Genomic DNA, 83,807 nt, shown 5'->3' on the forward strand with positions numbered 1-83,807 from the left:
AAACCCTATGGACTCTGAAACCAGTTCAGGGAGACGGTAGTTTTATATTTAGAGACGGGGTTTTGATGACGCTCACCTCGTTGTCCTCCTGATGTAGGTCAGGATCCATTAAAGGTATAACGGCTTTATAGTTATAGCAGAAGTCAGCAAGTTTTTATGACTGTGGCGTCAGTCCTGAATATTACGTTCTTTCAACTTTCTAGTGAGAGTATTCCGACCCCAGCCAATTTTTAAAGCCGCATCTTGCTTGTGCCCGTTACACACAGCTAAGGCTGTTTTGATCAAACGGGTTTCTAGTTGTGCTTGCACATTTGGCCAGATATTCTCTTTTCCTTGAGTAAGTTCCTGATTTAACCAGCTTTGAAACGCATCTAGCCAGTCTCCATCTGATTCACTATGTGCTGAAGTGTGGGATAGTTCGTCGGGCAATTCTTGAGGATTAACCGTTTGACTGGGTGCCATAACGGTTAGCCAACGGCAAGTATTTTGTAATTGACGAACGTTTCCTGGCCAATGGTAAAGTTGCATAGCTTTTATTGAGTCTGCTGTTAGTGTCTTTGTTTCAACTTGTAACTCTTCAGCGCTGGCAGATAAAAAGTGATGTGCTAGGGCTTCAATATCTTCGGGCCTTTCTTTGAGTGCAGGTAGTCGCAGTCGAACTACATTAAGGCGATGGAATAAATCTTCACGAAACTGACCTTGTTTTACTAATTCCTCTAAGTTTTGGTGAGTTGCAGCAATAATTCGAACATCTACACTGACACTTTGATGTCCGCCAACCCGATAAAACTCCCCATCGGCCAATACTCGCAGTAACCGAGTTTGCACATCTAATGGCATATCACCAATTTCATCTAAAAAAAGAGTTCCTTTGTTAGCTTGTTCAAATCGGCCTCGACGCATGCTGTCAGCACCTGTGAATGCTCCCTTTTCATGCCCGAATAGCTCGGACTCAACAAGATCTTTTGGGATAGCTGCCATATTCAGAGCTATGAAGGTATTATCTTTGCGCGGGCTATGGTTATGTAACGCGCCTGCGACAAGCTCTTTCCCTGTACCAGATTCACCATTTATTAATACACTCATACTTGACATAGAAAGCTTACCAATGGCTCTGAAGACTTCTTGCATGGCGGGGGCTTCGCCAATAATATCAGGGCTATCTTTCTCAGTTGGCGTACGCTTGGTTTTTTTTGCTTGTGAATTCGCTTGATAAGCTCGTTCAACAAGATCTGCGGCTTCATTTAAATCAAAAGGTTTGGCTAAATATTCAAAAGCCCCTTTTTGAAAGGCATTGACAGCTGAGTCTAAGTCGGAGTGGGCTGTCATAATGATGACAGGTAAATTAGGATGATTTAAGCTTATCTCTTCTAGCAAAGCCATACCATCGAGACCGGGCATACGAACATCTGAGATTAAAACAGCAGGTTGACTATATGATAAAGCGGTTAGAACATCTTGGCCATTGGAAAAGCATTCAGTCGTAAATCCTGCTCGTGATAATGCTTTATCGAGTACAAATCGAATGGATGCATCATCATCAACTAACCATACTGTTTTCATTTCTTGCTCCGTATACCGTTGGCGTCAGAACGGTAGATAAATATTAAATTCTGTGTGTCCAGTCCAGCTGTCATAATCAATCATGCCATTGTGTTGCTCTATCAAAGTTTGCGCGATGGATAATCCCAGTCCAGAACCTCCATCTTTATTTGTGGTCATGGGGAAAAATAATGTATCTTTTAGTTCAGGCGCAATGCCAGGGCCGTTATCCATGATTTTAATCAAAAGAGCTTTTTTAATTAGCTTCTCGCCACGTCGTAATCGATGCTTAATTCGTGTCGTTAGCGTTATGTTTCCACCTTGAGTTAGTGCTTGTAATGCGTTACGTACAATATTCAGCACAACCTGCTGAATTTTTGCTTGATCGATGTTTATGTCAGGAATACTTGGATCATAATCTTTAATTAACTTTATATTATGCTCGTTATCTAATGTGCTGAGTTTAATCACTGATTCTAAAGTTTGGTGAATATTACACGGCGCTTTATGCAGTAATTGATTAGGTCCGAGTAAACGGTCGACTAAATCGGTTAAACGGTCTGTTTGCTCGATAATTAATTCGGCACATTGGTCCCGCTCACTCTGACAACCTTCATACTGCAATAATTGCGCCGCTCCACGAATTCCACCGAGCGGGTTTTTAATTTCATGTGCTAACCCTCTTATTAATGTACGCGCAGCGTGGTATTGATGCATTTGGTTTGATGCTTGATCAAATCGTACTTCATCATCAATACGTCGGAATTCCATTAAAATATAAGTGGTATTTAATAGGTGTACTCGGCGAGCATGAAGATTTAACGTCGCGGCTCTATTGTCGATAAACACTACGTCAACTCTATGCTGCTGGCAATCGACACCGTCTTTTAGTACATATTGATTGATTCTGGTTATATCTATGTGGTGATGGCTGAAGGTCGCGTGGAGTGATTGACCTATTAGCCTTTTAATACCTAATCCGAATAGTTCACTACTGCTTGTATTGGCATAGTGAACGATAAAGTTCTTATCGAGTAAAATAACGGACGTTGCTAAATTATGCCACAAGTCAGGGAGGAGTTGCTCATGGAGTTGTTCCATATTGGTTCACCTTAATTAGATATTGCACCAATGTAGTGCGATAGTAGCATAGCATTATTAGTGATTTTATTTCTAGGCAATACTCAAGGCGCTTAAATAGGTAACACTTTAATTATTTTATACTTTTTCTGTGCAGATAAAACGTGGTTGGATCACTTTGCGCGAGTGCTTTTCCCTGTTCATTGTAGAGCCTTAACAGTAGAGAGTGCTCCCCTCGAGATACGTTATGTAAGACAAATGTTGTGCTTGTTTGCATAGGTCCTGTTGCTTTTCCATCTAACGTTAATTGCACTTTTAAACCATTGGAGAAGCTAGGCTGAATTTGCCCTGTAACATAGATGGTGCCAGTATTTTCTCTGAGTGTTTGCTCGTGGTTTGGTGAGGTAATACTTGCTGTATATTCAATCGCTTTTTGACTTGCTTGCGTATTGAGTATACTTGTATCAACAGCGGGCATTGTCATTGATTTATTTAACTGTATTTCTTGTGCGCCTTGTCGTGGTACATCAGAAAAGACCCAATTACCCTGCTCATCTTTCCAACGGTACACCTTTGAGTCTGCTAAAACTGATGAACTAAACAATACAAAACACCCTAAAAATAAAAGCCGCATTTAGATCTTGCCTGATATCAAAAATATACTCTAATACTCTAGACTGTTGTGAATTACTTTTCCATAAAAAAGCCCGCTTTGCGGGCTTGAGAACACATATGATCTGAATACGTAATTACACGCTGTAGTACATTTCAAACTCAACAGGGTGAGTTGTCATGTTCAGTTTTTCCACTTCCTGTGACTTAAGTGCAATATAAGCATCAATTAAGTCATGAGTGAATACTCCACCTTGTACTAAAAATTCACGATCAGCATCAAGACACGCTAACGCTTCATCAAATGAGGCTGCCACGGTTGGAATTTCAGCAGCTTCCTCAGCTGGTAGGTCGTATAGATCTTTATCCATCGCATCGCCAGGGTGGATTTTATTTTTAATCCCGTCCAGGCCAGCCATAAGCATTGCTGAGAATGCAAGATATGGGTTAGCTGTTGGGTCTGGGAAACGAACTTCTATGCGTCGAGCGCGCTCTGAAGGGACGACTGGAATACGAATCGAAGCTGAACGGTTACGTGCTGAATATGCAAGCATGACCGGTGCTTCAAACCCAGGTACTAAACGTTTGTATGAGTTAGTTGACGCATTGGCAAATGCATTAATTGCTTTAGCATGCTTGATGATGCCGCCAATGTAATAAAGAGCATCTTCAGATAAACCGCCATATTTATCACCAGCAAATAAGTTTTTGCCGTCTTTAGCAAGTGATTGGTGACAGTGCATACCTGAACCATTATCACCAACAACAGGCTTAGGCATGAATGTTGCTGTTTTACCATATAAATGAGCCATGTTATGAATAACATACTTCATTTCTTGAATCTCATCAGCCTTTAAAACCATGGTATTAAAGCGCGTCGCAATTTCATTTTGACCAGCGGTAGCTACTTCATGGTGGTGGGCTTCTACTACTTGACCCATTTCTTCCAGTACCAAACATGTCGCACTACGCCAATCTTGGAAATCATCAACTGGGGCAACAGGGAAGTAACCCCCTTTAACGCCTGGGCGGTGACCAGTATTACCATCTTCATATGCTTTATCTGAGTTCCAAGCTGCTTGTTTAGAATCAATCTTGTACATTGAGCCAGACATATCAGTTTTATACTTAACATCGTCAAAAACAAAGAACTCAGGCTCAGGCCCAAATAAAACTGTATCTGCAATGCCGGTTGAGCGCATATATTCTTCTGCTCGTTTTGCAACAGAGCGAGGATCACGTTCGTATCCTTGTAATGTTGCTGGCTCAACAACATCACAACGAACAATCATCGTTGTTTCTTCAGCAAATGGGTCAAGTTTAACAGAAGCTGCGTCAGGCATTAAAACCATGTCAGATTCGTTAATGCCTTTCCAGCCAGCTATAGACGAGCCATCAAACATTTTGCCATCTTCGAAGAAGTCTTCATCGGCTTGGTGATGAGGAATTGAAACGTGTTGCTCTTTACCTTTGGTATCTGTAAAACGTAAATCTACAAACTTAACGTCATTTTCTTTAATAAAATCTAAAACCGATTGTGACATGTGTCCTCCGACTCGATGGGTTATTATTTTGTGTAGCATTATATTGATGCGACTTGGCTTACCTTAAGCGTATTTCATGCCAAATATTTAACGTATTGATTTATATTAATATAAATTAAATTTAAATTAGGTTTTATGTTTTTTTGCACCATCTTGGTGCGATGTTGTTTCGTAATGGTGCGTGCCAGCATGTAACGCGCTAGTATGGTGCGTAGTAAAATAAGCTTAGTATTATTTATTAGTAGTGCAATTTATAGCCCTGAAAACCCTCTAAAAAATACAATGACTTGATAAAGTCATAAAATTTATGTTGGATAAACTTTCATCCATCGCCGTAATAAGGGATAATGTGCGCCGTTTAAATCCTATATTGGGACATCTCTGGCGCGCCAACATTTAGTGAAATCGCGTAGATCGACTAGGATCACTGAGATTCAACTTTCTCTGAGTAATTATATGAGCATCGAAAAGTTAAGAAATATTGCGATTATCGCACACGTTGACCACGGTAAAACAACCCTAGTTGATAAGTTGCTAGAGCAATCAGGCACACTAGAAACACGCGGCGGCAACGAAGAGCGTGTAATGGATTCAAATGATATCGAAAAAGAGCGCGGTATCACCATCCTTGCAAAAAATACTGCGATTGAGTGGAATGATTACCACATCAACATCGTAGATACTCCAGGACACGCCGATTTTGGTGGTGAAGTAGAACGTGTACTTTCAATGGTTGATTCAGTTCTTCTATTAGTAGATGCGCAAGAAGGTCCAATGCCGCAAACGCGTTTTGTAACACAAAAAGCATTCGCATTAGGTCTTAAGCCAATCGTGGTAATTAACAAGATTGATAAGCCAGGTGCACGCCCTGATTGGGTTATGGATCAGGTATTTGATTTATTCGACAACCTTGGTGCAACGGACGAGCAGCTAGATTTCCAAGTTATTTATGCATCAGCAATCAATGGTTGGGCGACATTAGATCTTGATAATGAATCAGATAACATGCAACCAATGTTTGAAGCGATTGTAGAGCAAGTTGAAGCACCAGATGCTGATCCAGCAGGTGACTTCCAAATGCAGATCTCTCAACTAGATTATAACTCATATATCGGTGTTATCGGTGTAGGCCGTATTAAACGCGGTTCTGTTAAGCCTAACCAGCAGGTTACAATTGTGGGTGCTGATGGTGCAACGCGTAATGGTAAAGTTGGCCAAGTAATGAGTTACTTAGGTCTTGACCGCCACGAAGCTGCTGAAGCACAAGCCGGCGACATCATTGCAATCACAGGTCTTGGTGAACTGAAAATTTCAGACACTATCTGTGACGTAAATGCAGTAGAAGCATTGACTCCGTTATCAGTTGATGAGCCGACAGTAACAATGACGTTCTCTGTAAACACTTCGCCGTTTGCTGGACAAGAAGGTAAGTTTGTTACTTCACGTAATATCCTTGAGCGTCTTGAAAATGAATTAGTTCACAACGTAGCACTGCGTGTTGAAGAGACTGAAAACCCTGATAGCTTCCGCGTGTCTGGCCGTGGTGAATTACACCTAGGTATCTTGATTGAAAACATGCGTCGTGAAGGTTATGAGCTAGCTGTTTCTCGTCCAGAAGTAATTCTTCGTGAAGTTGATGGTCAGTTAGAAGAACCGTTTGAAACAGTAACAATTGATGTTCAAGATGAGCACCAAGGTTCAATTATGGAACAACTTGGTCTTCGTAAAGCAGAAATGACGGATATGGCTCCAGATGGTAAAGGCCGTGTGCGTATGGATTTCATGATGCCTTCACGTGGTTTAATCGGTTTCCAAACTGACTTTATGACGCTGACATCAGGTTCAGGCTTAATGTACCACACGTTTGACCACTATGGCCCATACAAAGGCGGTACTATTGGTAAGCGTAAGAATGGTGTATTAATTGCGAATGCAACAGGTAAAGCGCTAACAAACGCATTATTCAACCTTCAAGAACGTGGTAAGCTGTTTATTGGACACGGTGTAGAAGTCTACGAAGGTATGGTTATTGGTATTCATAGCCGTGATAACGACCTGACAGTTAACGCGCTTAAAGGAAAGCAGTTAACGAACGTTCGTGCATCAGGTACTGATGAAGCACAAACACTTGTACCACCTATCAGAATGTCTCTTGAGCAGGCACTTGAGTTTATCGATGATGATGAGCTGGTAGAAGTTACACCTGAAAATATCCGTATTCGTAAAAAGTTATTGACTGAAAGTGAGCGTAAGCGTGCTGGTCGTCAACTTAAAGACTAATATCGAATAGAGATTTAAAAAATGCCGCTCTTATGAGCGGCATTTTTGTAGCATATTATTTTCTAAAAAATAATATTTACATTTGTCTGATAGTTGGTGATATTCAGTAGCTAGGGTTATATGGGTTAGAATAGCCCATATGTCTCCGTTTCTTCGGGTTCATAATCTTTGAGGTGTTCAGGTCTGAATATTGCACTCGGGTCAATGACAACACTGTGTGTTTCTCCTCGTTTAATCAGTCCCCGCATCATTTTTTTCGTCTGTGCATCAATTTCAAAACCAATATTCGTTAGTTCACTCAATGATTTAATTTCATTTTCATTGCAATGAATATTATCCTCTACTTGGTCGACTAATAGACCTATGTGAGGTTTCAGCCCATCTTCGGTGGTAAACACAATGATCGGCTTATGATCTAGGGTTATTTGTTCTCTGGCCGACTCGAATAAGCGTATAAGCTTCGTGTAAGTTGTTGATTTTTCCTTAGATAGTAGTCGTTTTGCTTCTTCTCGTTGGCTGTTATTTACTAGCGAAAATAGTTGCTCTGGAAGTGAGTATAGTTGTGAATGTGGCTGTTCAAAACGCGATAAGATAGCTTTTAGATCATCGTTATCTGTTTGGAAGTGATAAAACCATTTACCAAACTCACTGTGTTTGGCATCGCGTGCGCCTTCAAAAGCTGTCCCATTAATAATACTGTGTTCAAGTGCTTGAAACCAAGATTTATGTTCTTGTTCATACTGTATAAGTAAATCAATTAGTGCACGATTAATATCTTGTGAAGACTGATTATTAAGGATCAGGCCTAAGTCAAAAATGGGAGTGGGAGTCCCCATGTAATCTTTTACCCCTAAAAAGCTAGGGTTTCCATTCGGTAAAGAGGTTAGGTTCCCTTCATAACGTTCTGTGAGCAAAATATCCAATATTTTAAGAGATATGGTTTTTTGTCCAACTCGAAAGTTTATTAAATCCATGTTCGCCTCTAAAAAATTATAATTATGTTCTAAGAATAGAACATTATGATGAATATGAGCGGAAAACCGGTAATTTCTTTTCAGCAGATGTTACGTTAAATAGTTCTTGTAAATCAGCATCATGTTCAAGCATTAAGGAGAGCTTATCTAATATGCATTGGTCGCTAAACGTAAGAGGGCATTGCGTTGCAGCTTTACTAAATAATAGTGCATTTAAATAGCCTTCAAAAAGCACATGATCAATCTTAGCGTTAGGGTATGCTGCTGCATGGGTACGGAATGTGTTACATAGTCGTGCTGAACAATTATATGGGTTGGGCACAACTTCAGTGATCATAAGCAGTTGAGATGACTTTATTCTGCTAAGTAGCTCTTTACTAGAAGCAAACGACACACTGGTGTAATCTGCTCTAACACCGCGTAATTGTGCCCTATTTATAAATTTTGCCAATGGCTTGTACGTGCCTATCAGCGCTACTGCGGTTGCTCTAGATGCTTTAATTTTACTGAGTGCTTTATCTACATTACTAGAGTTACGGCGAAAGCGAGTGATCACGGAAGGGGTTAAGCCTTTATCTGCGAGTACTTTTGTGAGGCTTTTCTCTAACGTAATACCAAATTCATCAGCTTGAATAAACAAAGCAATATTTTTGTGCTTTCTTTCATTCACTAAGTAGTTTATTTGCTCTTCGGCTTCATCAAAATAGCTAGGTCGTAAGTTGAATATTTTGAGCGTACGGTTGTTGCGTAAAAAGTCAGCGCCAGAGAAAGGCATCAATAGAGAAATTTTGCTGTGCTCTAGTAGTGGACGGATCGCTGAAATCGTCGGTGTGCCCATGAAGCTGAACAAAGCATCAACCTTTTTCTCATATATAAAATAGCGAGTGTTATTAACAGTGCGACTGGGCTCATAGCCATCATCTAATACAAGTAAGTCGACTTTGGCACCATTGATCCCTCCGTTTTTATTTAGCTGTTCAAAAAAAATATTTGCGCCTACCTTGAGCTGACTACCAATAGCTTGAGCTGGACCGCTGAGTGCCGTAGACATGCCTAATTTTATATCTTTAGGCGAGGCAGCAAAACTATGAGGCTGTAATAACAAGTAGCAGAGTATTATTACACTAATTTTTAACAGAGATCCGTGCATAAAGTTCTTTCACCAAAGCTTGCAATGCAATATTAAATTGCTTTTTTGAGCGCAGCGATAGAGTATGCTGAACCCATTCCTTAGTATTATTTTGTAATAATAGACTAATCGCTAACTGTTGGGAAATGCGCGGTATGTCTGATAGTAGAGAGGGGCGTAATATGATCACTTGCCAAATAAGGGCAGTATATTGTTCGAGGTTTGAATTCTTATTCGCTATAAAATGTAATTGCGCTTTAAGTTCAGTTGGTAGGGGTTTGTCTGGCCATTGTGTAATTATACTGAGCACTAACGGTGAGGGTAACTCACAGTAGTGATTCATAAGCTGGTAAGACAGCATATTCTGAAAGTGGGCCTGTAATCGAATTTGTTCATGATGTAACTGTATTTGGCTCTTAATGACCATCGCAGAATACAGACCACTGGCTTTATCTTTTTTATAGCCTAGCTTGACGAGTGTATAGCCCCTATTTTGCCAAAACCTTAACAAAGGTTGGTCACAACCAAAGCTGCTACCAAAGTAATCAATTGTATGTTCGAGGGTTTGTTCGACAAACTGTAAAAGCTGACTTCCTAATTGTTTATTCTGTAAATGAGGAGCAATAGCGATACGTACGATTCGAGCACATTTAGCGCTTAAAAAAGGTGTCTGCCCCTGTACGTGAAATAACTGTTGAGCCAATAAATGCCCTTGTGGACGGCGGTGACCACTGCAAATTTGCTGTTGAATCGTATCATCTAGACCACCTTCTAAATTAACTAAGCATACACCAACAATGTGTTCATCATGTGCAATAGCAAACAAACGTTGGCTAGGGCTATCTAGCAATTGTCTAAAGTCGTTTACACTGGTTTGATAATGTGCGATGACTAAAAGGGCGAAAGTCTGTGCTAATAATTGCTCATTATGACTGAGCTGATGGGTGCTTAATTCAATAAACTGCACTGCGTTGTGAAAAAAATGCGGGGGTTCTATATATTGACTATCTAAAGCAAGTAATCGATTAATTGAGTGTTCTAAAGGGTCACCTGAGTTGTAACGAATGGGTTGTGTGAGTGAAAGTTGTTGGTATTTGGGGTGCTTGCTAGCGAGGTATTGTGCAAATTTGAGGGTATAGCCTCTTCCATTGCCTTCATAGCCAGCTAAGGTGCTTGCGAAAATACAGCTTTCAGCCTGTTGCTCTATCTTCATTAAAGTAGGGACAGGTAAGGTAGCAGCTTCATCAATTAGTACGATGATGTCATGTAAAGGCATGTTTTGGAGCAGTTGATCTGGCGGCATATAATGTAAGTTTGCAAGTTGCTTTTCATGACCAAAGTACTCGATCTTCTGCGCAATGGCTAAATGTTTAAAGCAGCTTTTTACCGCACGATATTGCACAGCACAAATGACAAACTGATGTTCTGGCATGTTGGCAACCAATAAGCCCAATGCAGAAGACTTCCCTCGTCCTCTGTCAGCACTGATCAAATAAGGCGTTGTATTTTTTTGTTGTAAGTGTTGATGCAGAGCAGACACTACCTGACTTTGTTGTAATGTATTTTGTACAGAGGGAGCTTGCGCTGCAGGTATGTTTAAGGTTGCGCCGTTGGTTTGTGATAATACGCTAATGGGTAGTGCGGGGATGAGTTGTTGCCAACGCTGTAAAAATAGACTGTTACTTGTGTCAGTACCGTACGATGACCATGTTTTTTGTGCTGGATCAGACCACGCATTGAGCTGCGTTAATTCAGGTAGAAGTAGTACCAATACTCCACCAGCTTTAACTGTACCACTGACAGCAGCTAATTTGTTTGGAATGATGCCAGCATATCCATCATATAGGGCAACTGTAAACTCTTGACCTAAGATTTCGTGTAAATGCTCAGGCCAGCGTGCTGAGTGTAAATCCGAGTGCTTAGAAAGCAATAATTGGCTACCAGAAAAATGCGTGAACATGGCTTGGTATTGGGCAACGGCCCAATTGTGCTCCCCACATAACAGTAACAACTGGCGATGCTTATTATACGCCAGTTGAGTAAGTAGTGGGGTTATATCACATGGCTTGAAGACGTGCATAAGCCGTCACTAACCATTTGCTGCCCACATCATCAAAATTGACTTGAATGCGTGATTGAGCGCCACTTCCTTCGTAATTTAATACTGTTCCAGCACCAAACTTGGCGTGTAAAACACGTTGACCTAGCGTATAACCACTGTCTTCAAAAACGGCATGTGTTACTGACGGGCTAAAGCGACCACTCGCCGCAGGACGCGAAACTTGAGTTTTTATACGAATTTCTTCGACACAATCATCGGGTAATTCACGTAAAAAACGAGACGGACTATGATGCTTTTCCTGTCCATACAATCTACGGCTTTCAGCGTGACTAATGTATAGTTTCTCCATTGCCCGTGTCATACCAACATAACAAAGCCGACGTTCTTCCTCTAATCTGCCTGATTCCTCATGACTTTGTTGGGACGGGAACATGCCTTCTTCTACCCCAACCATAAAAACCAGAGGGAATTCTAAACCTTTGGCTGAGTGTAATGTCATCATTTGCACTGCATCTTCATGTTCATCAGCTTGTCCTTCTCCTGACTCTAGTGATGTATAAGCTAAGAAGCCTTGCAAAGGTGAACTAAAGTCTTCATCGATAGGTAAATCATATTGACCACATGCACTGATTAATTCTTCCAAGTTTTCAACACGAGCGCGGCCTTTCTCGCCTTTTTCAGCTTGATACATCGCCAGTAAACCTGATTGTTCAATAGTTAATTGTGCCTGCTCAGCCAACTCTAATTCCGTAATACTATCGTCCAACTTCTCAACCACTTCTACAAAGCGACTAATTGCTGTTGCTGCTCTACCAGAAAGGTGCTTTTCTTCTACGATTGCTTTCGCCGCGTACCATAAAGGCATTGACTCATTTCGAGCACAATCGCGGATGTGACTGAGTGTTTTATCGCCAATGCCTCGCGCTGGGGTATTAATAACCCGCTCAAATGCGGCATCATCCTGTCGATTGCTAATCAAGCGTAAATATGCAAGAGCATCTTTAATTTCTTGTCGTTCGAAAAAGCGCATGCCACCATAAATTCGGTATTTTAACCCTTCTTGTAATAATGCTTCTTCAAGTACCCGTGATTGGGCATTATTTCGATATAAAATGGCGCTGTGATCGAGTTTGTTACCTGCATTTAGCCAGCTGCGGATTTTGCTTGCGACAAAGCGAGATTCATCGAGTTCATTAAAAGCGGCATAGACAGAAATAGGCTCACCTTCTGAGCCCTCAGTCCATAAACTTTTACCCATACGTTCAGCGTTATTCTCAATAAGTGCATTAGATGCTTTTAAAATAGTGGCAGTTGAGCGATAGTTCTGCTCTAGGCGAATCGTTTCGGCATTAAAGTCACCCACAAAGCGGGTAATATTCTCAATCTTAGCCCCTCGCCAGCCATAAATACTTTGATCGTCATCTCCCACTATCATCATCGTGTTTTCAGTCCCAGCAAGTAACTTAAGCCATTGGTACTGAATGCTATTGGTATCTTGGAATTCGTCAACTAGCATATAGCGAAAACGTTGCTGATAGTGGCGTAAGAGGGTGGGATGCTGTTGTAGCAATTCAAAACATCGTAATAGAATTTCGGCAAAATCGACTAAGCCAGCACGATCACAGGCTTCTTGATACGCAGTATATACTTTAAGTAATAGCTGCTCATTGATATCGTAAGCCTGAATATCTTTAGGTCGAGTGCCCTCATCTTTACGTGCACTGATATACCATGCGATTTGCTTTGCAGGCCACTTTTTTTCGTCGATATTCATTGCTTTGAGCAGTCGACGGATCATACGAACTTGATCATCGGTGTCTAGTATTTGGAATGCTTCGGGCAAATTAGCATCACGGTAATGCGCTCGTAAGATGCGGTGAGATAATCCGTGAAAGGTTCCAATCCACATCCCGCCAACAGAAGACTTGATTGTTTCCTCTACACGGGAGCGCATTTCTTTGGCTGCTTTATTAGTAAATGTTACGGCAAATATACTGTAGGGTGATGCATGTTCGACTTGCATTAACCAAGCGATACGATGTACTAGTACTCGAGTCTTACCAGACCCCGCACCCGCCAACACCAGCATATTCTGTAGTGGTGCGGCAACAGCTTCTCGCTGTTTATCGTTTAAACCATCGATTAATTCAGAAACGTCCATCATCACGCCTGTTATAGAAAATGAAGGCAAAGTATACCTTTGTGTACTTCGCTTTCCCAGTTTTGTGGTGATGTTCCTTACGTCTTAATATTTAACAATTTGAAATTAAAAAGAAAATAAAAGTACAAACACTGTATAAGTAGCCAGTTACTTGGTGGTCAGAATCGCTTTTAAGCGGTTTTGTACTTCTTGTACAAGTAAGTCAGGCTGGAATTTTGAAAGAAAAGCATTACATCCTACTTTTTCAACCATAGCTTGATTAAAGCTGCCGCTAAGGGATGTGTTAAGTACTACGTACAGATCTTTGAGGCGTGGGTCATTCCGAATTTCGTACGTTAATCTATACCCATCCATAACAGGCATTTCAGCATCAGTGATCACCGCGAGGAGCTCTTCATTTACATTAACACCGTCATCGGCCCATTTCGTCAATAAGTCAAGTGCTTGTTGACCGTCAGTCGCAGGGATGATTTCGATGCCAAGTTGGGCAAGCGTGTCTGCGACTTGCCTACGGGCGGTTGGGGAGTCGTCAGCATGAAGTATTTTACGGCCTTTAAAATCTTCAATAATCGTCTGATCTAACACATTATCGGAAATACCAATGTCGTATTCTATGATTTCGGCCAATACTTTTTCAACGTCAATGATCTCTACAATATGCTCGATATCTTCTCGGACTACTTTTGTTAAAGCAGTTAAATAATGGTTTTTACCCACAGAACTGGGGGTTGGCATAATATCAGACCATGTTGTATTAACGATTTGATCTACTTTACCAACTAAAAACGCTTGTATAGAGCGGTTATATTCGGTGATAACAAGATTACAGTCTGCGCCTCGCTCACAATCAGGCATGCAAATCGCTAAGCGTAAATCTATGACGGGGATTGATTCGCCACGTATTGTTGTCACTCCACATACTTTAGGGTGCGCATTGGGAATAATGTTGAGGTGTGGTAATTTCACGACCTCTTTCACCTTAAATACATTCAGTGCAAACAAATGTCGACTGTGTAAGTGGAATAACAACAGCTCAAGCCGGTTTTCGCCAACTAATTGTGTTCTTTGATCCACTGAAGCCAATACACCTGCCATTCTTAAACCTATTATCTCGTGTTATTTCATATTTGAGTATACCCAAGTTATTGCAAATTACGAGTTTGTCTGTAAGTTTCCAAAACTGAATTTATTGTTATTTTATTGTGTATAGTCATGGTGAGGTTTTCAAGAAACTTGAAATAAAGTAGGGTAGATATATATTTTCACGACACGCCTAATTATGATTATTTTTAAACGCTTAGTAGTATTATTACGCGCTCATGTTGACCGAGCTAGTTGGCGGTTATTGTGTTTAATTACCGCGCTGCATATGGGGTTAGTATGGGGGTTGTTACTATTTGCAAATGAGCACACATTACTGCCAGCAAATGTATTTTTTTATTATTATATTGTAACAACCTCAACCGTTGGATATGGCGATTTTAGTGCCACAACTGATTTTGGCCGTTGGGTTGTGGCGTTGGTGCAAATTCCGTTTGGTTTAGGTTTATTTGGTGTTCTGCTTGGAAAAGCAGGGCAAATGGCAACATTTTGGATAAAACGAGCAATGACAGGCGATAAAGATTACTACCATTTGCGCAATCACATTATTATATTTGGTTGGCACCCAGTCAGAACAAAGAAAATCATTGACTATATTCTTGCAGATACAAAACGAGATAAGCGGCGTATCGTTTTGGCTGTTACTGACAATATAGAGCATCCTTTATTGGGCTATCCAGAAGTTAATTTTGCGCGTTTGACTAGTTTCACAGAGAATGAGCAGTTGGCCAGAATTGCTATCAGCGATGCAGATAAAGTGATTATAGATGGGCAAGATGATGACCAAACTTTCACTACCTCTTTGAAATTAAGCCCTATTATCAAACCTGAAGCTCATATTAGCGCGCATTTTCAGGATGAAAGTAAAGTTGCTTTATTACGTTCTCACTGTCAGAACGTGGAGTGTTCGTCGGCTAAATCGGCTGAAATATTAGTGCGTGCCATGCAGGACCCCGGCTCTAGTCGTGTTCAAGAAGAGCTGCTTTCGAGTCTACACGGTGATACACAATTTAGCTTACAGTTACCTGAAGATGTTAGTAGCTATCAATTTGGCGCACTATTTCCCTATTTTAAGACACATCACAATGCAATTTTATTAGGCGTAGCACATGACCGAAACGGGCAAAATTTGGATTTAAACCCACCATTGGAATATAGGATTAATGCGGATGATATTTTGCATTATATAGCCCCCAGTAGAGTGCTTGTGAGTGAGGTACAGTGGAATGACATAGACAGTGACGAGTAGGAGATATTTGATTGTCTAGTACCGTTCGGTTTGATATTAACCCGCCAACGAACTCTAAAGTATGAAGAAAGTGGTAGGTTCATCGGTTCATTGCTCTTTTCTTGGCTGGTCTTATTACTGTATTTTTCGATTGCACCCAATTTGGGAGGCGAGAGCGGAGCGCAACACGTACAGGAATCTAGCGCGACGCTATTAATAATTGCCACTCACTGTCAGTGACGGGCATGATTGATAGTCGATTAGCCTTTTTGAGTGCGAGTTCAGTAATGGCGTTGTTGGCTTTTATTTCGGCCAATGTAATGGGGGTTAAGTGTTGCTGATATTGAATGGTTACGCCTACCCACCGAGGCGCTTCGTGGGTGGCTTTCGCATCGTAATAATCGCTATTCATGTCGAATTGATGCGGGTCGGCTTCCGCAGCTTTGACGACGACGGCAATGCCCACAATGGCAGGTATTTTACAGCTAGAGTGATAAATGAACACCTGATCTCCGATTTGCACTCTATCTCGTAAAAAATTGCGCGCTTGATAATTTCTGATGCCCTCCCAAAATGTACGTTGTTGTGATGCACTTTTTAAGTCATCGATGGAGAATGTCTCCGGTTCAGTTTTAAATAACCAATATGCCATGGCGAGGATCTCTTTCGTGTGTAAAGTCTTATTGTCGTAGATAAATGTGTCGTCATGCAATCATTAATCAATATGGTGTTCGTTAAATGCGCTTTGATAAGTAATTAGGGTAGGTATCGTTGTTATTTATAGTATTATTAAATCACGATAACTAAGCAGGCACGTACCATGAGTCAGATACTTGATAATTTATTGTCATTACTAAAATTAGAAGAAATTGAATTGGGTATTTATCGAGGTCAAAGTCAAGATTTAGGCTTTCCACAAGTTTTTGGTGGGCAAGTTATGGGACAGGCTTTGTCAGCGGCAAAATATACCTTGCCGGAAGCGCGATATGTAAACTCACTACATTCTTATTTTTTGCGTCCTGGAGACCCAGCGAAACCTATTGTCTATGACGTTGAGACTATTCGGGATGGTAAAAGCTTTAGTACTCGTCGTGTAAGTGCGATTCAATATGGTAAACCGATATTTTATATGACAGCCTCATTTCAGGGAGATGAACCTGGGCTTTCTCATCAAAGTAATATGCCAAAGGTGCCAGCACCTGAAACATTAAAATCGTCATTAGAGTTTTATCAAGAAAATGCGCATTTGATACCGGAGCCGTTAAGACATAAATTTACTCGCGAAATGCCTCTAGAAATGAGGCCCGTAGATTTTCAAAACCCTTTTAAGCCACAAAAAACAACCCCAGAGCGTCATGTATGGTTTAAAGCCAATGGACCTATGCCAGATGATAGGCGGATCCACAATTACCTTTTAGCATACGCGTCTGATTTTGAATTTTTACCAACGGCACTTCAGCCTCATGGGTTATCATTTATGCACCCGAGTATGCAGGTTGCTACAGTTGATCATGCGATGTGGTTCCATCGACCATTTAGGTTAGATGACTGGATTCTATATAGTGTGGACAGCCCAAGTGCCAGCAACGGCCGAGGTTTAGTTAGAGGTCAGTTTTTTAACCGTAATGGAGAGCTGATTGCTTCTACGATGCAAGAAGGTGTTATGCGACAACGGGGTTAATATCAAAAAGGGGTTACTATGCGGTAACGAAGTAACCCCCTTTTGGTTATAAGGGCTAAAGGGTGTCGTTAATTGATTGCCAAATACTTGCTGGCAACAATGCGCGTAAATGAGATTTTAGCTCAGCGAGTTGCTGAGTAGCCTCAATACATTGCTGTTCAGAGACAGTAATATAGCCCTGAGTTTTAAGGCTTGAAATAAACGATACCAGCACTTTTTTATCAAAGAACTCAGGACTTTTAATGCCGTGGAGCGTCCCTAAGCGTTTTGCAAGTACATCATTTTCAGATTCTAAAGTCGTACGTGTGATCCCTTGATTGGAATCGATTAAACTGACTGTGATTGCATAACGCTCGAGTGTTAAATGTATGACTTTCCCCAGCATCTCTAACTGTGCAACGGCATTACTTTGAGAGGCGACTTTGACAGAGTGACCGTCAAATTCAATGAGTCCATGGTTAGCAAAGGCGTTTAATATTTCAGCAATATACTCTGCACGCAATGGCGTTAAAAACCACTCTTTCGCAAAAAATGGATATAGCAATGCTAATTGCTGTTCACATTCTTGTATAGTGACTGTGCGGCAGTTTACTAATTGCTGAGCAATAATACTGGGCACGGCAAATACATGAATAATGTTATTGCGATAGTAATTAAAAAGAGTCCGTTCCTGCTCATTAATTGTTACAATGTCCCCAAGCTCATCTTGCAATACGTCAAACTTGTTGAGTTGCAGGGCATGTTGAAGCAGCTGCTCAGCGTTGCCTTCTGGTAAAGTAACTTGTGTGTTGTACTTAGCATCTCGATGTAAGTTTAGATAAAACTCTAGCTGAGAAAGTAACTTACGTTTACTTAATGCAAATTGACTGTTGCTGAGTAAAATGGTGGCCAATAAATTAACTGCATTTAAAGCAGCGGCACTATTGATATTAGTCATAATGTTGTCGGCCAAGCCGGCGACACGAGCATTTAACCATGTCGGCTTTTGCACATTGGTTGGGTGTATTGCGTTATGCCACCCTTGCTGATGCTCATTTAAATATTGATTTACATTAATTGGTTCACCAAAATTTAAATAACCACGACCATAGTTTTTCAGGTTTTTCATGGCTTTGAAGACAGCAAATACCGATTCGTTCTTTTTGTTACTCCCTGCTAATTCTTTAAGGTAGGTATTAATCTCCATGACATGCTCATAGCCAATATAAACAGGAACTATTGAAATCGGCCTGTCTATTCCTCGCAACATGGATTGAATTGTCATTGCTAACATACCTGTTTTGGGTGGAAGTAAGCGACCAGTGCGGCTGCGACCTCCTTCAGTATAAAACTTAACAGAATAACCTTTAATGAAGAGCTGGCTTAAATATTCTTTGAATACGGCAGAGTAAAGTTTGTTACCAGCAAATGAGCGGCGTATAAAAAATGCCCCACAACGTCTAAATATGCCGCCTGCCGGAAAGAAATTTAAGTTAACGCCTGCTGCAATATGTGGAGGAACGAGTCCTTGATGATAGATCACATATGTGAGTAACAGGTAATCCATGTGGCTGCGGTGGCAAGGTACATAAATAATCTCATGGCCTTTATCAACTAAGTTATGGACGCGTTCTGCATATTTTATTTCAATTCCATTATAAAGTTTATTCCATAACCAAGTGAGAAGTCGTTCGCCAACTTTGACCATTGCATCTGAATAATTTGCTGCAATTTCTTCTAATAGGTTTTGAGCGTTTAAACGCGCTTCATCATGGGTTAACCCTTTACTTTTGGCTTCTTCTTCAATGGCCTTTTTGATACTGGGTGATGCGAGTAAAGAATTAAATAACTGTTCCCGAGAGGGGAGTTTTGGACCTGTTGCTGCTAATTTTTGACGGCGAAAGTGTACTCGTGCTACACGAACAAGTTTATGTGGCAATTCATCGACATCGGCTTTGTCGTTGATAAGTTGGTTGAGCTCGATAGGTTGACTGAAGCGAACTAAGTTATCTCGGCCTGAAAATAGTAAAACAAAGCATTTTCGCAACCAGCTAGGCGTTAAAGAATGTGAAAATAACGTGCCTATACCCGGTTTCTCTTTTCCTGGGTTACGGCCCCATAGTATTGTGATTGGAATGATTTGGGCCTGACAATCAGGTGTAAGTTGTAAAGCTTCAAAAATATCTTTACCAATATCCAACGCATTACTGGGTTTTGCTTTTTTAGAAAACAGTGGCGTTGGATTTTGTAGCCCAATAAAACGAGGAATGGACTTTTCACCAATAGACTGTGTTTGTGTTGGGCGAGGCAGTGCTAGCTTTTTACAGACATGATCGAGTGCCGCAATGTCAGAACGAGCATTGAGTCGAGCAACATAAAATGTTGGGAGTTCAGGGTTTAATTCAAATTGTGCTACGGGGTTTTCGGGAAGTAGTTTAGTCCTCACCAATAATGCGTTAGCCCACTGTGAAAGTTGATTTAAACCTTGCGAGATAAGTCTCATAAAACACCACATTTAAAAATTTGTGATAGCATAGCAAGCTTTCACTGGACTGACCATTTCAGCTTGAATTGGATATAATGCACTATATTAGATTAGTGTAAAAGCGCACATATAAAAGGTGTAGCTAGTTTAAGCTTACTTTGAATGATTAAACAGAACATGAAATAAAACTTAGTATTACTTGTTGCATTTATCGCCAATATCATTATAATATGCGGACTTTCTACTGTTATAGACAGTTAGAAAGCAAATAAAGCTTGGATTTCAAGCTAAAACAGGAACTCCGATTTGGAGTTCAATGGTAGAAATAAAGATCCCAACCGGCAAATAATTTATTATTTTGTTCTGGTGGTATTTTTATGCTCTTTTTAAATGCTCTTTTAATTGAGGTTGTTAAAGAATGTCAAATCAACGCATTCGTATTCGCCTAAAAGCTTTTGACCACCGTTTGATTGACCAATCAACGGCGGAAATCGTGGAAACAGCGAAACGCACTGGCGCTCAGGTACGTGGTCCAATCCCACTTCCAACTCGCTTTGAACGTTTTACAATATTGACTTCTCCGCACGTGAACAAAGATGCGCGAGATCAATATGAGATCCGCACCCATAAACGTCTGATCGACATCGTAGAACCAACTGACAAGACTGTAGACGCTCTAATGCGCCTAGACCTTGCTGCTGGTGTTGATGTTCAAATCAGCCTGGGTTAATCGGAAGATTAGAGAGGTTTTAGGAAAATGGCATTAGGTCTAGTCGGTCGTAAAGTGGGTATGACACGCATCTTCACTGAAGATGGTGTATCTATCCCTGTGACAGTTATTGAAGCAACTCCTAACCGTGTTACTCAGATCAAATCTGACGCAACAGACGGTTACAATGCGCTTCAAGTTACTGCAGGCGAGAAAAAAGCAAGCCGTGTAAACAAAGCAGATGCGGGTCATTTCGCAAAAGCTGGTGTTGAAGCGGGTCGTGGCCTGTGGGAATTCCGCCTAAATGGTGGTGAAGGCGATTTTGAAGTAGGTAATGAACTTACTGTTGAATTATTTACTGATATCAACAAAGTAGACGTTACCGGTTCTTCGAAAGGTAAAGGTTTCCAAGGTGGTGTTAAGCGCTGGAACTTCAGCATGCAAGACGCTACACACGGTAACTCTTTGTCTCACCGTGCTCCTGGTTCAATCGGTCAAAACCAATCACCTGGTAAGGTGTTTAAAGGTAAGAAAATGGCCGGTCATATGGGTGCTGAGCGTGTAACGACTCAGAATCTTGAACTAGTACGTGTTGACGCTGAACGTAATCTGCTTCTAGTTAAAGGTGCTGTACCTGGCGCTATTGGCGGCGACGTTATCGTTAAACCTGCTGTTAAAGCATAAGTCCTGGAGATTTAGTGATGGAATTAGCAATTAAAGGCGCTGGCGCGCTTGAAGTTTCCGAAGCTACTTTTGGACGTGAGTTTAACGAAGCATTGGTACACCAAGTAGTTGTTGCATATGCAGCAGGTGCTCGCCAAGGTACTCGTGCTCAGAAGACACGTTCTGAAGTTAGAGGCGGTGGTAAAAAACCATTCGCTCAAAAAGGTACTGGCCGTGCACGTGCTGGTACAATCCGCAGCCCAATCTGGCGCAGCGGTGGTGTAAGTTTTGCAGCTAAGCCGCAAGACCACAGCCAAAAAGTTAACCGTAAGATGTATCGCGGTGCAATCAAAAGCATTTTGTCTGAGCTTGTTCGTCAAGAGCGTTTAATCGTTGTTGAAAGTTTTGGTCTTGAAGCACCAAAAACAAAAGAATTAGTTTCTAAGCTTAAAGAACTTGAGCTTAAAGACGTGCTTATCGTGACTGAAGAAGTAGATGAGAATCTATTCCTATCTTCACGTAACCTTTATAAGGTTGACACTCGTGATGTAGCTGGCATCGACCCAGTAAGCCTAATCGCATTCGATAAGGTACTTATTACTGCAGGTGCTATTAAGCAACTTGAGGAGGCGCTAGCATGATCCGTGAAGAACGTCTTTTAAAAGTAATTCTTACTCCACACATCTCTGAGAAAAGCACGATCGCTGCTGAAGAAAACAACACGATTGTTTTCAAAGTAGTAAACGATGCAACTAAAGCTGAAGTTAAAGCGGCAGTTGAGAAGCTTTTTGAAGTAGAAGTAACTGGTGTTCGCACTCTAAACGTTAAGGGTAAAACAAAACGTACAGGTCAACGTTTCGGTCGTCGTAGCGACTGGAAAAAAGCCTACGTTACTCTTAAAGAAGGTAGCGAGCTAGACTTTGTCGGCGGCGCCGAGTAATAAGGGGAGTTAGAATTATGGCACTTCAAAAGTGTAAACCAACTTCTGCGGGTCGTCGTCACGTCGTTAAAGTGGTTAACTCTGAGCTACACAAGGGTAAGCCATACGCACCGCTTTTAGAGAAAAACTCTAAATCAGGTGGTCGTAACAACAACGGTCGTATCACGGTTCGTCATATCGGTGGTGGTCATAAGCAACACTATCGTTTAATCGACTTCAAACGCACTAAAGATGGCATTCCAGCCACTGTTGAGCGTTTAGAGTATGATCCTAACCGTAGCGCAAACATCGCTCTTGTATTATATGCAGACGGTGAGCGTCGTTACATCATTGCACCTAAAGGCCTTAAAGCCGGTGATCAGATCCAGTCAGGTGTTGATGCACCTATCAAAGCTGGTAACACATTACCGATGCGTAACATGCCTGTAGGTTCGACTGTACACAACGTAGAGTTAAAACCTGGTAAGGGTGCGCAAATTGCACGCTCTGCTGGTGCATACGTTCAAATCCTAGCACGTGAAGGTCAATACGTGACTCTACGTCTTCGTTCAGGCGAAGTACGTAAAGTTGAGTCTGACTGTCGCGCTACCTTAGGTGAAGTAGGCAATGCTGAGCATATGCTTCGTTCACTAGGTAAAGCAGGTGCTAACCGCTGGCGTGGTATTCGTCCGACAGTTCGTGGTGTTGCCATGAACCCGGTTGATCACCCACACGGTGGTGGTGAAGGTCGTACTTCTGGTGGTCGTCACCCTGTGTCTCCATGGGGTAAGCCTACTAAAGGTGCTAAAACGCGCAAGAACAAGCGTACGGATAAACTAATAGTACGTCGTCGTACTAAGTAATAGTTGAGGAATTGCCATGCCACGTTCTCTCAAGAAGGGTCCATTTATAGACCTACACTTGCTGAAGAAGGTAGAGAAGGCGTTGGAAAGCGGTGACAAGAAGCCTATAAAGACTTGGAGCCGTCGTTCAATGATCATCCCTAACATGATCGGATTGACCATCGCTGTCCATAATGGTCGTCAGCACGTACCTGTATTCGTTACAGACGAAATGATCGGTCACAAACTAGGTGAGTTTGCACCTACTCGTACTTACCGCGGCCATGCTGCGGATAAGAAAGCGAAGAAGCGTTAATAGGGGAATATGATGGAAGCATTAGCTAAACACAAATTCGCCTCTGGTTCGGCGCAAAAAGCACGTCTAGTTGCAGATCAGATCCGCGGACTTCCGGTAGATCGCGCACTAGAAATCCTGGCATACAGCCCTAAAAAAGCGGCTGTATTGGTTAAGAAAGTACTTGAGTCTGCTATTGCTAACGCAGAGCATAACGAAGGTGCTGACATTGATGAGCTACGTGTAGCTACGGTTTTTGTGGACGATGGTCCTACAATGAAGCGTATTATGCCACGTGCTAAAGGACGCGCAGACCGCATCCTTAAGCGTACAAGCCACATCACTGTTGTGGTTTCAGATAGCTAGGAGATATAAGTAATGGGACAAAAAGTTCATCCTACTGGTATTCGCCTAGGTATCTCTAAACCTTGGGTTTCTACCTGGTACGCGAGTACAAAAGATTTCTCTGCACAGCTTTTTGGCGATCACAAAGTACGTACATTCCTTACTAAGGAATTGAAAGCGGCTTCTGTGTCTAAAATCGTTATTGAGCGTCCAGCTAAATCTATCCGTGTAACAATTCATACAGCTCGTCCTGGTGTTGTTATCGGTAAGAAAGGCGAAGATGTTGAAAAACTTCGTCAAGCTGTAACTAAGATCGCTGGTGTTCCTGCTCAGATTAATATTTCTGAAGTACGCAAGCCAGAACTTGACGCACAATTAGTTGCTGACGGTATTGCATCTCAGTTAGAGCGTCGTGTTATGTTCCGTCGTGCTATGAAGCGCTCGGTACAAAACGCAATGCGCATTGGTGCTAAAGGTATCAAAGTTGAAGTAAGTGGTCGTCTAGGCGGCGCTGAAATCGCACGTTCTGAGTGGTATCGTGAAGGTCGTGTACCTCTACATACTCTACGTGCTGATATCGACTACGCAACTTCTGAAGCTTTAACCACTTACGGCATCATCGGTGTTAAAGTTTGGATCTTCAAAGGCGAAGTAATTGGTGGTTTACCACTAGTTCAAGAGCAAGAGAAGCCAGCTAAACGTGCACCGAAGAAAGCCAAAAAAAGTGCTAAGTAAGGGGTAGCGATTAATGTTACAGCCAAAACGTACAAAATTCCGTAAAATGCATAAAGGCCGCAACCGTGGTCTTGCTACAAGCGGAAACAAAGTAAGCTTCGGTTCTTTCGGTTTGAAAGCAACAGGCCGTGGTCGTATGACTGCGCGTCAAATTGAAGCAGCTCGTCGTGCTATGACACGTCACGTAAAGCGTCAAGGTAAAATCTGGATCCGTGTATTCCCAGATAAGCCAATCACAAACAAACCGCTTGAAGTTCGTATGGGTAAAGGTAAAGGCTCTGTTGAGTACTGGGTTGCAGAAATCCAGCCAGGCAAAGTACTTTATGAGATGGAAGGTGTGCCGGAAGAGCTTGCTCGCGAAGCATTTAACCTTGCAGCTCGTAAATTACCTTTCAAAACAACATTTGTAACTCGGACGGTAATGTGATGAAAGCTAGCGAACTTAAAGACAAAAGCGTTGAAGAGCTTAATGCTGAACTTCTTGAGCTTCTACGTGAGCAGTTCAACCTGCGCATGCAAGTAAGCACTGGTCAGCTAGCTCAGACTCACGAGTTAAGAAAAGTACGTCGCAGTATTGCGCGTGTTAAAACGGTTATCAACCAGAAGGCAGGTGCATAATGACTGATAAAATCCGTACTCTTCAAGGTCGTGTGATCAGCGATAAGATGGAAAAGTCTATTGTTGTAGGTATCGAACGTCAGGTTAAGCACCCGATCTACGGTAAATACATCAAGCGTACAACTAAGTTGCACGTACATGACGAGAGCAATACAGCTAAAGCAGGCGACACAGTTACTATTCGTGAGTGTGCTCCTATCTCTAAGAATAAATCTTGGACTTTAGTAGACGTTATTGCACGTCCTAAGCAAGCTTAATTTTAGTTTTAAACTAATTTAAGATTTGTCTTTGAAAGCCCCGGCCTTTGGTTGGGGCTTTTGTTTATTCAGAATATCGATTCCATCTATCTTGATATTGCTCCCTAACGATACCTACTAATACGTATTTTCTTAATCATCTTCATTTGGATACTCTCATTTTTCTCTTTGTACAAAGTGCCTTACACTCATTTTTAAGTAAATGGTGAGATGTTAGACCGATAGATGGTGTGGCAATGAAGCAAAAGTTTCGACATGAATCATCTTTTGACGCAATGAATGCGAGATCTCATTCGCGAGAGTGAGTGATATTTTAATGAAGTAGATACTAAAGCCGTTTTATATGGGTATAGCCGTAGCCCTTATATGTCGATATCGGTATTTATTACTTGGGAGTGTATTGCGCACATAACGTTTTAGATTGTGGAAGTTGTCAGATATGAATGATGATTAAAGTTGCAAAATGCGGTTCTGAAAGTTCGAAGTTATCGAAATTAAACAAGAATAGGAAGCCCCCGAAGGAGCTTCTAATTGACTATTCTTCATCAATGATAGGCACTTCTAACCCCATAGACTCCATAATTTGACGCACTTCTTCAGGTACTTTTTCTGGATTATCTTTTCGTAAATCTTCATCGTTTGGCAAAGGTTGCCCAGTAAATGCATGTAAAAATGCTTCACACAGTAGCTCGCTATTGGTTGCATGACGTAAATTATTAACTTGTCGGCGAGTCCGCTCGTCAGTTAACACTTTCAATACATTCAACGGGATTGATACAGTGATCTTTTTTACTTGTTCAGACTTTTTACCGTGTTCTGCATACGGGTGAACATATTCACCATTCCATTTAGCCATAATGTTGTTGTTGCCTTTATTTTGTAGTGCCTATCCGACGGAACTATGTACTTACTGGTTGTCATTATATGACATTGTTTGTGATGGTCTAGGCAAAAGCCCCTTTACTTGCCATAGTAAGTGTTTCGTTCGATCGTATTCGCGATCATTTTTTTGAAGTGGCGAAATTTTATCGGTTTAAATAAGATAGTCAAATACTAAGTAAATAGCCATTTAGCAGTATAAATGTTTTGACTTCTAGTATTTATTAATCTAACCTTTTAGACGTCTAAACATCCAACTATCTAGGTGACGATATGAGTGAACGTAATAAATCAACCATCGCAGTACGCCATGGCATAGAAGCAGACAAGCACCATGGTGCGGTCGTACCGCCGTTATACCTATCAACTACGTACTCATTTGCAGATTTCGATACCAAACGAGATTATGATTATGGTCGCAGTGGTAACCCTAATCGAGATATTTTAGCTGAAACATTAGCTCAGCTAGAAGGCGGAGAAAGAGGCATTATTACCGCAACGGGTATGTCTGCTGTTCACTTAGTGACGCAACTATTAAATAGCGATGACACGTTGGTGATCCCCCATGACTGTTATGGCGGCAGTTATCGTTTATTCACATCATTGCAAAAGCGTGGCTTATTAAACCTTGTAGTACTTGATTTAACACAGCCTGAAAGCTATCAGAAAATTTTAGATATAAAGCCAAAAGTGGTATGGATTGAGACACCGAGCAACCCTATTCTTCGCCTGACAGACATAGAAGCTGTGGTGAAAACAGCTAAGCAAGCAGGTGCACTAGTTGCTGCAGATAACACTTTTTTGTCACCGGCATTACAAAACCCCATTAAGTTTGGTGTAGACATTGTGGTTCACTCAACCACTAAATATATTAATGGTCATTCAGACGTGGTCGGTGGTGCCGTGATCGCACGTACTGCGGAACTGGGTGAGGAGCTAGCATGGTGGGCAAATAACATTGGCATTACGGGCGCGCCCTTTGATAGCTATTTAACGCTTCGCGGCTTACGAACGCTGAATGTACGTTTAAAGCAGCATCAAGAAAATGCCTTGGCGATTGCCAAATACTTAGAGCAATCGGACTATGTTAGTCAAGTGTATTACCCAGGCTTAGAATCTCATCCACAACATGAACTAGCTAAAAAGCAGCAAGCTGGTTTCGGCGGCATGGTGAGCTTTGACATAAAAGGCGTGTTAAGTGACTCTGCTGCATTCTTGACCTCTTTAAATGAGTTTTCATTGGCGGAATCATTGGGTGGCGTAGAGAGCTTAATCTGTCATCCTGCGACCATGACACATGCGGGTATGGATGCGACAGCTCGTCTTGAAGCGGGCGTAGGAGATACGCTGATTCGAATTTCAGTGGGTATTGAAGAATTAGATGATTTGGTGGCTGATCTAGAGCAAGCGTTTAAACGCACTACACCAGGTCAAAGCAAAGGATCTGATGAGGCAAAAACTTTTAAATTAACACCGGCTCATACGGTTTTGTGGTAGAAAAATGACAAGAGTAGTACATAAATTCGGTGGCTCAAGCTTAAGCTCTGCGTCACGCTATCAAGCCGTTGCGCAAATAATACTTGGGCATTGTAAAAGCGGTGATTGTGTGGTGGTTTCTGCGGCGGGTAAAACCACAAACACGTTAGTGAAGCTTTGGCAAAGTTATCAACAGCAAGATCAACAAGCGTTTTCAGACGTATTGATTCAGTTGGAAAAGCACCAGAGTGAGCTGGTTGATGAGTTGTTCTCTGGCGATGTACACCGAGCACTCAAAGCGCAGCTAGACGCTGAGTTAGTTGCCATTACTCAATTGGCTCAACAATCAGAATTACAAGAATCTCCCTTATTAGCCCATGGTGAGCTATGGTCGGCTCGGTTATTAGCGCATTATCTAAATGAGCTTAAGGTAGCTGCACGCAGCATTGATGCCCGCCAATTGTTTACGTTGCATGATGCACAATTGCTACACCAACAGAATAAAGCAGCATGTTACGCCCAGTTGCAAGATGCGGTGGTCTATGTGGTTACCGGGTTTATTGCACAAGATTGTGATAAAAATACCGTCACATTAGGTCGAAATGGCAGTGACTATAGTGCTACGCTACTCGCCAGTTATATTGATGCCAGTGCCGTCTCAATCTGGACCGATACGCAGGGGGTGTATAGCACCGATCCACGTAAAGTGAGCAATGCGCTGAAATACCCAAAGGTGTGCCGTGCTCAAGCAAATTTATTGGCAAGACTAGGTAATCCAGTGCTACATGCTAAGACACTCTCTCCTTTAAAGGGAAGTAACATCAAGCTACAAGTGCGCAGCAGTTATGAGCCTGAAGCGTCACCTACAGAAATAGTAAAAGAAGGGTATAGCAAAGCAAAACGCTTTATTACCACCTTTGAGAACCTTGATTTAGTGCGCGTAGAAAACTTAGCGAAGGGTGAAGTACGTACGTTAAGTCAGCTTATTCAGCACAGTATTCATCATTTTATTGTTAATGGTGAAGCGTATTTACTGTTGCCTGCAACATTCACGCATATTGTTGCACAGCAGCTCGCTGGGCGCATTAATATTGTAGAAAGCAACTTGCAAGGGTGTGCACTGGTTGCGTCTTCCTCAGAGCTCTCAGGGCTCAAGCAGCAAGCCGAGCAATTATTCCATGATCGTGAAGTAGTCGTTCGCTTTGCTCATCAAGACAGTGATTACGCGTTGTTCTTGACCGATCAGGCATTAGACAGTGATCTTTTGGCTGTATTGCACGATAAGCTTATCAATAAAGGTCGGGAGATTGCGGTAATTATTGCCGGCATTGGTAATGTCGGAGATGTATTTTTACAACAATGCGAGCAGCAAATTACCCGTTTGCAATCACAGTTTGATTTAAAGGTTGTTGGTTTACTGCGCTCAAAAGAGATGGTATTTTCACCGAGCGGTATTGAGTTATCAGCATGGCAGACACAATGGAAAAATGAAGCGCAAAGTTACAACAGTAAGTCGCTTGTTGAGCACATTTCAGAATTAGATTATGAACATAAAGTGGTGATTGATATCACCGCAAGTGAAGCATTTAGTTTGCTGTATCCAGACTTTGTGGTCAGTGATTGTCACTTGATCAGCGCTAATAAATACGCAGGTACTGCCGACAGAGGTTGGTATCAGTTATTACGAGAGCAGCAACGTGAGCGTAATTTACATTGGCGTTATAACACCAGTGTTGGTGCGGGTTTGCCTATCAATTTTGCCTTGGCTGACTTACAAAATAGCGGTGATGTGATCACGTCAATTGAAGGGGTATTTTCAGGCACGCTCTCTTGGTTATGTAGCAGTTTTACTGTTGATCAAAAGTTTTCTGACTTGGTGCTTGCTGCACAAGAAATGGGGTATACCGAACCAGATCCCAGAGAAGACTTATCAGGTAGAGATATGCAACGAAAGTTGCTCATATTGGCGCGTGATTTAGGCTTAGAACTCGATGTTGATGACATTGCATTAGAACCTCTAATGCCGGTGCATTTAGCTGAAGGTAGTTGGGATGACTTTTTAGCGAAACGTGATGAATTAGACACATTTTATGCTGCGAAATACCAACAAGCAGATGATGAGGGTAAATCGCTCCGTTACACAGGGCAATTAATTATTAGCGACAGTGGTACAGTGACTGCAAAAGTTGGAATTGCTTTTGCTGAGGCAGGCTCGGCGATTGCGAATTTAACCCCTGGTGATAATATATTTGTAATAAAAAGTCTGTGGTACGAGCAGAATCCGTTAGTTATTCAAGGCCCTGGTGCCGGCAAAGAGGTGACCGCAGCAGGCATTCACTCAGATTTGTATTGGCTCACTCAGCAACTCAAATAATATTTGGTGGTCTCAATAAATTCAAAGGTGATGCACTAAAGTTCATCGCCTTTAGCATAGCAGGATACTGCGCGCACGCGTTGTTCATAATTTGCATGTTAAGAACAGGATAGCGTGTATCCTTAAATAACACATCGATTTAAAAATAAAACTTAAATACTATTTTTTTCGTATTATTACCTACTAAATAATTGCTTAATATCAGCTCTTGGTCTAGCTTGTAAATTGTCAGTTAATGGATAACTGCAATTACCTATAAGGACATAGAAAATGAAACATAGCAAACTTCTCATTATTACATTTTGTTTTTTACTTTTATTATTTACTCACGATAGCAAAGCTGCGATTAATGTGACTTGTAATCCGTGCTCTTCGGCAGTGCAAATGCACACCAAAGCGGTGAGTAAAGTGAAAGAGATGACTGAGTATGACAGTGTTAGCTCTGAGTATAATGTGCATGTTATTAGTATTAAAAATGGCTTAGTTAAGTCGTTTAGGGTGACGTCTAGACCAGAGTTAGATCGTCGTGGTGAATTAGCCACTGTGGTGACCGGTCGATATACCGCAACTTCTTCAGATTTGCAGAACAGAGTGAATCAAGCGCATACGTATTTCAATAGTATAGAGGCGTCAACTACGGTGCCAGTCCCATCCTCTTCAGGGTTAGGGAGTGCATGGAGTTTGTCGCAAAATTTCAGTAACCACGATAAGTTAGGTAGCTGGTATCAATCTGCTTATCCACTCACGTATTGGTCAGCACAATTAACATCAATCTTTGGTGGTGCAGTTGTTGGTCCGCTAAGTGGTCTTGAACTGAGGTTTAAGTTTGAAGATGGCTCTGTACTGATCATGACCACTGCGACAGCAGGTAGTGCCGTTTTGCAGTTAAATTATAAAGCCAACAGCGCTCGGGACATCAATGGTAACAAAATCCCCGATGCTGGTGCGTCAATTCAGGGCCAATACTCGTTTAGTAGTAGTGCAGGATTACAGCGGTTTTTAGATAAGGCTGCTGAATACGGTATTGCAGTTACGGTGGTGTACAGCGAAGGTTGGATGGGTGGTAGTGGCGGAGGAAGTGTGACCATAGTGCCCATTTCCCCAGAATAATATATAAGGTGTCACATGGAATTTTTAGAACTATTTAGAACAGGTGAATTGCACCCGATATTTTTAGTGGTGGTCGGCTCAGTAATTATTGCTTTGCCGTTTAATTTATTGATTGCGAAGTTAAAGGGTTTCAGGAAAAAGCCTGCAATAATTTCATCCTGTATTCCTATACTGAACATGTATGTATGTGTTGGTTATTTACTTGCGGCAATATTTTATCAAAGGCGAGATAAAAAAAGCCTATCTGAAGACGAGTAATGACAATAAGAAGCGCCATAAATAGGGCGCTTTTTTATATCGTGGGTCTATTTTCAGGGTAGAGCGTGGTATTTATAAAATATCGGTAAGCAGTATACCCACCCCAAATCGTTGAATGTCTGCGTTATAGTCAATCAAGCTTTCACCGTAGCCATTAAAGTATTGTGCGTAGCCTCGTAACTTTCCCCAGATAGGGAATGACCAGTCAATTTGTAGAGCGCCCCGATTGTCACTGTTAAGGTTATTCCGCGCAGTAAAGCCAAATTCATGCTCTTTATATCTATACACCCCACTAAGCTCGAAGTAACCCATATATTTATGAATATCTGGATTGTCGTCTCCTTTGGCCGTTAGTACATCAGTTTTACGCTCTTCTGGCAGTCGATACCAAGGTTTGAAACTGAAGACAAAACCATTATTTTCCCAGATGAAATTTGCATAAATACGGTTCCAAGAACGTGAATTAGGTTGACTTCTACCATTAGATTGGTGAGAGATACCTAACACTATCGCCATTTCATCACCCCAAAGGACATTTTCATCATCTAGGAAGTTAACCCAGAATAGTTCTGGTTCATAATTGGTTTCACGAAACGGTGAAGAGATATCTTTGTTATAAAGCTGCCAGTAAGATTGTAAAGTGAAGCCCATATAAATGGCTTGGTCACTATCGGAAAAATCGCTATAAAGTGGTATTTTAAGAGACAGTTGATATTTCGCTTCAAAGTTATCAAGCGGCTCACCCGCTTCCGTATCAATATTCTTAAGACCATCGAAAGGGCGATTATTAGGGTTGCTTATGTAGGATACAGGCAAAATATAGTTACGGTGATGTGGTGTAAGTACATTACGGTTTTTTTCACCGACTCGCTCTCGCGCTACGCGCTTATCTAAAGAACTGAGCTGTTTTGCGGCATCCAGCTTAGCGCATCGAGTCCTCAGTTGCTCAATTGTTTGCTTTTTATCGCCACCAATAATTTCATTCAGAATGCATTGCTTAACTAGATCAATCTCATCGTTGTTTGCAGGTGTCTCAGCGAGAGTTGTAAATGAAAGCCCTGAAAGTAAAGTACCAAAAACAAGTGAACGCAGTTCCATAGTGTATTGTTTCATAGAATATTATTGAAGTGACAATTATACACCGCTTTATATTAAATGAGGATGAATAACTGCTGTTTAGGTTTGGGGTCAAGTATGCTAGTTAGCGGATCTGAATGGAAAAAGGTTGGCGGCATCGCCGCCATTCCTTAGTAAGCAGGTTGATACCAGCTTACTCTCACGCAATATTGTGATTGAGCTATAGCTCAAAGTAATTAGTAAAGAACTTATACAATTCAGTTCCTTGATTGACGCTTGCTGATGCAAAATGCAAGATAGCAATGGCATCTTTATCTAAAGTGATGCTGTGCAAAGGTTGCTCCGACAGGTAACGCTCCATGCGCAAAATATGAGCGATTGTGTCACCTGCTTTTATATGGCTGCCCAGTACCGCTGTGTATTCAACCATGCCACCCATTGGTGCATAGTAGGCTAGGTAATCTTGCAGCATACAACCGTAGCGGACCATTGCTTGTGGTTTAAATGGCGAGTTTAGCAACGCTTCTTTATAGCTTAAGTAGCTGAGTAGACTTGCTGCATCTGCTTTGGCTTCGGTTAAGTCAATTTTTTCTTGAGAGCCAAGTTCAACAGTGAATGCTTCAACTAAAACAGGTATATCTCGCCCCTGTTTTTTATAGGCTTCATTCAATGCCCACCACGGACAAAAACTGGCTTCATCAAGTGCTCCATCAAAGTCGTTGGGAATGAGCAGCACATGGGGAATATTAAAGTAACTGGCACTCGCCTTGGCATATTCTGGGCAATATAGATGTTTAGATGAAATAGGCCCAGTGTGTAAGTCCAGTACAATGTCTGCTTCATGGGCTAAGCGTTGTAGGTTTAAAGCTATGCGTTTACCGGTATTTATACTGTATGCTGGCCCATCAAGCATAGCTTGTGTCGCTTGTACTAAAGCTGCTGAAAACTGGTTTTTAATTTCGCTTAAGGAGCTGTCGAGATGTTCAGCAACAAAGGTATCCACTAATGGTAGATGACTTTGATACATGCGATTCCAATTGGTGCCTGTAATTGGGTCAAAGCGGCCTAGCGTAAATTCCCCAGACTTTTGGTTACATCCAATAGGGTTGGCGTAAGGGACTAACGTAATATCACCAGCCAATGTCTGTTGTTGCAACTGTTCTAGTAATTGATAAATAACGGCATTGCCTTGCACTTCTGCACCATGCATATTGGCCTGAATATAGACGCGTGGGCCGGTACCATTGCCTTTTAAACGATACACTGGAATCGTTAATGGTAGCCCGTTTGCTATTTCACCCACTTGAATATTTTCTTGCTTAATTGGGGTCATATTGGCTCCTTATCTTAAATAATCACTGGCATGCTGCATAGCTCTGACGTGGCATATTTTGCCGTGCTCAATCACATACTCAGCTGGTAATTCATGACATAAAAAGTAGGGCATACTTTCTGTAAAGCCATACGCGCCACATTGGCTGAATACCAACCAGTCTTGCTCGTGTATATCTTTAGGTAACGTGTGATAGCCTAAATTATCTAAGGCTGTGCATAACGGGCCATGGAGCACATAGCTGCGAGATGCTGCGCTTGAATTACGTAGTAGTTCACACGGGAATGCTTGGTTGGTTACTGCTGGACGCAACAGGTGATTAATACCCCCCGACATAATAAGTTGATGCTCATCATAGTTTTGTTTTTGTTCGACGACAGGGTTGGCATAATGACCAAACTCTCCCACAGCATATCGACCAAGCTCCATCCACAGCTCTGTTACGCCAGCTGATGCCTTAATTTGTGCGAGTGCGTCAATCAAAGTTGGCCAAGTTAACTGAGCGTCGTTTTCAGAGTAAGGGATCCCTAAGCCACCGCCTAAGTCTAATATGTCTAATTTGAAGCCCAAGTTATCGGCCAGAGCTTTTAGTGGCGGCACCATTTGCGTCCAAAGTTGCGCGAGCTTCTCAGTACTTAACATGTTGCCCCATTGGAAAATGTGCAGGCCAACAAAATTCAGGGCTTGGTATTTACTTATTTGCAACGAGTGCCATTGTTCAACGCCTAATCCAAAAGGCGTTAGGCTATCACCACCAAGTGGGTTTTTCTCACCTTCAGGCCAGCGCAGCTGTACTCTAAGTAAAATACGCAGTTGAATATCTAATTCTTCAGCAGCATCATTAAGCCACTTAACTTGATTATGGCTTTCTGCCACAAAGGTACGTACACCTTGTGACAGAAAGTGCTGGATCTGCCTTTTTGATTTGGCAGGTCCAGTATTGAGCACTCGGCTAGCATCGATACCTTGACGTAAAACTTGGTCAAGTTCACCGTTACTGGCCACATCAAAATCAAACCCCGCTTTATCTAAGGTTTGGATCACGTTAGATAAAGGATTAGCTTTAACTGCGTACCATAGCTTCACAACAGATTGCTCTGTGAGTGGTTTTAGGTGTGACAGTAAGCCATCTAAGTCATAAACAAAAAACGGAGTATGTTCTTGTTTAGTCAACTCAGTAATAGTTTGACGTAATGGTGTGCTCAAAAAAGTCATTATCGTAATACCTCTTCTAATTCTAAAGAAGCATCGCTTTGTTCATCACGATATTTGACGATAAGTGCACACGACATATTCAGGCCTTGCTCACGGCCCCACTTACTTGACGATGGTCGAGAGCCTGGAATAACAATGGCATTTTCTGGAATTGCTTCGCCTTTGTCTAGTTGACGCTCGTTGATACAGTCATAGACAGGGATCGTCGCTGATAAACGTACGCCGGGTGCCAAAACGGCCCCTTTTTTTACCACAACACCTTCAACAATCACACAGCCTGCACCGATAAATGCGTCGTCTTCAATAACGACAGGGCTGGCACCGATAGGCTCAAGTACACCACCAAGTTGGACTGCGGCACTTAAATGTACATTTTTACCTACTTGAGCACATGATCCTACTAATGCGTGGCTATCGACCATAGTACCTTCACCTATGTAGGCACCGATATTCACATATGCTGGTGGCATGATAATGGTACCCGATGCAACATGCGCACCACGGCGAACACTACTGCCACCAGGGACCATACGAACGCCTGCTTCAGCTGCAAACCCTTGTGGTGCTAAATTATGTTTATCAACAAAACCACCCGGGAATTCAATATTATTGCCATTTTTAAAAGCTTCTAAAATACCTTGCTTTATTTCGATATTAGCGTGCCAGTTGCCTTGTTCGTCTTGTGTCGCAGCACGTACACTGCCATTTTCTAAATTGTTTAATAGTTCTAACCAGCTCATAATAACTGCCTTAATTCCAAGATAAAATTGTGGTGTTTGCACGGTCAATTGCCTGAGTACACGGCAACTCTAGGTGCGTTAATGGAGGACGTAAATTAGGGGTACTAAGTTTGCCCTGTACATGCATTAATACTTTGACTGGAATGGGATTAGCCACTGAAAATAGGCTATTAACAGCATCAGTCCAAGTTGTAAACAAGTTAGGAAAAGTCCCCGCTAACGAGCGGCGAACAAACTCAGCGGTTTGCTTTGGCCAGGCATTTGCGGCCACGGATACGAGTCCAGCAGCTCCGGCTTGAGCAAAATATGGCATGAGGCCGTCATCGCCACTAAAAATAGCGAGAGTTGGATTGGCTTTTCTGAAAGCTTCAAACACTCCAATATCACCGCTGGCCTCTTTGAGTGCCCATAAATTTGTATGGTGGGCTAGATTTTTGAGCACTTGGGGTGTGATGGATACCCCACTGCGTCCAGGTACGTTGTATAACATACAAGGTAAGTCAGTGGCGCTCAGCAGGGTGTCAAACCATTGTGTTTGGCCGACTACCCCAGGTTTTGTGTATAACGGAGAGCCAAGCAACAGTGCATGAATCGGCTGGCTATTACAAAACGCCACCCATTCGGACTGATCTTGTAAGTTCATACCGCCCACAGCCACCATAATAGGGACGTCTAATTGCATGTTGCAAACAGTCTCGACAATGCACTTATGCTCAGCAGAGCTTAAGGCCAGCCCTTCACCAGTACTGCCAAGCAGGAGAATACCGTTATTTGCTTGCGCTTGTTCATTCACAAGCGAATGTAAAGTGTCATAGTCAACTTGGTTATTCGCATCAAAAGGCGTAACTAAGGCTGTCCACAACGGATAGTTGGATAAATCGTATTGTGATTTCATCTCTACCGAACTTATATCTTGTTCGGGGTCTGGAGTGAGTCCAAACTTCGAACAGTTAAAATTCGAAGAGCAATGGACTTAAAAATGACAAGGCGAGTGGCCTTATTATTTTAAGACCAGAAGCTCTCCACCAAACATATGTGCGTTGTTAATATGATTAACGCTGCAATTGGTGACAGTCGCTGGGATTCAACCCAGTCGCCCGAAATGTATACTGAGCAAATAGTATATATTTCTCGGCGTTAGTTCCCCTCCTTGTGTGTCATGGGAGTTTGCTCTCCTCAACACAAGTACCTGAATAACGCACCTCTTCCAGCCCTAGGCCAACATATTACTCGGTGAGTTTACATTGACCCTCAAATAGGGTGAGCACGCATTGAAACACTTTAGCCATCTAGGTGTCAAGTGAGGTTATGTTAGTTTTCAATTTTTACACTACACTTTATGGCAAATAGGATGGATAAGTTAATATGCGTAATATCATTAAGTCTATGCGCAGCCGTTATTTTATCGCAGTGTTGGTAATGGGGGTATTAGTCACATTGGCGGCTGCGGCGATGCAATACCTTTTGCAGCAAAAACAAGAGGATGCGGAGCTTATTAATCGTGCAGGTATGCAACGTATGTTGGCACAGAAAATAGCGTTACACGTCAATCAAATTGTTTTTTATAAAAAAGAGCAAAAGCTCACCCAGACACTTTTTACAGAGTTGGATAAAAGTGTGCGCGTATTTTCGGCCAATCATCAGATGATCCTAGGTGAAAAAGAGGGGAAATATGTATTTTTGTCTGAAACGTTAATGACATTGTATTTTGATGCGCCGGCTAATTTGAATAAACGGAGCTTAGACTTTTTAGCGTTATATGACTCTAAAACCTTCAGTGCAGAGGTGGCTATTAAGATGGCCAATGAAGCACAGGTATTACTATTTTATCAACAACAAGCTGTGCAACTTTTTGAGCAAGGTGCTAATCGTAAAGTGGCATTAACACGTTTGTTTGAATTTGTATTCTGGGTCAGTGCAATCGTTGTGCTTTGGTTAGAAGTGGTATTTATCTTTAAACCAATGGAGAAAAAGGTAAGGGATACAATCGATTCTCTTGAACTTCAAAAACAAAAAACGCAGCATGCCTTAACCATGAAAACGCACTTTCTTGCTCGTGCAAGTCATGAGTTAAGAACGCCTTTACAAGCTATTTTGGGTTTTTTAAACCTATACCGCCAAGATGGGGCGCAATCACAGCTGACACAAGTAGAGGTGTCGGCGAAGCAATTAGTTAACCAGTTGAATGCAATTCAAGAGTTTAGTCGTTGGGAGCAAGGAGATATTCTGGTGTCGGTGGTGCCTGATGATCTTACTCAAACGCTGATGCAGGCGATTTCACCCCATGAATATGAAGCACAGCGGAAAAAGATAGCATTAGAGACCGAGTTTTCATTTTCTACATCATTGGTTATTGCTTGTGATCATGAACACCTGGCGTGGATCATTGGCCAATTAGTTGATAATGCGATTAAATTCACCGAGCAAGGCAGTGTATTAATCGAGGTGTATTTAGATGAAACTCTGACTTACTTGCAGATCGCCGTAAAAGATACCGGGTGTGGTTTTTCTGGTGTTTCGCCGCTTTCAAGCAATGTGGCAGAGACACACTTTCAAGGTTTACAGCTAGGCTTGGTACGGTGTAAATGGTTGTTAGATGCCATGGGCGGAGACATAGAGTTTGAAAAGGGGCTATCTAGCGGTACCGTGGTACGGGTAAAAACCCCTATTTATCTCGTGCAAAGCCAACAAGAACAACATTGTCAACTACGGCCTTTAACTGGTTTATTAGTGGAAGATAACCCATTAAATGCAAAGATAATTAAAAAAGTACTAGAGACATTTTCAATTACCGTGAAGCATGTTGAGCATGGATTGGCAGCTGTCGATGATTTGAGTACTCATCATTATGATGTGATTTTTATGGATTTAAATATGCCGGTGATGGATGGCTTTCAGGCCATTGAATATATTCGACAAACACTGGGCTTATCTGAACCCATCATTGTTGTGACCGCAAATAGTGAACCAGTAGAATTAAATCGGGCAAAAGCGCTGGGTGCTGACGTGACCATTCTGAAACCATTAAGGAAAGAGTCAGTGCGCACAGCGCTTGAACATGTTGGGCTAATTCAATGACGTACTTTAATATTTCCAACCCCAACTTCAACCTCTAGGTTATATGCGCCTTTACCGTGATATATGGTTTCAGAGTGAATCACTTTTTTGTGATGCTGAGCTTTGTTGACTAACCCAATTAAGCTGGTGTTGCCTACACCAGACTCTAAAGATACAGAGTTAAAATCAGATACGTTGGTACCAATGCGTACCTTGCCCACGCCAACCTCAACCTCTGCGGAATTGTCAAGATCTGCAATATCAACATTGCCTACGCCTATTTCGATATCTAAGCGAAAGGCAGTTGGTACTTTTACGTGCCAATGTTGTTGCAAGTTTTCCTCATCAATTGACAGTGACAATTTATTCTGGTTGCGTTGGCTTTTTAATTTTATATCAGATAAGTTGTTGGTGTGTGGGTACCAATTGCCGTGCTGCTGCGATTTTAAAACAACTGATACTTCAATCTGCTCACCATCATAGGCGATCATTTTTAAGTTACCGACCGGTACGTCAATTTCCAGCACTTGGCTGTCTTCAATTGCAAAATACTGTTTAATGATATGATTGTCAGCGGCGTTTGCCGTGTTGATGGCTGCTAAAAGCATTAAAAGCATTAAAAGCACTAAAAGTACAATCGTCTTCATGTTCTTTACCCCAATTTATGCATTTATAGGGTGTGACGTGAAATAAGCTGAAAAGGTTTAAATCAAAAGTTGGAGGCAGGCGCTTCACTATGCCAAATGTGGGAGCGTTCAGTACATTTGGCATAATAAAGGCGTGAGTCTTATTTTACTGAAATATTGGTAATGACAAAACCGTGTTGTTGTAATTGCGCTATTAGGCCGTGTTTTTCTGGCAGGTGTAGGGCACCGACTGCGATAAATAAAGATTGTTTTGTCAGTTGCTTAGTTAACATATTAACCCAATTATTATTACGTTCAATGAGCATGACTTGCTCACTAAACCTTCCATAAGTACTGTCGTCAAAGCTTAAATTGTAGTATTTACTGAGTGTGGCCATATCACCTTGCTTCCAAGCGCGGATCAAATCTAAAAAGTAGTGCTCTATATCACCCATTTGTTTGAATGTTTCGGTTAACATACTGTCACCTTGTGCACTTAAGCGGTTAAACATGGCAAATTGCTGTTCCAGTGTCTCTAATTCAATGATGGGTTTTTGTTTCATGTTTGCATAGTTAAGCACCTGCTTATCAATGCCAAAATCATCTTTGAACCCTAATTTCTGGTATTCCATTTGTAATACTGTAACCATAACTGCCCAAGGGGCATATTGATTAAATACTGCAATATCGATTTCTTTTTCGGCTAGATACGCTTTTAATTGGGCGTAATTTTTTTTACTCAGTTGATTCTTTAAGGTGTTAGGTGGGGTGAGTAGCATAAATGGTGCTGAGCGACGTTGTATTTCAAGGGGTGATAAGTTGTTAATATTGACTTCAACAATGACAGCACTGCTGGCATCAATCGCTGTAGTGACCATCTGATTAAGCCTCTTCATTGATTCATCACCTACATGTACAGTGCCCAATAAATAGGATGTGATCCCTGACTTTTCGATTTTGTATAACGCAGGTGTTGTATGCCCGTTGTGGCTAAATAGAAATAAAAAGCCGATGATGAAAATGACGATAAGGCGAGCAGTGTAGGTTGCCATGGTATTCCCTAGAATAGATTGTGATGTATCATCATAATCAAAATACCGAGTAGATCATAAAAGTTTCATATGATTTTTTTACAGGATGAAATGTGTTGTAAATAAAATATGAACACGTCAAAACAAAAAGAAATTGTAAAATTCAGGTTTTTTTATTTGAAATATTACTTTGTGTGGATTGAAAAACCTTTGCAAAGTGTTTTTCATTGATATTAAGCATTGTTTTTATGGTTGACTTGGGTTGGGCTTCGGGTTACTAATAGAAAAAGAACAAGGCAAGTCGAGAAACAGCGATTTGTCGTTACGTAAATAATTTAATTTGGTGATATTCAGTATGCTAACAAAAGTACTAACTCTAGTCGTGATTATAAACGTGGTAATTATTATTACCGCGGGGGCGAGTTAGTGCTTTAAAAAGCATCAACGAGAAGCCCCCCGCACTGAAAAGTTCGGGGGGCTTCTTGGTTTTAGGGCTAAATTTCTTAGTGATAATTTGAACGATTGGGAATGGGGAAAATAATGACAGGCGCACAATTACTTATCGACTTACTTGCCAAACACGGCGTTCAAGAAGTCTTTGGTTATCCCGGAGGGGCAATTATGCCCATCTACGACGCCCTTTATGGTGCGCCTGTGAAGCATTATTTGACGCGTCATGAGCAAGGTGCAGGTTTTGCGGCGGTTGGTTATGCACGTAGTACAGGGAAGCTGGGAGTGTGTTTTGCAACATCAGGGCCTGGTGCCACCAATTTGATCACTGCATTGGCAGATGCAATGATGGATTCTGTACCTTTGCTTGCAATCACAGGCCAAGTGCCGACCGCAGCTATTGGCTCTGATGCTTTTCAAGAGATTGATGTTTTAGGTATGTCTTTATCATGCACGAAGCACAGTTATATGGTTGAGCGAGCTGAAGATTTAGCTGAAGTGCTACAAGAGGCTATGCATTTAGCCATGTCTGGTCGTCCGGGCCCAGTACTGGTGGATATTCCCAAAGATATCCAGCTTGCCTCGGCCCCTTTTCAGCCTTGGCTTGCGATGGAGGAGAAGTTACCAGAATTACTCAATAGTGAAGTACAAAAAGCGGAATTATTACTGTCTGAAGCTAAGCGTCCTATCGCCTATGTGGGTGGGGGTGTGCAAAGTGCTGGCGCGCAAGCCGAGTTGATGCAGTTTTTGAATAAAACTCAGATGCCAGCCGTCTCGACATTAAAGGCATTAGGAAGCGTTTTGCCTGAATATGAATACGATTTAGGTATGTTGGGTATGCATGGTGGTCAAGCCGCTAATATTGCGGTGCAAGAATGTGATTTGCTTGTATGTATCGGCGCGCGCTTTGACGATAGAGTGACCGGAAATCTAGCAAAATTTGCCGCTAAGGCAAAAGTTATTCATTTGGATATAGACCCTGCGGAAGTGGGTAAACGTAAGCCGGTAGCCGCTTCTTTGATAGCGGATCTTAAAGCCTCGATACCGGCACTTGGGTGCTTTGTCACTGATGAAGCATGGTTGAGGACAATAATACAGCTAAAGCAGCAACATGCTTGGCGTTATGACTACCCAGGTGAAAAAGTGTTTGCGCCGTATTTACTGAAAGAGCTCAGTAAGAAAATGCCAACTGATGGGGTGGTATGTTGTGACGTGGGTCAGCATCAAATGTGGGTTGCACAACATATGACGTTCAGTCACCCAAGCAATCACCTCAGCAGTGGCGGTGCTGGCACTATGGGCTTTGGTTTACCTGCGGCAATAGGTGCACAAATAGCGCGTCCACAGAATATGGTTGTGACCGTATCGGGTGATGGTTCTATCATGATGAACATTCAGGAACTTGCGACCATAAGACGCAATAATTTACCAGTGAAAATCGTTATTTTAGATAACCAACGTTTGGGTATGGTACGTCAGTGGCAGCAACTCTTTTTTGAAGGGCGTTACAGTGAGACTAATTTATCTGATAACCCTGATTTTGTGCAATTAGCGGCTGTATTTGGTATTCCCGGTCAAACTATTACTCATGCAGATGAAGTGGATAGTGCGATAGATGCGTTAGTTAATTCAACAGGGCCCTATATTGTACATGCATGTATAGACGATAAAGAAAATGTTTGGCCTTTGGTACCACCAGGGGCTGCTAATGATGAAATGATGACGGAGAAAGCGCAATGAAACATCAACTAACAATCTCAGTTAAAAATCAAGGTATTGCTGTCGAGCGTTTTCTCCGAGTTGCACGTCACAGAGGGTTTCGTTTGACTCAGTTAGAGATGGAGGGCCATGACGAATTATTTCACGTCAAAATGACAGTCGACAGTGATAAGCCGATCTATCTATTAACATCACAACTGAGTAAGCTGGTTGAAGTGCATACGGTTGATTTGCACTCATTACAGCAACAGGCAATTTAAAATTAATTATTAAGAAAAGAACAAGGTATTACAAATGACTAAAACTTCGGAATTGATTTGGCATAACGGCGAAATGATCCCTTACGAGCAAGCAACAACTCACGTACTTAGCCATGCATTACATTATGGTAGCTCGGTGTTTGAGGGAATACGTGCCTATGATACGCCGAATGGCCCAGCGATTTTTCGTTTAACGGATCATATTCAACGGTTATACGATTCAGCAAAAATTTATCGTATGGAAATTCCATTTACTGCTGAGCAGATCATTCAGGCGTGTAAAGATGCAGTGCGTGAGAATGGTTTTAAAGATGCTTATATCCGACCTTTTGCTTTTTTAGGGAATGTTGGTTTAGGGTTAAATCCGAAATCGCATTTAGCTGATGTCACTGTTGCCGCGATGCAGTGGGGCGCATATTTAGGTGATGACAGTTTAGCTGATGGCGTTGATGTGTGTATTTCATCTTGGAATCGTTTAGCACCAAATACTATGCCGACAGCGGCAAAGGCTGGTGGTAATTATTTGTCTTCACAATTGATTTCAGGTGAAGCCAAACGCAATGGCTATGTTGAAGGTATTGCCCTCGATGTCAATGGTTGTTTAAGTGAAGGCGCGGGTGAGAATCTATTTGTTATTAAAAAAGGGATACTTTACACACCACCAACAACGGCGTGTATTTTACCAGGCTTAACGCGAGATACACTCATGGAACTAGCCCGAGCAAGGGGCTATGAAGTACGTGAAGAGTCTATAGCACGTGAAGCATTGTATTTAGCTGATGAGTTCTTTATGACGGGCACAGCAGCTGAAGTTGTGCCAGTTCGCAGCGTTGACCAGATCCAGGTGGGTAATGGGAAACGTGGTCCAATTACTGAAGAGTTGCAAAAAGCGTATTTCGATTTAGTAAAAGGACAAAGTGATGACACAAATGGTTGGTTAGAGTACGTCAATCAATAGTGATAATAGCGCTCAGCCACAGTAATGTGGCTGCATTGGGAATGAGGAAACGTCGTCGTTGTACATATAGTAACGGCGCACAACATTAAAGGGTTAAGCATGGCCAAGTTAAGAAGTAAAACCACCACCGAAGGCAGAAAACGCGCAGGCGCAAGGGCGCTTTGGCGTGCAACAGGCATGACAGACAGTGATTTTGAGAAGCCAATTGTTGCTGTCGTAAATTCTTACACGCAATTTGTTCCGGGCCATGTTCATCTCAATCAGCTCAGCGAATTGATGGCGGATACCATCCGTGATGCAGGGGGCGTCCCTCGCGAGTTTAATACCATAGCAATTGATGATGGTATCGCAATGGGCCATGGTGGCATGCTGTATTCTTTACCTTCGCGCGATTTAATTGCTGACTCAGTAGAATATATGGTGAATGCACATTGTGCTGATGCCATGGTGTGTATTTCAAATTGCGACAAAATTACACCAGGAATGCTGTTGGCTGCACTGCGTTTGAATATACCTGTGATTTTTGTGTCGGGTGGCCCAATGGAAGCGGGAAAAACCCGCTTGGCCGATATTGATATCAAATTGGATTTGGTTGATGCCATGGTTAAAGGCGCAGATCCAACCGTGAGTGATGAAGACTCAGAGCAAGTTGAACGCTCAGCGTGTCCAACGTGTGGATCATGTTCGGGCATGTTTACGGCAAATTCAATGAATTGTTTACTAGAAGCGCTTGGACTGGCATTGCCGGGCAATGGTACAACGTTAGCGACACATAAAGATCGTCAACAATTATATGAAGCGGCAGGTAAGCGTATAGTTGCTCTGTGCAATGATTATTATCAAAAAGATAATGAAGCCGTATTACCTCGAAATATCGCGAATAGAGCGGCCTTTATGAATGCGATGACCTTAGATATAGCAATGGGTGGGTCATCAAATACGGTATTACATTTATTGGCAGCGGCGCAAGAAGGTGGGGTTGATTTTGATATGAGCCATATCGATGAGCTCTCTCGCAAAACGCCATTTTTATGTAAAGTTGCGCCGGCAACTCAAGAATATCATATTGAAGATGTACACCGTGCTGGTGGCATGATGGGTATGTTGAATGAATTAGCCAAAGGTGATCGTTTAGATTTAACAGTAGGACATGTTGCGGGTGGCACTTTAGGTGATGTGATCACGCGGTGGGATGCAATGGATAGTAACAATGAAAAAGCACAACTATTTTTTCGAGCAGGCCCTGCCGGTATTCGAACCACGAAGGGGATGAGTCAAGCATATCGCTGGGACACGTTAGACACTGACCGTGAAAATGGTTGTATTCGTAGCATTGAACATGCGTTTCGACTCGATGGTGGTTTAGCGGTACTTTCTGGTAATTTAACACCTGACGGCTGTATTGTAAAAAGTGCCGGTGTTGTTGACGAGATGCTTGATTTTACAGGTCCAGCCGTTGTATTTGAATCTCAAGACGATGCGGTTGATAGCATTTTGGCTGGTGAGATTAAAAAAGGGGATGTGATAGTCATTCGTTATGAAGGGCCTAAGGGGGGGCCTGGGATGCAAGAAATGTTGTATCCGACAAGCTATTTAAAATCAATGGGTTTAGATAGAGACTGTGCATTATTAACCGATGGTCGCTTTTCAGGTGGCACGTCTGGTTTATCTATTGGCCATGCTTCCCCTGAAGCGGCCAGTGGCGGCGCGTTAGCTCTGGTTGAAAATGGTGATTTGATCCATATTGATATCCATAATCGAGGTATTCATTTGTTACTTGACGAAACGCAAATGCAGGCTCGACGAGATAAGCAATTGGCACGTGGAAAAGATGCCTATAAACCATTGGATCGTCAACGAGTTGTGAGTCCTGCATTAAAAGCCTATGCGTTGTTAGCAACAAGTGCAGACAAAGGCGCTGTACGTGATTTAGCGAAGTTAGAGGAGTTAAGTTAACGATGGTTTCACAAGAGCTAGATTATTTTCGCGCTATTATTCAAGCTGATATGTCTCCACTAGTCAAGGTGACTGAATTAAGTGAAATGGGTGCACTCTCAGAACGTTTGGGGCAAAAAATCTGGCTCAAGCGTGAAGACCAACAACCGGTTTACTCTTTTAAATTACGAGGTGCATATCACAAATTACAGCAATTACCCCTAGGTAGTCAGGTGGTTACAGCATCTGCTGGGAATCATGCCCAAGGTGTTGCATTAAGTGCCGCACACCTTGGACATCAAGCGTGTATTGTGATGCCAGTGACGACTCCTGAGATTAAGGTCAATGCAGTACGTAATTTAGGTGCGAAAGTGGTGTTACATGGCCATAACTTTGATGAAGCTCAAATGCATGCGCACATGCTAACAGAACAAGAACAAGCGGTATTTGTTCCCCCTTTTGATGATAAAGATGTGATTGTAGGGCAAGGCACTGTTGCGCGAGAGTTAATGCAGCAATTAAATGAGTTAGATGCGGTATTTATTCCGGTTGGTGGCGGCGGCCTGTTGGCAGGTATGGCGGTGTACATCAAGTCGTTACGCCCTGATATTAAAGTCATTGGAGTTGAAGCGCAGGAAAGTGCATGCTTAAAAGCCGCTTTGGAGGCAGGTAAGCCAGTGACGTTATCGGAGGTGGGGAGTTTTGCCGATGGTGTGGCGGTGAAACTGATCGGCACCGAAACATTTCGATTGGCACAACAGTTTTGTGATGAAGTTATCACTGTGAGTGCTGATGAGATTTGTGCCGCGGTACAAGATATTTTTATTGCGACACGTGCAATAGCTGAACCTTCGGGTGCATTGTCCGTCGCCGGCATAAAAAAATGGAGCGAGCAAAGTAATCGTGCAGGGCTAACCTTAGCAGCTGTTTTATCTGGCGCGAATTTGAATTTTGACAGATTACGATATATTGCAGAAAGAACCGCATTAGGCGCTAAAAATGAAGCGTTATTTGGGGTGACTATTGCGGAAGAAAAAGGCAGCTTCAAACAGTTTTGTCATGATCTAGAGGGTCGTGCTATCACTGAGTTTAACTATCGATATGCCGGTGAAGGAGAAGCGCAAATTTTTGTTGGTGTTGGATTACGCGGTGGACAAATTGAATTAGACGATCTTAAAGGGCGGCTTGAAAAGAAAGGTTATGCATTAGAAGATTTGTCAGATAATGAACTTGCTAAGCTGCATATACGTTACATGGTTGGCGGCAAGCCACCTGTGTTATTGCAAGAGCGTTTATTACGTTTCGAATTTCCTGAGTACCCTGGTGCACTGGCTCGTTTTTTAGATACATTGGGAGCGAATTGGAATATCACCTTGTTTCATTATAGAAACCATGGTGCCGCGGAGGGGAATGTATTGGCTGCTTTTGATATTGCACCGAATGCATATGAGCAGTTTGATAAACACCTCTCTCAACTTGGCTACTTGTATCAAGATGAGACGAATAACCCGTGTTTTAGCCAATACCTTCAAGCTTCGGTGGAAGAAGCACGTAAGGTCGGGTAATTTGCAAAAAAGCTTTGCTTTTCTATAGTTAAACTTCGAGTTTATTGGGAAGAGTAAAAGATGTATGGCGAAAGTTTGGTTTACTTTGTCGTTTATTATTTTTTTTTGGACCTCAGGTGCTAACGGACTTGAGCCTGTTGTTCTGCAGCTGAAGTGGACACATCAATTTCAGTTTGCTGGGTATTATATGGCAGCGGAGCAGGGGTTTTATAAAGAGGCTGGGTTGAAAGTGACCATTTTACCAGCTAACCCTAGCAACCCAGATACACATTTTAAAGTGCTTTCAGGTCAGGCTCAGTTTGGCGTTACTCATTCAGGCGTGTTAAAGGCTAAAATGGATGGTAAACCATTGGTTGCGTTAGCTGCTATATTTCAGTCATCACCTTACTGCTGGATGGTAAAAGAGAGTAGTAATATATATAAACCGGAAGACTTCTTAGGGAAAAAGGTCAGTCATCTAGGAAAAGAGGAAAGTGCAGAGCTTACTGTAATGCTTGAGCGTGTCGGTATTAACATTTCAGATTTGCCATTATACGCAGGATTAAACCCATTAGAGGATTTCAAGCGGGGAATGTTTGATGCAATTCAGGTTTACGTTACGAACGAGCCGTATAAAATGCTGCAGGAAGGCGTTAAGACACGACAAATTTGTCCTAAGCAATATGGGCTGAATGTGTATGGCGATATTCTTTTTACCAGTGAAAATATGCTGGCCCATAAGCCCGAGACGGTTGAGAAGTTTAAGCAGGCGAGTTTAAAAGGGTGGCGCTATGCATTACTGAATATGCAGCACAGCATAGAGGTGATCCATGAGAAGTATGCGCGGCATAAAACCAAAGAGCAGCTGAGCTTTGAAGCGGATGAGCTTGCGACTTATATTACTCATTCCGGAGGCGCTATTGGTAGCATGTCTGAAACACGTTGGCAATGGATCGCACAATTATATAACTTGGATTTGTCTCAGTGGCGGAAGATTAAATCCACTTTTTTATATCAACATAAGCATGATACTACCGACTCATCATGGTCTTGGATGTTAGTGTTAGCTTGTGTCTTGACCTTACTATCAATACCCATGTACGGTTATTTGATGTTATTTCATAAACGAAAATATCGCATACAACAATTATCCTATCATGATAAAAACACGCTAGAATAGCGTTTTATTTTGAAATGTATGTATTCATGTCTTTGCTTAATCAATTTCAACAACTCGATACGTGCTTATCCAACACACGAGATTACTGGCAACGTGTCGCATTTGATTATTTAACACTACCATTTACAGATGAGCTAAATCATTTTTTATTAAGCTTGGATGATAGTGAAGTGGCGGTGTTGGATGCTGATCAAAATCGTTTATATGATGTGTTTTCTGAGTATATTCCACACCTGAGTAAGCTTGCTTCATTAACAGCATTACCGTACACAGAAAGGCCCCGAGAAAGCGTGCCTTTTTGGTTAAGCAATGGGATAAAAGGTCGTAAATTAATTCAGTTACAAGATTTCGTGAGCCATGTGCCTGAGCAGCAATTACCTGTATTGGAGTGGTGCGCGGGTAAAGGACACTTGGGAAGACTCATGGCACATTTAGGTGCGCCCGAAGTACATGCTATTGAGTTACAAGCTGGGCTATGTGAACAAGGTATCCACAGTGCCAAGCAACAAGCACTTAATGTCACCTTTAGCTGCGCAAATGTCTTAACCGACAATACGGTGCGGTATTTTAAAGCGCAGCAGCATGCAATAGCATTACATGCATGTGGTGCGCTGCATCAGACCTTCATACGTCGTGCAGCAGCAGGGCACTGTCAAAAAATTAGCTTATCACCGTGTTGTTACCATTTATTTACTGAGCCAACATATCAACCAATGAGTGAGGAAGTAAAGCACAGTAAATTAACTTTAAGCCACAGTGATATGAAATTAGCATTACAAGAAACGGTCACCGCACCAGATCGGATAGCCGTCGTTAGACGTAAAGAAGTGACGTGGCGTTTGGGGTTTGATGCATTACGCCGAGAATGTACTGATTCAGAGGTATATATAAGTGTTCCCTCGGTAAATAAAAGCATATTCTCAGGAGAGTTTTCCGATTTTTGCCAATGGGCTGCAATGCAAAAAAATATTAACTTACCAGCCGAAGTTAATTATGATGAATATTTACTTCAAGGCCAAAAACGCAAACGTATAACAGATAGAATAGAGCTGGTACGACATGTTTTTCGACGGGCATTGGAGATCTGGTTGGTCCTCGATAGGGGTTTATATTTACAATCAGCTGGGTATGATGTCACTCTTAGTGAGTTTTGTGAAAAGCAGCTCACACCAAGGAACATATTAATACACGCTACCCGAAAATAGAGGACTCCTGCGATGTGTACGCTCGAACACTTATTAGATAATAACCAACAATGGGCAGAGCGCGAACAAGCGCGAGATCCTGATTTTTTCAAAAAGTTACTTGGTCAACAAGAACCTGAATATCTATGGATCGGGTGTTCCGATTCTCGAGTACCGGCGAATGAAATAGTTGATTTAATGCCAGGTGAGCTCTTTGTGCACCGTAACGTTGCAAATGTGGTGGTACATACTGATCACAATTGCTTGTCGGTCATGCAGTATGCGGTTGAAGTACTAAAAGTAAAACACATTATGGTAGTCGGCCATTATGGCTGTGGTGGTGTACAAGCGGTATTGGATGAAGCGCGTTTTGGACTTATTGATAACTGGCTACGTCATGTCTCAGATATAAAAGAAAAGCATCAACATATTATTGATAATATTGCGCAAGATAAGCAGTGTGACGCATTATGCGAGCTTAATGTTATTGATCAAGTTCGTAATGTTTGTCAAACCAACATTGTTCAAGATGCTTGGCGCAGAGGGCAAAGTTTAACGATTCATGGTTGGGTGTATGGACTAGCGGATGGATTATTGCATGAATTAAATGCCAGAGCTGGGCAACCAGAGCAAATAAATAGCCAATATGCTCTGGCTGTTACACAAGTAAAGGAGCGTTACGCAAATTAATTTATTCTGCGTGTTTGTCGCTGTCTAGCTGTGCTTCTATTTCAGCGACTTTAGCTTCTAATTCGGCGAGCTTTTCACGTGTTCTGATGAGTACTTTACTTTGAATATCAAACTCCTCTCTACTGACAAAGTCCATCTCAGTAAGTTTATTTTGGATAGCTTGCTTCGTTTTTGACTCGAACGTATCTGCCAGATTTTTAACGCCTTGAGGCATGTTACTCGATATTTGTTTGGCAATTTCTTCAATTTTTGCTGGATTGATCATCTTTTTGGCCTATAAAAAGTTGCTTGTACGCATATTAGCAAATGTTCGTAAAACAACATAGCAAAGAGAAGTGTTGGGTGTACTTTACGATAAAGAAAAGAAACACCAAGAATAAGATCGCTTGCCTCGTTAAGTAAGCGGCTCTTTTGTTGATTGGTTTAATTAACCTCAGCTCAGGCTAAGCGAATTTGCCCAATAAAGCTATTTTTCTCACTCTCGGCGTTGCTTTCATTTGTAATAGCCCGCTATTACTGCATAAAAGCGCCTTGATATTGAACAAAATATCATCATTGGATTGTACGTAAATTTGTTTTCAAAACATTTTCTATTCCAAAACCCTTATCCAAACCTGAGGTTAATTATAGAAAGGGCGCATAGCTCATTTCATCACCTTCGTGAATTAATTGGTAGCTAGGCGCATGGGACGCTTTACGTTAAAATATGACTATTAATCGTATTTAAATAAGCACAGTAATGAAACTGAACCCAAAACAAGATGAAGCAGTAAAGTATATTAGTGGACCATGCTTGGTCTTGGCGGGGGCAGGCTCTGGGAAAACACGTGTTATTACGAATAAAATAGCCTATTTAGTACAAGAGTGTGAGTATCAGGCAAAAAATATAGCCGCTGTGACATTTACGAATAAAGCCGCTAAGGAAATGCGTGAGCGGGTACTGCAAACATTGGGTAAAAAAGAATCAAAAGGATTATGGGTCTCTACGTTCCACACACTTGGCTTAGAAGTGATAAAAAAAGAGCTTAAAACGTTAGGCTATAAGCCGGGCTTCTCATTATTGGATGATCAAGACACGAACCAACTATTGAGTGAGCTAACAGAGAAAGAGTTAGAAAAAGATAAAGATTTATTGAATTTGCTTAAAATGCAGATTGGTAATTGGAAGAACGAACTCATCTTACCGCAACGGGCAATACAAGAAGCCCGGGAACCGCAAAAAGCGCTCTTTGCTCAGCTATATGCGCGATATCAAATTCAATTACGTGCCTATAATGCGCTAGATTTCGATGATTTAATCATGATCCCAACATTATTACTGGGGCAAAACTCGACGGTAAGAGAGCGATGGCAGAGTCGTTTTCGCTACTTACTGGTTGATGAATATCAAGATACCAATACCAGTCAATATCAATTAGTAAAGTTGTTAGTAGGTGAACGAGCTCGGTTTACTGTGGTAGGCGATGATGATCAATCTATTTATTCATGGCGAGGTGCTAAACCCCAAAACCTAGTGTTGTTATCGAAAGACTATCCTGGATTACGATTGATCAAGCTTGAGCAAAATTACCGCAGTGTGAAACGTGTTCTAAAAGCAGCAAATATTTTGATTGCGAATAACCCGCATGAGTTTGATAAACAATTATTCAGCGAACTTGATATGGGAGAACCCATTCGTGTGATTGCGACCAGAGATGAGGAGCATGAAGCAGAAAGGGTTGTTGCTGAAATTATTTCTCATAAGTTCATGAAGCGAACAAGTTATCGTGACTATGCAATATTGTATCGTGGAAATCATCAAGCGCGAGTGTTTGAAAAATCACTGATGAGTAACAGGATCCCTTATAAAATAAGTGGTGGTATGTCATTTTTCTCACGTAGTGAGATAAAAGATATTATGGCGTACCTTAGGTTATTGGTTAATCAGGATGACGATAATGCATTTTTACGTGTGGTCAATACACCACGCAGAGAAATAGGGCCGGTGACATTAGAGAAATTAGGCAGTCTAGCGAATGAACGCCATATTGGACTCTTCGCAGCGTGTTTTGAACAAGAGCTTACACATCGCTTGGCGGGACGCGGATACAATGCATTAATGGGGTTTGCGCGTTGGGTTGTGGAATTGTCAGATAGGGCTGTCCGTGGTGATACCTTAGAGGCGGTTAAAGACATGGTACGTGAGATCAACTATGAAGCCTATTTGTATGAATCTTCACCGAGTGCCAAAGCCGCCGAGATGCGTATGAAAAATGTCTCTGAACTCTATAAATGGATCACTGACATGCTGACAGGGGATGCTGATAATCCGCCTATGACCTTACCTGAAGTTGTGAGCAAATTGACATTACGAGATATGTTGGAACGTAATGAAGAAGAAGATGACAGTGATGCTGTGCAGTTATTAACTTTACACGCATCAAAGGGTCTCGAATACCCCCATGTGTTTATGGTGGGTATGGAAGAAGGGTTTCTACCGCATCAGACCAGTATCGATGAAGAAAATGTTGAAGAAGAAAGACGTTTGGCCTACGTGGGGATCACGCGTGCGCAAGAGACGTTAACGCTTACTTATGCAAAGAATCGTCGGCAATTTGGGGATGTTTCAACACCGGAATTAAGTCGCTTCGTACTCGAACTGCCACAAGATGATTTACACTATGAAGGTAAGAAAAAAACAGTGGCTTCGCAAAATGAGCGGATGGAACAAGGTCAAGCTAGGGTTGCTAATTTACGTGCGATGCTAAAACGTTAGTGTCTCTGACTCAGTCGGTATTGGTGGTGTTTGCCGCACATCAATAGCAGCTTTTTCAATATGATGTTGCTTACCAAAAAAGCGAGTTAAACCATGACTTTCAAGTAAACTTCTGAAGTTTAGTATGGCGGGTCCTTTTGCAATCACCTGCATATTCTGCAATTGTGTCACAGCAAGGATCCCCTTTAATTGTGCTTCATAACTGGTTTGCTGGAGAACCCTTTTACTAAACGTCGAGCTAAGTAAAACATAGGTGAAATTGATTTGGCTCAATAAAGTGAGATCACACCGATCTTTGGCAAAATCATTGATCCCGATGATGTAACCTAAATGAGTTAACTCGCAGAGGTTGTCTTGTTGCTGATTGGAGGCATAACGAATTTCAGTTTCATCAAATATGAGGCATAAAGAATGGGTATGTTGTGCCAGTCGTTGACACAGCTGAGCAAAGACTTGTTGATCCAATAAAATAGTAGAGCACGCAAAAAGTACATCTTGTTTGGTATCACGAGCAAGCTCTAATGCTTGAGTAAGCAGCAATAGTTCAATATCCACATGCTCTGCTTTTTCCGCGGCAAACTTTTTCAATATATCAAAACTGGTACTGCCTAATACAGGGTGTTCACCAAAAGCTTCAAGCATAGAAATATCATTGTTTGAGAGACTTAAGTCAATTATATCAGTCCCTCTAAAATGGCTCGGTAATGCACTCAAATGGTGATACTCTGCCGTTTTATGGTTGCCAGTCGCAGCGGTTAATAATGGATGATAAAACTCATACCGACCACGACCTGCATTTTTAGCATAGTACATAGCGGCGTCAGCATCGCGAATAATTTCGTCAGTATTTTGGTAATGTTTATTACTGTATGTGATACCAATGCTTGCCCCACTTTGCATACATACACCTTTCATACAGAAAGGTTGTTGCATAACCTTAATGATACGCTTTGCAACGTCTTCCGCTTGCTGGCGATCACTTAAGTGATCTAATAAAATAACAAATTCATCACCCGCTAGCCTTGCCAATAAGTCGTGTTCTCGAATGCACTCTAAAAATGCTTGTGCGACCCAAATCAAAAACTGATCACCGGCTTGGTGACCAAGTTCGTCATTGATCAATTTAAATTTATCAAGATCGATAAATAATACAGCGAAATTATGCTCAGGGTGACGCTGGAACTTTTGCAAGGTTTTTTCTAGTTGTGTTAAGAATAAACTGCGATTGGGTAAGCTGGTTAATGCATCGTGGTGCGCGTCGTGGTATAGCTGTTGCTCTATTTTTTTTCGCTCATCAATTTGCATTTGTAAATGTAAATTACTTTGCTGTAAGGCTTTGGTTTTTTCTGCAACACGGTGCTCTAATTGCAAGTGACTTGCTTTGAGCGCTTGATTAGCCAAATGAGTTTGTAGTACGGATGCAATTTGATTGGAAACAAATGAAATAAGTTCAATATCATCGAGGTTAAATTCATACTTATGATCATATGCCTGACAAGCAATCAAACCAATCACGCCATGTGCTGTTTTTAATGGAGCTCCCATCCAACTGGTAGCGAGTCTTTGCTGGTGATAATGACGAGTTCTAACCACAATACTACTATCAATTAAGGTTTTGGCTCTTTCAATATCAATTAGTTGGCTTTGCTCGGTACTTATTACCAGTTCACTGTAGCCTTTTGCAAATGGTCGAGGTTTGTAATGTGATACTTCGTCAACACAATATGGGAAGCTTAACCATCCGGTATTTTTGTCATACAGGGCGATGAATAAGTTATCAGCAAAGGTAATAGAACGAATAATGTCATGAACTTGCTGATATACGTCGTCTATATCATTAAACTGTGTTGCAAGCTCAGATATTTTAAAGAGGATCTGTTGGCGTTCTAAAGCGCGTTTTCTTTGCTCGATTTCTTTATTTAATGCGTCATTACTTTGCATTAAAGCACGCGTACGAATTTTTACTTCGGACTCTAATAGCTCTCGCTTTTTCACTCGCTCAATAGCGGTTGCTAAATAAAGAGACATAACTTCAAGTAGTTCAATTTGTTGTTCGGTGTAGTGCTGGTCTTTTTGATAACTTTGCGAGACCATGACGCCGATAATCGTCTTGTCACGATAAATTGGCACACCAACCCAATGTTCTGCTGGACTGCCTAGTGCTCTGAATACTCCATCACGAGCTTGCTCTGTCATTTGAGACTGCGTCAGGTAGAGGGTTTTTCCTGTACGGAAAACATGGCCTGTGATCCCATCAGAAAAATGATGTGCTTCATGGAGAGGGACTGCGATACCATCTTTTTCATCTACGAAATAAGATAATTCAAGCTCTTGGGAAAACTGATTTTGTAAAACAACATAAAAACTTTTACAGGGAAGGTGTTGGACTAAAATGTCATGAATTGCGGGGTACAACAATGTCAGCTCTGCAACCGTACTTGCTTGCTCAGATAACAAAATAAGAGCGTGCTGTAAGTGGTTGTTTTGTTTGTGTTTTTTTAACAAGACCTCGAGTTTTTTATTTCTTCGAATGGTCTTGCGCAGTAGAGCTGCGGGATCTTCCAATGACTTAACCCAAAATTATTATTATTTGAACAATTATTAATCGTATATTTTCATTTTTATCAACAGGGGTCAAGCCAATCTTTATGATAAATACGAAAGGGGGTCGCTTATTCAGAGTTTTGCCGAAGATCTGACGTTCTTCGGCAAATGGGCGTTACTTTGCAGTCATAAAGTCGATCGCGGCTGTAATTTCATCATCAGAGCAATCCATGCAAGTCCCACGTGGTGGCATAGCATTAAAGCCATTAATTGCATGATCAATTAATACCTCACGACCTTTGGTTAAACGGGTAGCCCAGTCGTCTGGTGTTTTAGGCGCACCTAGTGCACCAGTACCATGACAAGCAAAACATGATGCTTGATATACTTGCTCACCAGAGCGAGGGCCGCTAGGGATTACTTCAGCAGGCGCCGCACCAGCTAAATAAACAGAGCCTACAGGTGCTAAACGTTTTTTAATTGCCTCTTCAGTCAAAGCATTGTCGTAAGGTTGCGCTATTGCCGCTGTAGATAGCAATAAAAGAGCCGCTGAAAGTTTTTTCATTTGTCTTGCCCACTTCGGTTGTGACGTGATCAATCACGATAGATGACGGAATTTTTAGCAATTATAACGTCACCCACTCATTTATAAAACGTAAACTTACTTATATCATCACAAAAAGGTTATTTTCTTGCGTTGTCGCAAAGAAGCAGATGATTCATGCTATTGAATTTACGCAATGTGTTATGCCATATCAATAAGTTGCGTAATAGCTTTTGCAATGCCCTCTGAGGCTTCGGAGATTGAATTAGCCAACATGTAAGCGGGTGTGCATATGACTTTTTGTTGTAGGTCAATAACAATATCATTGGCTGCACAGTCAACGTGCTTGGCTCCAAGTTGCTCTGTTGCGAGTGCAGTGTCAGGATCATTACCGATAGTTGTGAGCGTCCCTTGTGGATGAATATGACCAATTAGTGCTGGGGCAATACATAAATAGGCAATGGGCTTATTTTGTTGACTAAATTCTTGGCAGGCTGCTTTAAAAATATCTAATATTGTAGAGTTCGCGCCCGAGAAAGCAAAGTCACTGAGATTTTTAGCAACACCAAAACCTCCAGGTACTACGAGCGCGTCAAAGTGTGAGGCATTTAATGTCGCGAGATCATGAATATTACCACGTGCTATGCGCGCTGCTTCAATTAGGATGTTACGTGAGTCCTGTTGTGTTTCCCCATTGAGGTGATTGATGACGTGGTGCTGGTTTAAATTAGGAGCAAAACATTCATACTCGGCACCTAGTTGTTCTATATGTAGCATTGTCAGTACAGTTTCGTGGATTTCAGCACCATCGAAGACGCCACAACCACTTAAGATGATCGCAATTTTTTTCATGAAATGTTCTCGTTAGTCAAGTATTAAAGGCTATATACTTGGAGTAGTGTAGCGACTAGCAAAAATATTATAAAGGATCTTCTGTGATCTTAGATCGTTTATGGTAGTATACCCTCCCGCTCGAAAATAGTAGCTTGATTTTTGAACGGAGTGTTCTAATATTTTTGCAGCGTAAAAATGTTTTTCCACATTTCTTAATTTTAATATATTAAAAAATAACATAGATTTTTTTATTAATATCAAATATTTAAACCATTCCGAGGGCATTTGTATTTATGTCAGCTGCGATTTCCTGTGTTTATCTACAAACTTATCCACAGATTGTTCCCCTAATTAGAATACATTTACCTGTATAATACTCCTCGTCTTATGGTTAGTCGTATGGCATGCTTACGATGTTTTTATTGAAGCTCATTTAGGATCCCCCTTATTATGTCTCAGATCCCAGAAAATCCTTTGATCTTGGTTGATGGTTCTTCTTATCTTTTCCGTGCGTATCATTCGCCTCCACATTTAACAAACTCAAAAGGGGAGGCCACAGGTGCTATTTACGGTGTTATCAATATGCTTAAGAGCTTATTGAAACAATACAAACCAAGCCATATGGTGGTGGTATTCGATGCGAAAGGGCCGACATTTAGAAATGAAATGTACAGCGAATATAAAGCGAATCGTCCACCAATGCCCGATGACTTACGCACACAAATAGAGCCTATTCACGAGATTATTAAGGCAATGGGTTTGCCGCTCGTTTGTATTAGTGGTGTTGAAGCTGACGATGTTATTGGTACATTTGCGAAGATCGCATCAGAGCAAGAGCGCGCAGTGCTAATTAGCACTGGCGATAAAGATATGGCTCAACTTGTTGATAAACATGTCACGTTAATTAATACCATGACGGATACGATCTTAGATCCTCAAGGTGTGATTGATAAGTTTGGTGTTGCACCTGAACTCATTATCGATTATTTGGCACTCATGGGAGATAAAGTAGACAATATTCCTGGGGTCCCTGGTGTTGGAGAAAAAACGGCATTAGCCATGTTGCAGGGCTTAGGGGCCATTGACAACTTATACGCTAATTTAGACAAGATTGCCGGCTTAGGTTTTCGCGGTTCGAAGACAATGGCGAAAAAACTGGAAGAGCATAAATCTCAACTAGAGTTGTCTTATGAGTTGGCTACAATCAAATTAGACGTTGAAGTCGAGCAAGACTTAGATACGTTTGCTGTTACTGAAACAAATAAAGATAGGCTTATTGAGCTCTTTGCGGAGTGTGAGTTTAAACGCTGGCTTGCTGATTTATTAGATGGCAATGAAGCGGCAAAAGTAAATCAAGCAGTATCAGAGCCTGTAGTACCGACTGTAGAAGCAAATTATGAAACTATTTTAACCCAAGCGCAGTTAGATACGTGGTTAATAAAGTTAGAAAATGCTGATTTAATTGCTTTTGATACAGAAACAACCAGTTTAGATTACATGCAAGCTGATTTAGTTGGGATGAGTTTTGCGGTCGAACCTGGTGAAGCTGCTTACTTGCCTATTGCGCATGATTATATGGGGGCTCCAGAGCAGTTAGACAAATCTATCGTGTTTGAAAAAATGGGGAAAGTTCTTGCTGATCATTCAATCAAAAAAGTGGGTCAGAATCTCAAATACGATAAAAGCGTATTAGCACGTGCTGGCTTAGCATTAAATGGGATTGCATTTGATACTATGCTTGAGTCTTATGTACTTAATAGTGTTGGCACGCGTCATGATATGGATTCTCTGGCATTAAAGTATCTAGGCCACAAAAATATTAGTTTTGAAGAGATTGCGGGCAAAGGTAAATCACAACTCACATTTAACCAAATTGAGTTGGAAAAAGCGGCACCTTATGCTGCGGAAGATGCTGATATTACTTTACGCTTACACTTACATTTATGGCCATTATTGGAAGAGCACGCATCGTTGCTATCTGTGTTTAATGACATTGAGTTACCTTTGCTGAAGGTATTATCAGAGGTTGAGCGCACAGGTGTTAGTATTAATAGTGATATGTTGGCACGCCAGAGTGTTGAAATTGCAGAGCGATTAACCGATATTGAAAAATCGGCTTTTGAACTCGCAGGTGAAGAGTTCAATTTAAGTTCCCCTAAGCAACTGCAAGCAATTCTCTTTGAAAAGCAAGGGTTACCAATAATTAAGAAAACTCCCAAAGGGGCACCTTCGACGGCTGAAGAAGTATTACAAGAATTAGCACATGATTACCCGCTTCCAAAGTTGATTATTGAACATAGAGGGCTTGCGAAGTTAAAGTCAACTTATACAGATAAACTGCCTAAATTGGTGAACCCGGATACTGGCCGTGTTCATACTTCTTATCACCAAGCGGTTACTGCAACGGGGCGTCTCAGCTCAAGTGATCCGAATTTGCAGAATATTCCTATTAGAACCGAGTCTGGTCGTCGTATTAGGCAAGCATTTATTACCGACTCTAATAAGGTTATTTTAGCAGCCGATTACAGCCAAATTGAATTACGAATTATGGCTCACTTGTCACAAGACAAGGGGTTATTGAGCGCTTTTGAGCAAGGAAAAGATGTGCACAGTGCCACAGCATCAGAAGTGTTTTCAGTTGAGTTGGCAGACGTCACAGCTGATATGCGCCGTAAAGCTAAAGCAGTAAATTTCGGTTTAATTTATGGAATGAGTGCATTTGGCTTGGCTCGCCAGCTTGATATTCCACGCCATGAAGCACAGCATTATATGGATAAGTATTTTGAACGATTCCCTGGTGTGCTTGAATATATGGAGCGTACACGTGAGGAAGCCGCAGATAAAGGGTATGTAGAAACCCTATTTGGCCGCCGCTTGCACTTGCCCGATATTAATGCGCGCAATGGAGCACGTCGAAAAGCGGCGGAGCGTGCTGCGATAAATGCACCTATGCAAGGTACTGCAGCAGACATCATTAAAAAAGCAATGCTAGATGTATATAATTGGCTACAAACACAGTCAACAGATGATGTTCAATTATTAATGCAAGTACACGATGAACTGGTGTTTGAAGTTGCCACAGATAAGGTTGATGAGTTTAGTGCCGTGATCTGCTCTTTGATGTCTGGGGCGGTATCGTTAGACGTTCCACTTATTGTTGAAGCCGATTATGGTGAAAACTGGGAACAAGCACATTAAATCAAGCACGTTATAAAAGAAACCCGATAGTAACTAAGTTACTTATCGGGTTTTTTGTAAGGCTATATCCTGTTTCGCTTATTGGAAAACAACATTCTCACTATTTGGTAACGCTTGGAATTCCGTCGCAAGCTTTTCACAATCTATGATAATGGCACTTTCTAAATGCTCTTCTGCGCGCCATCTTTGTTTATCCATTTTGAAGATGTCTTTTTTAGAGTATTTTTTTCGACTCTCGTGTGTGGGCATATCTTTAACTTCTTCATACATTTGATATATTCCCGGATATATATCCGATAATATAACCTCTTTGTCGAAACTATACTGAGAGATGAGTACCCAAATCCTCAAACAGCCTTCGGAATACTCACATTGTTTCTCTTTCATTGCACGGGCAATAAGGTTAATGCTATCCGCGAGATTTGCGTTACGTTTTTCTCGAGCTTTTTGTAGCTTGGCTTGTTGCTCTATTTGCTTTGAAGCAATTTTTGCCTTTTGGACTTTCAATTGCCAAAGCAGTTTACCGGCGTAAAATGATAAACTCGCAACAATAATTACTCCAAGGGCGATTAGAAGTACCCAAGTTATTGACATTACTTGTCCTCATCATCAGCTAGCCACTCATCAGCTAAATCATTACTGACGAACGATGACATAGGATCATCAGCTATGACATCTTGCTCTTCGAATTCGTCGTCAATGCCCAATATTTCGCATAGCTCTTGATGGCGAGCAATTGCACGATTAAAATATTTTGCATCTTTACCAGTAAGTAGCTCACCACGTTCATGTCGGTCTAATAAAGCCATTAAACGTTCGTCATCTTCTAATTGGCTTAGCTCTTGTTCCGGGGTTAAGGTTGCTTTTACTTTCTTTAGCTCTACTTGAGGCGACAAATGACGCTGCAGTTTAGGTTCTACGACTGGAACTGTTTGTTCAGAGATCAACGCAATCGGCTTTTTACTTCCAACGCGCTTATCTTTGTTCTGTTGGTTGCCAGATACAGGAGTGTCTATTTTTGCATCTTGGGCATTACGCGAACCAGGCTTAGCGCCTTTGTGCTTTTTGGTGCGCTGCTCTTTAATTGCACGCAGCTCACGTAGTTTATCTTTGCTTAATCGTGGTGTGCCGTTACTAGGCGCTACTTTTCGATTTTTTTTCTCTCTAGTCATGATAGTTCTTCACTCAACGCGTGTTGCGTTATTGGTTTGGTAAGGATAATGACGTCATTGCCAATAAATTCGAGTTTGCAGTTAAACTGCAAAGCGATATATTCAAATGTTTTACGGCTAAAAAATGAAATATGTGTTTGATCATTTTTATAATGCCAGTTAGTGAAACGTTCAGCATTAATAACCAGTTTAGTCATTATAACAAGGGGTGCCTCAGGCTTTAATAAGCTGAATAATTGCGTTAGTACAGTTTGGGGATGAGCAAGGTGCTCAATAACCTCTGTACATGTAATAAAGTCGTATTTATCACGAAGTACCGTAATATCGTTTGCATAGTATAGGTCATATATAGCCATGCTATGTCCAGCATCTGACAATACTTTAGCGAGCAGAGGGCCAGGGCCACAGCCAAAGTCCAGACCACTGCTAGGCACTCTCAGCCTACGAAGCAGAGGGTCACTCACTCGCGATAAAAATTGTTTATAGCCTAAGTCTTCAAGTGAGTTTTCATGACTGTCATAAATTGCCTTTTCTTGCGTGGGAGTGAGATGTTGGTGTTTGTCAACAAATACTAAATCGCACTGTCGGCATTGCCAATAATCACGGCGCTTATCGCTATGATAGAAGCTAATATCGACAGAACCACACAGGTTGCAATGAGAGACTGATTGCACGAGAAACTCTTAGGAAATAAATTAGGGCGGGTATTATAACAGCAATAAAACAATGCATAAATAAAAAGACGGTAGAGATCACTCTCTACCGCCTGCTAATCTGAGCGTCACAATTCGGACACTTCTCCCTTCGACTTTTTAAGTCTTTGTTATTTTTATTATGTTGTCATCCATTTTGTTTTTATTTTTACTTCCGTGCTTCTTTCCATATTGTTTTTATTATTAAACTTCCATGCATTTATTATTATCGGTCTTCTCTGACTCTTTATTGTTATTTCCTTTATGATGATACCCATTCGATATCAAACATGTCACCTACGCTTCCCTATCGACTTGTCCCTTTTATTGTTTTGCCTTGGCGACAGCAATTAATCTACGCTTTATTGAATTAGTTACAACTAATTAATAACAAAATTCTTACGGAGTGTTGAGTGAGTAAATTTAAAGTTCTTTTATTACATATATTTAATGTTTTTTTATAGATTAAAATAAGTTAAAGCGCACAAAGTAATATGGTCAATGTCTTACAGTGGATTTGAGATATATCGCAATCAGTGAATATAAAAAAAGGCAGCGTGATGCTACCTTTTTTTTACGTATGATAATTTTTTATCAGTACTTTATAATTTTCTATACAACTTTAGTCGTTACCTACTAATGTAAACCACTTAAATATTTGGATAATACTTCAATGTCTGTGTCAGTTAGCTTTTTCGCAATATCACCCATCATGCCATTCATGTCATTGTTACGACTACCATCACGGAATTTCTCAAGTTGAGCTTTGATATATTCTGGATGTTGAAATGATATTTTAGGGAACTTTGCTAATGATGTTCCATTACCTCGAGGACCATGACACGCGGCACATGACGGAATGCCTCGTTCAGCGTCACCAGCGCGGTATAATTTTTGCCCAACGTTTACAACATCTTCAGGCGTAGTTCCTGCATTCATATTTAAAGTTGAGAAGTAAGCTGCTAAGTCTTTCATATCCTGATCTGATAATGGCATAGCCATACCACTCATGACCGGATCCATACGACCTTCACTACCACCTGATGTCATACCAAGCTTAAATTCCTTCAATTGCTTGTAGATATAATCGGCATGCTGCCCGGCAATTTTTGGATAAATATTAACAGGCGCATTGCCATCTGGGCCGTGACACGCTGCACACGTTGCAGACTTTGCTTTACCCGCTTCGGCGTCGCCATCAAATGCTGTTGCGTTGCTTGCTGACAACGTACCAAGCAACACTGTTAAAGTTAATGCTATTTTTTTCATGGTAAATTCTCTGTTTCCGACCCTGTAATCTAAAACCCAGGCGACGCGAAAAAGGTACTTTTCGTGCTGCTTGAGTGAACAAACTCTATCTTTACATTGCAATTTTTACATTCTACACGATATTGAATTCTCTGGCACGTTTTCTGCTCATATTAGACCTATAAATTATGAGGTTTTGACTTAGATTAAGTTTGTAATGTGCAAAATTCACCTTTTTATCTAGATTCAATCGTCATTGTTTGCTTTTGCACGGCGAGTATCTGATATAAACTATAGCGGTCATTGCTATTAGTTTTTTGTAGGAGAGCTTGTGCTCAAATCCCGTATTAAGTATAACACTGCTAGTTTTATTACCAGCGCCCCTGATATTTCTAAATTACCTACCGACGAAGGGATCGAAGTGGCGTTTGCAGGCCGCTCGAATGCAGGTAAATCCAGTGCATTAAATGCATTAACTGACCAGAAACTTGCGCGAACAAGTAAAACGCCCGGTCGCACGCAGTTAATAAATACTTTTGAACTTGATGCACAAAAGCGCCTCATTGATTTACCAGGATATGGGTTTGCTAAAGTGCCTATTGAAATGAAGAAAAAATGGCAACGTTCATTAGGTGAGTATTTACAAAAACGTAAGAGCTTGAAAGGCTTGGTCGTGCTAATGGACATTCGTCACCCATTGAAAGATTTAGACATGGATCTGATCAATTGGGCAGTTGATAGTAAAATTCCAATTTTGGCCTTGCTGACTAAAGCAGATAAATTGAAACAAGGTAAACGTAAAGCTGAAGTGCTCCAAGTACGTAGGACCTTATCTGAATTGAATGCAGATATTACTGTTCATGCGTTTTCTTCTTTGAAGGGGATAGGTTTGAATGAGTTAGGATGGAAACTAGATGATTGGTATTTGGGGCCGTTTGTAAAAGAAGAAACAGCCGAGCCGCAAGAGTAGATCGCTATTAGCATAAATAATAGCGATTATTGGCTGAGTTGAGATAAGCCCCTTTGCTATCTTGCTCAGCTACATCAGCCCATTGATAATAAACAGAGCGCTGTATGCGAGCGGTCAGTCCGTTAGGCAGACAGAGATAAGGGACTACTTGTCCACAGTATAACTTTGTGATTAATGGAAACTGCTCACAAATGGGCCATTGTCTTCCGAGATTATCCTCACATACTATAACTGATTGCGTTCCTAGCTGATAAGTGGTCCAAGTTTTGATTAAAAAAGGTGCGTCAGCGACCTGTATTTGGCACTTTTCTGATGGGGTAATGAGTGTATATATACCTTGCCTGTAATTTAATACCGATGCAAAGAGCTTCATCATTTCTAGGCGAGTAATTTCACTGCCTTGATGGAACCAGCGCCCTTGGTTATCGATTGACATATCAATTAACCCACAAGGGGCAATTCGCCATAGTTGGGTTGGGGCATGCGGTGTTACTAACACCGCAATCAGTTCATTAAGGCTTTTCATTGAATGTAAGGCTGAATGTAACTGGTACCGTGGCCGCAATAGTATCAAGACCCGCTATTTTTCTTAAAGCTTCAATACCAGACGTTAAACCATAGGAGGTTGAGTTGATTAAAATGGCGCGTAATGGGGCAATATGTAGCTGGGTATTGTGCTTGTTAACGACTAAATCCATACTTATGTTTTGCTTATGGCCATGCAGCTCTAGAGAAGCATTTACACCTTTTATTATTTGAGTGCCGTTTTTTAAGCTTGAAAGTTGATCTGATACGTTTGCTGAGATTTTTCCGCTTGGAAAATTGGTAACGTTAAACAACATTGATTGCATACGTTGATTACGAATGGGGATCATAGACTCCACACTGCTCAAGTCAATCTCAAGCTGTAATTGTCCTTGTGCATCAATTTGTCCATGTAGTTTTTTAAAATGGTGATTTTCAGCAATGTGTGTTTTCTTTATAGATGTAAAGCTTAAATCACTATTTTGATTATCTAATTGCCATGCCGCGAATACGTTAGTAGACATGAAAGCTATAGCGAATATAAGAGGTTTTAGCACGATGAAGCCTTATTTTTTTAAGCAATAAAGGGTCATAATATCATGTGAAGGTGGAGAGAGTATGAAACGCCACAAAATAAGTACTCATTATGCTTGTTGTAATTAAAAAGGCTCGGAAGAAAAACACGGCCCACTAAAGCAGTGAGCCGTTATAGCAATCTGGGGAGAAGCTATCAATACGGTGTATCCTCTTACGAGAGATACATCATCAACAGGATGTCCTACAGGATGAGGACGCGCGCACTTTATCAAATAGATTGTTAGAAATAAATGGTTTTAGCAAAAATTGGGCCAAATTGATATTTTATATACATTTCATTGTATATTTTAACTGTTTCTTTACTTGGTACTGGGCTACAGAGCACGGGCTATAAGCCTTTTTACGTATCATCTTAACTTGTAAATTAAAGGTACTCTGTATTTGAATGTGCATGGAAGACCGATAGAGGCTTATAAAAAGTTGTTACATCCACAAGAATAATGCTTTAAAATACTGGATCTTTAAACGCCTGTTATTTCAGATGGGTGAATAGTAGTACTTTCCAATGGTTACGTTTTATAAATATACAGTGAACTGGTGTTAGTTAGAATTACGATACTAACAAAAAGGTAGTCTGTTATTTACAAGGTATTGAAAACCTTTGATAGGGACTAATCATGAGTCATGTTTTCTTTTTCGTTTTGCTATCAGTGAGTATGTTAAAAATTATTTTAAATGAAAGAGTGATGATTGAATGCTGTTGATGATTGATAATTATGATTCATTTACTTACAACTTAGTACAGTATTTTCAGCGATTAAATCAAGAAGTACTGGTTAAAAGAAATGATGAGCTAACACTTGCACAGATCCGAGCATTAAACCCAGAGCATATTGTACTCTCTCCTGGACCCTGTTCGCCTAACGAAGCCGGTATTTCATTATCAATAGTTGAACAGCTACAAGGAATTTATCCTATTTTAGGGATATGCTTAGGCCATCAAAGTATTGCACAAGCGCTGGGGGCGAAAGTAATTCGAGCGCGGCAGGTTATGCACGGTAAAACAAGCGTTATTCGACACAATAATGGCGGGTCATTTTTAGGACTGCCAGAGCGTTTTAGCGTATGTAGGTACCATTCTTTAGTTGTTGACAAGCATTCAATTCCCGATGCATTGAATATTACCGCTTGGACTGTCGATGAGCACCAGCAAATAGATGAAATTATGGGGCTATGCCACAATGAGTTAGCCTTAGAAGGCGTGCAATTTCACCCTGAAGCGGTTTTAACCGAGCAAGGTCTAGCATTACTTGATAACTTTCTCCGACGCTTCTAACCTATAACTGTATCATGCTAAAGGGCGAAAATATTTAGATATGGCTGAAAACACCAAGCAGATTAGGATAGCTCAAGCTTTGGCGGAACGAGCTCACGATTTACTCATAAGTCACAATTTTGCTCAGCAACAAATTGGGTACATCCATACGCTTGAAATAAACTATGGTGAGAAAATTGCGCAACGTACGATGCTGGAAGTTGAAATAGCCGCAGCTGCCAAACGACAGCAAACAAGTACCAGTCACCATAAATATATTGCGAAAGCGAGTATTCACTTACATCAAATAATAGAGTCCTCAATAGAAACTCAATTAGAAGATCTGGATAACATTTATCACGAAGTAATAGGTATTCAAGACTCAGTGCCCACTATATTGGACTTGTTGGCGGTTAAGTCTGCATCAATTGGTCGCTTAGAGCCCTTAGTGAATGATTTACCTTGGTTGGGTCGTGATCTTGTCTCTTTAGTGAACTTACCGCAATATCGAAAACAAAATACAAAAGGGACATCTATTAAGGTGGATACTCCGGCCTTGGCTTTGCGGTATTTAGGGCTCGAAAATTTGCAAATGGTGATCCCCACATTTGCTATGCGGCATTGGATGCCACATTCCACAGAGCCTTTTTCCTTACTAAAGCGTAAACTAAGGGATATGAGTATGTCGACAGCGATTACTGCTAAAGAGTTGGCACCATTATATGGTGTTAAAGAGCAGCATGCTTTTACGCTTGGAATGTTAGTTGATGTGGGAAAAATAGCGTTGACCCGTTTGTATTTACATACATTTGAAAAGGTATGGCAAAACAAAGTTCAAATAGCCCGAGATAAGAGCCATAAAGATCTTCACACTGCATTGTTAGAATTAGGGCCAGACCCACTTTTTCTAAGACATTTATTGTTAGAGCGTTCTGCAACTTTGTCTCGTACTTTGGTTGAGAAAATGGCGTTTCGATATTTGCCTTTTAATGCCGTAATGGAAGAGTTTAGCGCGGGCTATTTGCCGACGGACACTCAACATGTCACAGACCCTTTGCCATTGACTGAAGTGGTCAGGAAAGCACATGGTTACTCGCAATACTTATCATTAAAGGACAGTCAACTGATCGAGCCAGACGAAGCAGAGGTGTGGTTTATGCATTTAGGATTGTCGCAAGACGAACAAAAAAAACTGGCAAAATGCGCGTTCCAAAGCCTTCAGCTGACAATTTAGTAGAAATTAGATAAATTTTTTTACGACTATTCATTCAAGTTGAGCTTTTACTCATTTTGAATGGCGACTTGATAGCTTATAGGATCTCCTTACTTTCTTGTAGATAGTTATTCACTCACTATGAAAATTTACCCCGATCCCTTGATTAGTAAGGGCTGTGAGTAAGTCTTATATGAGACTTTTGCTTATTTTTCTGAAATAATAACCGAATGAATTTTGCACCATGTGGTAATTTTTGTGCACTGAGTCTATAAAGGTTCTTGCTTTTTATTCCACATCATAACGTGCTGTACTCAACCAAATGAGGAAAATAAATGACTATTAATCGCGAACTATTCGATCAAGTAATGGTACCGAACTACGCACCTTCAGCTATTATTCCAGTGAAGGGTGAAGGCTCTCGAGTGTGGGATCAAGATGGACGAGAGTTTATTGATTTCGCAGGCGGTATTGCGGTGAATTGTTTAGGCCATTGTCATCCCGCTTTGGTTAGTGCGCTTAAAGAACAAGGCGAAAAGATTTGGCATTTATCGAATGTAATGACAAATGAACCGTCACTACGTTTAGCGAAAAAGTTAGTTGATGCCACATTTGCAGACAAAGTATATTTTGCCAACTCTGGTGCAGAAGCAAATGAAGCGGCATTAAAGTTAGCGCGCCGTTTCGCGCTAGATAACTACGGCGAGCAAAAATCACAAATTATCTCATTTAATAAAGGCTTCCATGGTCGTACATTCTTCACTGTTACGGTGGGTGGTCAAGCGGCATATTCAGATGGTTTTGGTCCGAAGCCAGGCGATATTGCTCATTGTGACTACAATGATTTGGCTGCGTTTGAAGCACTTATTTCAGATAACACTTGTGCAGTTATGATGGAGCCATTGCAGGGTGAAGGTGGTATTGTTTCTCCTGAAGTTGACTTTGTGAAAGGCGTACGTGAGTTATGTACCAAGCACAATGCGTTATTAATTTTCGATGAAGTTCAAACAGGTGTTGGCCGTACAGGTGATTTGTACGCATATCAAGGGTTAAATGTTACGCCTGATATTTTAACAACGGCTAAAGCACTGGGCGGTGGCTTTCCAATTGGTGCAATGATCACGACAGCTGATATCGCAAAGCACCTTAAGATTGGTACGCATGGTTCAACATACGGTGGTAACCCACTAGCATGTGCTGTTGCAGAAGCTGCGTTTGACACGGTAAATACTGACGAGGTACTTACCGGAGTTAAGGCTAAGGAAGCATTGTTCCGTGAATTACTAACTGCAATTAATGATAAATATAGCGTATTCAGTGAAATCCGTGGTAAAGGTTTATTGCTAGGTGGTGTTGTTGCTGAGCAATACAAAGGTCGTGCTAAAGAGTTTTTAGTCGCTGCAACGCAAGAAGGTGTAATGTCGTTAGTTGCCGGTGCTGATGTGGTACGTTTCACACCATCACTTGTTATTCCTGAAGCGGATATTCGCGAAGGTATGGCGCGCTTTGAAAAAGCGGTAGCCAATGTTGTGGCTAACAACGCTTAATTCTTATTAGGGCCGAGCTTTCTTGGCCCTAATCTACCATCACGTGTTTTTATTTGAGGAGTAAGCGGGCTCATGATGATCCTTCGCCCAATCCAAAAAAGCGACTATCCAGCGCTTTTAAACATTGCTCATGAATCTGGGCATGGTTTTACTTCGTTACCGATTAACGAAGAGCTTTTACAAAACAAGATTGCACGCTCAGAAGCGTCTTTCAAAAAAGAAACAGATGTTCCGTTTGACGAAGGGTATTTGTTTGTACTTGAAGACAGTGAAACGGGTGAAGTTGTAGGGACTAGCGCAATTGAAGCTGCTGTTGGTCTTGATGATGCATTTTATCATTATCACTTGAGCAAAGTGATACACTCTTCGCGTACACTCGATGTTTATAAAGCAGTGGATATTCTTACGCTATGTAATGACTACACAGGTGCAACTGAACTGTGTACTTTGTTTCTCAAAGATGGTTATCGCAAAGGCTTGAATGGTAAATTACTGTCGAAATCACGCTTTATGTTTATTAAACAACACCAGCAACGTTTTGCAGATACCGTTATTGCAGAAATGCGTGGGGTATCAGACGACACCGGTCAGAGTCCATTTTGGCAGTGGCTAGAAGAGCATTTCTTCTCAATGGATTTTCCTACGGCAGATTACCTAACAGGTATTGGCCAAAAGGTCTTTATTGCTGAGTTAATGCCGAAGTACCCGATTTATGTCAATTTGCTCACAGAAGCAGCGCAAGACGTGATTGGAAAAGTACACGATAATACACGTCCTGCCATAGAGTTGTTGAAAAGTGAAGGTTTTACTTTTAATGGCTATGTCGATATTTTCGACGCGGGACCCACTGTAGAAGCGAAGGTAGACAATATTCGTACAGTTCGCGGGGCACAGAGTAAAACAGTGAAAATTGGTGATAACAGCGGTGGTTTCCCTGTGATGATTGCAAATGATAAACTTGTTGGGTATCGCGCGACAGTTGCAGATCTTCATTTTGATAGCAACAGCAATGAAGTTATCATTGGTAGTGAAATTGCGACGGCACTAAATATCGTGGATGGTGACTCGGTCAGCATCTCAACACTCTAATTTGTAGGGACTAATTATGACAACACATCCTGCTCAATTGATAAATGGCGAATGGGCTATAGGCCAAGGTACTGAATTTAATTCAGTTAATCCAGCGAATAATGACGTGATTTGGCGTGCAAATGCGGCATCTGCTGAACAAGTAGACTCAGCCGTTAACGCTGCTCGTCAGGCATTCTTTAGCTGGAGTGATTTGGAGTTCTCTGAGCGTTTAGCAATCGTTAAACGTTTTGCTGAAGTGCTAAAGGCCAATAGTGAAGAGCTTGCCATTGCGATTGCAAAAGAAACCGGTAAACCACTTTGGGAGACGCGCACTGAAGCGGGTGCTATGGTGGGGAAAATAGCAATTTCTGAAAAAGCGTATCAAGAAAGAACGGGGACAGTTGAAAATGCAATGCCGGTAGGGCGTGCGGTGATTCGTCATAAAGCACATGGGGTCGTGGCTGTATTTGGTCCTTATAACTTCCCAGGTCACTTACCAAATGGTCATATCGTGCCAGCTCTGTTGGCTGGTAATACGGTTATCTTCAAACCATCAGAATTAACGCCACAGGTTGCAGAGCTAACATTAAAGTATTGGCTAGAAGCAGGCTTGCCAGCAGGTGTGATTAACCTAGTACAAGGTGAAGTTGAAACCGGCAAAGCGTTAGCGTCTCATAAAGGGATTGATGGTTTGTTCTTTACTGGCTCTTCACGTACAGGTCATATTTTACATGAGCAGTACGCAGGTCAGCCGGGTAAGATTTTGGCGTTGGAAATGGGTGGGAATAACCCACTGATCGTTAAAGGTGCCACTGATACAAAAGCAGTGGTACATGACATTATTCAATCTGCATTTATCTCTAGTGGCCAACGCTGTACTTGTGCGCGAAAGCTATTTTTACCAACAGGTGCTCAAGGCGATGAAATTCTGGCACACCTTATTCGCGCAACGAAAGCGATTAAAGTGGGTCACTTTGATGATGCCGAACAGCCGTTCATGGGATCAATGATCTCTTCACAAGCTGCTGCGGGTATGGTTGCTGCACAACAACAGCTCCTTGATTTGGGTGCTGAGGCTTTGATTGAGTTGACGCATACGAATGGAACTGGTTTTGTAACACCGGGTATTTTAGAGTGTTCAAACGTTGCTAATTTCCCTGATGATGAGCATTTTGGTCCATTATTGAAAGTGTTCCGTTTTGATGATTTCGATGCGGCAATTGAAAAAGCGAACGATACAAGCTTTGGTTTATCAGCAGGTTTATTGAGCGATAGCGAAGCCGATTATGACTATTTCTTACGCCGTATTCGAGCTGGTATTGTGAATTGGAACCGCCCAATTACTGGCGCGTCGAGTGCTGCGCCTTTCGGTGGGATTGGGGCGTCGGGTAATCATAGAGCAAGTGCTTATTATGCCGCTGATTACTGCGCGTATCCAGTCGCTTCAGTGGAGCTTGAAAAAGTGACATTACCAGGCGCATTAAGTCCAGGTCTAAATATCGATTAAAGGTACTGGTAAGCTTGGTTCTCGGGATAAACTCCCGTATTATCCAAGTCTTTAGAATGATAAAAAGCAGCTCTGGCTGCTTTTTTCTATTTGTCGAGGCTACAAAAGTAGCAATAGGGTTTACTTTCTGCTTAAATCAATAGGAGATATCTTTGATACAATCAGGTGGGCAAAGTATGGTGTTAGATAAGCAAGGATATGACGAGTTAGTCATGTATTTAACGCAAAATTTAACCTTGTTTGAAAAGCCAGGTGAGATAAAGCCTGGTGCGCCAAAAGTGATGGAGTTAATCGAAGATGTGATAGCTGAAAATGTCATTCGCATTTGCGAACAACATACAGAGCTCACAACAGAACAACGTAGCTTGATTGTGCGTGAGGTCGATGGCATTGTATATGACTTACAAGAAGTGCTTTCAAGTGTGACAGATCAACATGTCACGGTAGAGCAAAACGCATTTATTGAAGAATTTGCTGGCTTGGTTAAGAACTTATTTGATTCAGCAGTTTAAGCTAAGTAGACACTGCGATAAAGGCAGTCAATGATTTTTATAACACCGCCTTAAGGCGGTGTTATAGTTTATAAAGAGGTAGTAGCATGCAAGCAAATGTAAAATGGGTAGAAGGCGACACGTTTATTGGTCGTTCAGAGTCAGGACATGCAGTAGTATTTGATACCGGTGCAGATGGCACAGCACCAAGCCCGATGGAAATGGTACTGATGTCTGCTGGTTGCTGCTCTTCTGTTGATGTGGTGAGTATTTTAAAAAAAGCAAAACAACAAATTGAAAACGTTGAAGTAAAACTTACCAGCGAACGCGCAGAGTCAGCACCTAGAGTATTCACCAAAATGAATCTACACTTTGTTGTGACTGGTACTGATGTGTCAGAAAAGCACTTAGCAAGAGCCGTTCAATTGTCAGCTGAAAAGTATTGTTCTGTGGCGTTAATGCTTGATAAATCAGTAAAAATTACGCATAGTCATGAAGTCGTAGCTGGTGGTGTAAAATAACCCTTTTTCATAGTCTAATTTTCGTATAAAATCCGCGAACTTTTCGTTCTGCATCGCAGATTTACAGTTTAAAGGTTGTCTATCGTGAACAAGCCCTTTGATAAAATTAAACTCCATGGCTTTAACAACTTAACTAAGAGTTTAAGCTTCAGTATTTACGATATTTGCTATGCTAAAACAGAGCAACAGCGTAAAGAGTATCTAGAATATATTGATGAGCAGTACAGTGCTGATCGACTAACGGATATTTTGAAAGACGTAGTGGATATTATTGGCGCTAATGTATTGAACATTGCGCGTCAAGATTACGATCCTCAAGGGGCAAGTGTGACGATATTAGTATCAGAAGAACCTGTTGAACAGCAGACTTTTGATAGTAATGAAACGCCAGGACCATTGCCTGAATCTGTGGTGGCGCATTTAGATAAAAGCCACATCTGTGTGCATACTTATCCTGAAGCGCACCCGAATGACGGCATATGTACTTTTAGAGCGGATATTGAAGTGTCAACCTGTGGTGTAATTTCGCCACTAAAAGCACTTAACTTCTTAATTCATTCGCTAGAGTCTGATGTGGTTACGATTGATTACCGTGTACGAGGCTTTACGAGAGATATTAGTGGGGTAAAGCATTACATTGATCATGCGATTCATTCGATTCAAAATTACATGAGCGAAGATACAAAAGAAGCCTATCAAATGTTAGATGTGAATGTGTATCAAGAGAACTTATTTCACACAAAAATGATGCTAAAAGAAACGGACCTTAATACGTACTTATTCGGTATTACGACAGATGATTTGAGTAGCGATGAGGAAGAAGAGATCCGCACGCGTTTGAATCGTGAAATTCAAGAAGTGTTTTATGGGCGTAATTTACCTGACGTCGAGTAAATACGGTTACTGGGTAATACAAAAAAGCGCTCGATGATTGAGCGCTTTTTTGTTAGATGAGCTGTCTAATTTATAATTGATAGCTCAATGTTAGTCCGGCAACTCGTGGTTCTCCATACTGCACAAAGGTTTCAGTGTCATAATCTTTTAATGCATTATTACCAAACCTAAACCCTCTCACAGGCACATCACGGTTTGCTAAATTACGCCCCCATGCTGTCAGTGTCCAGTTTTCGCCATAGTAACTAATACTTGCATTGATTAGGTTTTGGTTGTCCGATTGTGCGTTATGGCTATTTGAGTAGTAATAATCATCTTTTCCTTCAATGCCAATTTGTGCTTCTAAGTTATCACTTAGGAAGTAGTTGGCCCGTATAGCATATTGATACCTTGGTGCTTGTGCTTGCTCTCGACCATCTTGGTCTATGCCGCTTTGAGTAATGAAGTCTTCAATTTTTGTATCAAGATAGCCGGCACTATAGGTAAAACTTAATCGGTCAGTATATTGAAAGTTGCCTTCTAATTCTAAGCCGTAGTTACGGCCTTTACTAGCGTTAGCTATATAGCCCGCAAACTGCTGATCTTGTACCTGGAAGACTTTTAGCTGCATATCTTCTCGGTGCATGTAGAATGCACTTAAACTTAGCGTGTGACGTTGATCTTGTGATTGTCCTTTTACGCCAAACTCGGCATTCCACAGATATTCAGGTGCAAACGTATGATTTTCGGTTGGTACACTTAGGCCTTCGTCATTCGCTTTAGCGAGAGCTTCGCCATTGATACCGCCTATTTTGTAACTGCGAGATAGGCTGGTGTAAATCATTGTGCGAGGTACAACCTGATACTCTAATGCGAGTTTTGTGCCCCACATGGTGTCGTCAGTTTTATCTATGATCTGATTGTTATCAAAGTAGTCCGTGCTGTATCGCTCAGCACGTACACCAGTGATGAGATCAAGGTTTTCTGCTAAGCGTGTTATTTTTTGTCCGTATAACGCGATTTGGCTGACACTATTATTAGAATTGAAGTCAGGGTCATTATAGGTGTACTCGCGTGTAAGCTCTACGTCACGACGCTGTGCGAACAACCCAGTTACCCAATCACTGTCTTTACCCGATAATCTGAATTCTAATGTACCGCGTTGATGATCGCGAGCGTAACTGTCTTTTGATTTATAGCTATATGGATGAAGTCCTGGTGCGCATAATACTGGTTGTTTCGAGTCATTACATACCCAATCTTCGTCATAGCTATACAGTGTATCAGCGTTTAAATGCGTGGTGGTCATGTCTAAATTAAACAGTTCGCTGCCGCTATATTTAGCACTAAGTGCGATGGCATTACTTTTTTGGTTATCTTTTCCAGGTTCATCGGCAACACTATTGCGACTGTTGTCTAAGGTAAAACCATCGTAGCCATTATCAATATCTATGTTATGTGCAGTAATGTGTGTTTCTAGTGTATTGCTCCACACGGTGTGTAGCTTTAATCGTGCTACTTGTTCATCTTGTTGATTAGTTGGTTTGTTTAGATAGAGCCCGTCTACGTATCCATCAGAACGTTTTTTAAAAAAGCTCACTCGGGCTGATGTATCTTCGGTAATGCCTGTGCCCGCAGCGATACCAGCTTCTTTACCACTATAATTACTGATACCAAGTTTTAAATTAAGTGCATTACTTGATGTGGGTGCAGTTGACTGCATATCGATCATGCCAGCCATAGCATCAGCACCAAATCGAGTCCCTTGTGGTCCGCGGTAAATCGCCACTTGTTCAACATCAAACAATAACGCGCTACCGCCTAAGCCTGAATAATTAATACCATCAATTTGCATGCCTACACTTGGGTGGATTGGGTCAACAAATTGTGAACGTAAGCCGATGCCACGTATTTGGATAAAGCGGCCACGAGATGCTCCAGCGGTGAAATTAACATTTGCAGCACTGTTTAAAATTTCATCTAAGTATGAAGCGCCTCTGGTTGTATACGCTTGTTGGTCAAATACAGAGGCACTGGCACTGAGTGTGAGTAAGCTTTCTTTATGAAAATCTCCTATGACTTCAATTTGTTCAATGTTCTTGTCATCCGCGATAACAGAAGGTGAAATTAAGGGTAAAAGTGTAGCAGCAAGGCATGAGAGTTTTAGCTTTATCATATTTTTGAATGGTTCCATTTGAGTTGGCAACATTTTAGCAAAAGCAGGACAACTTAGAATCATTATCATCTAGAAATATGGTATAAAAACATTCAATTTTTGTTTTCAGGAAGTGTTTGTGCCTTTTTCAGTAGATTTTAAAGTAAGAGATTATGAATGTGACTTACAAGGGATAGTAAACAACAGTGTATATTTTAACTATTTAGAGCATGCAAGGCATGAATTTTTATTGTTTAAAGGGCTGGACTTTGCCGAGTTAGCAAAACGGAAAATTAACTTGGTAGTGATCCGCTCAGAAGTCGATTATAAAAGTTCATTGAAACCTGGAGATGCTTTTTTTGTCGAAGTCGAGGCTGTCAGAGTAAGCAAACTTAAATCGCAATTTATCCAGCGGCTAGTGAGAAAGGCTGATGCCAAAGTGATGTTAGATGCGGTGATTACATGGACATCAGTGAATGCTCGAGGAAAGCCGTACCTAGAGAAGGAAATTGAATGTGTTTTCAGTTGATTTTTGTTTTTTTTGTCCATAAAAAGTATGGTTTTCACAATTGAAAATGAATAACAGTGTATACTAGCTTTAATTCAGTTTTATTTGGTTTACCATGAAAATCAGCATGTTTTTATGCGCGTTGGGCGCTTTTTTAGTTGGTTGTTCGTCAACAGGGAAGGTAAGCAATGAGCAACTAAAATATACACAATGGCAACTTACTCATATAGGTAAGGAAGTGATCTTAGACTCGGCTATTTCATTACAGTTTATAGAAGCAATGCAAGTGAACGGCTTTACTGGGTGTAATCGATTCTTTGGTGCTGGTCGCATAGAAAGTGAGCAACTGTTTGTAAGTAATATAGGGATGACTAGAAAGTTTTGCGAAGGGTCAATTAATGAAACGGAACAACTGCTGTTGAACATGCTGGAAATTGGTGTACCGACGAAAATAGAAAATGGAGATTTAATATTAAATGGTCAGCCACGCTTAAAATTTAAATCTATCGTTGCAGGTTAATCCGTTCTTAAGTAGACTCGTCTCTAATTCGTTACTTGTCGGAGTGCCCATTGGGCTGAGATCGCATTCGTGCGGGATCCGTGAACCTGATCAGGCTAACACCTGCGTAGGGAACAAGCTGCCTGTATTGCAAGCATAAAGTTTGTAGGCTGCCATAAATTATGACACTGTTGAAGTGACATAATTTAGATCTTCTGAGGGCCACCTCATCTCGCTCCTTTATTGGAGTTCTGACAAGACACCTTAAATAATAATGAGGCAAGTCATGTCAAATAATAGTAGCAAACCGTCCCGTCGTGAAACTCGAGCAGCAGCATCTGAGTATATTTATAACTTAACCGGACAACCTTTCCCCAGTTCTCATAAAGTATATGTTGATGGCAGCGCAGCTGGTGTACGTGTTGGTATGCGTGAAATCATTCAATCAGACAGCTTTGTAGGAGGGACAGAAGAAGATCCCATCTATGAGAAAAATGAACCTATTCGTGTTTATGATACATCGGGCCCGTATACCGATCCTGACTTTGAATTGAATGTTCGTGAAGGTCTTCCTAAATTTAGGCAAGCTTGGATTGATGCACGTGAGGATACACAGTGGTTAGACTCTGTTACTTCTCAGTTTTCTCAACAGCGTATGGCTGATGAAGGACTTGATCACCTTCGTTTTGAGCATTTACCAAAAATCCGTTGCGCAAAGCCGGGTAAGAATGTCACGCAGATGTATTATGCACGCCAAGGTATTGTAACACCTGAAATGGAATACGTAGCAATACGCGAAAACATGGGCCGTGCGAAACTACGAAAAGAGATTTTGGCTGAGCAGCATAAGGGTAACTCTTTTGGTGCCTCTATTCCGGAATTTATTACTCCAGAGTTTGTCCGTGATGAAATTGCCCGCGGCCGTGCTATTTTACCTAACAACATCAACCACCCTGAGTCAGAACCCATGATTGTTGGCCGTAACTTTTTAGTAAAAGTTAATGCGAACATAGGTAATTCTTCGGTGACTTCATCAATTGAAGAAGAGGTAGAGAAATTAGTTTGGTCTACCCGCTGGGGGGCAGATACAGTTATGGATCTATCGACTGGACGTTACATTCATGAAACTCGGGAATGGGTTGTACGCAACTCACCAGTACCAATTGGTACTGTACCTATTTACCAAGCGTTGGAAAAAGTGAATGGCGTTGCTGAAGATCTGACGTGGGAAATTTTCCGCGATACCTTAATAGAGCAAGCTGAGCAAGGCGTAGATTACTTCACTATTCATGCGGGTGTATTGTTACGTTATGTGCCAATGACGGCAAAGCGTGTGACTGGCATTGTATCGCGTGGTGGCTCAATCATGGCGAAGTGGTGTTTAGCGCACCACAAAGAAAACTTCTTATACACGCACTTTGAAGATATTTGTGAAATTATGCAGCAGTATGATGTGTGTTTCTCTTTAGGTGATGGCTTGCGTCCTGGTTCTATTGCTGATGCTAATGATGAAGCACAGTTTTCTGAACTACGTACATTGGGTGAGCTCACTAAGTTGGCTTGGAAACATGACGTACAGGTGTTCATTGAAGGGCCAGGTCATGTGCCAATGCACATGATAGAAGAGAATATGAAGGAGCAGTTAGAGCATTGTCATGAAGCCCCTTTTTATACCTTAGGTCCATTGACGACTGATATTGCCCCTGGCTATGACCATTTTACTTCAGGAATTGGTGCCGCACAAATCGCATGGTATGGCTGTGCGATGTTGTGTTATGTGACGCCAAAAGAGCACCTTGGCTTACCGAACAAAGAAGACGTAAAAGAAGGCTTGATCACTTATAAAATTGCAGCACATGCTGCTGATTTGGCCAAAGGTCACCCCGGCGCACAGGTACGTGATAATGCACTGTCAAAAGCGCGCTTTGAATTCCGCTGGCACGATCAGTTTAACCTAGGATTAGACCCTGACCGAGCTCGCCAATACCATGATGAAACTTTGCCGCAAGAGTCCGGAAAAGTGGCACACTTCTGTTCTATGTGTGGGCCTAAGTTTTGCTCAATGAAAATCACTCAAGAAGTACGTGATTATGCAAAAGACTTAGAAGCCCGTGGTATTGATCCGAATAATGTAGGTGATGCCATTGAAATAAAAATGGTCGATGTGGAAGCTGAAATGAAAGCAAAGTCAGATGAATTTAAAAGCACAGGTTCTGAAATTTATCACAAAGCTGTCTAATGCAATACGCTTGAACTGAGGGCGTTTTCCTCACTTTTATCTAATGGCAAGTTATATAATGTGGAATACGTGATGTAACTTGTCTTGGGTACACCACTGTCACGTGTGAATAGGGCGTTATGATGGGCAAACCAAAAGTTGCGATTTTAGGGCTTGGGCTGGTAGGGCGTGTGGCTGCGCTAATGTTACATGAAAAGTGTCATGTTAGTGTCTACGAAGCCAGCGATGAACATGCCAGTAGTAGTGCTGGTGCATTAGCTGCTGCGATGTTGGCGCCATTGGCTGAGTCAGTCATTTGTGAAACTGATTTGGCAGAGCTAGGCCTTAAATCAATGGCAATGTGGCCAAGTTTGTTAGCGAAGTTACCTGAACCGGTATTTTTTCAGCAAATGGGCACATTAATCGTTGCTCATGCGCAAGATAAAGGCGATCTAAATAGCTTTTCCCAGCGTTTAAAACCCTTAAAAGGTCAGGAAGCACAAGTATTAAACAGCGCATATATTAATGAACTTGAGCCTGAATTGGCAGGGCGGTTTCATCAAGGATTGTATTTACCATGTGAAGGGCAACTAGATAACTTGGCATTTTATCGGGCTAGTTTTTCCTATTTGCAAAAGAAAGGCGTGCAATTTCAGTTTAATCGTCATATCACGCTCAGGACGGCTACAACCGAGTTTATGACTGTCGATGGCCAGTATTTTGATAGGGTCATTGATTGTCGAGGACTTGGTGCACAAAATGAGTCGGCAGATTTACGCGGTGTAAGAGGGGAGGTTGCACGAGTGCATGCACCAGAGGTTGAACTCAATCGACCTGTGAGATTAATGCATCCCCGCTATCCAATTTATATTGCGCCTAAGCCAAATAATGAGTTTGTGATAGGGGCAACTGAGATTGAATCGCAAGACAATGGCCCTATTTCTGTACGTTCAACGCTAGAGTTGCTGTCAGCCGCCTATACCGTACACAGTGGCTTTTGTGAAGCGCGAGTGATGGCTATTAATGCTGGTTTAAGGCCTGCGTTTAGTGATAATAGGCCGCGTGTTGAACATTGTGGGAATGTGATACGTATTAACGGGTTGTATCGCCACGGTTATTTACTTGCACCGGCTTTGGTGTCTGAAGCACTTAGTAAAGGGTTGTTATGAAAGTAGTTTTTAATGGTGAAACGACACAGTTGAACACGCCAAATTTACGTGAATTCATTTTGGCTAAAGGGGCGAAAGAACCTTTTGCCGTGGCGGTCAATGGCGAATTTGTGCCACGTAGCCACTGTGCTGAAATGGTGCTTAAAGCAGGGGATAGCATTGATTTACTGTCCCCTATTCAAGGCGGATAGATTATGCGTGAGAACACCCCGTTAACTATTTATGGAGAGACATTCTCTAATCGTTTGCTGATAGGCTCTGCGCTGTATCCATCACCAAAAATTATGCAAGAATCAATTGTAGCGACCGGTTCGGAAATAGTGACTGTGTCATTGCGTCGACAAAATTCAGTGGCTGCTGGTGAGGATTTTTGGCAGTTAATTAAAGACACAGGATTGAAAGTACTGCCCAATACCGCGGGTTGTCACAGTGTAAAAGAAGTGGTAACGCTGGCAAAAATGTGTCGAGAAGTGTTTGTAACCGATTGGATAAAATTAGAACTGATTGGGGATGAATATAATCTGCAGCCAGATCCAATTGCCTTGTTAGAGGCGACTGAAATATTATTAAACGATGGGTTTAAAGTACTACCTTATTGCACCGATGATTTGGTCTTGTGTCAACGTTTAGCGGCATTAGGCTGTGAGGTGCTGATGCCTTGGGGGGCACCCATCGGCACAGGTAAAGGGTTACTGAATCCTTATAACCTAAAAACCATTCGAGAGCGCTTACCTAATATGACATTGATAGTTGATGCAGGTCTTGGTTTGCCCTCTCACGCTTGCCAAGCGTTAGAAATGGGGTACGATGCGGTGTTATTGAATTCTGCGATTGCAGGGGCTGGTTGCCCTGTTTCTATGGCGAGCGCTTTTTCTCACGCGGTCAGTGCAGGGCGTGCTGCTTACCTGGCACAAGCGATGCCGGAAAAAGAGGTTGCAGCCCCTTCAACGCCAACCATGGGTATGCCTTTTTGGCATCAATAATGATGACGTGAAGAACCATGATAGAAACGAATGAGAACAATTTTAAGGAGCCTTAATGGCGGATGTTGTATGGAGTATAGCTGGGTCTGATTCTGGCGGAGGCGCTGGTATTCAAGCTGATATTAAGGCAATGCAAAGTTTTAATGTGCATGCTTGTACTGTGATAACGGCGTTGACGGCACAAAATAGTTTAGGGGTTGAAGCGCTCAATGCTATGTCAACAGATGTCATTGAATCTCAGTTCCAAGCGCTTATTCACGATATGCCAGCCAAAGTGATTAAAATTGGCATGTTGGCAAACGTGCAGCAAATCCAGTTGGTTGCTGAACATTTGAGTCACTATAAACGAACATGGGCAGAGCCTCCGGTAATTGTGTATGACCCAGTTGCAATAGCAACCAGTGGGGATTTATTAACAGAAGAAGATACGGTGGATGCCCTGAAAACCCACCTGCTGCCTTTAGTTGACGTGATCACACCGAACACCCATGAAACACAGCTGCTCACTGGGGTATATTTAATTGGTCCTAGTGCTGTGAAAGAAGCCGCCCAGAAACTCCAAGCATTCGGTGCTAAGTCTGTTGTGATTAAAGGCGGACATTGGGACTTCCCTAAAGGGTACTGTGTCGATTTTGCTTTGTCAGATGAGCAAGAGGAGTATTGGTTGGGGAATGAAGCGGTTGTTACACCGCATACCCATGGTACTGGATGCAGTCTCGCGTCTGCTATTGCAGCCTGCTTGGCCAAAGGCTACCCACTTAAAGATGCGTTTATTTTGGGTAAAGCCTATATCAACAAGGGGCTGCATTTTGGTAGGCGCTATGGTGAAGGAATAGGGCCTGTGGCTCATACGTCTTTTCCAGAAGAATTACAGTATTTTCCGCAAGTAATAGAAGCTGGTAGCTGGCTAGGTGATGAACTTGAGTTGGAAACACCCTCTGAGTTTAACTTTTCAGCGGGGTTTGCCAGTACGGGAGGGGAGTTAGGCTTATATGCTGTCGTTGATACGCTCGATTGGGTCGAAAAGTGTTTGGCTGCGGGTGTACCAACAGTACAGTTACGCGTTAAAGACGCTCAGTCGCCGACCTTAGAGCAGGATATTGAAACTGCGATTGCCTTAGGCAAAAAATATCAAGGGCGTGTCTTTATCAATGATCATTGGCAGTTAGCTATTCAGCACGGCGCATATGGTGTGCATTTAGGTCAAGAGGACTTAGATAAAGCCAATTTAGCTGCCATTCAGGGCGCTGGGTTGTGCTTAGGTGTATCAACGCACGGCTTTTATGAAATGGTTCGTGCGCATAACTATAGGCCAAGCTATTTAGCGTTTGGCGCTATTTACCCGACAACGACTAAAGATATGACGGGCCAAATTCAAGGCTTAGAAAAGTTACAGCACTTTGTGCCACTAATGCGTGATACATATCCAACGGTTGCGATTGGTGGGATAGATTTAACGCGTGCTACACAAGTTGCAGAGACTGGAGTGGGTAGTGTCGCTGTGGTAAGAGCAATTACTGAAGCAGATGACTATGAAGCGGCTATCTCGCAATTACAAGTTATGATCAATGGTTGAACCTAGCAAAGGCGCTCCCTCTTCTTTGAACGATGAACCACTGGTATTAACAGAGAAAGAGCAGATCCGTTATAGCCGACATTTACTGCTCAGTGAAGTAGGGATGCAAGGGCAGTTAAAATTAAAAAATGCACATGTCTGTGTTGTCGGCTGTGGTGGGTTAGGGAGTCCTGCTTTGTTGTATTTGGCCGCTGCTGGCATTGGTAAATTGACGTTTATTGATGACGATGAAGTGGATTTATCTAATTTACAGCGGCAAATTTTATACAAGATAAATCACTTAGGGCAGAGAAAAGCAAAAGCCGCGAGTAAAGTGTTGGCCAGTTTGAATAACCAAATTGATTTGCAGCCCGTTCATGTACGCATTGATAGGCATAATATCATGCAGCATTTAAGTTCAGCAGATATTGTGCTTGATTGCAGTGACAATTATCAAACACGTTATTTGTTGAATCACTTTTGCCAAACACAAAAAAGCGTATTAATCTCTGGGGCGGCAATTGGGACGCATGGGCAAGTCATGTGTTTTGATTTTAGGCAACCATCGCCGTGCTACGCGTGTATATTTCCGCAAAGTGATGAAGAAGCACCGCTTAATTGTGATAATTTTGGTGTATTAGGGCCATTGCTGGGTATGATAGGGTCGATGCAAGCGCTTTCTGCCGTGAATGTGTTGTTGGGACATGTTTCAGGTAGCAGTATGCGTCAAGTGGATGGGATGAGCCTCTCTGTACGAGAGTTTAAGCTGCATACGGATCCTGAGTGCCATCATTGTAGGCATATATAATCAGTGATAATACTAAAG

At 41.6% G+C, this 83,807-nt stretch carries 76 protein-coding genes and 2 riboswitches; of the genes, 46 read left to right on the top strand and 30 right to left on the bottom strand.

Features of this window, described 5'->3' with window-relative positions:
- Window positions 1-168: 168 nt before the first annotated feature.
- The 4 genes from glnG to glnA all read right to left on the bottom strand — a co-directional run bounded on the left by glnG (window position 169) and on the right by glnA (window position 4,778).
- On the bottom strand, window positions 169-1,563 hold the full coding sequence (glnG, locus tag J8L97_RS08135) for a nitrogen regulation protein NR(I) (protein ID WP_211048693.1): 1,395 nt from the start codon (window positions 1,561-1,563) through the stop codon (window positions 169-171).
- Window positions 1,564-1,587: 24 nt separating this feature from the next.
- Complete coding sequence (glnL, locus tag J8L97_RS08140) at window positions 1,588-2,643, bottom strand: nitrogen regulation protein NR(II) (RefSeq protein ID WP_192508958.1); 1,056 nt, start codon at window positions 2,641-2,643, stop codon at window positions 1,588-1,590.
- A 112-nt stretch (window positions 2,644-2,755) separates the two neighbouring features.
- The gene (locus J8L97_RS08145; protein ID WP_211048695.1) at window positions 2,756-3,256 is read right to left on the bottom strand and encodes a DUF4124 domain-containing protein; all 501 of its coding nucleotides are present in this window, start codon (window positions 3,254-3,256) and stop codon (window positions 2,756-2,758) included.
- Between the two features lie 115 nt (window positions 3,257-3,371).
- Window positions 3,372-4,778, bottom strand: a complete 1,407-nt coding sequence (gene glnA / locus J8L97_RS08150) for a glutamate--ammonia ligase (RefSeq protein ID WP_192508956.1) — start codon at window positions 4,776-4,778, stop codon at window positions 3,372-3,374.
- 456 nt (window positions 4,779-5,234) lie between these two features.
- Between glnA and typA the strand changes: the two genes are divergently transcribed.
- Complete coding sequence (typA, locus tag J8L97_RS08155; protein ID WP_211048697.1) at window positions 5,235-7,058, top strand: translational GTPase TypA; 1,824 nt, start codon at window positions 5,235-5,237, stop codon at window positions 7,056-7,058.
- A 125-nt stretch (window positions 7,059-7,183) separates the two neighbouring features.
- On the opposite strand, the gene J8L97_RS08160 is transcribed toward typA, so the two are convergent.
- The 5 genes from J8L97_RS08160 to J8L97_RS08180 form a co-directional block, all read right to left on the bottom strand.
- Window positions 7,184-8,032: a CZB domain-containing protein gene (locus tag J8L97_RS08160; protein WP_211048699.1), complete on the bottom strand. Its 849-nt coding sequence runs from the start codon at window positions 8,030-8,032 to the stop codon at window positions 7,184-7,186.
- A 43-nt stretch (window positions 8,033-8,075) separates the two neighbouring features.
- Window positions 8,076-9,083: an ABC transporter substrate-binding protein gene (locus tag J8L97_RS08165; RefSeq protein WP_247688584.1), complete on the bottom strand. Its 1,008-nt coding sequence runs from the start codon at window positions 9,081-9,083 to the stop codon at window positions 8,076-8,078.
- A 73-nt stretch (window positions 9,084-9,156) separates the two neighbouring features.
- On the bottom strand, window positions 9,157-11,241 hold the full coding sequence (locus J8L97_RS08170) for a GNAT family N-acetyltransferase (protein WP_211048703.1): 2,085 nt from the start codon (window positions 11,239-11,241) through the stop codon (window positions 9,157-9,159).
- Window positions 11,219-13,384, bottom strand: coding sequence for a DNA helicase II (gene uvrD, locus J8L97_RS08175; protein WP_192508983.1), 2,166 nt, complete (start codon window positions 13,382-13,384; stop codon window positions 11,219-11,221). The genes J8L97_RS08170 and uvrD overlap by 23 nt, the downstream gene beginning before the upstream one ends.
- Window positions 13,385-13,531: 147 nt before the next feature.
- Complete coding sequence (locus tag J8L97_RS08180) at window positions 13,532-14,479, bottom strand: chemotaxis protein CheV (RefSeq protein ID WP_211048705.1); 948 nt, start codon at window positions 14,477-14,479, stop codon at window positions 13,532-13,534.
- A 181-nt stretch (window positions 14,480-14,660) separates the two neighbouring features.
- On the opposite strand from J8L97_RS08180, the gene J8L97_RS08185 reads away from it, so the two are divergent.
- Entirely contained in the window at window positions 14,661-15,734 is a 1,074-nt protein-coding gene (locus tag J8L97_RS08185) for a potassium channel family protein (RefSeq protein ID WP_211048776.1), read from the top strand.
- Window positions 15,735-15,912: 178 nt separating this feature from the next.
- Here the strand turns inward: J8L97_RS08185 and J8L97_RS08190 are convergent, their stop codons facing one another.
- On the bottom strand, window positions 15,913-16,365 hold the full coding sequence (locus J8L97_RS08190; protein WP_211048707.1) for an EVE domain-containing protein: 453 nt from the start codon (window positions 16,363-16,365) through the stop codon (window positions 15,913-15,915).
- A 168-nt stretch (window positions 16,366-16,533) separates the two neighbouring features.
- On the opposite strand from J8L97_RS08190, the gene tesB reads away from it, so the two are divergent.
- Window positions 16,534-17,394 carry an acyl-CoA thioesterase II gene (tesB, locus tag J8L97_RS08195; protein WP_192508950.1) on the top strand — a complete coding sequence of 287 codons (861 nt, stop codon included), beginning with the start codon at window positions 16,534-16,536 and terminating at the stop codon, window positions 17,392-17,394.
- Window positions 17,395-17,449: 55 nt separating this feature from the next.
- Here the strand turns inward: tesB and plsB are convergent, their stop codons facing one another.
- On the bottom strand, window positions 17,450-19,876 hold the full coding sequence (gene plsB / locus J8L97_RS08200) for a glycerol-3-phosphate 1-O-acyltransferase PlsB (RefSeq protein WP_211048709.1): 2,427 nt from the start codon (window positions 19,874-19,876) through the stop codon (window positions 17,450-17,452).
- A gap of 400 nt (window positions 19,877-20,276) precedes the next feature.
- Here plsB and rpsJ point away from each other — a divergent pair, with 400 nt between their 5' ends.
- The 11 genes from rpsJ to rpsQ are packed head-to-tail and all read left to right on the top strand — an operon-like array spanning window position 20,277 to window position 25,241.
- Complete coding sequence (rpsJ, locus tag J8L97_RS08205; protein ID WP_010367096.1) at window positions 20,277-20,588, top strand: 30S ribosomal protein S10; 312 nt, start codon at window positions 20,277-20,279, stop codon at window positions 20,586-20,588.
- A 27-nt stretch (window positions 20,589-20,615) separates the two neighbouring features.
- On the top strand, window positions 20,616-21,251 hold the full coding sequence (rplC, locus tag J8L97_RS08210; RefSeq protein ID WP_010367093.1) for a 50S ribosomal protein L3: 636 nt from the start codon (window positions 20,616-20,618) through the stop codon (window positions 21,249-21,251).
- A 17-nt stretch (window positions 21,252-21,268) separates the two neighbouring features.
- Window positions 21,269-21,871: a 50S ribosomal protein L4 gene (gene rplD / locus J8L97_RS08215; RefSeq protein WP_010367090.1), complete on the top strand. Its 603-nt coding sequence runs from the start codon at window positions 21,269-21,271 to the stop codon at window positions 21,869-21,871.
- Window positions 21,868-22,170 (top strand): 50S ribosomal protein L23, encoded by a 303-nt coding sequence (gene rplW, locus J8L97_RS08220; protein WP_211048712.1) that lies wholly within the window; start codon window positions 21,868-21,870, stop codon window positions 22,168-22,170. The genes rplD and rplW overlap by 4 nt, the downstream gene beginning before the upstream one ends.
- A 17-nt stretch (window positions 22,171-22,187) precedes the next feature.
- Window positions 22,188-23,012, top strand: a complete 825-nt coding sequence (rplB, locus tag J8L97_RS08225; RefSeq protein WP_010367086.1) for a 50S ribosomal protein L2 — start codon at window positions 22,188-22,190, stop codon at window positions 23,010-23,012.
- A 16-nt stretch (window positions 23,013-23,028) separates the two neighbouring features.
- Complete coding sequence (gene rpsS, locus J8L97_RS08230; protein ID WP_010367084.1) at window positions 23,029-23,307, top strand: 30S ribosomal protein S19; 279 nt, start codon at window positions 23,029-23,031, stop codon at window positions 23,305-23,307.
- Between the two features lie 12 nt (window positions 23,308-23,319).
- Window positions 23,320-23,652 (top strand): 50S ribosomal protein L22, encoded by a 333-nt coding sequence (rplV, locus tag J8L97_RS08235; protein ID WP_192508981.1) that lies wholly within the window; start codon window positions 23,320-23,322, stop codon window positions 23,650-23,652.
- A 12-nt stretch (window positions 23,653-23,664) separates the two neighbouring features.
- The gene (rpsC, locus tag J8L97_RS08240) at window positions 23,665-24,366 is read left to right on the top strand and encodes a 30S ribosomal protein S3 (RefSeq protein ID WP_192508948.1); all 702 of its coding nucleotides are present in this window, start codon (window positions 23,665-23,667) and stop codon (window positions 24,364-24,366) included.
- A gap of 13 nt (window positions 24,367-24,379) precedes the next feature.
- Window positions 24,380-24,793: a 50S ribosomal protein L16 gene (rplP, locus tag J8L97_RS08245; protein ID WP_010367077.1), complete on the top strand. Its 414-nt coding sequence runs from the start codon at window positions 24,380-24,382 to the stop codon at window positions 24,791-24,793.
- Window positions 24,793-24,984, top strand: a complete 192-nt coding sequence (gene rpmC, locus J8L97_RS08250) for a 50S ribosomal protein L29 (protein ID WP_192508947.1) — start codon at window positions 24,793-24,795, stop codon at window positions 24,982-24,984. Before rplP ends, rpmC begins: the two co-directional genes overlap by 1 nt.
- Window positions 24,984-25,241: a 30S ribosomal protein S17 gene (rpsQ, locus tag J8L97_RS08255; protein WP_010367075.1), complete on the top strand. Its 258-nt coding sequence runs from the start codon at window positions 24,984-24,986 to the stop codon at window positions 25,239-25,241. The genes rpmC and rpsQ overlap by 1 nt, the downstream gene beginning before the upstream one ends.
- 535 nt (window positions 25,242-25,776) lie before the next feature.
- On the opposite strand, the gene metJ is transcribed toward rpsQ, so the two are convergent.
- Window positions 25,777-26,097 (bottom strand): met regulon transcriptional regulator MetJ, encoded by a 321-nt coding sequence (gene metJ / locus J8L97_RS08260; protein WP_192508946.1) that lies wholly within the window; start codon window positions 26,095-26,097, stop codon window positions 25,777-25,779.
- A gap of 296 nt (window positions 26,098-26,393) precedes the next feature.
- On the opposite strand from metJ, the gene metB reads away from it, so the two are divergent.
- The 4 genes from metB to J8L97_RS08280 all read left to right on the top strand — a co-directional run bounded on the left by metB (window position 26,394) and on the right by J8L97_RS08280 (window position 31,338).
- Complete coding sequence (metB, locus tag J8L97_RS08265) at window positions 26,394-27,617, top strand: cystathionine gamma-synthase (protein WP_211048714.1); 1,224 nt, start codon at window positions 26,394-26,396, stop codon at window positions 27,615-27,617.
- A 4-nt stretch (window positions 27,618-27,621) separates the two neighbouring features.
- Entirely contained in the window at window positions 27,622-29,970 is a 2,349-nt protein-coding gene (gene metL, locus J8L97_RS08270) for a bifunctional aspartate kinase/homoserine dehydrogenase II (protein ID WP_211048715.1), read from the top strand.
- 270 nt (window positions 29,971-30,240) lie between these two features.
- Window positions 30,241-31,080, top strand: coding sequence for a hypothetical protein (locus J8L97_RS08275; protein ID WP_211048717.1), 840 nt, complete (start codon window positions 30,241-30,243; stop codon window positions 31,078-31,080).
- 15 nt (window positions 31,081-31,095) lie between these two features.
- Window positions 31,096-31,338, top strand: coding sequence for a hypothetical protein (locus tag J8L97_RS08280; RefSeq protein ID WP_211048719.1), 243 nt, complete (start codon window positions 31,096-31,098; stop codon window positions 31,336-31,338).
- A 72-nt stretch (window positions 31,339-31,410) separates the two neighbouring features.
- Here the strand turns inward: J8L97_RS08280 and J8L97_RS08285 are convergent, their stop codons facing one another.
- The 5 genes from J8L97_RS08285 to dapA all read right to left on the bottom strand — a co-directional run bounded on the left by J8L97_RS08285 (window position 31,411) and on the right by dapA (window position 36,598).
- Window positions 31,411-32,436, bottom strand: a complete 1,026-nt coding sequence (locus J8L97_RS08285) for a phospholipase A (protein WP_211048778.1) — start codon at window positions 32,434-32,436, stop codon at window positions 31,411-31,413.
- A 199-nt stretch (window positions 32,437-32,635) separates the two neighbouring features.
- Window positions 32,636-33,748 carry a succinylglutamate desuccinylase/aspartoacylase family protein gene (locus tag J8L97_RS08290; RefSeq protein ID WP_211048721.1) on the bottom strand — a complete coding sequence of 371 codons (1,113 nt, stop codon included), beginning with the start codon at window positions 33,746-33,748 and terminating at the stop codon, window positions 32,636-32,638.
- Between the two features lie 9 nt (window positions 33,749-33,757).
- Window positions 33,758-34,963 carry a PLP-dependent decarboxylase gene (locus J8L97_RS08295; RefSeq protein WP_211048723.1) on the bottom strand — a complete coding sequence of 402 codons (1,206 nt, stop codon included), beginning with the start codon at window positions 34,961-34,963 and terminating at the stop codon, window positions 33,758-33,760.
- Complete coding sequence (locus J8L97_RS08300; protein ID WP_211048725.1) at window positions 34,963-35,703, bottom strand: 2,3,4,5-tetrahydropyridine-2,6-dicarboxylate N-succinyltransferase; 741 nt, start codon at window positions 35,701-35,703, stop codon at window positions 34,963-34,965. Before J8L97_RS08300 ends, J8L97_RS08295 begins: the two co-directional genes overlap by 1 nt.
- Window positions 35,704-35,713: 10 nt before the next feature.
- The gene (dapA, locus tag J8L97_RS08305) at window positions 35,714-36,598 is read right to left on the bottom strand and encodes a 4-hydroxy-tetrahydrodipicolinate synthase (RefSeq protein ID WP_211048727.1); all 885 of its coding nucleotides are present in this window, start codon (window positions 36,596-36,598) and stop codon (window positions 35,714-35,716) included.
- Window positions 36,599-36,710: 112 nt separating this feature from the next.
- A riboswitch (Lysine riboswitch) is annotated at window positions 36,711-36,918 on the bottom strand.
- Window positions 36,919-37,068: 150 nt separating this feature from the next.
- Here dapA and J8L97_RS08310 point away from each other — a divergent pair.
- Window positions 37,069-38,781 (top strand): response regulator, encoded by a 1,713-nt coding sequence (locus J8L97_RS08310; protein WP_211048729.1) that lies wholly within the window; start codon window positions 37,069-37,071, stop codon window positions 38,779-38,781.
- Here J8L97_RS08310 and J8L97_RS08315 read toward each other — a convergent pair.
- Window positions 38,775-39,407 (bottom strand): hypothetical protein, encoded by a 633-nt coding sequence (locus tag J8L97_RS08315; protein WP_211048731.1) that lies wholly within the window; start codon window positions 39,405-39,407, stop codon window positions 38,775-38,777. The two genes, J8L97_RS08310 and J8L97_RS08315, sit on opposite strands and share 7 nt — an antisense overlap.
- Before the next feature lie 140 nt (window positions 39,408-39,547).
- A complete protein-coding gene (locus tag J8L97_RS08320) occupies window positions 39,548-40,438 on the bottom strand; it encodes a TraB/GumN family protein (protein ID WP_211048733.1) in 891 nt (296 codons plus the stop codon).
- 519 nt (window positions 40,439-40,957) lie between these two features.
- Here J8L97_RS08320 and ilvG point away from each other — a divergent pair.
- The 8 genes from ilvG (at window position 40,958) to can (ending at window position 50,337) form a co-directional block, all read left to right on the top strand.
- Window positions 40,958-42,607 (top strand): acetolactate synthase 2 catalytic subunit, encoded by a 1,650-nt coding sequence (ilvG, locus tag J8L97_RS08325; protein WP_210995779.1) that lies wholly within the window; start codon window positions 40,958-40,960, stop codon window positions 42,605-42,607.
- Entirely contained in the window at window positions 42,604-42,846 is a 243-nt protein-coding gene (gene ilvM, locus J8L97_RS08330) for an acetolactate synthase 2 small subunit (protein WP_192508933.1), read from the top strand. Before ilvG ends, ilvM begins: the two co-directional genes overlap by 4 nt.
- A 34-nt stretch (window positions 42,847-42,880) precedes the next feature.
- Window positions 42,881-43,804 carry a branched-chain amino acid transaminase gene (locus J8L97_RS08335; protein WP_192508932.1) on the top strand — a complete coding sequence of 308 codons (924 nt, stop codon included), beginning with the start codon at window positions 42,881-42,883 and terminating at the stop codon, window positions 43,802-43,804.
- Between the two features lie 99 nt (window positions 43,805-43,903).
- On the top strand, window positions 43,904-45,760 hold the full coding sequence (gene ilvD, locus J8L97_RS08340; protein WP_210995778.1) for a dihydroxy-acid dehydratase: 1,857 nt from the start codon (window positions 43,904-43,906) through the stop codon (window positions 45,758-45,760).
- A gap of 2 nt (window positions 45,761-45,762) precedes the next feature.
- On the top strand, window positions 45,763-47,304 hold the full coding sequence (gene ilvA, locus J8L97_RS08345; protein WP_211048734.1) for a threonine ammonia-lyase, biosynthetic: 1,542 nt from the start codon (window positions 45,763-45,765) through the stop codon (window positions 47,302-47,304).
- Window positions 47,305-47,368: 64 nt separating this feature from the next.
- Entirely contained in the window at window positions 47,369-48,463 is a 1,095-nt protein-coding gene (locus J8L97_RS08350) for an ABC transporter substrate-binding protein (protein WP_211048736.1), read from the top strand.
- A gap of 26 nt (window positions 48,464-48,489) precedes the next feature.
- Window positions 48,490-49,668 carry a methyltransferase gene (locus J8L97_RS08355; protein WP_211048738.1) on the top strand — a complete coding sequence of 393 codons (1,179 nt, stop codon included), beginning with the start codon at window positions 48,490-48,492 and terminating at the stop codon, window positions 49,666-49,668.
- Window positions 49,669-49,680: 12 nt separating this feature from the next.
- A complete protein-coding gene (gene can / locus J8L97_RS08360) occupies window positions 49,681-50,337 on the top strand; it encodes a carbonate dehydratase (RefSeq protein WP_192508927.1) in 657 nt (218 codons plus the stop codon).
- Between the two features lies 1 nt (window position 50,338).
- On the opposite strand, the gene ubiK is transcribed toward can, so the two are convergent.
- Complete coding sequence (ubiK, locus tag J8L97_RS08365; protein WP_211048740.1) at window positions 50,339-50,602, bottom strand: ubiquinone biosynthesis accessory factor UbiK; 264 nt, start codon at window positions 50,600-50,602, stop codon at window positions 50,339-50,341.
- A 474-nt stretch (window positions 50,603-51,076) separates the two neighbouring features.
- On the opposite strand from ubiK, the gene rep reads away from it, so the two are divergent.
- Window positions 51,077-53,092, top strand: a complete 2,016-nt coding sequence (rep, locus tag J8L97_RS08370) for a DNA helicase Rep (RefSeq protein ID WP_211048742.1) — start codon at window positions 51,077-51,079, stop codon at window positions 53,090-53,092.
- Here rep and J8L97_RS08375 read toward each other — a convergent pair.
- From J8L97_RS08375 to elbB, 3 genes are all read right to left on the bottom strand, one after another.
- On the bottom strand, window positions 53,081-55,657 hold the full coding sequence (locus J8L97_RS08375) for a diguanylate cyclase domain-containing protein (RefSeq protein ID WP_211048744.1): 2,577 nt from the start codon (window positions 55,655-55,657) through the stop codon (window positions 53,081-53,083). The genes rep and J8L97_RS08375 overlap by 12 nt on opposite strands.
- Window positions 55,658-55,811: 154 nt before the next feature.
- The gene (locus J8L97_RS08380; protein ID WP_211048746.1) at window positions 55,812-56,201 is read right to left on the bottom strand and encodes a cytochrome c5 family protein; all 390 of its coding nucleotides are present in this window, start codon (window positions 56,199-56,201) and stop codon (window positions 55,812-55,814) included.
- A gap of 180 nt (window positions 56,202-56,381) precedes the next feature.
- Window positions 56,382-57,032, bottom strand: a complete 651-nt coding sequence (gene elbB, locus J8L97_RS08385) for an isoprenoid biosynthesis glyoxalase ElbB (protein WP_210995771.1) — start codon at window positions 57,030-57,032, stop codon at window positions 56,382-56,384.
- Between the two features lie 432 nt (window positions 57,033-57,464).
- On the opposite strand from elbB, the gene polA reads away from it, so the two are divergent.
- Window positions 57,465-60,212 (top strand): DNA polymerase I, encoded by a 2,748-nt coding sequence (gene polA / locus J8L97_RS08390; RefSeq protein WP_211048748.1) that lies wholly within the window; start codon window positions 57,465-57,467, stop codon window positions 60,210-60,212.
- A 78-nt stretch (window positions 60,213-60,290) separates the two neighbouring features.
- Here the strand turns inward: polA and J8L97_RS08395 are convergent, their stop codons facing one another.
- The 4 genes from J8L97_RS08395 to J8L97_RS08410 form a co-directional block, all read right to left on the bottom strand.
- Entirely contained in the window at window positions 60,291-60,806 is a 516-nt protein-coding gene (locus tag J8L97_RS08395; protein WP_211048750.1) for a DUF2489 domain-containing protein, read from the bottom strand.
- Window positions 60,806-61,384 (bottom strand): Der GTPase-activating protein YihI, encoded by a 579-nt coding sequence (gene yihI / locus J8L97_RS08400; RefSeq protein ID WP_192508919.1) that lies wholly within the window; start codon window positions 61,382-61,384, stop codon window positions 60,806-60,808. The genes J8L97_RS08395 and yihI overlap by 1 nt, the downstream gene beginning before the upstream one ends.
- Entirely contained in the window at window positions 61,381-62,058 is a 678-nt protein-coding gene (locus J8L97_RS08405; protein ID WP_211048752.1) for a class I SAM-dependent methyltransferase, read from the bottom strand. Before J8L97_RS08405 ends, yihI begins: the two co-directional genes overlap by 4 nt.
- 654 nt (window positions 62,059-62,712) lie before the next feature.
- Window positions 62,713-63,345, bottom strand: a complete 633-nt coding sequence (locus J8L97_RS08410; protein ID WP_192508917.1) for a cytochrome c — start codon at window positions 63,343-63,345, stop codon at window positions 62,713-62,715.
- Between the two features lie 310 nt (window positions 63,346-63,655).
- On the opposite strand from J8L97_RS08410, the gene yihA reads away from it, so the two are divergent.
- Window positions 63,656-64,294: a ribosome biogenesis GTP-binding protein YihA/YsxC gene (gene yihA, locus J8L97_RS08415; RefSeq protein ID WP_192508916.1), complete on the top strand. Its 639-nt coding sequence runs from the start codon at window positions 63,656-63,658 to the stop codon at window positions 64,292-64,294.
- Between the two features lie 7 nt (window positions 64,295-64,301).
- On the opposite strand, the gene J8L97_RS08420 is transcribed toward yihA, so the two are convergent.
- Both J8L97_RS08420 and J8L97_RS08425 read right to left on the bottom strand, forming a co-directional pair.
- Complete coding sequence (locus J8L97_RS08420; RefSeq protein WP_211048754.1) at window positions 64,302-64,820, bottom strand: DUF1285 domain-containing protein; 519 nt, start codon at window positions 64,818-64,820, stop codon at window positions 64,302-64,304.
- The gene (locus J8L97_RS08425; protein ID WP_247688586.1) at window positions 64,807-65,343 is read right to left on the bottom strand and encodes a YceI family protein; all 537 of its coding nucleotides are present in this window, start codon (window positions 65,341-65,343) and stop codon (window positions 64,807-64,809) included. The genes J8L97_RS08420 and J8L97_RS08425 overlap by 14 nt, the downstream gene beginning before the upstream one ends.
- A gap of 767 nt (window positions 65,344-66,110) precedes the next feature.
- Between J8L97_RS08425 and J8L97_RS08430 the strand changes: the two genes are divergently transcribed.
- The 8 genes from J8L97_RS08430 (at window position 66,111) to speD (ending at window position 73,915) form a co-directional block, all read left to right on the top strand.
- Entirely contained in the window at window positions 66,111-66,692 is a 582-nt protein-coding gene (locus J8L97_RS08430) for an aminodeoxychorismate/anthranilate synthase component II (protein WP_210995766.1), read from the top strand.
- A gap of 40 nt (window positions 66,693-66,732) precedes the next feature.
- Window positions 66,733-67,905 (top strand): HDOD domain-containing protein, encoded by a 1,173-nt coding sequence (locus tag J8L97_RS08435; RefSeq protein ID WP_211048758.1) that lies wholly within the window; start codon window positions 66,733-66,735, stop codon window positions 67,903-67,905.
- Window positions 67,906-68,219: 314 nt separating this feature from the next.
- Complete coding sequence (locus J8L97_RS08440; protein WP_211048760.1) at window positions 68,220-69,431, top strand: aspartate aminotransferase family protein; 1,212 nt, start codon at window positions 68,220-68,222, stop codon at window positions 69,429-69,431.
- A gap of 72 nt (window positions 69,432-69,503) precedes the next feature.
- Window positions 69,504-70,520 carry an arginine N-succinyltransferase gene (astA, locus tag J8L97_RS08445; RefSeq protein WP_192508910.1) on the top strand — a complete coding sequence of 339 codons (1,017 nt, stop codon included), beginning with the start codon at window positions 69,504-69,506 and terminating at the stop codon, window positions 70,518-70,520.
- Between the two features lie 16 nt (window positions 70,521-70,536).
- Window positions 70,537-72,009 carry a succinylglutamate-semialdehyde dehydrogenase gene (gene astD, locus J8L97_RS08450; RefSeq protein ID WP_211048762.1) on the top strand — a complete coding sequence of 491 codons (1,473 nt, stop codon included), beginning with the start codon at window positions 70,537-70,539 and terminating at the stop codon, window positions 72,007-72,009.
- Between the two features lie 176 nt (window positions 72,010-72,185).
- A complete protein-coding gene (locus tag J8L97_RS08455) occupies window positions 72,186-72,521 on the top strand; it encodes a DUF3802 family protein (protein WP_192508979.1) in 336 nt (111 codons plus the stop codon).
- Between the two features lie 86 nt (window positions 72,522-72,607).
- Window positions 72,608-73,021 (top strand): OsmC family protein, encoded by a 414-nt coding sequence (locus J8L97_RS08460; protein WP_210995762.1) that lies wholly within the window; start codon window positions 72,608-72,610, stop codon window positions 73,019-73,021.
- An 84-nt stretch (window positions 73,022-73,105) separates the two neighbouring features.
- Complete coding sequence (gene speD / locus J8L97_RS08465) at window positions 73,106-73,915, top strand: adenosylmethionine decarboxylase (protein WP_192508907.1); 810 nt, start codon at window positions 73,106-73,108, stop codon at window positions 73,913-73,915.
- Between the two features lie 70 nt (window positions 73,916-73,985).
- Here speD and J8L97_RS08470 read toward each other — a convergent pair whose 3' ends face one another.
- The gene (locus tag J8L97_RS08470; protein WP_211048764.1) at window positions 73,986-76,088 is read right to left on the bottom strand and encodes a TonB-dependent receptor; all 2,103 of its coding nucleotides are present in this window, start codon (window positions 76,086-76,088) and stop codon (window positions 73,986-73,988) included.
- 100 nt (window positions 76,089-76,188) lie between these two features.
- Here J8L97_RS08470 and J8L97_RS08475 point away from each other — a divergent pair, with 100 nt between their 5' ends.
- The 8 genes from J8L97_RS08475 (at window position 76,189) to J8L97_RS08510 (ending at window position 83,789) form a co-directional block, all read left to right on the top strand.
- Window positions 76,189-76,578 carry a thioesterase family protein gene (locus J8L97_RS08475; protein ID WP_211048766.1) on the top strand — a complete coding sequence of 130 codons (390 nt, stop codon included), beginning with the start codon at window positions 76,189-76,191 and terminating at the stop codon, window positions 76,576-76,578.
- A gap of 94 nt (window positions 76,579-76,672) precedes the next feature.
- Complete coding sequence (locus J8L97_RS08480; RefSeq protein WP_211048768.1) at window positions 76,673-77,077, top strand: META domain-containing protein; 405 nt, start codon at window positions 76,673-76,675, stop codon at window positions 77,075-77,077.
- A 29-nt stretch (window positions 77,078-77,106) separates the two neighbouring features.
- Window positions 77,107-77,207: riboswitch (TPP riboswitch) on the top strand.
- Between the two features lie 135 nt (window positions 77,208-77,342).
- Window positions 77,343-79,295 (top strand): phosphomethylpyrimidine synthase ThiC, encoded by a 1,953-nt coding sequence (thiC, locus tag J8L97_RS08485; protein WP_247682452.1) that lies wholly within the window; start codon window positions 77,343-77,345, stop codon window positions 79,293-79,295.
- Window positions 79,296-79,414: 119 nt separating this feature from the next.
- A complete protein-coding gene (locus J8L97_RS08490) occupies window positions 79,415-80,443 on the top strand; it encodes an FAD-dependent oxidoreductase (protein WP_211048769.1) in 1,029 nt (342 codons plus the stop codon).
- Complete coding sequence (gene thiS, locus J8L97_RS08495; RefSeq protein ID WP_210995757.1) at window positions 80,440-80,634, top strand: sulfur carrier protein ThiS; 195 nt, start codon at window positions 80,440-80,442, stop codon at window positions 80,632-80,634. The genes J8L97_RS08490 and thiS overlap by 4 nt, the downstream gene beginning before the upstream one ends.
- A gap of 3 nt (window positions 80,635-80,637) precedes the next feature.
- Complete coding sequence (locus tag J8L97_RS08500) at window positions 80,638-81,426, top strand: thiazole synthase (RefSeq protein ID WP_211048771.1); 789 nt, start codon at window positions 80,638-80,640, stop codon at window positions 81,424-81,426.
- A gap of 55 nt (window positions 81,427-81,481) precedes the next feature.
- Window positions 81,482-83,002 (top strand): thiamine phosphate synthase, encoded by a 1,521-nt coding sequence (gene thiE, locus J8L97_RS08505; RefSeq protein ID WP_211048773.1) that lies wholly within the window; start codon window positions 81,482-81,484, stop codon window positions 83,000-83,002.
- Window positions 82,995-83,789, top strand: a complete 795-nt coding sequence (locus tag J8L97_RS08510; RefSeq protein ID WP_211048775.1) for a HesA/MoeB/ThiF family protein — start codon at window positions 82,995-82,997, stop codon at window positions 83,787-83,789. The genes thiE and J8L97_RS08510 overlap by 8 nt, the downstream gene beginning before the upstream one ends.
- Window positions 83,790-83,807: the final 18 nt, after the last annotated feature.

It is taken from the genome of Pseudoalteromonas sp. MMG012, assembly GCF_018100875.1.
Lineage (GTDB): Bacteria > Pseudomonadota > Gammaproteobacteria > Enterobacterales > Alteromonadaceae > Pseudoalteromonas > Pseudoalteromonas aurantia.

Excerpts from the sequence above, each read along its gene's own strand:
- J8L97_RS08300 (WP_211048725.1), bottom strand. The coding sequence starts at position 35,703 with ATGAGCTGGTTAGAACTATTAAACAATTTAGAAAATGGCAGTGTACGT.
- J8L97_RS08160 (WP_211048699.1), bottom strand. The coding sequence starts at position 8,032 with ATGGATTTAATAAACTTTCGAGTTGGACAAAAAACCATATCTCTTAAA.
- rep (WP_211048742.1), top strand. The coding sequence starts at position 51,077 with ATGAAACTGAACCCAAAACAAGATGAAGCAGTAAAGTATATTAGTGGA.
- ilvG (WP_210995779.1), top strand. The coding sequence starts at position 40,958 with ATGACAGGCGCACAATTACTTATCGACTTACTTGCCAAACACGGCGTT.
- J8L97_RS08425 (WP_247688586.1), bottom strand. The coding sequence starts at position 65,343 with ATGTCTACTAACGTATTCGCGGCATGGCAATTAGATAATCAAAATAGT.
- J8L97_RS08315 (WP_211048731.1), bottom strand. The coding sequence starts at position 39,407 with ATGAAGACGATTGTACTTTTAGTGCTTTTAATGCTTTTAATGCTTTTA.
- J8L97_RS08335 (WP_192508932.1), top strand. The coding sequence starts at position 42,881 with ATGACTAAAACTTCGGAATTGATTTGGCATAACGGCGAAATGATCCCT.
- J8L97_RS08460 (WP_210995762.1), top strand. The coding sequence starts at position 72,608 with ATGCAAGCAAATGTAAAATGGGTAGAAGGCGACACGTTTATTGGTCGT.
- glnG (WP_211048693.1), bottom strand. The coding sequence starts at position 1,563 with ATGAAAACAGTATGGTTAGTTGATGATGATGCATCCATTCGATTTGTA.
- J8L97_RS08455 (WP_192508979.1), top strand. The coding sequence starts at position 72,186 with ATGGTGTTAGATAAGCAAGGATATGACGAGTTAGTCATGTATTTAACG.
- uvrD (WP_192508983.1), bottom strand. The coding sequence starts at position 13,384 with ATGGACGTTTCTGAATTAATCGATGGTTTAAACGATAAACAGCGAGAA.
- J8L97_RS08395 (WP_211048750.1), bottom strand. The coding sequence starts at position 60,806 with ATGTCAATAACTTGGGTACTTCTAATCGCCCTTGGAGTAATTATTGTT.
- J8L97_RS08350 (WP_211048736.1), top strand. The coding sequence starts at position 47,369 with ATGGCGAAAGTTTGGTTTACTTTGTCGTTTATTATTTTTTTTTGGACC.
- rplV (WP_192508981.1), top strand. The coding sequence starts at position 23,320 with ATGGAAGCATTAGCTAAACACAAATTCGCCTCTGGTTCGGCGCAAAAA.
- can (WP_192508927.1), top strand. The coding sequence starts at position 49,681 with ATGTGTACGCTCGAACACTTATTAGATAATAACCAACAATGGGCAGAG.
- metB (WP_211048714.1), top strand. The coding sequence starts at position 26,394 with ATGAGTGAACGTAATAAATCAACCATCGCAGTACGCCATGGCATAGAA.
- J8L97_RS08355 (WP_211048738.1), top strand. The coding sequence starts at position 48,490 with ATGTCTTTGCTTAATCAATTTCAACAACTCGATACGTGCTTATCCAAC.
- J8L97_RS08490 (WP_211048769.1), top strand. The coding sequence starts at position 79,415 with ATGATGGGCAAACCAAAAGTTGCGATTTTAGGGCTTGGGCTGGTAGGG.
- yihI (WP_192508919.1), bottom strand. The coding sequence starts at position 61,384 with ATGACTAGAGAGAAAAAAAATCGAAAAGTAGCGCCTAGTAACGGCACA.
- J8L97_RS08170 (WP_211048703.1), bottom strand. The coding sequence starts at position 11,241 with ATGCACGTCTTCAAGCCATGTGATATAACCCCACTACTTACTCAACTG.
- typA (WP_211048697.1), top strand. The coding sequence starts at position 5,235 with ATGAGCATCGAAAAGTTAAGAAATATTGCGATTATCGCACACGTTGAC.
- rpsQ (WP_010367075.1), top strand. The coding sequence starts at position 24,984 with ATGACTGATAAAATCCGTACTCTTCAAGGTCGTGTGATCAGCGATAAG.
- rplC (WP_010367093.1), top strand. The coding sequence starts at position 20,616 with ATGGCATTAGGTCTAGTCGGTCGTAAAGTGGGTATGACACGCATCTTC.
- rpsJ (WP_010367096.1), top strand. The coding sequence starts at position 20,277 with ATGTCAAATCAACGCATTCGTATTCGCCTAAAAGCTTTTGACCACCGT.
- J8L97_RS08165 (WP_247688584.1), bottom strand. The coding sequence starts at position 9,083 with ATGTCTACGGCACTCAGCGGTCCAGCTCAAGCTATTGGTAGTCAGCTC.
- ilvA (WP_211048734.1), top strand. The coding sequence starts at position 45,763 with ATGGTTTCACAAGAGCTAGATTATTTTCGCGCTATTATTCAAGCTGAT.
- ilvM (WP_192508933.1), top strand. The coding sequence starts at position 42,604 with ATGAAACATCAACTAACAATCTCAGTTAAAAATCAAGGTATTGCTGTC.
- J8L97_RS08290 (WP_211048721.1), bottom strand. The coding sequence starts at position 33,748 with ATGACCCCAATTAAGCAAGAAAATATTCAAGTGGGTGAAATAGCAAAC.
- J8L97_RS08320 (WP_211048733.1), bottom strand. The coding sequence starts at position 40,438 with ATGGCAACCTACACTGCTCGCCTTATCGTCATTTTCATCATCGGCTTT.
- rplW (WP_211048712.1), top strand. The coding sequence starts at position 21,868 with ATGATCCGTGAAGAACGTCTTTTAAAAGTAATTCTTACTCCACACATC.
- J8L97_RS08430 (WP_210995766.1), top strand. The coding sequence starts at position 66,111 with ATGCTGTTGATGATTGATAATTATGATTCATTTACTTACAACTTAGTA.
- J8L97_RS08480 (WP_211048768.1), top strand. The coding sequence starts at position 76,673 with ATGAAAATCAGCATGTTTTTATGCGCGTTGGGCGCTTTTTTAGTTGGT.
- elbB (WP_210995771.1), bottom strand. The coding sequence starts at position 57,032 with ATGAAAAAAATTGCGATCATCTTAAGTGGTTGTGGCGTCTTCGATGGT.
- J8L97_RS08510 (WP_211048775.1), top strand. The coding sequence starts at position 82,995 with ATGGTTGAACCTAGCAAAGGCGCTCCCTCTTCTTTGAACGATGAACCA.
- J8L97_RS08190 (WP_211048707.1), bottom strand. The coding sequence starts at position 16,365 with ATGGCATATTGGTTATTTAAAACTGAACCGGAGACATTCTCCATCGAT.
- J8L97_RS08500 (WP_211048771.1), top strand. The coding sequence starts at position 80,638 with ATGCGTGAGAACACCCCGTTAACTATTTATGGAGAGACATTCTCTAAT.
- J8L97_RS08435 (WP_211048758.1), top strand. The coding sequence starts at position 66,733 with ATGGCTGAAAACACCAAGCAGATTAGGATAGCTCAAGCTTTGGCGGAA.
- astA (WP_192508910.1), top strand. The coding sequence starts at position 69,504 with ATGATGATCCTTCGCCCAATCCAAAAAAGCGACTATCCAGCGCTTTTA.
- thiS (WP_210995757.1), top strand. The coding sequence starts at position 80,440 with ATGAAAGTAGTTTTTAATGGTGAAACGACACAGTTGAACACGCCAAAT.
- J8L97_RS08410 (WP_192508917.1), bottom strand. The coding sequence starts at position 63,345 with ATGAAAAAAATAGCATTAACTTTAACAGTGTTGCTTGGTACGTTGTCA.
- J8L97_RS08440 (WP_211048760.1), top strand. The coding sequence starts at position 68,220 with ATGACTATTAATCGCGAACTATTCGATCAAGTAATGGTACCGAACTAC.
- rpsC (WP_192508948.1), top strand. The coding sequence starts at position 23,665 with ATGGGACAAAAAGTTCATCCTACTGGTATTCGCCTAGGTATCTCTAAA.
- tesB (WP_192508950.1), top strand. The coding sequence starts at position 16,534 with ATGAGTCAGATACTTGATAATTTATTGTCATTACTAAAATTAGAAGAA.
- ilvD (WP_210995778.1), top strand. The coding sequence starts at position 43,904 with ATGGCCAAGTTAAGAAGTAAAACCACCACCGAAGGCAGAAAACGCGCA.
- J8L97_RS08280 (WP_211048719.1), top strand. The coding sequence starts at position 31,096 with ATGGAATTTTTAGAACTATTTAGAACAGGTGAATTGCACCCGATATTT.
- J8L97_RS08180 (WP_211048705.1), bottom strand. The coding sequence starts at position 14,479 with ATGGCAGGTGTATTGGCTTCAGTGGATCAAAGAACACAATTAGTTGGC.
- J8L97_RS08275 (WP_211048717.1), top strand. The coding sequence starts at position 30,241 with ATGAAACATAGCAAACTTCTCATTATTACATTTTGTTTTTTACTTTTA.
- J8L97_RS08145 (WP_211048695.1), bottom strand. The coding sequence starts at position 3,256 with ATGCGGCTTTTATTTTTAGGGTGTTTTGTATTGTTTAGTTCATCAGTT.
- J8L97_RS08380 (WP_211048746.1), bottom strand. The coding sequence starts at position 56,201 with ATGAAAAAACTTTCAGCGGCTCTTTTATTGCTATCTACAGCGGCAATA.
- metL (WP_211048715.1), top strand. The coding sequence starts at position 27,622 with ATGACAAGAGTAGTACATAAATTCGGTGGCTCAAGCTTAAGCTCTGCG.
- thiC (WP_247682452.1), top strand. The coding sequence starts at position 77,343 with ATGTCAAATAATAGTAGCAAACCGTCCCGTCGTGAAACTCGAGCAGCA.
- J8L97_RS08310 (WP_211048729.1), top strand. The coding sequence starts at position 37,069 with ATGCGTAATATCATTAAGTCTATGCGCAGCCGTTATTTTATCGCAGTG.
- rpmC (WP_192508947.1), top strand. The coding sequence starts at position 24,793 with ATGAAAGCTAGCGAACTTAAAGACAAAAGCGTTGAAGAGCTTAATGCT.
- J8L97_RS08420 (WP_211048754.1), bottom strand. The coding sequence starts at position 64,820 with ATGAAAAGCCTTAATGAACTGATTGCGGTGTTAGTAACACCGCATGCC.
- glnL (WP_192508958.1), bottom strand. The coding sequence starts at position 2,643 with ATGGAACAACTCCATGAGCAACTCCTCCCTGACTTGTGGCATAATTTA.
- dapA (WP_211048727.1), bottom strand. The coding sequence starts at position 36,598 with ATGAAATCACAATACGATTTATCCAACTATCCGTTGTGGACAGCCTTA.
- astD (WP_211048762.1), top strand. The coding sequence starts at position 70,537 with ATGACAACACATCCTGCTCAATTGATAAATGGCGAATGGGCTATAGGC.
- J8L97_RS08470 (WP_211048764.1), bottom strand. The coding sequence starts at position 76,088 with ATGGAACCATTCAAAAATATGATAAAGCTAAAACTCTCATGCCTTGCT.
- metJ (WP_192508946.1), bottom strand. The coding sequence starts at position 26,097 with ATGGCTAAATGGAATGGTGAATATGTTCACCCGTATGCAGAACACGGT.
- glnA (WP_192508956.1), bottom strand. The coding sequence starts at position 4,778 with ATGTCACAATCGGTTTTAGATTTTATTAAAGAAAATGACGTTAAGTTT.
- J8L97_RS08285 (WP_211048778.1), bottom strand. The coding sequence starts at position 32,436 with ATGGAACTGCGTTCACTTGTTTTTGGTACTTTACTTTCAGGGCTTTCA.
- rplD (WP_010367090.1), top strand. The coding sequence starts at position 21,269 with ATGGAATTAGCAATTAAAGGCGCTGGCGCGCTTGAAGTTTCCGAAGCT.
- ubiK (WP_211048740.1), bottom strand. The coding sequence starts at position 50,602 with ATGATCAATCCAGCAAAAATTGAAGAAATTGCCAAACAAATATCGAGT.
- rplB (WP_010367086.1), top strand. The coding sequence starts at position 22,188 with ATGGCACTTCAAAAGTGTAAACCAACTTCTGCGGGTCGTCGTCACGTC.
- thiE (WP_211048773.1), top strand. The coding sequence starts at position 81,482 with ATGGCGGATGTTGTATGGAGTATAGCTGGGTCTGATTCTGGCGGAGGC.
- rplP (WP_010367077.1), top strand. The coding sequence starts at position 24,380 with ATGTTACAGCCAAAACGTACAAAATTCCGTAAAATGCATAAAGGCCGC.
- J8L97_RS08295 (WP_211048723.1), bottom strand. The coding sequence starts at position 34,963 with ATGACTTTTTTGAGCACACCATTACGTCAAACTATTACTGAGTTGACT.
- plsB (WP_211048709.1), bottom strand. The coding sequence starts at position 19,876 with ATGAGACTTATCTCGCAAGGTTTAAATCAACTTTCACAGTGGGCTAAC.
- rpsS (WP_010367084.1), top strand. The coding sequence starts at position 23,029 with ATGCCACGTTCTCTCAAGAAGGGTCCATTTATAGACCTACACTTGCTG.
- polA (WP_211048748.1), top strand. The coding sequence starts at position 57,465 with ATGTCTCAGATCCCAGAAAATCCTTTGATCTTGGTTGATGGTTCTTCT.